Annotated in this window: 88 protein-coding genes and 1 pseudogene (1 of these 89 cut by a window edge); 35 read left to right on the top strand and 54 right to left on the bottom strand. The window is 62.7% G+C overall.

Annotated elements, in window-relative coordinates; all coding sequences use genetic code 11:
• Nucleotides 1-311: 311 nt before the first annotated feature.
• The gene (locus tag LB568_RS05330; protein WP_318013237.1) at nucleotides 312-584 is read left to right on the top strand and encodes a hypothetical protein; all 273 of its coding nucleotides are present in this window, start codon (nucleotides 312-314) and stop codon (nucleotides 582-584) included.
• Here LB568_RS05330 and fixJ read toward each other — a convergent pair.
• Entirely contained in the window at nucleotides 581-1,195 is a 615-nt protein-coding gene (fixJ, locus tag LB568_RS05325; RefSeq protein WP_224729468.1) for a response regulator FixJ, read from the bottom strand. The two genes, LB568_RS05330 and fixJ, sit on opposite strands and share 4 nt — an antisense overlap.
• A complete protein-coding gene (locus LB568_RS05320; RefSeq protein ID WP_412033894.1) occupies nucleotides 1,182-2,735 on the bottom strand; it encodes a PAS domain S-box protein in 1,554 nt (517 codons plus the stop codon). The genes fixJ and LB568_RS05320 overlap by 14 nt, the downstream gene beginning before the upstream one ends.
• A gap of 248 nt (nucleotides 2,736-2,983) precedes the next feature.
• Between LB568_RS05320 and LB568_RS05315 the strand changes: the two genes are divergently transcribed.
• A complete protein-coding gene (locus tag LB568_RS05315) occupies nucleotides 2,984-3,796 on the top strand; it encodes a universal stress protein (protein WP_224729466.1) in 813 nt (270 codons plus the stop codon).
• A gap of 205 nt (nucleotides 3,797-4,001) precedes the next feature.
• Entirely contained in the window at nucleotides 4,002-4,271 is a 270-nt protein-coding gene (locus LB568_RS05310) for a DUF6455 family protein (RefSeq protein WP_140574692.1), read from the top strand.
• A gap of 74 nt (nucleotides 4,272-4,345) precedes the next feature.
• Here the strand turns inward: LB568_RS05310 and LB568_RS05305 are convergent, their stop codons facing one another.
• Entirely contained in the window at nucleotides 4,346-5,044 is a 699-nt protein-coding gene (locus tag LB568_RS05305; RefSeq protein WP_224729465.1) for a CBS domain-containing protein, read from the bottom strand.
• 165 nt (nucleotides 5,045-5,209) lie between these two features.
• Between LB568_RS05305 and LB568_RS05300 the strand changes: the two genes are divergently transcribed.
• The gene (locus LB568_RS05300) at nucleotides 5,210-5,425 is read left to right on the top strand and encodes a DUF1858 domain-containing protein (RefSeq protein WP_224729464.1); all 216 of its coding nucleotides are present in this window, start codon (nucleotides 5,210-5,212) and stop codon (nucleotides 5,423-5,425) included.
• Nucleotides 5,426-5,559: 134 nt separating this feature from the next.
• Here the strand turns inward: LB568_RS05300 and LB568_RS05295 are convergent, their stop codons facing one another.
• Nucleotides 5,560-6,261, bottom strand: coding sequence for a Crp/Fnr family transcriptional regulator (locus LB568_RS05295; protein ID WP_013897079.1), 702 nt, complete (start codon nucleotides 6,259-6,261; stop codon nucleotides 5,560-5,562).
• 153 nt (nucleotides 6,262-6,414) lie between these two features.
• On the opposite strand from LB568_RS05295, the gene LB568_RS05290 reads away from it, so the two are divergent.
• The 3 genes from LB568_RS05290 (at nucleotide 6,415) to LB568_RS05280 (ending at nucleotide 8,847) form a co-directional block, all read left to right on the top strand.
• Complete coding sequence (locus tag LB568_RS05290) at nucleotides 6,415-6,849, top strand: pseudoazurin (protein ID WP_013897078.1); 435 nt, start codon at nucleotides 6,415-6,417, stop codon at nucleotides 6,847-6,849.
• A 118-nt stretch (nucleotides 6,850-6,967) separates the two neighbouring features.
• A complete protein-coding gene (locus LB568_RS05285; RefSeq protein ID WP_224729463.1) occupies nucleotides 6,968-8,143 on the top strand; it encodes an NnrS family protein in 1,176 nt (391 codons plus the stop codon).
• A 206-nt stretch (nucleotides 8,144-8,349) separates the two neighbouring features.
• Nucleotides 8,350-8,847: a cytochrome b gene (locus LB568_RS05280; protein WP_013897076.1), complete on the top strand. Its 498-nt coding sequence runs from the start codon at nucleotides 8,350-8,352 to the stop codon at nucleotides 8,845-8,847.
• Nucleotides 8,848-8,917: 70 nt separating this feature from the next.
• On the opposite strand, the gene LB568_RS05275 is transcribed toward LB568_RS05280, so the two are convergent.
• The 10 genes from LB568_RS05275 to ccoN form a co-directional block, all read right to left on the bottom strand.
• Nucleotides 8,918-9,787, bottom strand: a complete 870-nt coding sequence (locus LB568_RS05275; RefSeq protein WP_224729462.1) for an SUMF1/EgtB/PvdO family nonheme iron enzyme — start codon at nucleotides 9,785-9,787, stop codon at nucleotides 8,918-8,920.
• 54 nt (nucleotides 9,788-9,841) lie between these two features.
• Nucleotides 9,842-10,948, bottom strand: a complete 1,107-nt coding sequence (gene nirK, locus LB568_RS05270; RefSeq protein ID WP_140574720.1) for a copper-containing nitrite reductase — start codon at nucleotides 10,946-10,948, stop codon at nucleotides 9,842-9,844.
• Between the two features lie 202 nt (nucleotides 10,949-11,150).
• Nucleotides 11,151-11,312: a cbb3-type cytochrome oxidase assembly protein CcoS gene (gene ccoS / locus LB568_RS05265; protein ID WP_013897073.1), complete on the bottom strand. Its 162-nt coding sequence runs from the start codon at nucleotides 11,310-11,312 to the stop codon at nucleotides 11,151-11,153.
• The gene (locus tag LB568_RS05260) at nucleotides 11,309-13,597 is read right to left on the bottom strand and encodes a cation-translocating P-type ATPase (protein ID WP_224729461.1); all 2,289 of its coding nucleotides are present in this window, start codon (nucleotides 13,595-13,597) and stop codon (nucleotides 11,309-11,311) included. Before LB568_RS05260 ends, ccoS begins: the two co-directional genes overlap by 4 nt.
• Nucleotides 13,594-14,091: a FixH family protein gene (locus LB568_RS05255; protein WP_224729460.1), complete on the bottom strand. Its 498-nt coding sequence runs from the start codon at nucleotides 14,089-14,091 to the stop codon at nucleotides 13,594-13,596. The genes LB568_RS05260 and LB568_RS05255 overlap by 4 nt, the downstream gene beginning before the upstream one ends.
• Nucleotides 14,088-15,647, bottom strand: a complete 1,560-nt coding sequence (ccoG, locus tag LB568_RS05250) for a cytochrome c oxidase accessory protein CcoG (protein ID WP_224729459.1) — start codon at nucleotides 15,645-15,647, stop codon at nucleotides 14,088-14,090. The genes LB568_RS05255 and ccoG overlap by 4 nt, the downstream gene beginning before the upstream one ends.
• Before the next feature lie 173 nt (nucleotides 15,648-15,820).
• Complete coding sequence (gene ccoP / locus LB568_RS05245; protein ID WP_224729458.1) at nucleotides 15,821-16,684, bottom strand: cytochrome-c oxidase, cbb3-type subunit III; 864 nt, start codon at nucleotides 16,682-16,684, stop codon at nucleotides 15,821-15,823.
• A gap of 2 nt (nucleotides 16,685-16,686) precedes the next feature.
• Nucleotides 16,687-16,836: a CcoQ/FixQ family Cbb3-type cytochrome c oxidase assembly chaperone gene (locus LB568_RS05240; protein ID WP_023764650.1), complete on the bottom strand. Its 150-nt coding sequence runs from the start codon at nucleotides 16,834-16,836 to the stop codon at nucleotides 16,687-16,689.
• A 12-nt stretch (nucleotides 16,837-16,848) separates the two neighbouring features.
• On the bottom strand, nucleotides 16,849-17,580 hold the full coding sequence (gene ccoO, locus LB568_RS05235) for a cytochrome-c oxidase, cbb3-type subunit II (RefSeq protein ID WP_224729457.1): 732 nt from the start codon (nucleotides 17,578-17,580) through the stop codon (nucleotides 16,849-16,851).
• Between the two features lie 11 nt (nucleotides 17,581-17,591).
• A complete protein-coding gene (ccoN, locus tag LB568_RS05230) occupies nucleotides 17,592-19,202 on the bottom strand; it encodes a cytochrome-c oxidase, cbb3-type subunit I (RefSeq protein WP_140780795.1) in 1,611 nt (536 codons plus the stop codon).
• A 207-nt stretch (nucleotides 19,203-19,409) separates the two neighbouring features.
• Here ccoN and LB568_RS05225 point away from each other — a divergent pair, with 207 nt between their 5' ends.
• Nucleotides 19,410-19,850, top strand: a complete 441-nt coding sequence (locus tag LB568_RS05225; protein WP_412033896.1) for a hemerythrin domain-containing protein — start codon at nucleotides 19,410-19,412, stop codon at nucleotides 19,848-19,850.
• Here LB568_RS05225 and LB568_RS05220 read toward each other — a convergent pair.
• Nucleotides 19,847-20,575 carry a Crp/Fnr family transcriptional regulator gene (locus LB568_RS05220; protein ID WP_140574724.1) on the bottom strand — a complete coding sequence of 243 codons (729 nt, stop codon included), beginning with the start codon at nucleotides 20,573-20,575 and terminating at the stop codon, nucleotides 19,847-19,849. The two genes, LB568_RS05225 and LB568_RS05220, sit on opposite strands and share 4 nt — an antisense overlap.
• Nucleotides 20,576-20,737: 162 nt before the next feature.
• Here LB568_RS05220 and hemN point away from each other — a divergent pair, with 162 nt between their 5' ends.
• Complete coding sequence (gene hemN / locus LB568_RS05215) at nucleotides 20,738-22,087, top strand: oxygen-independent coproporphyrinogen III oxidase (protein ID WP_224729456.1); 1,350 nt, start codon at nucleotides 20,738-20,740, stop codon at nucleotides 22,085-22,087.
• Nucleotides 22,088-22,137: 50 nt separating this feature from the next.
• On the opposite strand, the pseudogene LB568_RS05210 reads toward hemN, so the two are convergent.
• From LB568_RS05210 to LB568_RS05195, 4 genes and pseudogenes are all read right to left on the bottom strand, one after another.
• Nucleotides 22,138-22,480: pseudogene (locus LB568_RS05210) on the bottom strand (DUF779 domain-containing protein).
• A 66-nt stretch (nucleotides 22,481-22,546) separates the two neighbouring features.
• Nucleotides 22,547-24,064: an aldehyde dehydrogenase gene (gene adh, locus LB568_RS05205; RefSeq protein WP_224729455.1), complete on the bottom strand. Its 1,518-nt coding sequence runs from the start codon at nucleotides 24,062-24,064 to the stop codon at nucleotides 22,547-22,549.
• Nucleotides 24,065-24,208: 144 nt separating this feature from the next.
• Nucleotides 24,209-25,177 (bottom strand): GAF domain-containing protein, encoded by a 969-nt coding sequence (locus tag LB568_RS05200; RefSeq protein WP_224729506.1) that lies wholly within the window; start codon nucleotides 25,175-25,177, stop codon nucleotides 24,209-24,211.
• Between the two features lie 344 nt (nucleotides 25,178-25,521).
• Complete coding sequence (locus LB568_RS05195) at nucleotides 25,522-25,698, bottom strand: hypothetical protein (RefSeq protein ID WP_318013238.1); 177 nt, start codon at nucleotides 25,696-25,698, stop codon at nucleotides 25,522-25,524.
• Between LB568_RS05195 and LB568_RS05190 the strand changes: the two genes are divergently transcribed.
• A complete protein-coding gene (locus LB568_RS05190; RefSeq protein ID WP_224729510.1) occupies nucleotides 25,628-25,909 on the top strand; it encodes a hypothetical protein in 282 nt (93 codons plus the stop codon). The two genes, LB568_RS05195 and LB568_RS05190, sit on opposite strands and share 71 nt — an antisense overlap.
• Before the next feature lie 51 nt (nucleotides 25,910-25,960).
• Complete coding sequence (locus LB568_RS05185) at nucleotides 25,961-27,457, top strand: aldehyde dehydrogenase family protein (RefSeq protein WP_224729454.1); 1,497 nt, start codon at nucleotides 25,961-25,963, stop codon at nucleotides 27,455-27,457.
• 300 nt (nucleotides 27,458-27,757) lie between these two features.
• Here the strand turns inward: LB568_RS05185 and LB568_RS05180 are convergent, their stop codons facing one another.
• From LB568_RS05180 to LB568_RS05165, 4 genes are all read right to left on the bottom strand, one after another.
• Nucleotides 27,758-28,570: an SDR family NAD(P)-dependent oxidoreductase gene (locus LB568_RS05180; RefSeq protein WP_224729453.1), complete on the bottom strand. Its 813-nt coding sequence runs from the start codon at nucleotides 28,568-28,570 to the stop codon at nucleotides 27,758-27,760.
• A 161-nt stretch (nucleotides 28,571-28,731) separates the two neighbouring features.
• Nucleotides 28,732-29,235: an SRPBCC domain-containing protein gene (locus LB568_RS05175; protein WP_224729452.1), complete on the bottom strand. Its 504-nt coding sequence runs from the start codon at nucleotides 29,233-29,235 to the stop codon at nucleotides 28,732-28,734.
• 3 nt (nucleotides 29,236-29,238) lie between these two features.
• Entirely contained in the window at nucleotides 29,239-29,838 is a 600-nt protein-coding gene (locus LB568_RS05170) for an NADPH-dependent F420 reductase (RefSeq protein WP_013897052.1), read from the bottom strand.
• A gap of 87 nt (nucleotides 29,839-29,925) precedes the next feature.
• On the bottom strand, nucleotides 29,926-30,660 hold the full coding sequence (locus LB568_RS05165) for an SDR family NAD(P)-dependent oxidoreductase (protein WP_224729451.1): 735 nt from the start codon (nucleotides 30,658-30,660) through the stop codon (nucleotides 29,926-29,928).
• A 276-nt stretch (nucleotides 30,661-30,936) separates the two neighbouring features.
• On the opposite strand from LB568_RS05165, the gene LB568_RS05160 reads away from it, so the two are divergent.
• On the top strand, nucleotides 30,937-31,845 hold the full coding sequence (locus LB568_RS05160) for a LysR family transcriptional regulator (RefSeq protein WP_224729450.1): 909 nt from the start codon (nucleotides 30,937-30,939) through the stop codon (nucleotides 31,843-31,845).
• A 78-nt stretch (nucleotides 31,846-31,923) separates the two neighbouring features.
• Here the strand turns inward: LB568_RS05160 and LB568_RS05155 are convergent, their stop codons facing one another.
• The 7 genes from LB568_RS05155 to LB568_RS05125 all read right to left on the bottom strand — a co-directional run bounded on the left by LB568_RS05155 (nucleotide 31,924) and on the right by LB568_RS05125 (nucleotide 38,905).
• Nucleotides 31,924-32,736 carry an SDR family NAD(P)-dependent oxidoreductase gene (locus tag LB568_RS05155; RefSeq protein ID WP_140780562.1) on the bottom strand — a complete coding sequence of 271 codons (813 nt, stop codon included), beginning with the start codon at nucleotides 32,734-32,736 and terminating at the stop codon, nucleotides 31,924-31,926.
• Nucleotides 32,737-32,755: 19 nt separating this feature from the next.
• Nucleotides 32,756-33,733: a sugar phosphate isomerase/epimerase family protein gene (locus LB568_RS05150; RefSeq protein WP_224729449.1), complete on the bottom strand. Its 978-nt coding sequence runs from the start codon at nucleotides 33,731-33,733 to the stop codon at nucleotides 32,756-32,758.
• Nucleotides 33,734-33,762: 29 nt separating this feature from the next.
• A complete protein-coding gene (locus LB568_RS05145) occupies nucleotides 33,763-34,542 on the bottom strand; it encodes an SDR family NAD(P)-dependent oxidoreductase (protein ID WP_224729448.1) in 780 nt (259 codons plus the stop codon).
• A gap of 35 nt (nucleotides 34,543-34,577) precedes the next feature.
• On the bottom strand, nucleotides 34,578-35,684 hold the full coding sequence (locus LB568_RS05140) for an ABC transporter ATP-binding protein (RefSeq protein WP_013897046.1): 1,107 nt from the start codon (nucleotides 35,682-35,684) through the stop codon (nucleotides 34,578-34,580).
• Between the two features lie 67 nt (nucleotides 35,685-35,751).
• A complete protein-coding gene (locus tag LB568_RS05135) occupies nucleotides 35,752-36,657 on the bottom strand; it encodes a carbohydrate ABC transporter permease (protein WP_224729447.1) in 906 nt (301 codons plus the stop codon).
• Entirely contained in the window at nucleotides 36,650-37,585 is a 936-nt protein-coding gene (locus LB568_RS05130; RefSeq protein WP_023764666.1) for a carbohydrate ABC transporter permease, read from the bottom strand. Before LB568_RS05130 ends, LB568_RS05135 begins: the two co-directional genes overlap by 8 nt.
• A gap of 66 nt (nucleotides 37,586-37,651) precedes the next feature.
• Entirely contained in the window at nucleotides 37,652-38,905 is a 1,254-nt protein-coding gene (locus tag LB568_RS05125) for an ABC transporter substrate-binding protein (protein ID WP_224729446.1), read from the bottom strand.
• A gap of 217 nt (nucleotides 38,906-39,122) precedes the next feature.
• Here LB568_RS05125 and LB568_RS05120 point away from each other — a divergent pair, with 217 nt between their 5' ends.
• Nucleotides 39,123-40,268: an ROK family transcriptional regulator gene (locus LB568_RS05120; RefSeq protein WP_181180414.1), complete on the top strand. Its 1,146-nt coding sequence runs from the start codon at nucleotides 39,123-39,125 to the stop codon at nucleotides 40,266-40,268.
• 68 nt (nucleotides 40,269-40,336) lie between these two features.
• Here the strand turns inward: LB568_RS05120 and LB568_RS05115 are convergent, their stop codons facing one another.
• Complete coding sequence (locus LB568_RS05115; RefSeq protein ID WP_140572900.1) at nucleotides 40,337-41,350, bottom strand: LacI family DNA-binding transcriptional regulator; 1,014 nt, start codon at nucleotides 41,348-41,350, stop codon at nucleotides 40,337-40,339.
• 95 nt (nucleotides 41,351-41,445) lie between these two features.
• On the opposite strand from LB568_RS05115, the gene LB568_RS05110 reads away from it, so the two are divergent.
• From LB568_RS05110 to LB568_RS05095, 4 genes are all read left to right on the top strand, one after another.
• Nucleotides 41,446-42,471, top strand: a complete 1,026-nt coding sequence (locus LB568_RS05110; protein ID WP_224729445.1) for a sugar ABC transporter substrate-binding protein — start codon at nucleotides 41,446-41,448, stop codon at nucleotides 42,469-42,471.
• Nucleotides 42,472-42,532: 61 nt separating this feature from the next.
• Entirely contained in the window at nucleotides 42,533-44,044 is a 1,512-nt protein-coding gene (locus tag LB568_RS05105) for a sugar ABC transporter ATP-binding protein (protein WP_224729444.1), read from the top strand.
• 16 nt (nucleotides 44,045-44,060) lie between these two features.
• Nucleotides 44,061-45,056: an ABC transporter permease gene (locus LB568_RS05100; RefSeq protein ID WP_224729443.1), complete on the top strand. Its 996-nt coding sequence runs from the start codon at nucleotides 44,061-44,063 to the stop codon at nucleotides 45,054-45,056.
• Nucleotides 45,057-45,066: 10 nt separating this feature from the next.
• Nucleotides 45,067-45,903 (top strand): N-acyl homoserine lactonase family protein, encoded by an 837-nt coding sequence (locus tag LB568_RS05095; protein ID WP_224729442.1) that lies wholly within the window; start codon nucleotides 45,067-45,069, stop codon nucleotides 45,901-45,903.
• Nucleotides 45,904-45,982: 79 nt separating this feature from the next.
• On the opposite strand, the gene LB568_RS05090 is transcribed toward LB568_RS05095, so the two are convergent.
• Nucleotides 45,983-46,633, bottom strand: a complete 651-nt coding sequence (locus tag LB568_RS05090) for a MarR family winged helix-turn-helix transcriptional regulator (RefSeq protein WP_224729441.1) — start codon at nucleotides 46,631-46,633, stop codon at nucleotides 45,983-45,985.
• Between the two features lie 147 nt (nucleotides 46,634-46,780).
• Here LB568_RS05090 and LB568_RS05085 point away from each other — a divergent pair, with 147 nt between their 5' ends.
• From LB568_RS05085 to LB568_RS05040, 10 genes are all read left to right on the top strand, one after another.
• Entirely contained in the window at nucleotides 46,781-48,310 is a 1,530-nt protein-coding gene (locus LB568_RS05085) for an MDR family MFS transporter (protein ID WP_224729440.1), read from the top strand.
• Between the two features lie 372 nt (nucleotides 48,311-48,682).
• Nucleotides 48,683-49,672, top strand: a complete 990-nt coding sequence (locus LB568_RS05080; protein ID WP_224729439.1) for an ABC transporter substrate-binding protein — start codon at nucleotides 48,683-48,685, stop codon at nucleotides 49,670-49,672.
• Nucleotides 49,673-49,841: 169 nt separating this feature from the next.
• The gene (locus tag LB568_RS05075) at nucleotides 49,842-50,654 is read left to right on the top strand and encodes an ABC transporter permease (protein WP_224729438.1); all 813 of its coding nucleotides are present in this window, start codon (nucleotides 49,842-49,844) and stop codon (nucleotides 50,652-50,654) included.
• Between the two features lie 9 nt (nucleotides 50,655-50,663).
• Complete coding sequence (locus LB568_RS05070) at nucleotides 50,664-51,467, top strand: ABC transporter ATP-binding protein (RefSeq protein WP_224729437.1); 804 nt, start codon at nucleotides 50,664-50,666, stop codon at nucleotides 51,465-51,467.
• Between the two features lie 95 nt (nucleotides 51,468-51,562).
• Nucleotides 51,563-53,167 (top strand): GMC family oxidoreductase, encoded by a 1,605-nt coding sequence (locus LB568_RS05065; protein WP_224729436.1) that lies wholly within the window; start codon nucleotides 51,563-51,565, stop codon nucleotides 53,165-53,167.
• Nucleotides 53,168-53,308: 141 nt separating this feature from the next.
• On the top strand, nucleotides 53,309-54,583 hold the full coding sequence (locus tag LB568_RS05060; protein WP_224729435.1) for a flavin-containing monooxygenase: 1,275 nt from the start codon (nucleotides 53,309-53,311) through the stop codon (nucleotides 54,581-54,583).
• Nucleotides 54,584-54,627: 44 nt separating this feature from the next.
• Nucleotides 54,628-55,068, top strand: a complete 441-nt coding sequence (locus LB568_RS05055; protein ID WP_224729434.1) for a RidA family protein — start codon at nucleotides 54,628-54,630, stop codon at nucleotides 55,066-55,068.
• A gap of 5 nt (nucleotides 55,069-55,073) precedes the next feature.
• Nucleotides 55,074-55,748, top strand: coding sequence for a DUF1028 domain-containing protein (locus tag LB568_RS05050; protein ID WP_224729433.1), 675 nt, complete (start codon nucleotides 55,074-55,076; stop codon nucleotides 55,746-55,748).
• Between the two features lie 26 nt (nucleotides 55,749-55,774).
• Complete coding sequence (locus LB568_RS05045; RefSeq protein ID WP_224729432.1) at nucleotides 55,775-57,265, top strand: aldehyde dehydrogenase; 1,491 nt, start codon at nucleotides 55,775-55,777, stop codon at nucleotides 57,263-57,265.
• Nucleotides 57,266-57,314: 49 nt separating this feature from the next.
• The gene (locus LB568_RS05040) at nucleotides 57,315-58,250 is read left to right on the top strand and encodes a LysR family transcriptional regulator (protein ID WP_140572887.1); all 936 of its coding nucleotides are present in this window, start codon (nucleotides 57,315-57,317) and stop codon (nucleotides 58,248-58,250) included.
• Nucleotides 58,251-58,260: 10 nt separating this feature from the next.
• Here LB568_RS05040 and argE read toward each other — a convergent pair whose 3' ends face one another.
• Nucleotides 58,261-59,424: an acetylornithine deacetylase gene (gene argE, locus LB568_RS05035; RefSeq protein WP_224729431.1), complete on the bottom strand. Its 1,164-nt coding sequence runs from the start codon at nucleotides 59,422-59,424 to the stop codon at nucleotides 58,261-58,263.
• Nucleotides 59,425-59,704: 280 nt separating this feature from the next.
• Here argE and LB568_RS05030 point away from each other — a divergent pair, with 280 nt between their 5' ends.
• On the top strand, nucleotides 59,705-61,774 hold the full coding sequence (locus tag LB568_RS05030; protein WP_224729430.1) for an FAD-dependent oxidoreductase: 2,070 nt from the start codon (nucleotides 59,705-59,707) through the stop codon (nucleotides 61,772-61,774).
• 183 nt (nucleotides 61,775-61,957) lie between these two features.
• Here LB568_RS05030 and LB568_RS05025 read toward each other — a convergent pair whose 3' ends face one another.
• The 8 genes from LB568_RS05025 to LB568_RS04990 all read right to left on the bottom strand — a co-directional run bounded on the left by LB568_RS05025 (nucleotide 61,958) and on the right by LB568_RS04990 (nucleotide 70,780).
• Nucleotides 61,958-63,034: an ABC transporter ATP-binding protein gene (locus LB568_RS05025; protein WP_224729429.1), complete on the bottom strand. Its 1,077-nt coding sequence runs from the start codon at nucleotides 63,032-63,034 to the stop codon at nucleotides 61,958-61,960.
• Nucleotides 63,031-63,831 carry an ABC transporter permease gene (locus tag LB568_RS05020; protein WP_013897022.1) on the bottom strand — a complete coding sequence of 267 codons (801 nt, stop codon included), beginning with the start codon at nucleotides 63,829-63,831 and terminating at the stop codon, nucleotides 63,031-63,033. Before LB568_RS05020 ends, LB568_RS05025 begins: the two co-directional genes overlap by 4 nt.
• A gap of 1 nt (nucleotide 63,832) precedes the next feature.
• On the bottom strand, nucleotides 63,833-64,693 hold the full coding sequence (locus tag LB568_RS05015; RefSeq protein ID WP_224729428.1) for an ABC transporter permease: 861 nt from the start codon (nucleotides 64,691-64,693) through the stop codon (nucleotides 63,833-63,835).
• A gap of 61 nt (nucleotides 64,694-64,754) precedes the next feature.
• Complete coding sequence (locus LB568_RS05010; RefSeq protein WP_224729427.1) at nucleotides 64,755-65,789, bottom strand: ABC transporter substrate-binding protein; 1,035 nt, start codon at nucleotides 65,787-65,789, stop codon at nucleotides 64,755-64,757.
• Between the two features lie 87 nt (nucleotides 65,790-65,876).
• Complete coding sequence (locus LB568_RS05005) at nucleotides 65,877-67,352, bottom strand: aldehyde dehydrogenase (RefSeq protein WP_224729504.1); 1,476 nt, start codon at nucleotides 67,350-67,352, stop codon at nucleotides 65,877-65,879.
• Complete coding sequence (locus LB568_RS05000) at nucleotides 67,352-68,401, bottom strand: LLM class flavin-dependent oxidoreductase (RefSeq protein ID WP_224729426.1); 1,050 nt, start codon at nucleotides 68,399-68,401, stop codon at nucleotides 67,352-67,354. The genes LB568_RS05005 and LB568_RS05000 overlap by 1 nt, the downstream gene beginning before the upstream one ends.
• A gap of 5 nt (nucleotides 68,402-68,406) precedes the next feature.
• Nucleotides 68,407-70,200 (bottom strand): alpha/beta fold hydrolase, encoded by a 1,794-nt coding sequence (locus LB568_RS04995; protein ID WP_224729425.1) that lies wholly within the window; start codon nucleotides 70,198-70,200, stop codon nucleotides 68,407-68,409.
• Nucleotides 70,193-70,780: an amino acid synthesis family protein gene (locus LB568_RS04990; RefSeq protein WP_140780536.1), complete on the bottom strand. Its 588-nt coding sequence runs from the start codon at nucleotides 70,778-70,780 to the stop codon at nucleotides 70,193-70,195. Before LB568_RS04990 ends, LB568_RS04995 begins: the two co-directional genes overlap by 8 nt.
• Nucleotides 70,781-70,919: 139 nt before the next feature.
• Here LB568_RS04990 and LB568_RS04985 point away from each other — a divergent pair, with 139 nt between their 5' ends.
• Together LB568_RS04985 and fghA are read left to right on the top strand one after the other, a co-directional pair.
• A complete protein-coding gene (locus tag LB568_RS04985) occupies nucleotides 70,920-71,591 on the top strand; it encodes a GntR family transcriptional regulator (RefSeq protein ID WP_224729424.1) in 672 nt (223 codons plus the stop codon).
• Between the two features lie 243 nt (nucleotides 71,592-71,834).
• Nucleotides 71,835-72,680: an S-formylglutathione hydrolase gene (fghA, locus tag LB568_RS04980; protein WP_013897014.1), complete on the top strand. Its 846-nt coding sequence runs from the start codon at nucleotides 71,835-71,837 to the stop codon at nucleotides 72,678-72,680.
• Between the two features lie 74 nt (nucleotides 72,681-72,754).
• Here the strand turns inward: fghA and LB568_RS04975 are convergent, their stop codons facing one another.
• The 6 genes from LB568_RS04975 to LB568_RS04950 form a co-directional block, all read right to left on the bottom strand.
• Nucleotides 72,755-73,687: a nucleoside hydrolase gene (locus LB568_RS04975; RefSeq protein WP_224729423.1), complete on the bottom strand. Its 933-nt coding sequence runs from the start codon at nucleotides 73,685-73,687 to the stop codon at nucleotides 72,755-72,757.
• A gap of 11 nt (nucleotides 73,688-73,698) precedes the next feature.
• The gene (locus LB568_RS04970; protein ID WP_224729421.1) at nucleotides 73,699-74,712 is read right to left on the bottom strand and encodes a nucleoside hydrolase; all 1,014 of its coding nucleotides are present in this window, start codon (nucleotides 74,710-74,712) and stop codon (nucleotides 73,699-73,701) included.
• Between the two features lie 10 nt (nucleotides 74,713-74,722).
• Nucleotides 74,723-75,709, bottom strand: a complete 987-nt coding sequence (locus tag LB568_RS04965) for an ABC transporter permease (protein WP_224729420.1) — start codon at nucleotides 75,707-75,709, stop codon at nucleotides 74,723-74,725.
• Nucleotides 75,697-76,737 (bottom strand): ABC transporter permease, encoded by a 1,041-nt coding sequence (locus LB568_RS04960; protein WP_224729419.1) that lies wholly within the window; start codon nucleotides 76,735-76,737, stop codon nucleotides 75,697-75,699. The genes LB568_RS04965 and LB568_RS04960 overlap by 13 nt, the downstream gene beginning before the upstream one ends.
• The gene (locus tag LB568_RS04955; RefSeq protein WP_224729418.1) at nucleotides 76,737-78,254 is read right to left on the bottom strand and encodes an ABC transporter ATP-binding protein; all 1,518 of its coding nucleotides are present in this window, start codon (nucleotides 78,252-78,254) and stop codon (nucleotides 76,737-76,739) included. Before LB568_RS04955 ends, LB568_RS04960 begins: the two co-directional genes overlap by 1 nt.
• A gap of 170 nt (nucleotides 78,255-78,424) precedes the next feature.
• Nucleotides 78,425-79,429 carry a BMP family lipoprotein gene (locus LB568_RS04950; protein WP_140780530.1) on the bottom strand — a complete coding sequence of 335 codons (1,005 nt, stop codon included), beginning with the start codon at nucleotides 79,427-79,429 and terminating at the stop codon, nucleotides 78,425-78,427.
• A 254-nt stretch (nucleotides 79,430-79,683) separates the two neighbouring features.
• On the opposite strand from LB568_RS04950, the gene LB568_RS04945 reads away from it, so the two are divergent.
• A complete protein-coding gene (locus LB568_RS04945; protein WP_224729417.1) occupies nucleotides 79,684-80,268 on the top strand; it encodes an amino acid synthesis family protein in 585 nt (194 codons plus the stop codon).
• Complete coding sequence (locus LB568_RS04940) at nucleotides 80,265-80,849, top strand: amino acid synthesis family protein (RefSeq protein ID WP_140780528.1); 585 nt, start codon at nucleotides 80,265-80,267, stop codon at nucleotides 80,847-80,849. The genes LB568_RS04945 and LB568_RS04940 overlap by 4 nt, the downstream gene beginning before the upstream one ends.
• On the opposite strand, the gene LB568_RS04935 is transcribed toward LB568_RS04940, so the two are convergent.
• Genes LB568_RS04935 through LB568_RS04925 form a run of 3 tightly spaced genes read right to left on the bottom strand, consistent with a single transcriptional unit; the run spans nucleotide 80,846 to nucleotide 83,322 of the window.
• Nucleotides 80,846-82,039, bottom strand: coding sequence for an amidohydrolase family protein (locus LB568_RS04935; protein WP_224729416.1), 1,194 nt, complete (start codon nucleotides 82,037-82,039; stop codon nucleotides 80,846-80,848). The genes LB568_RS04940 and LB568_RS04935 overlap by 4 nt on opposite strands.
• 43 nt (nucleotides 82,040-82,082) lie before the next feature.
• Nucleotides 82,083-82,631, bottom strand: a complete 549-nt coding sequence (locus LB568_RS04930; RefSeq protein WP_224729415.1) for a MarR family winged helix-turn-helix transcriptional regulator — start codon at nucleotides 82,629-82,631, stop codon at nucleotides 82,083-82,085.
• A gap of 46 nt (nucleotides 82,632-82,677) precedes the next feature.
• Nucleotides 82,678-83,322 carry a cysteine hydrolase family protein gene (locus LB568_RS04925; RefSeq protein ID WP_224729413.1) on the bottom strand — a complete coding sequence of 215 codons (645 nt, stop codon included), beginning with the start codon at nucleotides 83,320-83,322 and terminating at the stop codon, nucleotides 82,678-82,680.
• Here LB568_RS04925 and LB568_RS04920 point away from each other — a divergent pair.
• Genes LB568_RS04920 through LB568_RS04910 form a run of 3 tightly spaced genes read left to right on the top strand, consistent with a single transcriptional unit; the run spans nucleotide 83,321 to nucleotide 85,215 of the window.
• Nucleotides 83,321-83,518, top strand: a complete 198-nt coding sequence (locus LB568_RS04920) for a hypothetical protein (RefSeq protein WP_224729411.1) — start codon at nucleotides 83,321-83,323, stop codon at nucleotides 83,516-83,518. The two genes, LB568_RS04925 and LB568_RS04920, sit on opposite strands and share 2 nt — an antisense overlap.
• A gap of 39 nt (nucleotides 83,519-83,557) precedes the next feature.
• Nucleotides 83,558-84,412 (top strand): NAD-dependent epimerase/dehydratase family protein, encoded by an 855-nt coding sequence (locus LB568_RS04915; protein WP_224729408.1) that lies wholly within the window; start codon nucleotides 83,558-83,560, stop codon nucleotides 84,410-84,412.
• Complete coding sequence (locus LB568_RS04910; protein WP_224729407.1) at nucleotides 84,409-85,215, top strand: SDR family NAD(P)-dependent oxidoreductase; 807 nt, start codon at nucleotides 84,409-84,411, stop codon at nucleotides 85,213-85,215. The genes LB568_RS04915 and LB568_RS04910 overlap by 4 nt, the downstream gene beginning before the upstream one ends.
• A 15-nt stretch (nucleotides 85,216-85,230) precedes the next feature.
• On the opposite strand, the gene LB568_RS04905 is transcribed toward LB568_RS04910, so the two are convergent.
• The 4 genes in view from LB568_RS04905 to LB568_RS04890 are tightly spaced (at most 1 nt apart) and all read right to left on the bottom strand, a layout consistent with a single transcriptional unit that may run on beyond the window.
• Complete coding sequence (locus LB568_RS04905; RefSeq protein ID WP_224729400.1) at nucleotides 85,231-86,301, bottom strand: Gfo/Idh/MocA family oxidoreductase; 1,071 nt, start codon at nucleotides 86,299-86,301, stop codon at nucleotides 85,231-85,233.
• Nucleotide 86,302: 1 nt separating this feature from the next.
• A complete protein-coding gene (locus LB568_RS04900; protein WP_224729398.1) occupies nucleotides 86,303-87,199 on the bottom strand; it encodes a carbohydrate ABC transporter permease in 897 nt (298 codons plus the stop codon).
• A complete protein-coding gene (locus tag LB568_RS04895) occupies nucleotides 87,196-88,131 on the bottom strand; it encodes a carbohydrate ABC transporter permease (protein ID WP_013896998.1) in 936 nt (311 codons plus the stop codon). Before LB568_RS04895 ends, LB568_RS04900 begins: the two co-directional genes overlap by 4 nt.
• A protein-coding gene (locus tag LB568_RS04890) for a sugar phosphate isomerase/epimerase family protein (RefSeq protein WP_013896997.1) crosses the window boundary here: on the bottom strand, nucleotides 88,128-89,025 show its 3' portion. It continues 41 nt past the right edge of the window; 898 of the gene's 939 nt are visible here — the last part of the coding sequence; the start codon falls outside the window, past its right edge; it ends in the stop codon at nucleotides 88,128-88,130. Before LB568_RS04890 ends, LB568_RS04895 begins: the two co-directional genes overlap by 4 nt.

Genomic DNA, 89,025 nt, shown 5'->3' with positions numbered 1-89,025 from the left:
TCGGCGAAGACGCGATAACGACGCTCGGCATGGAGCTGGTCGATCGCTTCCTCGAAGAACCGCTGATAGTTCATGTCAAACCTTCCTGAATGAAAAAGCCGAGTGGCCGCGAGAGCTGGTCGAAGCTCTTGGCGTCACCTTTGCAGCGGCAAGGTGGGCTCGCATTGAGCCAGGTCAATTTTTGCTAGCGCGCTCGACGGTTCGGCGAAGTGACTTCACTTCCTCCAGTTCGAAGAACGGACTTCCAAGCGCAAAAGCATGTCTGAGCACTGCCACGTTGGCCGGGTCCAACCCATCATTGCAAATAGCATTTGGCCGCCGCGAAAATGATTCAAATCAAAGCGCTGCAGGGGTCCTTCTTTCACAGTGGCGCGATGTGGAATCCGATCGCAAGCGCGCCATATGGCCGTAACCTCGAACTGGCCGTCATCGATGATGACGGCCTGCACACGCTCGTATTCCCCTGTGAAAAAGGTAAGGAAGGCTGGAAGGACGCTGCCACCGGTGCTCGCGTTGACATTCGGCCGACCCACTGGCGGCACTGGAAGCCAGAACACAAGCAGACAAATTCACTTCCTGCTTAATGCGTGGAGTCGACGATCATAGCCATGCGCACGAGGTGCGACAGGCTGCCCGCGCCCATCTTGCTCATGACATTCGCGCGATGAATCTCGACCGTTCGCGGGCTTATGCCAAGATCGTATGCGATTGTCTTGTTCGGCAGGCCCAAAACCAGACCATCAAGCACTTGCCGCTCACGTTCCGAAAGCGTGGACAAACTTTTCCGGATCTCGGAGGCTTGCGGATGCGCGACCGCCGCATGACTGCGATTGTCCAGAGCCAGGCGGATTGCATTGATAAGGATCTCGTCGTCGAACGGTTTCTCGATAAAATCGGCAGCTCCCTCCTTCATCGCCTGAACCGCCAGCGCAACGTCCGCGTGACCCGTCATGACAATCACAGGGACAGTGCGCCCGCGCGCTCTCAGCTGACGCAGAAACTCGATACCGTCGATCCCCGGCATGCGCACATCGGTAAGGATGCAGCCGTCTATGTCCTTCGTCGATGTTGCCAAAAATGCTGTGGCCGACTCGTGCAGGCGCACAGCAAAATCGGCCGTTGCAAGAAGAAATCCCAGCGATTTGCGAACGTCGACGTCATCGTCGACCACGTGCACGACATCATTGCCTGCCATTAGCGACCTCGTCCTTTTCGACAATGCGCAGGGTGAACCGAAATGCGGTTCCCCCGCCTGGCATTGCCTCAGCCCAGATATGACCGCCGTGAGATTCGACGATAGTGCGGCAAATGGACAGGCCCACACCCATGCCCTGTTTTTTTGTGGTGATGAAGGGTTGGAACAGTTGTGCCGAAATTTCTGGCGCCAAGCCTGGGCCCGTATCCTTCACGCTGACCTCCGCCATTCCGTCCGCTCGTGTTCTGGTAACCACCCGCAACTCACGGCGCGGCGCTCCCTGCATAGCCTCCACCGCATTGCGCATCAGGTTCAGCAGAACCTGCTGGATTTGGATACGGTCGGTCAAAACGAGTTCAGCCGCCGGGTCAAGCTCATAGCTGACGCGCACGTCAGCTTCCCTGGCGCCCACCAGAGCAAGCGACGAGGCTTCCTCGATAATCGTAGCCAACCGCTCCACCTGACGCTCACTCTCGCCGCGAGCGACGAAATCCCGAAGATGCCGAATGACGTCTCCAGCCCGCAAGGCCTGCTCCGCTGCTCTTTCAACGGCTTCACGCAACATCTCGGCGTTATCGTCCTTGCTCTTTTCGAGAAGCCGGCGGCTGCCTTTGAGATAGTTGGTGATGGCTGTCAGTGGCTGGTTGATCTCATGCGCCAACGTCGAAGCCATCTCGCCAAGCGCAGTGAAGCGGGCCATATGAAGCAGTTCCTGCTGCTGCTCCTGGATCCTGGCTTCCGATTTGTGTCGTTCGGTGAGATCGCGGCAGAAGCCGGTAAAGAACCGGCCGGTTCCCGGATGCATTTCGCCGACAGCGAGCTCCATCGGAAATGTCGATCCATCCTTGCGCATCCCGGTCACCGTTCGGCCCAGACCGATAATCCGGCGCTCTCCCGTGGTCAGATAGCGCTGCAGGTACCCGTCGTGCTCCTCCCGATAGGGTGATGGCATGAGCATGCTGACATTCGCACCAATGACTTCACTGGATTTGTAGCCGAACAAAGCTTCGGCGGCCGCACTGAAGGATTGAATGCGAGCCTGCTCGTCGATGACGACCATGGCATCGGGAACCGTCGCCAGAATTGACCGCAGATGGTCCTCGCGCAACTGGAGGGCTGCGTTGGCGAAGGAAAGGTCACTGACATCCGTGCCCTGGACAAAGATCGCGGTGATGCGTCCGTCATCAGCCTTGATGGGCTGGTAGACGAAGTCGAGGATGCGTTGCTCCGTGGTTCCCTCTTTGGGATTGCGAAGGACGACTTTGACACCGCGCCCGACATAAGGCTCGCCAGTCTCGCTTACTTGGTCGAGCAGTTCGAAGAAGCGCTGACCCTCAAGCTCAGGCAAGGCCTCCCGCACCGGCTTTCCGATGACCTGCCGATGACCGATCAAGCGTTGATAGGCGGCGTTGGTCAATTGGAAAACATGGCCGGGCTCGCTCAGCAAGGTCATGAACCCGGGAGCTTGCTCAAACATCAGGGCAAGAAGCTCATGTTCCGCGGCGCCGCGCTTTTCCTCGCGCTTACCATCGGAAAGCACTGCCGCCGCGGTTTCGCGGCCAGATGGGACTCGCGCCTTCTTGCTCACATGCAGCCCTTGGATTTGAGAACCGGCAACGCCGGCTGATGTAGCACTCATCCCTTCTCAGGCATACCGCTCTGGAACGAGTAGAATCGCGCCACCGCCGCGACAATCAAGACGCCGTCCTTTGACCCGCATCAAGGTGTCGGAGGCCGAAGCGTGCAATTTCGCAAGGCATTCCACCGTCTTCAGCGCGAGGAGTTTTCATGTCCTACAGGTCGATAGTCGTCAATCTCGCAGTAGACGCGGATCCGGCGCCCATTGTGAAGCTCGCTGCGGGTCTTGCCGAGCGCTTTGACGCTCATCTGATTGGCCTGGCCGCCGCGGATGTCCCGCCACTGGTCCGAACCGGCGAGGGTTTGGTCTACGAAGGTGAGGTCATGCAGATCCAGCGGACGGAAATCGAAAAACGCCTCGCCGAACTGCGCGGCGAATTCGAGCGGCTGGTTCCGTCCGCCGTCAGCAGCGAATGGATGCAGCAGGTCTGTAGTCCGACCCGCCTGCTTAGCACTGCCGCACGCGCGGTTGACCTGATCGTGACCGGCGGTGGTGAAGGCGGTAATGTCTTCCGCGCCGTCGATGTCGGTGGTCTGGCACTTGGCAGCGGGCGGCCCGTCTTTGTCGCAGCCGACAATGTCGAGCATGTCTTGGCAAAGACCGTCCTCGTCGCTTGGAAGGATGCCAGGGAGGCGCGCCGGGCGATCGCTGATGCCTTACCCTTTCTGTCGAAGGCCAATGAGGTGGTCGTCGCCACGATAGAGGACGATGCCGATGACAGTGTCCGCAACAACCTGGCGGACGTGGCGGTCTATCTCGAGCACCACGGCATCATGGCGAGGACGGAAATACTTACAGGCGAGGCCAAAGCAGAACGGCTCGTGGCGTTCGCGCGCTCGATCCGCGCTGATCTGATCGTCTCTGGCACCTATGGTCACAGCCGATTGCAGGAATGGGCGTTCGGCGGCATCACCCGAACACTGCTTCGGGAGAGCGGCATCAATCGGCTCATGTCGTACTGAGCCAATAGCCTGGCTTACAACCGCAGGGCACGAAGTCACGGTCCGGATCGAACCGATCCTTCAAGAGAGCCTTTGACCGTGATCACAATTGCTGGTTCGGAGATCGGAAGCGGGGGACCGGATGCCGACGAAGCAGTTTGTTGACCGAGATCAATGTGATGGCGCTGCCTGCGGGCAATGATGGGCATGTGCAGGAGCAAACCACATGACCTTTCTCGACTATCTGATTTCGGTTGACGCCAGGACGGCGTTGATGGGCCGCATGATGCGGACACTGGGCGTCGACAGGCAATTGAAGGTCGTGCCGGATCACGCGGCTGTCACCAACCGGGCGGCAAACCGCTGCCGTGCCTGCGGTCATCAAGACGAATGCTCGACCTGGCTCGACGAACATCACCAAGCTGACGAGCCGCCAGCCTATTGCCGCAACAGTGACCTGGTCGCTCGGTTGCAACACGTGTCTGGCGACCGATAGTCGTTCACCTCGTCCGGACAGCAAAATGAAATGAACGCGGGTGGCGAAAGCCGCGAGCGAGTTCACCCTAGAGCTCATGAAACAAGAAGTACGGACGTCGGTCCGGTGCAGAAAAGATTGTCCTTCACCGCTTTGACACCGGGGACGTTTTCCGCGGCCACAATCGCTGACTGACGTTCGCGTTCGTCGAAGATGGCGCCGCTCAGTTCGACCGCTCCATTTTCCACGGCGACGTCGATCGTATCGGCTCGAGCCCACTTCTGTGCCGAAAGTTCCGCGACAATGTTTTGTCGAATCTGCTCGTCGCTGGCGGTGTTCGATGTCGAGCTTGACCAAACACCCACCAACGCCCGAACCAGATCTGAGCGCGTGACGATGCCAACCACCTTTCCCTCGGCAAGGACAGGAATGCGATTGACGTGGTGCCGGGTCATCAGTTCGACGACTGTCGCAAGCGAAGTTGTCGGGGATGCCGTGACGACACTTTCGCTCCTCACCTCTTCAATCCGCCGTCCGTTGGCCAGGACATATTCTTCGGCAGCTTTTCCCGGGCTGATGAGAAATTCCAGCCAGCGTGGCCGCTTGCGCTGCGTGCCCAATTCCCGGCGGCGAAGGAAGTCGCCCTCGCTGACAATACCCATCAGTTCACCATCGTTTCGAATGACGGGAAGACCGCTGATCTTGTTGGCGAGCATCAGTGCTGCCGCATCGGCGACTGACGCAGACGGGTCAACCGCGATCACCGGCGTGGTCATTATCGCTTCAGCTTGCATGGCTGCCTCCTAAAATAATTTCCCCACGCATAACGAAGTCTTGCTCGCGGCGTCCTTGATCTGAATCACTTTCAGGGATCGGCAACGTCGGCGGCAGGTTGCGAAAGCGCAACGACCGCAGGGTTGCCGGGATGTATGACGACACTTTCAACTGCGGAGGCGACCGTGAAGAAGTCCGGTTCTATCAGACCCGACATGGTCGTGGACGAGATCATGAGAAAATGGCCGGCAACGGTGCCGGTGGTCGTGAGCTACAGAATGCTTTGCGTCGGCTGTCCGATCGGCGCTTTCCACACCGTGGCCGAAGCATGCCGCGAGCATCAGGTCGACGAAACCCGATTTATTTTAGACCTGGAATCAGTCGTTCGAGGAGAACGGTGAGGATCACCATGCTTTGCGTCGGCTGTCCGATCGGCGCTTTCCACACCGTGGCCGAAGCATGCCGCGAGCATCAGGTCGACGAAACCCGATTTATTTTAGACCTGGAATCAGTCGTTCGAGGAGAACGGTGAGGATCACCCCTTGGCTCGGCTCTCGGCGAGAACGACGAGGCGATGCGCATCCTTGACCGTGACTTTCTGGCGTCCGCTGACGATTATTCCGATGTCTTCCCATTTGCTCAGCAGACGGCTTACCGTGTGCAGCGTCGTGCCTGTCATCTCGGCAATATCCTGCCTGGAAATCGGGAAGTCGATTTCGATGCCGATGTCGGTCTTTCGGCCGGTCTGGTTTGCCAAACGCAGCAACGCATGCGCGACCCGCTGCTCGACCTGCTCCGTCGACATCTCGACCACCCGTGTCTGGGTCTCCTGCAGCCTGGTACCGACGGTCTTGTAGGTGGTTGCTCCAAACGCCGGAAATCGTCGCACCAGCTCCGGCCAGAGTACGTTGGACCAGGCCAGCACCACGCAGTCGACCGCAGCGACGGCGCTTGCGGGATAGGTTGTCCGGCCCAGCGCGGCGGCGACGCCAAAGATCTCGCCTTCGCTGATGTATCTGGCGATGACCTGCTGTCCATCCGGCGTGGTGCGGACGACCCGTATGTGACCCGAAATCAGCACGAAAAACGAATGGGCCTCGCTTTCCTGCTCGAAGATCGCAGACTCCTTGGCATAGCGTGACGATCGAGCGCTTCTGAGGATTTCGTTTTGCTCTTCGGGAGCCATCCCCTGGAAGAGCGGCAGCTGCGATATCAGCGATCGGTCCAGCGCAGCCAAAACGAATTTCCTCACGACCCCGAGACGCTGCGCCAATCGCGCGGCAAACCTTTCTTAGCGCGAGTTTGCGCCAGCGCAAATTGTTCGCAGCCGCATCGGGCTAAATGACGTGGAACGGCGCAATGCCGCGAACATGAGACAAAGGATAAATCGATGAAACTCTTCCTCGCTGCTGCAATCTCCCTCCTCGCGCTCGCCGGCGGCGCAAGCGCGGAAGAGCATGTCGTGCAGATGCTCAACAAGGGCGAAAAAGGCGCCATGGTTTTCCAGCCGGCCTTCGTCAAGGCCGCACCCGGCGACACCGTAAAGTTCGTGCCGACCGACAAGACCCATGACGCCGAGTCGATCAAGGGCATGATTCCGGATGGCGCCGAGCCGTTCAAGGGCAAGCCGAGTGAGGAGATCACCGTTACGCTGACCAAGGAAGGTGTCTACGGCGTCAAATGCGCGCCCCACTATGGCATGGGGATGGTCGCTCTGATCGTTGTCGGTAAGCCGGTAAACCTGGATGCGGCGAAAGCGGTCAAGCACGTAGGCAAGGCAAAGACGGTGTTCGCCGACCTGTTCACCCAGGTTGCGGCCAACTAGCCGCAATCAGACAGCCTGCTCGCCGCAAGTCGGAGTGGGCAAGGGCCGGATGGACCGAGGGCGGCGGTTCATCCGGCTCTTTTTATTTGAGGATACAAGTCATCTGAGGACACAAGTCATGGCAATTGCACGTCTGCGGCGCTATTCCGGCCCCGCCTTTCTTTCCTACGGGTTCCGGCCCTTCTTCTTCCTTGGGTCCCTGTATGCCGCGCTCTCGATTCTGCTCTGGCTACCGATCTATGCGGGCGAGCTCGAGGCCCACAGTGTATTTGTTCCGATCGATTGGCATATCCACGAGATGCTGTTCGGCTATCTGCCGGCGATCGTTACCGGGTTCCTGCTGACCGCCATCCCCAATTGGACTGGTCGGCTGCCCGTACAGGGCTTGCCGCTGCTGGCGCTGGTTGTCCTGTGGCTTGCCGGGCGCGCCGCTGTCTTCTTCTCGGCTGACATCGGCTGGCAAGCAGCCGCGGTGATCGACGGTTCATTTCTGTTCGCGGTGGCTGCCGCCGCCGCCCTCGAAATCATCGCCGGACGCAACTGGCGCAACCTCAAGGTGCTGCTGCCGCTTGTCGTGATGGCCTGCGCCAACGGCGCGTTCCACATCGAGGCCCATGTCCAGGGCACGTCGGACATCAGCCGCAGGCTCGGAATGTCCGCGGCGATCCTGCTCATTTCGCTGATCGGCGGACGCATCATTCCAAGCTTCACGCGCAATTGGCTCGTGCGCGAAAATCCTGGCAGGCTGCCGACGCCATTCGACCGTTTCGACATTGCATCTCTGACCATTTCAGCCATCGCTCTGGGCGCCTGGACGTTCGCCCCCGACAACGATATCTCCGGGCTGCTCCTGGCGGCCGCCGCCACCAGCCAGGCATGGCGGTTGGCGCGATGGGCTGGCGATCGCACCTTGCGGGATCCGCTCGTTCTCATTCTTCACCTCGCATACGCCTTCGTGCCGGTTGGACTTTGGCTGATTTCGGCGTCGATTTTCTTGCCTGCGATGGTGCCGGTTGCTGCAGGACTCCATGCTTTGGGCGCCGGCGCGGTCGGCTCGATGACGATCGCGGTGATGGCCCGCGCCACCCTTGGCCATACCGGTCGGCAACTACGGGCCGGACCGCAAGCGATTGTTGTCTTCGCCGCGATCCTCATCGCAGCCATGTTGCGCATACTTGCTGTTTTTATCCCCTATGACGGGATCGTTCATGCCGCGGGCGCTGCATGGATTCTGGCGTATGTCGGCTTCCTCCTGACTTACGGCATGGCCTTGACGACGCAAAAGGCCAGGTAGCGACGAAAGAGACTGTGAGACCAGCCCTGCCGCTACAGTCAAGGCGGCAGGGCGGCGGCTGTGCTTTCATGACACGCATGCCCGTCGGCTTACAAATGCGTAAGCTTCCGGCCACAATTCCGGGAGGATTCGAGCCCAATTGTGCCGAGGTTTCCAGGCTATTCAGTATCGCGACTGCGCAGCTGTTGAATCATCAGGGGAGTCACATGACGGAAACCAGGATTGGCTATTCATCTTACCAAATTGCGCTTCATTGGATCATAGCGGCGCTGGTGTTGTTCCAACTGTTGTTCGGGGAGAGCATGACAACCGTGGTCGACGCGGCCGAAAATGGAGCCGCGGTCTCTCCTGCCGACCAGACATTGGGCTCTGCTCATTTTTGGGTGGGGATTTCGATCCTGGCGCTCGTGTTCGTCCGGCTCACAATGCGCCTGATATCCGGTGCTCCTCGCCCGGCGGACCGCGGGCCCGCCTGGATGCGGATCGCCGCGCGTGGATCGCACGGCCTTTTCTATCTTCTCTTGCTCGCAACGCCGATTGTTGGACTCCTCGCTTTCTATATTGGCGATCCGTGGGGCGACATCCATTCGCTCAGCAAGCCGGTGTTTATCGTCCTGATTTCGGTTCATGCCTTGGCGGCCCTGTTCCACCAGTACTGGCTTCGCGACGGCACGCTGAAGCGGATGCTGTCGCCCGGTCGGTAGGACGGGTCTGGCAAATTTGTCGCCCACGTCAAAGCCGGGCCTGTTGGGCATACTCTGACGGCGCCTGCCGTCAGATCATGCCCAAATGGGAGAGCAGATCGCTCGCCCAGCCAGGGCGATCCCGAACCAGCCTAAACCCCAGATTGTCGGGGGGCAGGCCAACAGCGCAGCCTCCGCTTTTTCCGTCGCTGACGAAGTTCGACATATAGGCTCTGTGAAGGCCTTCGAGGACGTGGACGCCGCAATTGTCGACCGAACTCGCAACACCGCTTCCGTCTTCGGCCAGCGTCGTGCGGACATAACAAGTCGAAGTCCACTCCCAGACGTTGCCGGAGAAGTCGGCCAGGCCGCGCGAATTCACACCAAAGGAGCCCCGGCTCCTTGGCAACGGGTTCGGTTTGCGATTGAGGTCAAGCTCTGCCTGGTAGCTGGTGAGCCAACGTCTGGCCGGGTTGTCGGCATCGTTTTCGACACCCTCGAATTCCCCAGCAAACCGCTCCGCCGCGGCAAAGGCCCACTCTTCGTCGGATGGCAGCCGCCACAGGCTGCCGGTCACATCAGAATACCACCGGGCGTAGGCAACGGCGTCGAGGTAGCTCACTCCTGTTGCAGGTGCATCGCGCGGGATTGAGCGGGTCTCCTCCGCCGGCCGACAGGCGCCAGCCGACACACAATCCGCGTAGTCGGCAGCGCTGACCTGATAGGTCATGATCTCGAGCGGACCGTTGAGTTGCCGCTCGACTTTGGGATTTGCTTGCGGGCGTCCGCCCCTAAGGTACTCGCCCGGCATCGGATAGATGATCGAACCTGGAAGCAGGCTGACCGTCATGGCAGCGACATGGGACCGTCTATGGCCACTGGCTGCCTGTATCGATAGCCCAACCGGCACGGCTGCGGCCATCATGGCGATCGGCATGAGTTTCAGGATGAAAGCCGACATGTCTTTTGTCCATGCCCGGACAGCATTGCTGTCCGGGCAAATTGAAAGTGCCGTTCAGTTGATGGCGATGGGCTTGGGTGCTTCGACCTGCGTCATCAGGTCGTCATTCCAATCGCCCTCGACCTTGAAGTGAGCGGTTGCTCCGAGTTCCACGGCCTCGATCAGATTGTGATTGACGTAGGCGTAGACGCCCGGCTGCAGGAATGTGTAGAGCGCCGCCCCCGCAGAACCGCCGCGGATGAACCAAGTCTCCAGATCCTTGGCCGGCGGGTTTGCGAATTTGCCCAGTTCCCAGACATAATCGCCGTGGCCGCCGATCAAATGCGGCCGCGTATCGCGATTGGCCTGAGAATGGACGATGAGCACCGTTTCGCCGACCTTGGACTTCATGGCGTTGTCGCCGGTCAGGGATCCGACCTTGCCGTTGAACACCACATGGGTCGGAATAAGCCCACGCATCACCTTGACGGTGTCATCGTAGCCGTCGCCGGCGGATTCGTAGCTCTTGAAATTGCCCTTCTCGTCGCGCGGAATGTAGAAGTCACTCTCGCCGATGTAGAAGATCTTGTCGTACTTGACCGGTTCGCCCTTGTCGTTCCTCAGCCCGTCGCGCGGCAGCACCATGACGGCACCGTTCATGCCGGACACGACGTGCCAGGGGATCATCGCGCCGCCAGGGGCGCAGTGATAGACAAACGTTCCCGTCCGCGTCGCCTTGAAGCGCAGGGTCACCTGTTCGCCCGGATTGATCAAGGTCAGGCCCCCGCCACCCAGGCCGCCGGTCGCGGCGTGGAAGTCGATGTTGTGGGCCAGCGAGTTGGTGTCGGGATTGATGAGGGTCAGCTCGAGGTAGTCGTCCTGGTGCACGACCATCAGCGGGCCCGGGATCGAGCCGTTATAGGTCATCGCGTTGAGCTTTGCGCCGTCGGCATCGATGACGACAGGTTTTTCCTCGATCGTCATGGTGAACTCGACGATCTTCGGGCCGCCCTTGGCGATCTGGTCATGCGGATGCACAAAAGGCGGTGCCACGAGCGTGATCTTTTCACGGGGCAGCCCGCGGATCTCCGCCTTTGTGACCGTTGCCGACAATGCCGGCAGTGCCGCAACGGCGGCAGCGCCGAGCGCTGCTCCGAAGAGGGCTTCGCGTCGCGTGATCATGTCAATCTCCTGTGTCTCGACCGTTGCGGATGAGAAGAAAGCTACAGGACCTGACGCAGGGTTTCTTTGCGCTGGCGCAAATTGATGGGCATTAATCGGAGAAATAACAGCCTGGAATACAACGATCTCGCGCGCCACGATTGAGGTGGAGAGGTTGGTGTCTCGGTCTTCTTCCAAAGGAGAGCTGTCACCAACGATTATCTTAGATCAGTGGACGCTTTTTCTCTTCTGGATCGATGAGAATTCGCTCGGCTGCACCGTCGAGATCTTCATACTGGCCACTTTTCAACGCCCACAGGAAGCCGCCCAAGCCAAGCGCGCCAAGAAAGAGAGCGACGGGTATGAGATAGGTGAGGGTGGTCATGACGACCGGGCCAGTTCGTTGAAGTCGGACAGCCCGTCGCGGCGAACATTTTTGGCCTGTGAAATGGGCTCGGAGGTTCGTAGTCGCAACGCATTTCCGATGACGAGCAGTGATGAAGCGGACATGGCAATTGCCGCTATCAAGGGCGTGACGTGCCCAAGTATGGCGATCGGTACTGCCACCGTATTGTAGACGATTGCGATTGCGATGTTCTGCCGGATCAGGCTTCCAGCCTTGCGCGAGACGTCCAGCGCGAGCGGCACCGCCACGAGGCTTTCACGCAGGAAGACGAAATCCGCGGCGTTGCGGCCAACATCGGCGGCGGTGGCCGGTGCGATGGAGACATGCGCTGCGCTCAGCGCCGGCGTGTCGTTGAGGCCGTCGCCAACCATCAGAACCCTGTGCCCAACTTTCGCGAGGATTTCGATGCGCTCGAGCTTGCCGGATGGCAGCAGGCACGGAACGAAGTCGTGGATTCCGAGTGACTTCGCAACCTCGGCACAGGCTGCCGCGGTATCGCCCGACAGCATCTCCACGGGAACCCCGGCGTCGCTCAATTGATCGATGGCCGCTCTGGCGTCGGCGCGCAATGCATCCTCGAAAACGAAGCATGCGGCGATCATTCCGTTTCTCGTCAAGACCGTTCCGCCGTAGCCGTGTTTGCCCTCACCGCCGGTTCGAGCCTTCCAGCCGGCCCATCCGCGTCGGCCCAGTCGCCAGGTACTTGCCGCGTCAGTGGCCTCGATTCCAAATCCCGGATGCTCGGTGACGGCATCGAATTTGAGCTGCCCGCCAGGAATGGCAAAGCCGGCCATGGCCTTTGAAAACGGATGACGCGAGTGCGCCGCCAGGTCGGCTGCGATTGCCAGCATGGCGGGATCGATCGACGGCGCGTTAACGAGCCGGGGCTGGCCAAGCGTCAGCGTTCCGGTCTTGTCGAAGACCGCAATGTCCACACTTGCCAGGCGTTCCATGGCGGAGCCGTCCTTGACCATGATGCCGTTCTCGAACAGGCGCCTTGCGGCGACCACCTGCACGATCGGCACCGCGAGGCCAAGCGCGCACGGGCATGTGATGATGAGGACGGCGATGGCGATCGTCATCGCCCGATGCCAGTCGCCGGTCGCCGCTATCCAGCCCAGGAATGTCACAAACGCCGTCAGATGGACCACCGGGGCATAAAGCGCTGAAACGCGGTCGGCGATACGGCGATATTGCGCGCGGCCGCCCTCGGCGGCCTCCATCAACCTGACCATTTCCGCCAGGAACGAATCCCTTGCGGCGGCTGCCGCCTCAATCGTCAGCGGGCCGGTAAGATTGAGCACGCCGGCCTGTACCGCTTCGCCCGGCGCCACGTTTTTCGGCGTGCTTTCGCCTGAGGCCAGCGAGCAGTCGAGATCCGACGTTCCCTGGATGATCTTGCCGTCGACGGGGATCCTCTCACCGGCCGCGATCAACAACCGCATGCCTGGTTCGATCTCGCCGACCGGCAGATAGTCGCGCGCGCCGTCGCCGCGCAGCACCATGGCGCCACGCGCGGCCAGCTGAGACAGGCCTTTCACGGCAGTCCGGGCACGCTCCCGCATCACATGATCCAGCGTGCGTCCGATCAAAAGGAAGAACAGCAGCGATACCGACGCGTCGAAATAGGCGTGGTCGCCATGATTGATCGTCTCATAAAGGCTCATGGCGTAGGCGAGCGAAACACCGACCGCGATGGGCACGTCCATATTCATGCGGCCATGACGCAAAGCGTTCCAGGCCGAGCGGAAGAAGATGCCGCCGGCGAAGGCGAGGGCTGGAATGGCGATCAGCGCCGAGACCCAGTGAAACAGGTCGCGGGTAGCACCTTCGGCGCCGGACCAGACCGAGACCGAAAGCAGCATGATGTTGCCCGCCGCAAAGCCGGCAACAGCGACGGCGCGGATCAGTTCGGCAAGCGTCTTGTCCTTGTCGTCGATCTCGGGTGCGAACAGATGCGCCTCGTAGCCCAGCCTGCCGAGCGCGGCGACGAAGGGTGGCACCTCGTCTCCACGCCACCGGATCGCGACCCGTTTCGTCGACAGGTTGACGCGCGCGCTTTCGACGTGATCGAGCTTTCCAAGTGCCGCCTCGATCGTCTGGATGCAGGCGGCGCAATGAACCGCCGGCACTGAAAGGTCGGTCTGCCGAAGACTGTCGCCAAGCGATCGGCTCGCCAACCTGATCTCCTGGCTGGATGGCAGGACCGACGTGGCGCCGTTCAGATCCAGCGCCATTTCAGCGCCCGGTGCACAACAGCTCACTGCAGCGCTCCATGAGAAATCATGATCCTGCGGACGTCGCGATAGGGTCGCGCCAGGCCGGCATCGGCGTCGACTTCGACGATCCAGACGCCGTCCTTCGGCATATGCTGCGCTGCGAATTCCTTGCCTGAGGCGAGGGCGAGCGTGACGGATTCGTCCTCTTTCTCGTAGGCGGGATGACGAAACAGCACCTTGACACCGTGTAGAGGAACCGGCTTGCCGGCTGCGTCGGAGAGGCTGTAGTGGACTTCGCCCCATGCGATGGTCAGCTTGCCGGTCCAACCGAGCGCTGCTTGGGCGCGGCCGGCCTCAGCCTCCTTGTTGAATTGCTGGCTGGCCACATAGGTGTTCTCGACGACGAGGCCGGTCCAACTCGTATTGGCGAGCGTGGCCATGGTCAGGTTGACCGCGATGACCACCCCGAAAAAGGTGAGAATGATGGCCAGCATGTGCCTGCCTGTGAATTCGCGAGGCTTTTGGGCATTGGCGGTCATTTGGCGGCCTCTGGCGCGTTGAATGTGGCGGTGTACTCGTTCGACTCGAAGCTCGCTCTATCCTCGACACGGAACTTGAAGGTCTGTGCCGGTGCGTGGATCTGGTCCGCCGGCTGGCGAACGAAGACCTTCAACGTTTTCAGGCGGTCGGGTTGGACCGGGATGGCGAAAGACCGGCCGGCCGGGATGTCGTCGCCGACGATGACCATGTCGGCACCCTCCAGGCCCTGCATGGTGACGACGATTGTCCTTGGCTCAGGGATCATGTTGAGCAGCTTGACGGTATAGCCGTTGCGGATGGAACCATCGGACAGCGTGACGAATTGCGGATTGCGGTCATGCAGCACGTTCAGCTCGAGCCGATCACGCGTCAGCAGCGAATAGAGCAGGCCCAGCCCGATCAGCGACCACAGGCCCATGTAGACGTAGGTGCGCGGCCGGAAGATCTTGCGAATGTGAAAATGCGCCACCTGATCGGAGAAAGTGCCGACGGCAGTCCTGACCAGCGACGGATTGATTGAACTGGAGCCGCCTGCGGTCGCCAGCATCATGTTGGCGTTGTAATCGGAGAGCGTCGCGTAGGAGATCAGCCCGCGCTCCTTGCCGAGCTTGTCCATGACGCCGTCGCAGGCGTCGATACACAGCGCGCAGGTAATGCATTCGAGTTGTTGGCCGTCGCGAATGTCGATCCCCATTGGGCAAACGGCGACGCAGGCATTGCAGTCGACGCAGTCGCCGACGGACTGCCCTGTCGCTTGCACCTTCTTGGCGTGACGCGAGCGCGGTTCGCCGCGCCAGTCATTGTAGGTGACGGTGAGCGAGTTCTCGTCGAGCATGGCTGCCTGGATGCGTGGCCATGGGCACATATAGGTGCAGACCTGTTCGCGCATCAGGCCGCCGAACGTGTAGGTGGTCGCCGTCAACACGGCGATGGTGATGTAGGCGACAGGCGCGGCGGTACCGGTGAAAAGCTCGCCCACAAGTGTCGGTGCATCAGCGAAATAGAAAATCCAGGCGCCGCCGGTCGCCGCGCCGATGACCAGCCAGACAGCGTGCTTCGATACGCGCAGCATCAGCTTGCGGGCGGTCCAGGGGCCTGCGTCAAGTTTCATGCGGGCGTTGCGGTCACCCTCTATCGCGCGTTCGACGACGAGGAACAGATCGACCCACACCGTCTGCGGACATGCATAGCCGCACCAGGCACGGCCGACAGTCGAGGTGATCAGGAAAAGTCCAACGCCGGCCATGACCAGGAGGCCGGCCACGTAGAAGAATTCCTGGGGCCATATCTCGATGAAGAAGAAGTAGAAGCGCCGATTGGCAAGATCGAGCAGCACGGCCTGGTCCGGGGCAAATGGACCGCGATCCCAACGCAGCCACGGCGTCAGGTAGTAGATGCCAAGCGTGATCGCCATCACCAGCCATTTGAAGCGGCGAAAGTTGCCCGAGGCGCGCTTTGGGAAGATTTTCTTGCGCGCAGCGTAGAGGGGCTGACGTGTCTTGGCGGAATTGACCGCCTCGGCTTCCAGCCGTTCTACCTGCGTCTTGTCCAGCACGACTATCTCCACTTGCACGCAGACCGTGATTTTGAGCGCGCTGGGCAACATTGCCGCCGCCTGGACCGACCCGCGTTGATGCAGGTCAATCGGCGAATGCCGAAAAGATCGAGGCCCGGACTGGCCGGGCCTCGTCGCTCAGGCGGTGAAGGGCAGGAAATAGGGCTCCCGACCTATTCCCCACCGCCGAGCGAATGGATGTAGACCGCCAACTCCTTGACCTTGGTCTCGCCGAGACGCGCGCCCCATGCAGGCATCACGCCCTGCTTCGGTGCGCGAACCTGGTCGGCGATTGCCGTCTCGCCCGACCCGTAAAGCCAGATCGCGTCGGTCAGGTCGGGTGCGCCGAGTTCCCTGTTGCCTTTCGCATTGTCGCCGTGACAGGCGACGCAGTTTTCGGCGAAGACCCTGGCGCCGGGTTGAATAAGAGTTGCATCGCGGACCTTGCCGGACAGGCTGGCAACGTAGGCGCTGACCTGGGCGATCTGGTCGGCGGTGATGATGTCCCCGAAGGCTGGCATTTCCGACAGGCGCGTGTCCGGATCTGAAGCGAAGCGGATGCCGTGCGTGACCGTCTGCTGGATCTGCTCGGCCTTGCCGCCCCACAGCCAGTCATCGTCGTTGAGGTTGGGAAAGCCCTTGGAACCCTGGGCGCCGGATCCGTGGCACTGCGTGCAGTTGACCTTGAATGCGGCGCCGCCGGCCGCGACCGCGAATTCCCGCAAGGCATCGTCCGCGGCGATTTCGGAGACGCTTTTCGACTCCACCGCCGCGACGTATTTGCCCTTCGCTGCTTCCGCCGCCGCCAGCTCGTTCTTGACGCTGTTGCGGCTCGAATAGCCGAGAACACCCGTTGTCGCCGAGTGCAGCAGCGGCCATGCCGGATAGGCGATGGTGTAGCCGATCGCCCAGACGATGGTGACATAGAACGTGATGACCCACCAGCGCGGAAGTGGGTTGTTCAGCTCCCGGATGCCGTCCCATTCGTGACCCGTGGTTGAGACGCCAGAGATTTCGTCGATGTGTTCGTCGCTCATGATCACTCGTCCTCGAGGGGAATCCGGGCTGCTTCGTCCGCAAGCTTGCGGCTGCCGGGGCGCAGGGCGAAGACAATTGCCCCCGCAAAGAAAAGCGCCATGGCGACAAGACCCCAGCTGTCGGCAAACTCCCGCATAAGATTGTAATTCATGGGAAAAACTCCTCAGCGATAGCCGGCGGCTTCGTCGTAGTTCTTGAAATCGACCAGCGTGCCCAGCATCTGCAGATAGGCGACGAGGGCATCCATTTCGGTGACCTGTTGCGGGTTGCCGTCGAAGTCGCCGATCTTGGCTTTGGGATAGCGGGTCTCAAGACCTGATGTGTCGGCGTTGGGATCAGCCTGCGCCATCAGATCGGCATTGGCGTGCGCGACCATATCATTGTCATAGGGGACGCCGACCCGCCGGTTGGCGACAAGGTGCGTCGAGAAGTCCTTCACGTCGATCGGCGCGTCCTTCAGGAACGCGTAGCTGGGCATGATGGATTCCGGCACAACGGAACGCGGATCGGAGAGATGCGCGACATGCCATGCATTCGAATATCGGTCGCCGACCCGGGCGAGATCCGGCCCCGTCCGCTTCGATCCCCATTGAAAGGGATGATCGTACATCGACTCGGCGGCCAGGCTGTAATGGCCGTAGCGCTCGACCTCGTCGCGGAACGGCCTGATCATCTGGCTGTGGCAGAGGTAGCAGCCCTCGCGCACATAGATGTTGCGTCCGGCAAGCTCGAGCGGCGAGTAGGGCCGCATGCCTTCGACTTTCTCGATCGTGTTATCGAGGTAGAAGAGGGGTGCGATCTCGACGATGCCGCCGACGGTCACCACAAGAAGGGAGCCTACGAGAAGCAGCGTGGCGTTCTTCTCGATTAATGCATGTCTATCGATCAAGCCCATGTTCTGGCTCCTTATTCGGCAGGCTGAAGGGCGGGAACGGAGCCCGGCATCGGTTGCTCTTCACGCTGGTGGCCGAGGATGGTCATGGTGATGTTCCAGGCCATGATCAGGGCACCCGAGAGATACATGGCGCCGCCCATGGCGCGCATGACGTAGTAGGGGTGCATGGCAGCGACGGTCTCGGCGAAGGAGTAGACCAGGAAGCCCTGCTCGTCGTATTCGCGCCACATCAGGCCCTGCATGATGCCGGACACCCACATGACCGCGGCGTAGACGACGATCCCCAGGGTCGCCAGCCAGAAGTGCCAGGTAACCAGCCGCAGCGAATAGAGCCGGTTGCGGTTCCAGAGCTTCGGCACCATGTAGTAGATCGCGCCGAACGAGATCATGCCGACCCAGCCGAGTGCACCGGAGTGCACGTGACCAATGGTCCAGTCGGTATAATGCGATAGCGAGTTGACCGCCTTGATCGACATCATCGGGCCTTCGAAGGTCGACATGCCGTAGAAGGCGATGGCCATCACCATCATGCGGATGATCGGGTCGGTGCGCAGCTTGTCCCAGGCGCCAGACAGCGTCATCAGGCCATTGATCATGCCGCCCCAGGACGGCATCCACAGCATGATCGAGAACACCATGCCGAGCGTCTGCGCCCAGTCGGGCAGGGCGGTATAGTGCAGGTGATGCGGCCCGGCCCAGATGTAGAGAAAGATGATCGCCCAGAAATGGATGATCGAAAGCCGGTAGGAATAGACTGGACGGTTCGCCTGCTTGGGCACGAAATAATACATCATGCCGAGGAAGCCGGCCGTGAGGAAGAAGCCGACCGCGTTGTGGCCGTACCACCATTGCGTCAGCGCGTCCTGGACGCCGGAAAAGGCGGAGTAACTCTTGGAACCGAGGAAAGAGGCCGGCATCGAAAGGTTGTTGACCACATGCAGCATGGCGATGGTGACGATGAAGGACAGGTAGAACCAGTTGGCGACGTAGATGTGCGGTTCCTTGCGCTTCAGGATCGTGCCAAGGAACAGGATGAGGTAAGCGACCCAGACGATGGTCAGCCAGATGTCCACGTACCATTCGGGTTCGGCGTATTCGCGGCTCTCGGTGATGCCGAGCAGGTAGCCTGTCGCGGCCATTACGATGAAAAGCTGGTAGCCCCAGAAGACGAACCAGGCGAGATCGCCGCCGAACAGGCGGGCGCGGCAGGTACGTTGCACGACGTACAATGACGTGCACAGCAGCGCGTTGCCGCCGAAGGCGAAGACGACACCGGACGTGTGCAGCGGCCGCAAACGGCCGAAATTGAACCAAGGCTGAATATTGAGATCGGGGTAGGCCAGCTGCAGCGCGATGACCACGCCGACCAGCATGCCGACGACACCCCAGAACATCGTGGCGATGGCGCCGTAGCGGATTGGACCGTCCATGTAAGCGGATGGGTCGATCGGAGCGGCAACTTCGAAGCTCGAGTTGCGAATGAGGATGGCGACAAAACCGAGCAGCACGAAGAACAGCACCCACATGTGTTGCCGGAACGGCTCGTCCACGCCGAAGCCGGCGGCCACCAAGGCCGCGAATGTAAAAAGGCTCAACGCGAAGATTTGTGTGCCGAACTTCATGACATTTCCCCGACCTCGAATTCCCTGCGCGGACGTCAATCCGCGGCAACACCAATTCCGCAGCCGGCACGTCCCCGCCTTGATCCATGTCAAAGTCATATGCATTTGGATTGGGCAGGCTTGATCCTGCGAACGATCAGGAGACTGCCGTTGAACTCGCAGACAGGAGGGGGACCGTTTCCACTGCATGCAGGCGGCAAAAATTCGATGCCGGCAGGGTCTGCTGCGGTGATGAAACGTGTACACTTGGAAAAACTGCAGCTCTGCGACGCCTTGGAAAGGATCGCGGACACACTGCCCAAGGTCGACACTTTGGCATGCTTGACGGTAGCAAACGCAATCGTTCCGCTGTTGCGCGACAGTCATCGATACGAAGAGACGGTCATATTCCCCGCTTACGAGACGGCGTTGGCCGGCAGTGATGCCAATCTTGATTCAGCAAGGCGATTGAGCGCCGAGCATATCGAGGACGAATGCTTTGCCGGTGAGGTGACCGAGATGTTGCTGGCGATCGGCCACGGCAAGACGATCGACAATGCCGAGGCGGTTGGGTTCATGCTGCGCGGGTTCTTTGAAAGCCTGCGCCGGCATATCGCCTTCGAGCGCGAGCATGTCCTGCCGATGATTGGGTTTGTCGATTGGGCCTAGGCGCCGGAGCGGCGCTGCAGTCGATTCAAGCTATCGACAATGACATGCCGATTGTTCTCGATGCGGATCACGCCATCTGATCGCAGCCGGGTCAGCTGACGGCTGACAGTCTCGATCGTCAGACCGAGGAAATCGGCGATGTCGGCGCGGGTCAAAGGCAGATCGAAACTTGTCGACTGGGCGGCCGGATCAAGCGTGGGGTCGATGTTCCTGGCGATCATGAGTAGGAAGCTCGCCACCTTTTCCGAAGCACTCTTGCGGCCCAGCGTCACCATCCAGTCGCGGGCATCATCGAGTTCGTTCAGCGTCTGCTTGAAGAGACGATGCTCTAGTCCCGGCGATTCCTTCATCATCCGTTCGATGGCCGCCTTTGGGAACGAGCACAGGGAGACTGCGGTTGCGGCTTCGGCGTTGATCGCGCTTTCCACCTTGAAGGGCCTGCCCAGAAAATCGGGAGCAAATTGAAGCCCGACAATCTGCTGGCGCCCGTCCGAAAGGCTTTTCATCAGCTTGACCACGCCGGAAAGCACATTCGCGTAGCTGTCGACGGCCTCGGCGTCACCGATCAATTCCACGCCCGCTTCAACGGTATGCTTCGACGAGGTCTTGGCGAGGCCCACCAGCTGGTCCGGATCGAGCGCGCCGCAAACGCCATGATGCCGCGCTTCGCATGACTGGCAAAGCACGGGAATGCCGGCGCTATGTACATCCTGACGCACTGTCATCGTGGTCGTCCGCGAACCCAAAGGTTCCGTCAGGATATAGCATCGACCCAAGAAAAAGCCTTGCGGCAGTTTGTCCGCAACCAATGGGCATTGACCGAAATCAAGGCGGCTACTGCCCCTCGCGAGCAGTATCGCGCGAAACATTCCGGAGTTGATAGCGACATGCGGCCAGAATTAGTTGCCAGGCTTGGCGAGAACGTGCCGCGTTACACGAGTTACCCGACGGCGCCGCATTTTCATCCGGGCGTCGATGCCGCCGTCTGTCGTGGCTGGCTGCAGGCGCTCAATGAGGGCGACGAGATCTCGCTCTATCTGCACATCCCCTATTGCGACAAGCTTTGCTGGTTCTGTGCGTGCCACACCAAGCAGACACGCCACTACGAACCGGTCACCAAATATCTGAGATCGCTGCATGCGGAGATCGCCACCGTCTCAAGTCTCGCCGGAGGCAAGGGCCGGGTACGTGCCGTCCATTTCGGTGGTGGCTCACCGACGATGCTCAAACCACAGGACATGGTGGCGCTGGGAGCCGTTCTGCGCAATAGCTTCTCATTTCTTCCCGGCGCCAAGATCAGCGTCGAAATCGAACCCAACGATATGGACGAAGCCCGCCTCGACGCGCTTGCCGAAATCGGCATGACGAGAGCCAGCCTCGGGGTCCAGGATTTCGATCCGAAGGTGCAGAAGGCCATCAATCGCGAACAGACCTTCTTGCAGACCAAGACAGTCGTCGACGGCGTTCGGTCACGCGGCGTCGAGTCGGTCAACCTGGACCTGCTCTACGGCTTGCCGCACCAGACCGGGGAGAGCGTCTTGTCCACCGTCATGCAGGCGCTGACGCTCGAGCCCGACCGGATCGCCCTTTTTGGCTATGCCCATGTGCCATGGTTCAAGAAACATCAGACAATGATCGACGAGGCCTGGTTGCCAGGCCCGGAGGAGCGGTTTGCCCAATCGCAACTGGCAGCTCGTGCCATACTCGACCAAGGATACGAAGCAATCGGGCTCGACCATTTCGCCAAACCGGGCGATGCGCTGGCGCTTGCCGCGCATGCGGGGATGTTGCGCCGCAACTTTCAGGGCTACACCGAGGATCGCTGCGAAACCTTGATCGGCCTCGGCCCGTCTTCCATCAGCCAATTCCGGCAAGGCTATGTACAGAACATGCCTTCGACCGCCGAGTATGGCCGCATGGTGGATGACAGTGGGTTGGCTTCGGCCCGTGGAATTGCTTTTTCCGACGACGACCGCGCTCGCGGGTGGATCATCGAGCGGCTGATGTGCGATTCCGGCTTTTCAGCGATCGACCTGGTTGAGCGCTTTGGCGAGGCTGGCCAAAGGCTTCTCGGCAAGGCGAGTTCCACCGCTCTTCTTGATCCTGCCCGGTTGCTTGAACTTCACGGTGACCGCTTCGTCGTGCCGGTCGAAAGCCGCCCCTTTGTCAGAAGCGTCGCGGCGAAGTTCGACAAATATTTCGAAACCGGCAAGGCCAGACATTCCGTGGCGGTCTGAACATCGGCTGCGTCAGGAATGCTTCCCGGCTGGCAAGTCGTGTGAAGGGCCTACATCCCGATCTGAACAGCGCAGATCGTCGACCGCGTCAGGAAACGCTTCTCCCTCCGTTGTCCAGCGAGAACATGCCGCCGCGGCCTGGCACTACGTCGACATGAGATCGGTATGCTTCCAGGCCTCGAATTGCGAGGCGCCGATGTAGAACGGCGCGTCACCGATATGGCCGAGCAGGACATCGTGGTCGCCGACGATGAATCCGTCCAGCGGATAGCACATAGGCGAAGAGCCGTCGCAGCAGCCGCCGGATTGATGGAACAGCACCGGACCGTGCTCGGCGACGATCTCCGCGATCAGTTCAAGCGCTGCCGGCGTTGCCGTGACCTTGGCATGCATGGGTTTTCGATTTCGAGCCTGGGGCGCGGCCCCCTGCGGAGCCGCGCCTTTGAGCCAAAGAGGCGATCAGAAGAAGCCGAGCTTCTTCGGGCTGTAGCTGACCAGCATGTTCTTCGTCTGCTGGTAGTGGTCGAGCATCATCTTGTGGGTCTCTCGACCGATGCCGGACTGCTTGTAGCCGCCGAAGGCCGCATGCGCGGGATAGGCATGGTAGCAGTTGGTCCAGACGCGGCCAGCCTGGATCGCGCGGCCGAAGCGATAGGCGCGGTTGGCATCGCGTGTCCAGACGCCGGCACCGAGGCCGTAGAGCGTATCGTTGGCAATCGCCAGGGCTTCGTCGTCGTCCTTGAAGGTCGTGACCGAAACCACCGGCCCAAAAATCTCCTCCTGGAAGATGCGCATCTTGTTGTGGCCCTTGAAAACCGTGGGTTGGACGTAGTAGCCGCCCGCCAGGTCGCCGGGCAAAAGATTGCGCGCCCCACCGGTCAGCAACTCGGCTCCTTCCTGGCGGCCGATATCGATATAGGACAGGATCTTTTCCATCTGCTCGGACGAAGCCTGGGCCCCGATCATCGTTGCCGGATCGAGCGGATCGCCCTGTACGATTGCCTCGACGCGCTTGAGGGCGCGTTCCATGAACCTGTCGTAGATCGATTCCTGGATGAGCGCGCGGCTCGGACAGGTGCACACCTCGCCCTGGTTCAGCGCGAACATGACGAAGCCTTCGATCGCCTTGTCGAAGAAATCGTCGTCTTCGGCGACGACATCCTTGAAGAAAATGTTGGGTGACTTGCCGCCGAGCTCGAGCGTCACCGGGATCAGGTTCTGGCTGGCATACTGCATGATCAGCCGGCCCGTCGTCGTCTCGCCGGTAAAGGCGATCTTGGCAATGCGCGGCGACGAAGCCAGCGGCTTGCCGGCCTCGAGGCCAAAGCCGTTGACGATGTTGAGCACGCCCGGCGGCAGCAGGTCGCCGACAAGATCGGCCCAGAGCAGGATGGCAGCCGGGGTCTGCTCGGCGGGTTTCAGGACGACGCAATTGCCGGCAGCAAGCGCGGGAGCAAGTTTCCAGCATGCCATCAGCAGCGGGAAGTTCCACGGGATGATCTGGCCGACCACGCCGAGCGGCTCATGGAAATGATAGGCGACGGTGTCGTCGTCGATCTGGGAGAGGCTGCCTTCCTGGCCACGCACCGCGCCGGCGAAATAACGGAAATGGTCGATGGCCAAAGGCAGGTCGGCCGCGGTCGTTTCGCGGATCGGCTTGCCGTTGTCCCAGGTCTCGGCGCATGCGAGGAGATCGAGGTTTTCCTCCATTCGATCGGCGATGCGGTTGAGGATGAGGGAGCGCTCGGCCACGCTGGTGCGCGCCCAGGCATCCTTGGCGGCATGCGCGGCGTCCAGGGCCGCCTCGATGTCCTGGCCGTCCGAGCGCGCTACTTCGCACAGCAGTTGGCCATTCACCGGCGAGAAGTTCTCGAAATAGCGGCCGGAGCGGGGCTCGGCCCATTTGCCACCGATGAAATTGCCGTAACGCTTGTCGAAGGGCGCCTTGACCGGGCGTGAGAATTCAACCTTGTTCATGTGTCTTCCTCCCAAAGCTGGCGTCGCGGGATGCGAACGCTTCGGGAGAGGCTTGCGATTTCCGCCTCCGGTTGTCACCGCACCGGTCGCCGCGGTTGGGCAAGATGTGTCGCAGAATTGCGACAGTCACGGGATCTCGGCGTTTCAGTGAGGCCGATGGACATCCAGGCGGTTGAGTTTGCGGTGAAGCGTCGCGCGGCTGATGCCAAGCGCCTGCGCCGCGGCCGAGACATTTCCGTCAGCCCGCGCGAGCGCACGCTGGAGGGCCCCGCGCTCCGCCTCAGCAAGAACCTTAGGGCCAATCTCGGCCCAGCCGAGCAGATCGGCGGCGGGCATTGGTTTGTCGAGACACTGCTGTGTAATGCCAAGCGCCAGGCGGGCCGAACGGGTAGCACCGACCACGAGATCGTCCGCGTCGATGGCGATCAGCGCGCCGGAGCCCTTGTCGGTCACTGGCGCAAGCAGAATTCGTGCCTTCGGGAATGCCATCTTGAAGTTTTCGCTTTCGATCCGACGCGCCGCGTCGACGACAGCCATCGAGATGAGATTGACGAAGGCTTCGGTCAGGTCGGCCCGGCAGGAGGACACGTCAAGCGCGGCCACAAGGTTTCCCTCATGGTCGTGGATCGGGGCGGTGGTGCAACTGAGCAGGGTGTTGCGCGTGTGGAAATGCTGGTCACGGTGGATCGTCAACGCCCGGCGTTCGACCAGGCAGGTGCCGATCCCGTTGGTGCCCTGGCTTTCCTCATTCCAGACGGAGCCAGTCCACAAACCCCAGGAATGAAACGTCTCATCGTCGACAGGCGCGCCGCGCCGTTCGACCGGCACGCCGTCGCGATCGGCGAGCAGGACACAGCATCCGACGCCGCCTACCGCGAGATAGAGACGGTCGAGACTGGCTTGGGCAGCGCAAATGAGCGGTTCGATCCGTTGCCGGGCCTGCGCCAGTTCGGCCTCCGTCAGATAATGTGGAGGGCTGCAATCGGCTGGTTCGAGCCGATGCAAATTGGAAGAGCGCCGCCAGGAGGCAACCAGGGCGGACTTCGCCGCCGCGTCCGACGCAATCGCCGCCTGGATGCGGTCGGCATGATGACCGGATAGATCTTCTCCCATACTTTTCCTCCAACCCTGATGAATTTCCTCCCGGTCTGATCCGGTCTGCGGTTCGATCGGCACTTAGTCAATTCGTCGAAAGGAGCAGAAGGACAGATCTCTTGCCTGCCATTGCCATCCAATGGCCGCCCCATCGAGGAAGCCTATCAACAGAACGAATCGCGTTCATTGATCGGGAGCAAACTTCGCTTGGGCGGCTATCGACATTGCGAAAACTGGCCGGAAGGCAGCCAAGGCGAGGCATTTGGAGTTGTCGGAATGCTTGCGGTTGCTGTCGCGGCGTCATAGCCATCATCGCGCGGGCGATGATGGTCGAAAAGGTACCCACAAACGTACCCTCACATTCAAGACCGCTTCCGGCGCGAAGAAAGGCACGGGGGAGGTAGCTCGATTGCTTTGATGGATTTGAAATGCGGGACCACCGCACGGGCGCCGTTGTAGATCGAGCGCATGTTGACGTTGGCGATCCGGTCGAACATCTCGTCGTCCATCGTCTCAAGCGGCAAGGACGGCTGCGCCACGCCGGTATTGTTGACCAGTATGTCGAGACCGCCGAAGGCCGAGCACGAATTTCTTGACGATGCCTTCGCCAAATCCAGACCCGCCACCGGTGACGATGGCGACCTTCCCAGCAAGTCTCATATCTGTTCCTCCGTTGCCCGAACCATCGGGGAAGACACGCGCGTTGCACAGTCCGATTATCTGAACGCCCTTTTAGCTTTCCTTGTTTGAGCTCGCCCGCGCCGGGAGTAATAGTCGCGTCGGAATTGCGAGGAGGAAAAGATGACGCTGAACTTCGACCCGAGGGCGAAGGCCGCGACGCTCTACCATGGCGAATTCCGGCCGATGTTCATTGGCGGCAAGTGGGTGGCGGCGCAGTCCGGTCAGGAGATGCAGGCGCTGAATCCGGCGACCGGCGCGGTGCTGGCGACGGTGCCGCGCGGCTCGGCCGCCGATGTCGACGCGGCTGTGGCTGCCGCGCGCATGGCGTTCGAAGGGCCGTGGTCGACATTCTCGCCCTATGAGCGGCAGTGCGTGCTTTTGCGCATCGCCGATCTCTTCGAGATGCATTGGGAAGAGCTCAGTGTTTCCGACACGCTCGACATGGGACTGCCGATCACGCGCACGCTCGCCAATCGGTGTCGCGTCATCGGCATGCTGCGCTTCTATGCCGGCATGGCCACCGCGCTGCATGGCGAGGCGATCGACAATTCCATTCCCGGCGAGATCGTCACTTTCACCCGGCGAGAACCGGTGGGCGTCGTCGGCGCGATCATTCCCTGGAACGCTCCGACCGCCGCGTCGATCTGGAAGATCGCACCAGCGCTCGCCACCGGCTGCACCATCGTGCTGAAACCGTCGGAGGATGCGTCGCTGACACCGCTGCTGATCGCGCGGCTGATGCAGGAAGCCGGCGTGCCCGACGGCGTCGTCAACATCGTCACCGGCACGGGAGCCGAGGCCGGCGCGCGGCTCGCCGAACATCCCGATGTCAACAAGATCGTCTTCACCGGCTCGACGCTGACCGGCCAGGCGATCGCCCGCGCCGGTGTCGCCAACCTCAAGCGCGTTTCGCTCGAGCTCGGCGGCAAGTCACCGATCATCGTCTGCCGCGACGCCGATATCGACAAGGCTGTCCCGGTCGCGGCGATGGCGGTGTTCGTTCATTCGGGTCAGATCTGCATTGCCGGCTCGCGGCTATTCGTGGCGCGCGAGATCCATGACGAGTTCGTGCGCCGGGTCGCCGAATTTGCCGGCAGGCTGCGCGTCGGCCACGGCATTGAGGCGGAGACGGAGATCGGGCCGCTGATCAACGCAAGGCAGGCCGGCAAGGTCGAGGGCTACATCAAGGCCGGCAGCGACGAGGGCGCCGAACTGGTCGCCGGCGGCTCGCGGCTGACGGGCGCGCTCTTCGATGGCGGCAACTTCATCGCGCCAACCGTCTTCGGTTCGGTATCGGACAACATGACCATCGCGCGGGAAGAGATTTTCGGTCCGGTCATCTCGGCGATGCCTTTCGACACGCTGGATGAGGCCGTCGCGCGCGCCAACGCAACGCCTTACGGTCTGGCGGCCGGTATCTTCACCACCCATCTCGGCACCGCGCACAAGCTCGCGCGCCGCATCAAGGCCGGCTCGGTCTGGGTCAACATGTACCATGCCATCGACCCTGCGGTGCCGTTCGGCGGCATGAAGATGTCCGGCTACGGTCGCGAGGGCGGCGTCGAGCATCTGCATGAGTATCTGGAGACAAAGGCGATCTGGATCCAGACGGATTAGAGCAATCCCAGGAAAAGTATGAGCGGTTTTCCGTACGAGCAAATTCACCGTTTCACGGAAACGGCGAACCGCTCTATCCCTTTGTTTTTACGCAATTCCGGACGGAAAACCGTATCACACTTTTCCTGGAATTGCTCTATTGCAGGGTATGTCGAGAAACAGGTGAAGATCACGGCCAGTATTCGGCCTGAAGACACCGGGTCGGCCTGAAGACACCGGGCAGGAAAACTCAACGGAGGCTCACCCAATGGCGTCGACCGTCCGCTGGTCGGCGCCATTGACCCATAATCTTCTCGGCAGCTACGCGACGAAACGGACCACGCCGCCATCCACCCGTAAAGCCGCGCCGGTTGTCGCCGAAGCCTGCTCCGAGCATGCATAGATGATCATGTTGGCCACCTCGTCGGTGGTCGAGAAGCGTTGGATAAGGGTGGTTGGACGCATTGCCTTCAGGAAGCCCTGCTCGGCTTCCTGCTGCGTGATCCCGTTTGCGTCAGCCTGCTTCGCCATGAAGTCGCCCAGGATCTCGGAGCGGGTAGGACCCGGCAAGACGGCGTTGACAGTGACGCCCGTGCCCGCGACCGCCTCGGCAAGCCCGCGCGAGATCGCGAGTTGAGCTGTCTTGGTCATGCCGTAGTCAAGCATTTCCTTGGGGATGTTGATCGCGGACTCGCTACTTACAAACACGACACGGCCCCAGCCTTTCGCCACCATCCGCGGCAGGTAATGACGGGTCACGCGCACGCCACTCATCACGTTCAACTGGAAGAGGTCGAGCCAGTCCTCGTCGGGGATCTTCGCGATGTCCTCGACGCCATTGTAGCCCCGGATATGAGCCGTACCAACGTTGTTCACAAGGATATCGGCGTCCGGCGCCTGCGCGATCAAGGCCTCGGCACCCTCCGCTGTCGCAAGATCGGCGGCGATGCCCGAGATGTCGCTTCTGGGAAAGGCCTGCCGCATCTGCCGCACCGCCTCGTCGACCCGGCTATTCCCACGGCCGTTGACGACGACCGATGCGCCGGCACGGGCCAGCCCCTCCGCCGTCGCGCGGCCGATACCTGCGGTCGATCCGGTGACAATCGCCTTGCGGCCCTTGAGTTCAATATTCATATCATTCATCTCCAATGCTAGGTGGTGATCATCCGCCGATCCAGGCTAGAACCGCCCGTCGCCAGTTGAATACCGACAATATTTGGACGGAGGCGGGCCCAGCTTTGTTCGGTCGAAGCGTCGCGGCCCAGGCGACGCGGCGACGCCTCAGGACAAGCACGTCAATCCGCCTTGTTCGCGACTTCCGCCTCCGCTGCGCGGGCAAGGCTTTCGACCCATTCCTGGTGATAATGGTAGAGTGCACCGGGATGCTTGCGCCCGAGTTCCTCAAGGAACCAAAGGCCCTGCTGCGTTTCCTCGGTCAGCACATGGCAGCCATCGGCTGTAGGAGTGATGACCCAGCCATGGTACGCGCTCGATCCGGTAACGTCGCCATCGACTGTTGTCGCCCATGACAGCCTGCGGAAGGGTTCGCACTCCGTCACGACCAGGCTCATCGGAAAGCCAACCGTCACCCGGATATATCTGGTTTCAAGCGCCAGTTCCGGCTTGCCGCCCAGGATCTTGACCTGATCCTCGGCGGGAAAGTAGCTCGACCAATTCTCGGCATCGACCAGCAGCTTCCAGACCACTTCAGGCGGCGCCTTCACGTCAATGTCGTTGAGTGCGTAGATAGCCGACGTTTTCGGATCATATCGCTCGGGCCAAATCACGTGGTCATACATCGATCACTGTTCCTTCTTGAACAGGTCCTGGAAGATGAGCTGGCCCCAAGTGCGGCCGCGTGCGTGCACCAGCGCGCCACCCTCGTTGAGCTTTCCCAGCTTGACGGGTGCGAACCCGAGTTGTTTGGCCAAGGCCGCCACGGGAGCGATCGCGTCCTCATCGTCAGCAGACAGAAAGACGACCCGGTGCCCGCCCTCGACGATCGGATCGGCAGCCAGGGTGGCCGCAATCAGGTGATTGAACCCTTTGACGAGCTTGGCGCCGGTGAACGCCTTCGCGACGAAGGCGGAGGACGGGAGACCGTCCAGCTCTTCAGGGACAGGAAACGCGTTCGTCGCGTCGATGACCGTCTTGCCTTCCCAGCTCGGCAGGGCCTTCGCGACCTCGCGATGCTCCCCGAACGGGACCGCCAGGATGATTGTGTCGGCCTCGAGTGCGTCCCGCAGCGACTTGGCGACGACCGTGGGTCCGATCGCCCGGGCCTGTGCCGCCAACGCCTCGGGCGGACGGCGGCTCGCGACGGCCACCTCGATGTTTTTACGGGCGAAGGCGTGGGCGAGGGCCTGGCCTATCTTACCGAATCCTACAATCGCATAGCTCATAATATTTCTCCGTTCCGTGTTGATGTCGATTCCCAGCCCTCAACGGCGCTGGTTAGTTGAATGGAGTGACGGGCCGGGCGTGGCGCGTCAGAGTTGCGCAAGGCCGCCGTCGACGGCGACCTCGCTGGCGGTCATGAAGCTGCTGTCCGACGACGCGAGAAAGGCGGCGACAGCCCCGATCTCCGCCGGATCGGCCATGCGCTGGAGCGGCGTCATCGCGGCGAAGACCTTCTGGCCCTCCTCGCCGAGCGCTTCCTTCGCGAGCTCGGTCGCTGTCGCGCCGGGGGACAGCACGTTGACCCGTATGCCGGTCCCCTTCAGATCCTCCGCCCAGGTCCGGGCGAGGTTGCGCACCGCCGCCTTGCTCGCGCTGTAGGCGCTCATTGCCGGGGCGCCCGTGGTGCCGGCGCTCGATCCGGTCAGGATTATCGAACCGCCCTGGTCCATCAGCGGCAGCGCCTTCTGGACAGTGAAAATCGTACCCTTCACATTGGTGTCGAAGGTTTCGTCGATGTGCTCGGCGGTGATCTTGCCGAGCGCAAGCTGGCTTCCCGCCCCGGCATTGGCGAAGACGATGTCGAGGGTTCCGCGCTCGGCCTTCACCGTCGCGTAGAGTCGGTCGAGGTCGGCCTCATCCGAGACCGAGCCCGTCACCGCGCGGGCATTGGGCCCGAGCTCGGCCAGAGCCGCGTCGAGCGTTTCCTGCCGGCGACCGAAGATGAAGACGAAGGCGCCCTCTTCGATGAAGCGCTTTGCCGCGGCGCGGCCGATGCCGGTAGCGCCACCCGTGATGACTGCAACCTTACCGTTTAGCTTTCCCATGACTTTTCCTTCCAGGCTCTGCCTTTGATCGTTCGGGAAGAACCCCGAGAGCCTGGAAATAGGCCTGCAGGGGTCAGGCTTTGAGTGCGGAAGTGCGCACATCGGTGGTGCAAAATCGATCCGGTCGGACGACCGCCGCCAGTCGCGACGACCGGTGTCCGCCGTTCGGAATTGCGCCGCGCTCGTCGACACAAGCTATGATGACCGCCCACACTGCTGTACGACTGCGTTGGATACGGGCTTTGGAAGGCGCACCGCGCGGTGCGGGATCGCACCATGATCGACTGGGATGACGTTCGCTATTTTCTGGCCGTGGCGCGCGGAGGCTCGGTGCGGGCTGCCGGCGAGCGCCTCGGTGTGAACCACTCGACCGTGCTGCGGCGCGTTGCACAGCTCGAGGAACGCCTCGGGGCGCGGATGTTCGAAAAGCTGCCTTCGGGCTACCGCCTGACGGCTGCGGGCGAGGAGGTGCTCGAGCTCGCGAACCAGATGGAAGCGTCGTCGCACCAGTTGGAGACACGCGTCTTCGGGCGCGATCAGAGCGTGCGCGGGCTGCTGCGGGTGACATTGGCTCCGACCCTCGCGACACACCTGCTCATGCCGGATTTCGCCGAGTTCGCGCGTCTGCATCCGGACATCGAGATGGACGTCTTGTCGTCCGGCGAGCTGGCAAATCTGACCAACCGAGAGGCCGACGTGGCGATCCGCGTCGTCTACGACCGAAAAACCCTGCCGCTCAACCTTCACGGCCTGAAGGGCCCGGAGCTGTTCGGGGCCGTCTACATATCTCGCGATCGACTAGCCGCATGGCGTGCGGGCGCCTCTGATCCCATCCGGTGGATCGTCATAAGCATTCATGGAATTCCGGATTGGGCCAGCGAGGGTGAGCTTCGCACGACGGGGGTTCCATTCAGGACCACGGACGCCGCAGCGCAGATCGTTGCTGTACGGCAAGGGCTCGGGATCACGACACTGCCCTGCTTCGTCGGGGATGCCGACCCCCTCCTGGTGAGGGTGCCGGGCACCGAGCTGCATTTGTACGGAACGCTCTGGATTCTCACGCAGGGTGAGACACGCAAGACGAAGCGCGTGCGGCTCTTCACGGAGTTCGTATCCGGCAGGCTCGCCGCGTACGCTCCGCTTCTCGCCGGGCTGTCCATACCTGAAGCAGACTCTCGCAGGTGACGTTGGGTACGACCACTTTGCGGACGCGCTCGATGGGATTCAGGCCAGGCGGCAGCCGATTCAACCTGGAAAGCCCATTCAGCCTGGAAAGATAGTGAAACCACCATCGACGCGGATGACCTGGCCGTTGATGAAGCGGGCGCGCGGACCGGCGAGAAAAGCCACCGCCTCGGCGATCTCTTCCGGCTCCGCATACCGGTTCAGCGATTTCCGGCTCGAATCCATGCGCTCCGGATCGACCACACGGGTCGCCTGGAACCGTGCCGTCTTGGTGGCACCGGGGCTGACCGCATTGATGCGCACGCCATCGTCGATCAGTTCCTTGGCGAGGCAGCGCGTGTAATGCACGACCGCCGCCTTCAACGTCGAGTAGACGACCTCGGGCGAGCAGCCGAGATGTGCCGCCGCCGACGCGATGTTGATGACGGAGCCGCCGCCGCGCTGCTTCATGGGGGGCACGAAGGCCTGGCAGACCAGCATCGTGCCGATCAGATTGTTCTCGGTGAGTACACGGATGTCGTCCAGTTCGATGTCGAGTGCGTTGTTCGGGTTCGGCTTGCCGCCCTTGGCGCCGATGTCGCCGCCGGCGCAATTGACCAGCACATGGACGTCGCCGAGGTCGGCCTCGATCTTGCGCTTCATCTCGGCCACCGCTTTCTGGTCGCCAATGTTGCCGGTCACCGACGTGACCCTCGTCCCATGCCGCTTCAGACGCTCGACCACCTCGCCGAGATTGGCGAACTCGCCGTATTTGGCCGGCGCCGTTTCGTCCATGTCATGGATCGCGACATTGGCGCCCAATTCCGCCAGACGTTCGGCCATCACGCGACCGAGGCCACGGCCGGAGCCGGTTACGAAGGCGGTCAACCCATCGAGTTCACGTGCCGTCATCAGATATTCTCCATTTTCATCAAACCAGGTTGCGCATGTTGGCGGCGCTGCGCCGGATCATGTCGAGCTCATAGGAAACCAGGGCACCGTCGTCTTCGCGTTCCCAGGGGGTACGATAGTCGGCATCGTCGGGTAGCCGATTGCGCTGCGCCGCCCGCAGGCAGGCGGCAAATTCCCGTGCCGTCTTCGGCGGATAGCCGTGCCACCAGTCGTCGCTTAGAAAGCGGACATGCCGCGCCTCCAATGCCCCCGGTTCGAGAACGGCGGTCATGCGATCGTGGTGTTGGCCGAGAATTGCGAACATTTCGGCAAACGGCACCGCGCCATCGCCGATGGCGCAACGGATCAGCCGGTAGCCTTCGGTCGTGAACTGTACGCGGTAGTCCTTGAGGTGGACATGGCGGACATAAGGAGCGATCCGCCGCGCAAAATCGAGCGGCGCTTCGCCGACCGGGAATGGGTTGCCGGTGTCGAAGGTGACACCGACGCCTTCGCCGCCGAGCGCGCAGAAATCGATGATTTCCCCGCTGGTGAAGTCCTGGTGGTTTTCGATCGCAAGCACATGGCCTTCGGCAATCGCGCGGGGACCCCATTCCTTCAATCGGTCTCGAATGATGCCAGCGAACTCGCTCCATTTCTCGCCGGCAGCGTTGCGGTCGCCGCAGAGAACCGGCGTCAGCGCCGTTCGGATGATCTTTGCCCTCAGCAGGCGTGCGGCCCGAAATGCCGCGTCGAGCGGTTCGCCCACCAGCAGGCCGCCGCTGACGATCGGTGTGATCCCAAGGCCGGCGAGCCTTTCGCGCAGCGCGATTACCGCGTCATCGGAAAGCTCCGCCAGCCATGGCACCCAGATCTCCAGCACCCGCGCGCCGAGTTCGCTCGCGAGCGCAATGAAACCTTCCAGCCCCGCCGGCTCGGGATTGGCGCGTGAGGTGCCGCGGGCCTGAAGTCCGAGATGATAGGTCAGACCATAAGGGTTCAGGCCGACCTCGAGCATGGAGCGATCCTTTGATTCGGGTTTTGCGGTCATCGCAGGCCGGCATCCACGGTGATCGACTGCTTGGTGATCATGCGGCTGTCGTCGGCGGCAAGGAACAGCACCGCGCGCGCGACCTCTGCGCCGAGCAGAACGCGGCGGATCATCTGCCGCTGCACGACCTGGTCGACCGATGCCTGCGTCTTGAACCAAAGCTGCCGTTGCCGGTCGGTGATGACGGCACCCGGCTCGATGGCGTTGACGCGGATGTTGTCGGGGCCAAATGCCCGCGCCAGCGCGAACGTCAACCCGACCACCGCAGCCTTGGCCGTCGCATAGGGCGCCATCTCCGCCGCGCCGAAACGCCAGGCGATCGAGGAAAAATTGACGATCGAACCAAAGCCCAACTCCTTCATATGCGGATGCACGGCTTGGGCGGCAAAGAAGTGGTGCCTGAGGTTCACGTCCTGGGCGTGGTCCCAATACTCCTGCGTCACGTCGGCGACTGGGTGGCGATTGTCGTCGGCGGCGTTGTTGACCAGCACTGCGACGGATCCCAGGCGGTCGCGCACCGTGCCGATCGCAGCCTGGAGAGCGGGAATATCGGTCACGTCGCAGCGCAAGAATAGTGGTGCGTGCGGTGCCGTGGCGGCGAGTTCCCGCGCGAGATCCTCGCCGGCCTCCTGCTGCAGATCGAGAAACGCGACGCGCGCACCATTGGCGGCGAAGGCGCGGACCGTGTCGGCGCCGATGCCTGACGCGCCGCCGGTGATCAGCACGACGCGGTCGGCCAGGCTCGGATAGATGGCAAAGGACAATGCGGAGCTCATTTCAGATCAGGCGTTGGTCAGATCAGGCGTTGGGGTCAGATCAGGCGTTGGGTCGTCGGGTCGAACAAGCAGGCCCGCGCCATGTCGATACCGAGCGTCACCGTCTCACCCATCCGTGGCGTGCTGTCGGGGTCGAAACGACCGGTGATCTCCTTGCCGCCCAGGCGCAGAACGGCCATGGTCTCCGCACCTGTCGGCTCGACCAGTTCGACCACGGCATCGATTTGCGCGATGCCTGGCTTGCGACGCTGAAGATCGGGATCGAACCGGTAGATGTGCTCCGGCCGGATGCCGAGCACGACCTGTCGCGGCGTATCGGCGGCAAGTGTCTGGACGATCGACAGGCTGGCCGTCTTGCCGTCGGCGGTCTGCAAGGCAACGGTGGGGCGACCGCCTTCCTGGCTCAGTTCGGCCGGCAGGAAGTTCATCGCCGGCGATCCCATGAAGCCCGCGACGAACATGTTCGCCGGACGGTTGTAGATCGTGGCCGGCTCATCGAATTGCTGGACCTCGCCCTGATGCATCACGGCGATGCGCGAGGCGAGTGTCATCGCCTCGACCTGATCGTGGGTGACATAGACCGTCGTCTTGCCGACGCGGTGATGCAGTTTCTTGATTTCGGTACGCATGTCGACGCGCAGCTTGGCGTCGAGATTGGAGAGCGGCTCGTCGAACAGGAACAGTTTCGGATCGCGCACCAGCGCCCGGCCCATCGCGACACGTTGGCGCTGGCCGCCCGAAAGCTGTCCGGGCTTGCGCCCAAGCAGCGGTTCGATCTGCAGGAAAGCTGCAACCCGCTTGACGGCCTCGTCCTGCTGCGGCTTCGGCACGCGGCGGCTTTCCATGCCGAAGGTGATGTTCTCGCGCACCGTCATCGTCGGGTAAAGCGCGTAGGACTGGAACACCATGGCGATGTCGCGGTCCTTCGGCGCAACCGAATTGACCAGCCGGCCGTCGATGCGGATCTCGCCGGAGGTTACGGTTTCCAGCCCGGCGATCATCGCGAGCAGGGTGGACTTGCCGCATCCGGATGGTCCGACCAGCGCGATGAACTCGCCGTTCTGCGCCTCGAGATCGATGCCCTTCAGCACCTCGACCGCGCCGAAGTTCTTGCGCAGGGATCGGATGGTCAATGTCGACATGCGATGCCCTTCTTGCCGGTCGAAGCAATCGGCGACATGAGATAGGCTCCGCTCACTTGATCACGCCTCACTTGATCGCACCCTGGGTCAGGCCGCGGACGAAATACTTGCCGCCGAAGAGATAGATCAGCAGCGGCGGCAGCGCGCCGATCAGCACGGCGGCACTCATGACATCGTAGGCGCGTACATTCGTGCCGCTTGCCGTCAGCGCGACGAGCGCGGCCGTGATCGGCTGTTGCTGCCCGGAGGTGAAGACGACACCGAACAGATATTCGTTCCAGATGCCGGTGAACTGCCAGATCACCGTGACGATCAGGATCGGTGAGGAGAGCGGGAGAATGATCTTGCGGAAGATGCGCCAGAAGCCTGCGCCATCGATGCGCGCCGCCTTGATGAGATCGTCGGGAATGCTGACATAGTAGTTGCGGCAGAACAGGGTGGTGAACGAAATGCCCTGGATGACGTGAATGACGATGAGCCCGTAGGTCGAATTGCTGAGGCCCAGATTGCCGAGGATGAACGCCCAGGGCATCAACGAAATCTGGCCCGGTATGAAGACGCCGAGCAGCATGCAGGTGAACAGTGCTTCCGAACCCTTGAAGCGCCATTTCGACAAGATGTAACCGTTCATCGCGCCGACCGCCGTCGAGATGCTCGTCGCAGGGATCGTCATTTTCAGGGAGTTGTAGAAGTTGCGCTGCATGCCTTCGCAGGTGCCGCCGATGCAATAGGTGCTCCAGGCCTGGCCCCAGGCTTCGAGGCGGAAGCTGCGTGGCAGCGAGATCAGCCCGTTGCGCGCGATCTCTTGCTGATCGCGGAATGAATTCAGCACCACGACCAGCAACGGGACTAGGTAGATCGCCGCGAAGACAACCAGCAGCCCGTAGATGACGAAGCGGGTGAAGAAATGCCTGCGCGTCGCGACTGCGGCAGCGCGATGATCGTGCGACTGGTCCAGCGCTGCGTCAGCCATGGCCGGCTTCCTTGCGCCGGCGCCAGACCACCCAGAACGAATAGGGCACCAGCACCACGGCAAGAGCGGCAAGCATCATGATGGCCGCCGCCGCACCTTCGCCGATCTGGCCCCGTTGGAACATCAGGTCATAGACGTAGATCGCGGGGAAGGTGGTCGAGATCCCCGGTCCCCCTTTCGTCAACGCAGCCACGAGGTCGAAGGTCTTGATGGCGAACTGGATCTGGATGACGGCGACCGCCAGGAAGATCGGCGCAATCGTCGGCAGAAGCACTTTGCGATAAATGCGGAAGGTCGAAGCGCCGTCGATCTGCGCGGCCTTGACGAGATCCGAATCCACCGAGCGCAGACCCGCCAGGAAGAGCGCCATGGCAAAGCCCGAGGACTGCCAGACACCGGTGATGATCACCGCGTAGATCGCGTAGTGCCGGTCGCTGGCGAGTGCGAAACTGAAATTCGTCCAGCCCAATCCGCGCACCATCGCCTGGATACCGTCGCTCGGGTTGTAGAGCCAGCTCCAGACCGTGCCGGTGACGATGAAGGAGACGGCCAGCGGATAGAGGAAGATCGTGCGCCAGGCCGCTTCGCCGCGCACGCGCTGGTCGATCAGGATCGCCAGCAGCAGTCCCACGGCCATCGAGCCGACGATGTAGAAACCGCTGAAGAAAAAGAGGTTGTTGTAGGCGATGTTCCAGCGCCGGTTCGCCCAGAGTGACGCGTAGTTGTCCAGGCCGACGAAGCCGTAGGTCGGAAGCAGCGAGGAGTTCGAGAGCGAGATGTAGAGCGTCCAGCCGGTGAACACGAAGACGTAGACGAAGCTCGCCACAAGGGAGGGGCCGAGCACCAGCAAGGGCATCGCCGAGCCCAGCCGCTGCCGCCAGGGGCGGGCGGGCGCCGGGACCGATAGGATCAGGTCGTGATTTGACATCTGGAGCGTGGGACTGGGATGGAGGATGGCCGGGTGCCGATAGAAATTGCGCCCGGCCGTTCCCGTCTACTTCTGTGCTTCCGCCGCGTCGGCCATCGCATTGGCGCCGTCCTCGGCTGACATGTCGGGCGTCGCTACGAACTCGGTAATGGAATCCATGATCGCGCCGCGCATCTTCTGCGGGATGGTCATGTTGTGCGCCATCGAACGGACCAGCGTGCCCTCCTTGATCGAAGCCTGCAGATCCTTCTGCGAGAGCTGCTGGCACGGATTGAAGCCCTTCGACAGATCGATATCCAGGCGTGCTGGGATCGAGCCCTTGGCCTGGTTGAAAACCGTCTGGAAATCGGGCGACAGGATCAGGCTGGCAAGCAGCTTTTGGCCGTCGATGTAGTCCTGGTCCTTCTGCTTGAAGAACACGACCGAGTCGGAGTTGAGGATGAAGCCGGGTTTGCCCCAATCGGTCGGCGCCTGGGCGCAGACATAATCGGTGCCTTCCTTGAAGCCGGCGGCGGTCAGCAGGCCGATCGTCCAGTCGCCCATGATGTGGAACGCCGCGTCGCCCTTGCCGACGAGCGCCGACATCGAATCCCAGTCGCGGCCAACCATGCCCGGATCCATGTATTTGGTCGTCATCAGGCGCATCTGCTCGAAGGCCTTGACCATCCCCGGGCTGCGCATGGATTCGACATCGCCTTCGACGAAGGCCTTGCGATAGAGATCGATATCCTGGCCATAGAGCACGACCTCGAACACCGTCGAATCCGTCCAGTCGGCGGTCGAATGCGAGATGCAGATCTTGCCTGAGGCGACGATCTTGTCACAGGCCGCGTTGAACTCGGCCCAGGTCTTGGGCATTTCCGCCACGCCAGCGGCCTGCATGACCTTCGGCGAGGCCCAGAGCCAGTTGATGCGGTGGATGTTCATGGGAGCCGCGACCCATTTGCCGGTCGGCTTCATCACCGGAAGCAATTCCGGCGCCACCACTTTCTCCCATCCTTCCGAGGCCGCCAACTCGTCGAGATCGGCGGTCATGCCGGTCTTGTTCCACTCGGCGATTTCCGGGCCTTTGAGCTGCACGGCAGGCGGCGCATTGCCGGCGATCACGTCGGCACGCAGCTTGGCCAGCGTATTGGCCGTGTGACCGGCGATCGACGTCTGTTCCCATTTGCCGCCCTTGGCGGTGAACATCTCGCCGAGCTTGGCGATCGCCTGGGCGTCCGATCCGGTCGCCCATTGGTGTAGCAGGTTCGTCTTGGGCTCCGCTAACGCTGCCCCCGTGAAAAAGGTGCACACAGTGGCGGCCGCGAGGGCGGTCATGACGCATTTCATCGTTTCACTCCCATATGGTGTTGCACGGTTCGTATCGACCGCTTATGGCCGCGGTTTGAAGCCGCGGTCGGCGAGACGCGTTAATCTCGAGTTCTTTCCAAGATGACATATTGGCGCTATCAGTCAACGATGTTTATGTTGATCCATGACAAAACCTTCGCTTAGGACCTGGCTGATCGGCAGGCCGTCCGCGTCGCCGGAGAGCATGATCGTGCGGTGCTTGAGTGAGCGCGGCGTACTCTCCGCGTCGCAGATCACACACGTCACCGGTCTGGCGCGCTCTACTGTCTCAACCGCGCTCAATGGCTTGAGAAAGTCGGGAATGGTGATCGAGGCTCCGACCAGCCGCGATGGGATCAGAGGTATCGGCAGGCCAGCTGCGGCCCTGACGCTCAATCCGACAGCGGGCACCTGCGTCGGAATTCACTTGGGTCTTCAAGAGATGCGGCTCATCGTTGCCGATGTCTCGCATTCCGTCATTGCCGAACAAACTATCCCCATGGCTCTGGACTACCAGCCGCAACAGGCGGCCCAGATGGCCAAATCGGCAATTGCCCAATCTTACGAGGAAAACGGTCTGGCGGCGGCGGGGCTCCTGGGAGTTGGGGTTTCCGTGTCCGGCCCTGTCAGCCGCGATGGAGTGGTGCTGCGCGCGAGCATCGTTCCAACATGGGCCGGCGTCAACATACGAGATGTGTTCGGGCCGGTCCTGGAGCGGCCGATCTTCGCCGACAATGAAAGCAACTGCTCGGCCATTGCGGAGCTGATGTGGGGTGCGGCCATCGGCCAAGATGATTTCGTGCTGTTCAAGATCGACCTGGGCGTCGGCGGGGCCATTGTCCAGCATGGCCGGCTGGTGACGGGCATCGCCGGTGGCGCCGGCGAATTCGGGCACATCAGCATCGATCCCGGCGGCGATCTTTGCCGATGCGGCAATCGCGGATGCCTGGAACTCTATGCGAGTTTTGCCCGGCCACTCGAACAGATTTCGCGTATCGTGCGGCGGCAGGTCACCATGGACGATGTCATCACGATGGCCGAGCAGGGCGACATCAGGGCCTTGCGGATGATCGAGGATACCGCCGAGATCGCCGGCCGGGGGCTCGGCTTGATCGGATCGGTGCTCAATCCGCCGCTCATAATCATCGGCGGCCACATGGCTTTGGCGGGTGACATTCTGCTGACGCCGCTGATCGCGTCCTATGAACGCCACACGCTCATCAAGTCCCGCGATATCGCTCCGGCCCTGCGCACGCGGATCACTGTTGGCAAGCACACCCAGAACGATGCATTGCTGGGCGCGGTTGGCCTTGTGCTGAGACATCAGACGAAGGAGCTGTCGCTCGGCTGATCGTCGGGATCAGTCATCGGCGGGAGACAATCCGCTGGCTGTCGGCATCGGAATTGTTCCGGCTCCGATCAATGCGTTGGCAGCTTGAGTGGCGAGCAGCTTTCTCCAACCACCAGCGCTGGCTGGAAAACCACGTTGCGGGCAGGTTGGGCTACCTTGCCTTCGATGCGGTCGACCAGCATGCGCAGTGCCTCATTGGTCATGTCGGTAACCGGATGCTCGGTACGGGTAAGGCGCGGCTTTAGCCCGCCTGCTCCTGCCACCGTGTCGGTCGAGGCGATCGAAACGTCCTCGGGGCAGCGCAGCCCGAGATCGGCAACGGCCCGCATGACGCCGATGGCCATGACGCCATTGGCGACGTAGAGGGCGGTTGGCCGGTCCGGCTGTCCGAGCAGATCGCGCGCGACCGAATAGGCGGTGTCTTCACGGAACTCGCCGGAACGGACATGCCCGGTTTTCGGGGCAAGTCCGCGCGCCGCCATCGCTTCGAGCATGCCTTGCAGCCGGCCGCTGCCCGTCGTCAATTGCATGGGCCCGGTGATCGAACCGATGTGGCGGTGGCCAAGGTCCAGCAGGTAGTTGGTCGCCTGCTTGCCGGCCGACAGATTGTCGATGGTGACTGTGTCGACGCCAGCGTCGCCGATAGAACGCCCGAGCAGGACCACCGGCATGCCCTCGAAATCCCGCCGCTGGTAATGGCTTTCGGGTCCCACCGGAACGACCACCGATCCATCGCACCCCAGTGTTCGAATGCGCGAAAGAATGCGTCTTTCGATGTCGGGCTTTTCATCGCTGTTGAACAACACAAGCGAGTAGCCCCAGGCGGCGACCGCCGCCTCGGCCGCGGTGACGATGCGGGCATAGAACGGGTTTGCCAGATCCGCCACGGCAAGCGCGATCAGCTGGCTGCGGCCGCTGCGCAAATTCCGCGCCACCAAGGAAGGCGCATAGCGAAGATCGCGCACCGCGGCGAGCACGCGAGCACGCAATTCCGGACTCACATAGGCGGTGTCGTTGACGACCGCGGATACCGTCGCCGTCGACACACCGGCAGCCCTTGCGACGTCTTTTATAGTGGCCATCTGCCCTCTTAGCTAATCGTTTAGCTGAACCTTAACGCGAATCTCTCGCCTATTTTGTGCTTCTTTGCACGAATTTTCTTGCGAAGCTGCCGAAGATGAGAAAATCTGCCGAAACGGTTAGGCAGTCATCAGCTTTGAATCTGAAGGTGCGCGCCCAACCTCACAAGGGAGAGAGAGCCATGAAAAACCTGACGTTCGGCGTTTGCGCCGTGGCCCTGGCATTGTCCGGCGCGCAGGCCAGCGCGGCCGACAAGCCGCTGCTCGGTATCGTGTCGATCAGCGCCACGGAAGCCAACAATGTCCGCTATATCCAGGGCGCAACCAAAGCGGCCGACGAACTCGGCTGGAAGGTCACCGTAGTCGATGCGGCGGGCAATGCAGACCAGGCCAACGCAGCCATCCAGAACTTCGCCCAGCTGGGCGCGCATGCCATTGTGGACATGGTGTTCCCGTTCTCATCGATCGGCGCCGGGCTTGCCGCGGCCGGTTCCGCGAGCATTCCTGTCGTCACCTGGGGCGGCGGGCTGGGCGGCACCGTTGCCGCCACCAACGGCTCGGGCGGTCCGATGGCGATCCCGGTCGTGGACCTGATGCTCAAGAACATGAACGGCAAGGGTTCCATCCTTGCCCTCACCTATCACACGGGTGAGGTTTGCCGGAACCGCGAGCAGGTCATGGATGAAATGGTCGCCAAATACCCCGACATCAAGGTGACCAAAAACGAAGTGCGCATTCCCGGCTACTTTGAAGACGGCGCGCAGTACGCCAACGCATGGCTCGCCTCGCATCCTGCGGGCGCCGAGAACCTGGCGATCTGGGGCTGCTGGGATGATCCGGCGATCGGCGCGATCGGCTCGCTGCGTGCCCAGAACCGCACCGATGTGATGGTGTACGGCATCAACGGAAATGCCCAGGCGCTTGAAAATATCAAGAACGGCTTCATGACCGCAACGGCATGGCAAGACAGCTACACCGAAGGCTATAACATGGCGAAGATGATTGAGGAGATCACCGCCGCCGGAAAGAACTGGGCTCCCAAGGCCGCCGAAGTGCCGGCGGTGCTGGTGACCAAGGATACGGTGGCGGATTTTCTGACCAAGCATCCCGACGCGATCCAGTAGGCGCAGCCAGCTTTTGACCGATAGGGTACCAGGAGATGCAGCAATGGAGATGGCGGTGCCCATGGCGCCTCCATTTCTTGTCGTGCGCAACATTAGCAAAGCCTTCGGCGGCGCCCAAGCGTTGCGAAACGCCTCCCTCGACATTGTCGCGGGGGAGGTTCACGGGCTGGTCGGCGCCAATGGCGCGGGCAAGTCGACAATGATCAGGATCCTTGCCGGCCTCAACCACCCGGATCGGGGCTCGATCGAGGTCGACGGGCAAACCGTCGGCATCGAGACCGCGCACCGCGCCACGGAATTCGGCATGAGCTTCATTCACCAGGAACTGGCTTTCGTTCCGGGCATGACTGTTCTCCAGAACATCATGCTCGGCGTGCCAAAACGATCGCGCTTCGGCTTGACCGATTGGGCGGCCATCGCCCGCGACGTCGAGCCCATCGCGAGGCGCGTCGGCATCACCGCCTCGCTCAACGCAAATGTGAAAGGGCTGTCGACAGCCGAGAACTGGTTGATCAATATCTGCCGCGCGCTGGTCCGCAAGTCGCGGCTCATCGTCATGGACGAGCCGACAGCCTCGCTCTCCGCCGCCGAGAGCGAGAAGCTCTTCGTGAACATCAAGGATCTCGCCGCCTCCGGCGTCGCCGTGCTTTACGTCTCGCACCGCCTGGATGAGATCCTGAAACTCTGCGATCGGGTGTCGGTGCTGCGCGACGGCAATTCCGTCGCCGAATTCGCCCGTGCCGGATTGACCAGGAAGGCGCTGGTCGAGGCGATCGTGGGCTCCGCCCATGTCGGCAACGATAGCAGGCCTGAATATGCGCCGCAGAACCATGAGGTTGTTCTGCGCGTCCAGAACCTGACACGCTTGCCCAAGGTGCGTGGCGTAAGTTTCGAACTTCGCCAGGGCGAAGTTCTGGGCATAGGCGGCCTGGTCGGTGCCGGACGCAGCGAATTGGTGCGGCTGATCTATGGTGCCGATCGCGCCGACGCGGGCAGCATGACGCTCAAAGGCAAACCTTTCGCGCCGAAAACGCCACGAGCGGCGGTTGCCGCCGGGCTCGGCCTGGTGCCGGAAGAGCGACGTACGGAAGGGCTTTTCCTGTCGAAGAGCGTCGCCTTCAATCTTGGTCTGGTCAATTTGGACAAGCTTGTGCTCGGTCGCAGGATGCCGCTTCTCAACCGAAAATCGCAGTCCTCGCTCGCCCGCGAGACGATGAAGCTGCTGGCGATCAAGACGGCAGGCATGGACACCCCTGTTGGCCGGCTAAGCGGCGGCAACCAGCAGAAAGTGGTTATCGGCCGCTGGCTGCAGCGCGCGCCGCACATCCTCATTCTCGATGAACCGACCCGCGGGGTCGATATCGGCGCACGCGCGGAGATCCACCGTCAAATCCGCGACCTGGCCGCGGCCGGCATGGCGGTTCTCGTCATCTCGTCCGAACCCGATGAACTGCCGGACCTTTGCGATCGCGTGCTGGTGATGGCGGAAGGCCTTGTCGTTCGCGAACTGAGCGGCACGTCGATGTCGCGCTCCGCTATTGTCGAGGCAAGCTATGGTGAGCGGAGCCATTGACCGAGGAGATGATCACATGAGCGATGTCTCGACGTATAACAGGCGCCTGACCCCACGAACCAAGGCTGCGCTCGGAGTTTTCGCGCGCTATGCGACCATCCTCGGCTTGCTGGCAATGATCGTTGCCTTTTCGATCCTGTCGCCGAAGGCATTCTCGACCTTGGGCAACTTCACCAACGTCCTCAATCAGGCCTCGCTAGCCATGATCATCGCCGGCGGCCTGACATTGGCGGTCGTCGTCGGCGAGCTCGACCTGTCGATCGGCTTTGCCGCCAGCCTGCACGGCATTCTCGTCACCGGCTTCATCGTCCATGACAAGCTGCCGATCCCTGTGGCCATTTTCATCGTGCTCGCCCTTGGCGCGCTGATCGGCCTGGTCAACGGCTTCATCGTCACCAAGATGAAAGTCAATTCGGTGATCGCGACGCTGGGCGTCGGGACCATCATCACGGGCCTCGCCTTCGCCTACTCCGCCGGGGTACCCATCGTTGCGGGCGTACCGGAGGCCTTCCTGCAGCTTTCGCTCGGCCGCTGGCTCTTCGGCATCCCCAACAACATCGTCGTCATGGTCTTTGTGCTGGGCATCTTGTGGGTGCTGGTCGAACGCACCTCCATCGGCCAGGAGATTCAGGCGGTCGGCGGCAACCCCGCCGCGGCACGCCTTGCCGGTATCAATGTCGATCGCATCAAGACGCTTGGTTTCGTCATTTCCGGCATGTGTGCCTCCCTCACCGGCATTCTCCTGGCGTCGCGGCTGGGCAGCGGTACGACCAGCGCGGCCGATTCCTATCTGCTGACTGCGTTCGCGGCGGTATTTCTCGGTTCGGCGACTTTGCGCGACGGCGAGTTCCATGTCCTCGGGACATTGGTCGGCGCCCTGATCATCGCTTTCGGCTTCAACGGCCTCAACATTTTCGGCGCCCCGACCTTTTCCCAATACGTGTTCCAGGGCGCCATTTTGATCATCGCGGTCGGGCTTTCCAGCCTTGGCCGCTCACTTGCGGAAAGTTGAGGAGGATCACATGGCTCAGGCCGAGCATTGGCAGATCTATGTCATCGAGTTCGCGCGATCGAAGAACCAGCCATGGGTCGATCTGGTCAACGGGATGTACGATGACGGCCCCACGGACCTGCCCTTTTCCTTTATTCTGGCGCGGCGCGGCGACCGTAACGTGCTGGTCGACACCGGTTTCATGAAGGACGAAACCGGCCCGAATTTCTCCGACAAGTTCGGCATACCCTGGTGGATTTCCCCGGTTCGCATGCTTGCCGAACTGGGGCTGGCGCCGGACGACATCACCGACATCATCGTCAGCCATGCGCATTTCGATCACATGGGCTCCATCGATCAGTTTCCCAAAGCCCGCCTCTATATTCAGAAGCAGGAGTTGCTGTCCTGGCACGAGGCGATGGCGCTGCCGCCGCAATACGGCTTCCTCACCACCATCATCGATCCCGATGATCTGCGCGCTGCCTTCGACGCCTCGGTGGAACACCGGTTGACGCTGGTCGACGGTGACCGCGACGATCTTCTGCCAGGCATCCATGTGAGGCTGGGGCAGGGCCACACGATGGGCCAGCAGTTCGTCATCGTGGAGACGTCGCGCGGCCGCATCGTACTTTCCGGTGATTGCGTCTACTCGTCCCGCCAGCTCACCGGCCACAAGCACGACGGCGTCTATCAGCCGCTCAACAATGCCGTCGGCAGCGTGTGGGAGCAGCTCAAGACCATCGACCGCATCAATACCGAGATCGGCGGCAACCTTGAACGGCTGATCATTCTTCACGATTCCGAGCGCTGGAAGGGCTTGCCGGTGGTCAAGGAGGTTGAAGGATTCCGCATCGTCAAGGCGGCTTAGCAACATCACTGCCAGGCAGCCGCGCACAAGCCGTCCGATGGTCGAGATTTAACCTGGGTGCGATCGAACGCGCTGGCGTCTATTTCTCTCCCGGCGGTTTCACTGGTTCCGTCTCGTCCATCGCCTGCTTGACGGCATCGGCCGCCTTGCTCATTCCAGCTTCGTCCATGGCCCAATCCGCGAAGCGTTCGAACAGGAGAGCGAACGTCACCAGGTCCTGCTCATCCCATTGCGCCAGTGAGCCAGCGAAAATCCGCCATTTGGTCCGACGCACCGCCGTCACGAGACGTTCGCTCCTGGCGGTGAGTTTGAGGCAAATGCGCCGGGCGTCGAATTGCGATGCGACACGGAAGGCGTAGCCGCGCTCGACGAGATCGGCGGAGATGCGGCTGGCGCGTGAGGGGTCGATCCCCAGGCGCTCGGCGATGATGCCGACCGTCACCTCGTCCTGCGAGGTGCCGTTGACGACCGCGCTGAGCGCGATAATTGCATCGAGATGGCTCACTTCCAGCGAAGGATCGATGCGGGCCAGGATCAAACGACCGAAGTCCCGGCGCTGGATCGAGCGGCGCACCTTGGTCATCACTGCATCGATGGTGGCGACGGCCCCGGCTGCTGCTTCGGAGAGGCCACTGCTGCGCGCCAGATCCGCGAGGTCCTGATCGCCATGTATTTGACACAGGGCGGAAGATCGGTCCGGATTGCCTGATCCGGTATTTTTGATGCTCATATCCAGCGCGCTAGCAAAAATATGTGCGGATGTCAATTATATGCCAAAAGCATATATTTGATGTTGACATATATATGCCACCAGCACATAGACCGCGCCCAGCTGGAGAAACCCCAGTCTACGGATACCCTGTCTACGGAGATATCAATGACTCTCGACTCGACCCTTCCGGAGGCATCGCCCGTAGAGGCCGGAGCCAGACCCGATCTCACGACATTGATCGTCTATTTCGGCGCTCTGATCGCCATGTTCATGGCCACCATCGACATGCAGATCGTGGTCACGGCCTTGCCCACCATCGCCGGCGAATTGGGCAACCTGCATCTGTTCGGCTGGGTCGGCGCCGCCTATCTGCTCTCGACCGCCGCCGTCGCGCCGTTCTACGGCAAGCTCGGCGACATGTATGGCCGCAAGAACGTGGTGCTGACGGCAATCACTCTTTTCCTGCTGGGATCGCTGGTCTGCGGCACCGCATGGTCGATGGAGAGCCTGATCGCCGCACGCGTCCTGCAGGGCATCGGTGGCGGCGGCCTGATGGTCTCCGCCTTTGCCATGATTGGCGAATTGTTCAGTCCGCGCGACCGCGCAAAGTATCAGGGCTACAGTTCGGCGGTGTTCGCGCTGTCGTCGGTCCTTGGCCCGTTGGCCGGCGGCTATATCATCAGCCTGTTCGGCTGGCGCTGGGTGTTCCTGGTCAACCTGCCGATCGGCATCGTCGTGCTGGCGGTCCTGGCGTTCGCCATGCGCGGCCGCTTCAACGAGAAGAAGCACCGTATCGACTATCTCGGCGGCCTGCTGCTGGCCATCGGCACCACAGCCATCGTCTATTGGGGTTATCACGTCCTGGACCCGGCCGGGCCGGACGTGCTCACCTTCGTACTGCCGGTTCTCGCGCTGGCGGCAATCGCCTCGTTCATCATGGTCGAGCGGCGGGCGCAGGAGCCGATCGTGCCCTTGCGGCTGTTCGGCAACTCGACGGTCCGCATCGTCTCGGGCGTGTCGGTGGTCGCCGGATCGGTGACGCTGGGCATGTTCTTCTATTTCGCGCTCTACATGCAGACGCTGACCGGGCTGAGCCCTGCCAAAGTCGGCTTCCTGTTCCTGCCGGCGTCCTTGACTTCGATGGTCATCTCGATCCTGGCCGGGCGGGTCATTGCAGCGACCGGCCGCTACAAATGGATGCCGGTGGTTGCGATGGGAATTGGTGGCCTGCTGATGATAGGTTTTATCTTCATCACTTCGCACACGCCGATCTGGGTGCTGGCGGTGATGATGGGTCTGTTCGGCATCAGCATGGGCCTGCAGTTCCAGGTGCTGATCGTGGCGATCCAGGCGGCGGCCCCCTTGCAGGACATCGGCGCGGTGACCTCGCTGATCACCCAGGCGCGGACCATCGGGGCATCGCTGGGGCTGGCGCTCAACGGAGCGGTGATGACCTGGGCCCTGAACCGCCAGACGTCAGAGCTTCCCGCTGATGCCGCCGCTCGGTTGCCGGAGGGCCTGACCGGACTGAGCCCACACCTTGCGGCGAGCCTGCCGGACGCGGTTCGCGATGTGGTGCTCGGCCACTATTCGAGCGCCTTCAACGTGATGTTCATCTGGGTAGCAGTGCTTTACTTCGTCGCCATGGCGCTGACGCTTCTGCTCGAGGACATCCAGATACCCAAGCGGGGTTGAGCCCCGTCCAGGCCTCACCCCGATCGATCGCCGCCAGCGCCTTTTGATCATCGGCGCTGGCGCATGTGAGGCTTGGATGTCCTGGTCACGGATGTCGCGAGCCTTGTCCATCACGCCGCGCAACCCCGACCGGCTTCGCCTGATCGATCGGTTTGCACTTCAGGACGAAGTGGCGGCGGGCTGTCTGTTAGGCCCAGCCTAAGCAGAATTATCGAAAATCATTATTTGTGCAGCGCACACAGCGTGCTTTGCTCCACCTGCCGGCTGAAAGAAAAAAAAAGAACGTCAGGCGGCAGCCTTCGGCGATGCGTCCGAAGCGGGTCGTTTTGGCGCGGACAGCGCCCGACCTCAGAAAAAGACAAGGGGAACGTGATGACGACAATGATCTCGAAGTTTCGCCGTGCCGCGCTTGCGGCCGGCATTGCCCTGAGCGCCCTCTCGGTGAGCCTCCACGCCGAAGCCGGCAGCTTGAAACTGGGCATGACAACCTGGGTCGGATACGGCCCGCTCTTCCTTGCGCGTGACATGGGCTACTTCAAGGAGGGGGGCCTCGATGTCTCGCTCGAAATCATCGAGGAAGCATCGCTGTACATGGCGGCCGTCGCCGCCGGCGAACTCGACGGCAGCGCCTCGACCATAGACGAAATCATGAAATACCGTTCGAAGGACGTCTGCTTCAAATCGGTCTATGCCCTGGATGACAGCCATGGCGGCGATGGCGTCCTGGCACCCACCGAGGTCAAGAGCGTCGCCGATCTCAAGGGCATGGAAGTCGGGCTGAACGAAGGTTCGGTATCGCAGTTCTGGTTCAACATCCTGCTCAAGCAGGCCGGTCTCACTCAGGCCGATGTGAAGGTCACCAACATGACGGCGGACGATGCCGCCGCCGCCTTCATGGCCGATCGCATTCCCGTTGCAGTCACCTGGGAACCGCATCTGACGCTGGCCAAGAAGGCAAACAAGGGACAGGTGCTGATCGATTCATCGAAGACGCCGGGCGTGATCGTCGATGTGGTGGCGCTGAATTGCGAATACATCACGAAGAACCCCGGGGACGTCGAGGCGCTGGTGAAGGGTCTCTACAAGGCCAACGAGTTCATCAAGGAAAATCCTGCGAAGGCTTATGAGGTGATGGCCAAGGGCGTCGGCGGTTGGCTGAAGGATCCGAAGGACTTTGCCTCCTCCGCCGCGGGCGTGAACTTCTATGGCAAGGCGCGCAATGCCGAGTTCTTCGCCGGCGGCGAGAGCAGTGAAGCCGGCAAGCTGATCAAGCTCGGCGGCGATGTGTGGGGCGGCTTCGGCAAACTCAAGATGGACATCAAATACGACGACCTCGTCGATCCGTCCTTCCTTGCAAAGTGATCTGGCCTTGCCAAGTGATCTGGCCTTGCAACGTGGCTAGGCCTTGCAAAGTGAGCTCGCTGGACCGCAGGCCTAGCCTTGCGCCTGCGGTCTATCCAGCCCGAAGGGTTCCCCTGTGACACTGGCACCGAATACAACGTCTCCAATCAGCCATATCGTGAACACGAGCGTGGAAAGAAATCAGCCCGGTCGATCCGCCTGGAAAGCCATCGCCACGCCCTTTCGGGCTGTGTCGCGTCCTCTCTCCATCACGCTCAGCGTTTTGGTCTGGATCGCGGTCATCGGCGGCTGGTTCGCTTTGACCTATTCCGGGGCGGTCAAGGAAATGTTCCTGCCCCGCCCCGAATCCGTCTTGTCCACCACCATCAGCATGGCGCTTGACGGATCCTTGTGGGAGCACGTCCTGGCCAGTGTCCAGGTGGTGCTGATCGGTTTCGTCATTTCGAGCATCGTGGCGGTGCCGCTTGGGTTGACGATGGGCACCTATCGCATCGTCCAGGCCGCGCTCGATCCGCTCGTCAACTTCATCCGCTACCTGCCGGTGACGTCCTTCGTGCCGCTTTTCATCCTGTGGATCGGGATCGGCATCGAGCAGCGCGTTGCCGTCATCATCTTCGGTATCTTCTTCCAGCAGCTGGTCATGATCGCCGACAGCGCCCGCGGCGTTCAGCGCGACCTCGTCAATGCAGCCTATACGCTCGGTACGAAACGCGGCGACACGGTCTTCCACATCGTCTTTCCGGCCACGCTTCCCAACGTGCTCGACGTGCTGCGCGTCACCATGGGCTGGGCCTGGACCTATCTCGTCGTCGCCGAACTCGTCGCCGCGCGCAGCGGACTTGGCTACATCTCGCTCAAGGCGATGCGTGGCTTCCAGGTCGACGTCATCTTCATGGCCATCGCCATGATCGGCATCCTTGGCCTTTGCACCGATCAATTGTTCCGGGGCATCCGCCGCATCGTCGCTCCCTGGGCCAATTGAGGAATTCGCATGGAAACCCTTGCTCTCGCGACGAAACCAAAGAGCTCCGACATCGGCATCGACAATGTGGCCCTGCGCTACGGCACGGGCGACAACGCCGTGCTGGCGCTGGACGGCATCTCGTTCCATGTCGTGCCCAATGAGTTCTGCGTGATCGTCGGCCCATCCGGCTGCGGCAAGTCGAGCCTGCTCTATCTTGTCGCCGGCCTCGAGGAACGCACCGGCGGCATGATCTCCGTCGGCGGCAAGCCGGTCACCGAGCCGGGCCCGGATCGCGGAATGGTGTTTCAGGCCTATACGCTGTTCCCCTGGCTCACCGTGGCGCAGAACGTCGAATACGGCCCGAAGCGCAAGGGCATGCCGGCGGCCGAACGCAGGGCCATCGTCGAGCATTTTCTCCATGAAGTCGGCCTGGCGAAATTCGCCAACCATTATCCCTCGCAGCTGTCGGGCGGCATGAAGCAGCGCGTGGCGATCGCGCGCGCGCTCGCCAACGATCCGCAAGTGCTGCTGATGGACGAACCCTTCGGCGCGCTCGACAGCCAGACCCGCCACTCGATGCAGAAGCTTTTGCTGAGGATCTGGGATCATTCCAAGAAGACGGTCCTGTTCGTCACCCACGATATAGACGAGGCGATCCTGCTGGCGGACCGCGTGCTCGTCATGTCGGGCCGGCCCGGCCAAATCAAGAGGGAAATCCGCGTCGGCCTCCCGCGCCCACGCAGCATGGATCTGGTCATGGAACCGAACTTCATCGCCATGAAACGGGAAATCCTCGAGCTCCTGAAGAACGACGAAGAGGACGAGCACTAATGCATGCCGCGCAAAAGTAACTCTCGGTTTTGGGAAGACGACATGCATGAAACCAAGATCGGCGGTCTCTGGATATGGCATGAAACGGGCAGGGCATGAGCGTCGAGACCACGGAATTTGACTACATCGTCATTGGCGCGGGCTCGGCCGGTTGCGTGTTGGCCAACAGGCTGAGCGCGAACCCGGCAAACCGCGTCTGCCTGGTCGAGGCTGGCGGCAGCGACGACCGCACACGGGTGCGCGTGCCGGCCGGCATTCTCTCGCTCTATGGCAATCCGAAATTCGACTATGGCTACAGGGGCGTGCCGCAGCCGCTGCTCGACAACCGCCGCATACCGGTCAACCGCGGCAAGCTTCTTGGTGGATCGAGTTCGATCAACTCGATGGTCTACATTCGCGGCGCCGCGCAGGACTACGATGAGTGGGCAGCCCTTGGCTGCGCGGGGTGGTCCTATGCCGACATACTGCCGGTCTTCAAGAGACTGGAGCGGAACCTTCTGTCGCAAAACCCGGCCTATCACGGCTTCGAGGGCGAACTGCGGGTCGACGATCCGCGCGATCCCAACATCGTCTCCAGGCTGTGGGTAGAGGCGGGCGGAAGCGTGGGTCTGCCTGAAAATCGCGACTTCAACGGCGACAGCCAGCTCGGCCTCGGCATCTACAATGTCACCCAGGACAAAGGTGAGCGCTTCTCGGCCTACACCGCCTTCGTCCGGCCGGTTCTCGGCCGCCCCAACCTCCAGGTCATGTCGGGCGTCGAGGTGCTTGATCTTGCGGCTGATCACGGGCGCGTCACCGGCGTCAATGTGATCAGGCATGGAGCAACTCAACGGCTGGTGTGCCGCGCCGAGTTGGTCTTGAGCGCCGGCGCGATCGGATCGCCGCGCATCCTGCTTGCTTCCGGCATCGGCCCGGCCGAGGAGCTGAAGGCGGCGGGGATAGAGCCGGTCGCAAACGTGCCCGGCGTCGGCAAGAACCTGCGCGATCATATCGACGGCATGATCACCGTGCGGTCGAACAGCACCAGGACACTCGGCCTGTCGCTCGCCAACCTGCCGGCGATGCTGGCGGCGCCTTTTCAGTATTTCGCCCGGCGCAAGGGCATGCTGACGACCAACTATGTCGAGGCCGGTGGCTTCGCGAAGACGAAATACGCCGGCAGCGTTCCGGACGTCCAATTCCATTTTGTCCCCGGCTACCGCAGCCATCGCGGCCGGCTCGTCGAATATGGCCACGGCTATGCGGTGCACACATGCGTGCTAAGACCCGGAAGCGTCGGCGAAATCACGCTGGAGCGCGACGGAACCCGCCGCAACGTGCTGATAGATCATCGCTTCTTCAGCGACGGGCAAGATGCTCTGACCCTTGTCGAAGGCATCAAGCTGGCGCGCTCGATCCTGGCTTCGCCGGTCTTTGGCGATATTCGAGGAGGGGAAATCCTGCCGGGACCGAATGTCGTCACCGACGATGAGATCCTCGCCTATCTGCGTGCCGAGGCGCTGACCGTCTATCATCCCGTCGGCACGGCAAAGATGGGCAACGACGCCATGGCGGTGGTCGATCCCGCCGGCCTCAAGGTGCACGGCTTCGACAACCTGCGGGTGGCCGATGCCTCGATCATGCCAACGCTGATCGGCGGCAACACCAATGCGCCGTCCATGATGATCGGCGAAAAAGCTGCAACGGCGATGTTGTCGTAGCGCTCCCGTTTTTCCTGGCATTTAGGGACAAGCTAACCACTGCCACGTGAAATCGTAATTTTCGCTATCCAGCCCCTCCAGTACACCACCGATCTGACCTCCTCGCATCCGCAGAAACTCTTGGGGGGAAAGGGCGCAGAAATGTCGGTGGAAAAAATAGACACGCTTGTCGTCGGTGGTGGCCAGGCGGGGGTGGCTATGAGCGAGCATTTGAGCAAATGCGCGGTGCCGCATCTGGTCCTCGAGCGTGGCCGGATCGCCGAGCGCTGGCGTTCGCAGCGATGGGACTCGCTCGTTGCCAATGGCCCGGCTTGGCATGATCGGTTCCCGGGCATGGAATTTCCGGTGACGGGTCCCGACGGCTTTCCCTCCAAGGAGGAGGTTGCGGACTATTTCGCAGCCTATGCGAGGAAGATCAATGCGCCGATCCGCTGTGGCGTAGAGGTCAAGCTCGCGCAAAGAAATGTCGGTCGACCGGGGTTCCGCGTCGAGACGTCGGATGGGGTGGTCGAAGCCAACAGCATCGTCGCGGCGACGGGACCTTTCCAGGTTCCCGTCATCCCCGCCCTTGTCCCCGGTGATACCGGCATTCCGCAGTTTCATTCCAGCGCCTACCGCAACCCCGGACAGTTGCCGAAGGGCGCGGTGCTGGTGGTCGGGGCGGGCTCCTCAGGTGTCCAGATCGCCGATGAGCTACAGCGCTCGGGGCGGCGCGTCTATCTCTCGGTCGGCCCGCACGACCGCCCGCCGCGCGCCTATCGCGGGCGTGATTTCTGCTGGTGGCTCGGTGTTCTCGGCAAATGGGATCTTGAAACTCCAGGGCCTGGCACGGAACATGTCACGATTGCGGTGAGCGGCGCGCGTGGCGGCGAAACGATTGATTTCCGGCGGTTGGCCGCGCAGGGGCTCATGCTGGTCGGCATGACGAAGACATATCGGGACGGTGTGCTGACCTTCGCGCCCGATCTGGCGAAGAACATTGCCCGTGGCGACGCCAGCCTGATGTCACTGCTTGACGAGGCCGATGCCTATGTCGAGCGCAACGGTCTCGACCTTCCGGAGGAGCCAACGGCCCGTCGGATCGACCCGGATCCCGACTGCTTGACCAACCCGATCGGCGAACTGGACCTGGCTGGCGCCGGGATAGCGGCGATCATCTGGGCGACAGGCTTTGCCGTCGATTACAGCTGGTTGAAGGTCGATGCTTTTGACGAGAAGGGCCGGCCAAGGCATCAGCGCGGCGTCTCGACCGAGCCCGGGATCTACTTTCTGGGTTTGCCTTGGCAGTCGCGAAGAGGGTCGAGTTTCATCTGGGGCGTCTGGCATGATGCCAAGCATGTCGCGGACCGCATTTCGACGCAGCGCAAATATCTGGCCTATCACGCTGCCGCGCAGCGCGAGACAGTTGACGCCTGACCGACGCTGACAACAGCCACGAGCCCGATCTGATGGAGACCAGGATGGCGCATACGAGAATCCGCAAGTTCAACACGAAAGACACCTATCCCGAGCAGAAACTCGACAATGATCTGTGCCAGGCGGTCGTCACGCGGGGCGGCCGGACGATCTATCTGCGTGGCCAGTGCCCGCAGGATCTCGACACGGCCAAGAATATCGGCAGCCACGATCCGGCCGAGCAAACCCACAAGGTGATGCAGAACATCAGGCAGCTCATCGAAGAGTGCGGCGGCACCATGGAGCATCTGGTCAAGGTGGTGGTCTACATCACCGACGTGCGTCATCGCGAGGCCGTCTACCGTACCATGGGCGAGTATATCAAAGGCGTGCATCCCGTTTCGACCGGCCTCGTCGTGCAGGCCTTGGCGCGGCCGGACTGGCTGGTCGAGATCGACGGGACCGCCGTAATTCCGGATGGTGGCACCGCCATCATCCCGGACTGACGGTCATGACCTTTTCCATTGTCGCTCGATGCAGCCGCACCGGCATGTTCGGTGTCGCGGTGTCGTCCTCCTCGCCGGCGGTCGCAGCGCGCTGCGCCTATGCGCAAGCAGGCGTCGGCGCCATTGCCAGCCAGAACGTCACCGATCCGACGCTCGGCACAAGGGGGCTCGAATTGCTGGCGCGCGGCGCTTCGGCCTCCGAGGCGGTCGCCATCCTGAAGCGCACCGGCGCCTATGCCGAATATCGGCAGGTGCTGGCGGTCGATGCCGCCGGGACCACCGCTATTCATTCCGGACCCAGGGCGCTCGGCATCTGGGCGCAAGCGCATGCCGACAACGTCGCCTGCGGCGGCAACATGCTGGCCCATGACGGCGTGCCGCAAGCCATGGTCGAAGCCTTCCTGGCCTCTGAAGGGCATCTGGGCGACCGCCTGATCGCGACCATGCGCGCCGCGCTGAAGGCGGGTGGCGAGGCGGGTCCGGTCCATTCCGCCGGAATGAAGCTGGTGCGCGAGGTCGCGTGGCCCGTCGCGGACCTGCGCTGCGACTGGAGCGACGGCTGCCCGATCGAGGAACTGGCGGCCCTGTGGGATCGCTACAAGCCGCAGCTCGATGCCTATGTGACCCGCGCGATCAATCCGTCCGACGCGCCGAGCTACGGCGTGCCCGGCGACGAGTAGCCAGCATACAGGGGGAGGCCATCCGGATGAGCGAGCTCAGTCACAAGGACTGGATCAGCAAAGCGTCCGCGCTCCGTTTTCGCGACAAGGCGTTCATCGACGGCAAGACGGTTGCCGCGCGTTCGGGCCACACCTTCGCCAGCATCAATCCGGCCACCGGCGAAACGCTGGCCGAGGTGGCGTCGTGCGGCGAGGAAGATGTCGATCTGGCTGTTGCCGCGGCACGGCGCAGCTTCGAGGCCGGCGTCTGGTCACGCACCAGCCCGGCACACCGCAAGGAGGTGTTGCTGCGGCTGGCGCGGCTGCTGCGCGAAAACCTGCAGGAGTTGGCACTGCTCGAGTCGCTCGACATGGGTAAACTCGTCAGGGATGCCGCCTCTGTCGACGTCCCGGGTTCGGCGGCGATCTTCCAGTGGTATGGCGAGGCCATCGACAAGATCTACGACGAAGTGGCGCCGACCGGCGGCAACGATCTGGTGCTGGTGCGGCGCGAGCCGCTCGGCGTGGTCGGCGCCGTGGTGCCGTGGAATTTCCCGCTCGACATGGCGACCTGGAAGTGCGCGCCGGCGCTGGCGGCCGGCAATTCGGTGGTGCTCAAACCCGCCGAGCAGTCGCCTCTGTCGGCCCTGCGGCTGGCGGAATTGGCGATGGAAGCGGGCCTGCCTGCCGGTGTGCTCAATGTCGTGCCCGGCCTTGGCGAGACGGCCGGACAGGCGCTCGGCCGCCACATGGATGTGGATTGCCTCGCCTTCACCGGATCGACCGCGGTCGGCAAGATGTTCCTGCAGTATTCTGGTCAATCGAACATGAAGCAGGTCTGGCTGGAAACCGGCGGCAAGAGCCCTAACCTTGTCTTCGCCGATTGCGGCGATCTCGATGCGGCAGCCGATATGGCGGCGTTCGGCATCTTCTTCAACCAGGGCGAGGTCTGTTCGGCCAACTCGCGCCTGCTCGTGGAACGCTCCATCAAGGATGTCCTCGTGGAAAAACTGGCTGAGCGCGCGGCGGCCACCCAGCCTGGCGATCCGCTCGACCCGGCCTCGAAAATGGGCGCCATGGTCGATATCAGCCACGCGGTCAACGTCATGCGGTTCATCGAGGCCGGCAAGAAGACCGCGCGCCTGGTTGCCGGCGGCGATCGGGTCACGGTCAATGGTCGCGGCAGCTTCATACAGCCCACCATCTTCGACAACGTTGCCCATGACGACCAGATTGCGCGCGATGAGATATTCGGGCCGGTGCTTTCGGTCATCGCTTTCGACCACGAAGAGGAGGCCATCAATATTGCCAATGACAGCCCGTATGGGCTGGCCGCGTCGGTGTGGACCGACAGCTTGTCACGCGCGCACCGTGTCGCCAGTCGGCTCCGCGCAGGCACGGTTTCCGTCAATACCGTCGATGCGCTGAGCCCGATGACACCGTTCGGCGGCGTCAAGCAATCCGGCTTCGGCCGCGACCTGTCGCTGCACGCGCTCGACAAGTACACCGCGCTGAAAACGACGTGGATCAAATACTGATGGGTGCCAAGGCTTGATCGAAGCACCCAAACCGGCAACATAGCCAGCCATGCCGCTACGCTTCACGCTCCGACAGCTGGAATATTTCGTCGCCGTCGGCGAGGCTGGCTCCATCACCAAGGCGGCCGAACAGGTCAATGTTTCGCCGCCTTCGATCTCGGCTTCCATCGCGCAGCTAGAGGCCGAATTCGGTGTCCAGCTTTTTGTTCGCAAGCATTCGCATGGACTGTCGCTCACGGCAGGCGGGCGCGTTTTCCTGAAGGAGGCCGCCAAGCTGCTTGCCGACGCCGACGCTCTGCACGATATCGCCGGCGATATCGCCGAAAAAGTGCGCGGACCGCTGGCGATCGGATGCCTGCTGACCTTCGCGCAGATCGTCATGCCGACGCTGCGCGCCAAGTTCGAGCGCGCCTATCCCGAGGTGCGGTTCAGGCAGTTCGAACGCAACCAGGGTCAGTTGCTTGAAATGTTGCAGCGAGGCGAAATCGACGCGGCGCTGACCTACGATCTCGAACTGTCGCAGGACACGACTTTCGAACCGCTGATGCTCGTGCCGGCCTATGTCATGCTGCCGCAGGGACACCGCTTCGCCGGCAAGCCTTCCATCACGACGGAAGAACTGGCCGACGAACCGATGGTGCTGCTCGACCTGCCGTATAGCCGCGAATATTTCCTTTCGGCTTTTCATTCGCGGGGAATCCGGCCGAACATTGCCGAACGCACCGGCGACATCGCGGTGATGCGTTCGATGGTTGCGAACGGTTTCGGCTATGGCATCGCCAACATGCGGCCGCTGAACACGCTGGCGCCTGACGGCAAGCCGTTGGTCTTCGTGCCCCTGGAGGGGGATTTGCGGCCTCTTACCATGGGGATCGCATTGCCCAACGCCGAGCACCGCACACAGACGGTGCAGGCATTCATTGATCATTGCCGCCGTTTCGTGGTCGAACAGGGTGTCTTCGGCAGTGGGCGGGTCATCGAATAGCGGCCTTCAATCACGCAATCTGAATTGGTGCGGAAAGCTGCTCCAGCAATTTTTCCAGCATGTCGTCGCAGCGGCGCATCTGTTCGGCGCTGACGAATTCGTCGGGCTTGTGCCCTTGCGCCATCGATCCTGGTCCACACACGACCGTCGGCATACCGAGGTCGCGGCTGAACAGGCCGCCTTCGGTGCCGAAGGCGACCTTGATGGTGTTGTTGGCGCCGGTCAGCGATTTGACGAAAGCGACGGCCTGCGAATTGGCAGGCGTATCCAGGCCAGGATAGGTATTGGTGATGTCGATGTCGATTGCTGCCTCGGGGGCGATGGCCGAGGCTTCGGCTGCGATACGTGAGGCCTCCTTGCGCAGGCCGTCGAGGATCTCCTGGGGGTTGTCGGCCGCGACGTTGCGGATCTCGAAGTCGAGTTGGCAGAGATTTGGCACGATGTTCAGCGCCACGCCGGCATTCATCCTGCCAACGTGGACGGTCGTGTAGGGAATGTCATAGTCGCCGTCGCGCGTGCCATCGCGCGCCAGCCGGTCCTGTTCCCGGCGCACGGCGGAGACGAAGTCGCAGCCGAGATGGATGGCGTTGAGCGCCAAGGGGGCCAGAGCCGAATGGCCCTCGCGCCCCCTGCAGATGGCGCGTGCCGCGAGCTTGCCCTTGTGCCCGGTCGCCACCTGCATGCCCGTTGGCTCGCCGACGATGCACAGCAATGGCCGTTGCGGCGCAGTCGCCAGCATATCGATCAGGCTGTGCACGCCGATACAGCCGATCTCCTCGTCGTAGGAAAGCGCCAGATGCAAAGGTGTTCGCAGGGTCATTTTCGAGGCCTTGAGGCACGCCGCAAGCGCGCAGGCCACAAAGCCCTTCATGTCGGCCGTCCCGCGCCCGTAAAGCTTGCCGTCGCGCTCACTCATCTCGAAGGCCGGCAGCGTCCAGTTCTGTCCCTCGACAGGAACGACGTCGGTATGACCCGACAGCATGATGCCGGGAGCGTCGGTCGGCCCGATGGTGGCGAAGAGGTTCGCCTTGTGGCCATCGGGGCTGCGGATGATCTGACAGATAATGCCATGTGCCGCCAGCAGGTCGGTCACATAGGCGATGAGGTCGAGGTTCGAGTCACGGCTGACGGTCGGAAAGGCAATCAACCTTTCAAGGATTTGGATGCTGTCCATGCGTCTCACGTCTCGTTGGCCGTGCGCGCTATCTAGCATCGCGCGACCATGCCCTTGAAGTCGCATTTGGCTCAGCCGGGATTCACTGGATGCTAACCCAGGCGGCGGAGGCGGATTAGGCGCGTCCTAATCGGCACAGAAGAAATCTGTAGTTTTCCGGCACGCGCCGCAACTTATGAGTAGTTTCACGACATCTACCCGCCGGGCGGACCGGCTCGCGCCAAGGTTTGAAACCATCACCGCGCACGCCGCGATGTGACGTTGGCAGGAGGGAAGCACCATGCGCGATCCACGCTACGACATTCTGTTCGAACCTGTGAAGATCGGGCCGGTCACCGCCAAGAACCGTTTTTACCAGGTCCCGCACTGCAATGGCGGTGGCTATCGCGATCCTTCGGCCGCGGCCGAGATGCGCCGGATCAAGTCGGAAGGCGGCTGGGGCGTCATTTTCACCGAGCAGACCGAGATGCATCACACCTCGGAGATCACGCCCTTCATCGAGCTCAGGCTATGGGACGACGCCGATATTCCGGCGCTTGCCAAGATGGCCAAGGCCATGCACCAGCATGGCGCGCTGGCAGGCATACAGCTCGCCTATTCGGGCATCAACGGTCCGAACCTCTACACCAAGGAGGTGCCGCGCGGACCGTCGGCCTTGCCCATCCGGACTTTCACCAACGATCCGGTTCAGGCGCGCGCCATGGACAGGCAGGATATACGCGACCTGCGCCGCTGGCATCGCAATGCCTTCAGACGTGCCAGGCAGGCGGGTTTCGACCTGGTGTGCCTCTACGGCGCGCACGGCTTCGGCATCATCCAGCACTTCCTGTCCACCGCCACCAACCAGCGCAACGATGAATATGGCGGCTCGCTGGAAAACCGCTCGCGGCTGATGCGCGAGCTGATCGAGGAAGGGCGCGACGCCATTGGCGACACCTGCGGCCTGACGCTGCGTTTGTCGCTGGACGAGATGATCGGCGAGCTCGGCTTTGCCAATTCGGAGGTGCGCGATCTGATCGAGATGCACGCCGACCTGCCCGACCTCTGGGACTTGGCCCATGGCGCCTGGGAGGACTGTTCGGGGCCGTCGCGGTTCAAGGAGGAGGCCGCGCAGGAAAGCCTGGTGTCCGGCATCAAGAAGCTGACTTCGAAGCCGGTCGTGGGCGTCGGCCGCTTCACGTCGCCGGATGTCATGGTCAGGATGATCAGGTCCGGCACGCTCGATTTCATCGGCTGCGCCCGCCCGTCGATCGCCGATCCCTTTCTGCCGAAGAAGGTGGAGGAGGGGCGCATCGAGGACATCCGCGAATGCATCGGCTGCAACATCTGCATCACCGGCGACATGACCATGTCGATCTCGCGCTGCACGCAAAACCCCACCTTCATGGAGGAATGGCGCAAGGGCTGGCATCCCGAGCGCATGCAGGCCAAGGGCGACAGCGAGAGCGTGCTAATCGTCGGCGCCGGTCCCGCCGGGCTGGAGGCCGCTCGCGCGCTCGGCCAGCGCGGCTATCAGGTCGCCATCGCCGAGGCCGGCACCGAACTTGGCGGCCGTGTCGCCCGCGAGTGCCGCTTGCCTGGCCTCTCGGCCTGGGGGCGTGTGCGCGACTATCGCCAGTACCAGCTCAGCCAGATGCCCAACGTCGACATCTATTTCGAGAGCCGGTTGTCCGCCGAGGACATCCTGGCCTTCGGCTTTCAGAACATCGCCATCGCCACCGGCTCGACATGGCGCCGCGACGGTGTGGCGCGTGCGCATCTCGTACCGATGCCAGCGGACCCGGCGATGCCGGTCTACACGCCGGACGACTTGATGGGCGGCACCGTGCCGACCGGCAGCATCGTGCTGTTCGACGACGACCACTATTACATGGGCGGCGTTTTGGCCGAGCTCATGGCGCGCCAGGGCGCGAAGGTGACGCTGGTGACGCCATCCGCCTATGTGTCCGACTGGACACGCAACACGCTGGAGCAGGGCGCCATCCATCGTCGGCTGGCCGAGCTTGGCGTCGATATCGTGCTGAACCGGGTCGTGACGCGCATTGTATCGGGCGGTGTTGTCACCGCCTGTGCCTATACGGGTTCCCGACACGATATCGCTGCGGATGCGGTGGTGCTGGTGACATCGCGCCAACAAGACGATGGGGTCTGGCACGAGCTGAAGACACGGCGCGACGAGTGGGCGCGTAGCGGCATCCGCTCGATCAAGGTCATCGGCGATGCCGAGGCACCGGGTCCGATCGCCTGGGCAACTTACGCCGGCCACCGTTTCGCCCGCGAGCTGGACGAAGCCGATATTGGCGATGCGCTGCCATTCCGGCGGGAAGTGACGGCCCTCGCGGCGGAATAGGGCGACCTGAAAATATGGGTTCCGCAAACGACCCTTTGCCGGCGGCTGATCGATATCCCGATCGGCTATCGTCTCTAGCAATACCAATTCGCCGGTCATCATGATCGCGGAGAAGGCGGCGAGAATGATCTTGCGGGACGCGTTGCCGTAGCCTGGGGTTATCCCGAGCCACTTTTGGAAAGCTCAGGCGGGAAACAGGAACGCGGCCTCCGGGTCGAAAAAGACCTGCCGGCTCGATGGCGACACATCCCGCGATTGCATGGCGGCGGAGGTCGGTCTGATATCGACCTTCTGTCCGTCGGCGGTCTGCGCGACGATGCGCCGGCGCTCGCCATAGAAAGCGGTATCGACCACGTCGACGGTGAGTTCCGCGCTCGTCGGGCTCCGCTCCATGCAAAAGGCTTCCGGTCGGATCATCAGCCGGGCCTTCTGGCCTTTGCCGAAAGTACCGTTGACCTTGATCCCGGAAACGACCGAACCGTCCGCCAGTCGGATCGTTGCCGTGCCATTGCTGGTGCCGAGATGTTCGGCGGCAAGGAAATTCGAATTGCCGATGAAGCCGGCGACGAAATCGGTCGCGGGTCTCAGATAGAGATCCTCGCCGGTGCCTGTCTGTTCGATGCGGCCGTCCCTGAACAGGGCGATGCGGTCCGACAGGTGCAGCGCCTCTTCCTGGTCGTGGGTGACATAAAGGATGGTGACGCCGGTTTCGCGATGGATGCGGCGGATCTCGGCCTGGATTTCTTCGCGCAGCTTCTTGTCGAGCGCCGACAAGGGCTCGTCCATCAAAAGGATCGGCGGATCGTAAGCCAGCGCCCGGGCCAGTGCTACGCGCTGCTGCTGGCCGCCCGACAGCGCGCCGGGCAAGCGCGCAGCGAAACTTTCCAGCCGCACCAGGGCCAGCATGTCGGCGACCTTCTTTTTCACCTCCGCCTCCGGCCGGCGGCGCACGCGAAGCGGAAAGGCGACGTTCTCCGCCACGCTCAGATGCGGAAACAACGTGTAGCGCTGGAAGACCATGCCGATGTTGCGCTTGTGCGAGGGTATCGCCAGCAAGGATTTGCCTTCCAGCCGGACGTCGCCGGAGCTCGGATCCTGGAAGCCGGCGATCGCATAGAGCGTCGTCGACTTCCCCGAACCCGAAGGGCCGAGGAAGGTCAGGAACTCGCCCTTTGGAATGTCGAGCGTGACGTCATGCACGGCGGTGATCGCGCCGAATGCCTTGCGCAGGCCGCGGATGGAAAGGAAGGGCTGGGTCATGTCCGGAACTTTCGCTGCAGCAACGCCGTCACCACCATCAGGGCGAGCGTCAGGCCGACAAGCAGGCTGGAGGCGGCGGCGATCACCGGGCTCAAATCCGACCGCAAGCTGCCCCAGATCTTGACCGGCAAGGTCTGCAGGCTGGGGCTGGCCATGAAGATCGCCACAACGACTTCGTCCCACGAGGCGAGGAAGGCAAAGATCGCCGCGGAGAAGATGCCGATGCGAATGGACGGCAAGGTGATCCGAAGCTTGGCCTCGAAGGGACTCGCGCCGCAGACGATTGCCGCGTCCTCGATCGACTTGTCGAAGCCCTCAAGCGCGGTGGCGATCGGGATGATGGCGAAAGGCAAGGCCAGCACGGTGTGGGCGATGACGAAGCCGATCGTGGTGCCGCCGAGGCCAAGGCGCAGGAAGAAGGCGTAGATGGCGATGGCGAAGACGACCACCGGCAGCACCATCGGCGTCAGCAGCAGGCCGCGCAGGATCTCGCGTCCGTGGAACTGGCCGCGAACCAGGGCGAAGGAGGCGAGCAGGCCGATCACCACTGCCAGGATCGCCGTCATGGTGGCGATCTTGGCGCTGGTCAGCGCCGCGTCGAGCCAGGCCGGGTCGGCAAAAAGCTCCTGATACCATTTGAGTGTCCAGCCGGGCGGCGGAAAGGCAAGCCAGCGCGACGAGCCGAAGGAGAGCAGCACGATGAAGACCACCGGCAGCAGGAGAAAGCCGGCGACCAGCGCGGTGAAGCCGAGCAGGGCGATTTTCAGCCATCCCAGGCGCTCGTAGTCGAGCAGCATCTCAGATGCCTCCGCTCATGCGCCTGGCGCCGACAAGGCGCAGCTGCAACGCGTACAGCGCCATGGTGACGACCAGCAGGATGAAGGCGGCGGCGCTGCCGAGCCCCCAATTGAGCAGCGACTGGATCATCTGCGCGATCATTTCGGCCAGCATCATGTTCGACGTGCCGCCGAGCAGTGCCGGGGTGACGAAGTAGCCAAGCGACATGACGAAGACCATCAGGCCGCCGGCCGCGATGCCGGGCAGCGACAGCGGCAGCAGGATGCGGCGGAATGCCTGGAAGGGGCTTGCGCCGCACAGTGCCGCCGCCCGCAGCGTCATCGGATCGATCGCCCGCAGCGTGCCGACCAGCGGCAGGATCATGAACGGCAGCATGATGTAGACCATGCCGATGGTGACGCCGGTCAGGTTGTTGATGAGCGGCAGCGGCTGGTCGATGACGCCGATGGCGAGCAGCGCCCGGTTGATGACACCGGTGCGCTGCAGCAGCACCATCCAGGCATAGGTGCGGGTCAGGAGATTGGTCCACATCGACAGGATGATGATGCCGAAGACGATCGAGGCCAGACCCGATGGCATGATCGCCAGCATCCAGGCCACCGGGAAGGCGACCAGCACGGTGACGGCGGTGACCACCGCGGCAACCAGGAAGGTGTTGAAGAACACCCGCGCATAGGTTCCGTCACCGAGCAGCGTCGCGTAGTTCTGCAGGCCGGGCTCGGGTTCGGTGATGCTGCGCAAAAGCAGGGCCAGCACCGGCACGACGAAGAACAGCGCGATCAGCACCAGCGCCGGCAAAAGGCCACCGAAGCCTGCCGGCATCCGAAATGTTGGTAGGCTCTGGCGTGTTTCGACCGACATGGCAGCGATCCGGCTGTGGGGACGAGACGCCGTCTCGTCCCTTTCTGTTCGAGGGGCAGGCTTACTTCGCCTGCCAGGCATACCAGCGCGTGGCGATCTCGTCGCGGTGCTCGGCCCAGTAGTTCATGTCGAGGTTGATCTGCCCGTCGACATGGGCATCCGGCAGCGCCTTCACCGCATCGGCCGGCATCTCGGCCTTGGCCTTGGTATTGACAGGCGCATAGCCGCTGGCTTCGGCGAACTTCGCCTGGCCGGCCGGGCTGCTTGCCGCGGCGAGGAACTTCATCGCGGCGTCCTTGTTCTTGGCGCCCTTCGGCACCACCAGCACGTCGGCGGCGGTCAGGTTCTGGTTCCAGGAGACGCCGACATCGGCGCCATCCTTCTCCAGCGCGAAGACGCGGCCGTTCCACAGCTGGCCGAAGGTTGCTTCGCCGGATGCGATCAATTGCTGCGACTCCGCCCCGCCGCCCCACCAGACGATATCCGATTTGATGGTGTCGAGCTTCTTGAAGGCGCGGTCGAGGTCGAGCGGATAAAGCTTGTCGGCCGGAACGCCGTCGGCCAGCAGCGCGATCTCGATGACGCCGGGCGCCGACCATTTGTAGAAGGTCCGCTTGCCCGGGAACTTCTTGGTGTCGAACATGTCGGCCCAGCCGGCCGGGTCGCCCGAAACGGAGCCCTTGTTCCAGGCGAGCACGAAGGAATAGTAGAAGCTGCCCACGGCGTGATCGGTGGTGAAGCGTGGATCGAGGTCTGCCTTCGGCACGGCGGCGAAGTCGATCGGCTCCAGCAAGCCGTCCTTGGCCGCCTTGATGGCGAAATCCATTTCGACGTCGACGACATCCCAGTTGACGCTGCCGGCGTCGACCATCGCCTTCAGCTTGCCGTAGTCGGTCGGACCGTCCTGCATGACCTTGATGCCGGATGCGGCGCTGAACGGTTCGGCCCAGGATTTGGTCTGCGCTTCCTGGGTCGTCCCGCCCCAACTGGTGAACACCATGTCCTCGGCCCTTGCGGCCGTCGATGCCAGAAGTGTCGTTGCGAGAAGTGTTGTTGCAAGAAGGCGGGCAAGGGCGCCGGTGATGATCGGTTTCATGTCGTTCGTTCTCCTCTGTTTGTTTTCGTTGTTGGCTGTCCGCGACCGGCGTTTTCGCCTTGATCGCGTTTCCCCGGCATGCGGCGGCTACCGCATGACAAAAGGATCGGGAATGGGGTCGTCCGAGGTGCGTATCCAGACCGATTTCGAACGCGTGTAGTCGCGGATCGCGTCCATGCCGCCTTCGCGGCCGAGGCCTGACTGGCCATAACCGCCAAACGGAACCAGCGGCGAGACGGCGCGATAGGTGTTGACCCAGACCACGCCGGCATGGATGCCGCGCGCCATACGGTGCGCCTTGGCGAGATTGGTGGTGAAGACGCCGGAGGCGAGGCCGAACGGCGTGTCGTTGGCCAGCGCCAGGGCTTCGGCTTCCGTGTCGAAGGCGATCACGCTGAGCACCGGACCGAACAGCTCCTCGCGCACGCAGGGCAACCCGGTATTGTCATGCGCATCGATGATCGTCGGCGCGTAATAGAGCCCGCCTGCCTGACCGGGTCTTTCACCGCCGGTGACCAGCCGCCCGCCTCCGGCAAGGCTCGCCGCGACGACCTTCTCGATCCATTCGCGCTGCCGCGACGTGGCCAGCGGTCCCATCTCGGTTGCCGGATCCTGCGGATCGCCGATCCGGATCGCCTCGGCCTTGCGCTTGAGCCTCGCCAGGAATTCGTCCTTTGCCGACCGCTCGACCAGCAGCCGGGAGCCGGCGACGCAGCTCTGGCCGGTGGCGGCGAAGATGCCGGAGACGACCGCGTTGGCGGCGCTGTCCAGGTCGGCATCGGCAAACACCACGACCGGGCTTTTGCCGCCCAGTTCGAGCGTCGTGTAGGCGAGGTTCTCCGCGGTATTCCTGACGATCTGCCGGGCGGTTGCCGGACCGCCGGTGAAGGCGACGCGAGCGACGAGCGGATGACTTGTCAGGCGCTGGCCGCAATCATGGCCGAAGCCGGTCAGGATGTTCACGGTCCCGGCCGGAAATCCTGCCTCATGGACGAGCTCGGCAAAGGCGAGCAACGGGGCAGGGCCATCCTCGGAGGCCTTGAGGACGACGGTGCAGCCGGCCGCCAGCGCTGGCCCGAGTTTGACGGCGGACAGGAAGAGCTGCGAATTCCATGGCACCAGGGCGGCGACGACGCCGATCGGTTCGGGCCGGATCGTCACCTCCATGTCCGCCTTGTCGATGGGGACGAACGAGCCTTCGTGCTTGTCGGCCAGCCCGCCATAATAGCGGTAATAGTCGCCGACATAGGCGATCTGGGCGCGGGTCTCGCGGATGATCTTGCCGGTGTCGCGGGTTTCGAGTTGCGCCAGCCGATCGGCATTGGCGACGACGAGATCGCCGAGCCGCACCAGAAGCTTGCCGCGCGCCGTCGCCGTCATCGATGCCCACGGGCCGGAGCGCAACGCCCGGTACGCAGCCTCGACGGCGCGGTCGACATCGGCGGCCGTCGCCGCCGGCATCTTTGCCCATGGCGTTCCCGTCGAGGGATCGATGCTGTCGAAGGTCGCCGCAACTTCGGCGAAACCTCCATCGATGTAGTTCCTGAATTCGTCGGTGCGCATCACGCGTGCGATCCTTCGAAGGCCGGTATCACTTTGTCGATGAAGAGCTGCAGCGATTTCTTCTTGCGCTGGTGGGAAAGGCCGCTGTCGATCCAGATCGAATACTGGTCGTAACCGAGCGCCTCGTAGGCCTTCAGCCTGGCGATCACCTCGTCGGCTTCGCCGATGACCAGGTTCTGCCTGATCTTGTCCGGCGCATATTGCGGCATGGCCGCGATCTCGGCTTCGGTCAGCGGCTCCAATATGCCCTGGCGCACCGGCTTCTTGTTCTGGAACCAGGCGCCGAACTGGCAGTAGAATAGCGACAGATCCTTCGTCAGCTGCTCGGCATCGGCGGCGTCCTCGGCAACGAATGTGTGCATCAGCAGCATGATGTCAGGCCGCGCTATGTCGGGGTGGGCAGCACAGGCAGCGTTGAAGCGCTCCATAAGGCTCACCACTTCGCCATCGCCAGAGGCCAGCGGCGTCACCTGCACATTGCATTTGCTGGCCACGGCGAAGTCGTGCGAGTTGGGGTCGCGCGCCGCAACCCAGATCGGCGGATAGGGCTTTTGCAGCGGCTTGGGCGACGAGGTGGTCGAGGGGAACGACCAGAACTCGCCGGAGAGTTCGAAATCGCCATCCCACAGGCCACGGATTGCAGGCACCATTTCGCGCATGCGCTGGCCCGCGCCCCATGCTTCCAGGCCGGGGAACAGCCGCTGGTATTCGTAGGCGTAGGCGCCGCGCGCTATGCCGATATCGAGCCGGCCGCCGGCAATGACGTCGGCCATCGCGGCTTCGCCGGCGAGCTTGATCGGATGCCAGAACGGCGCGACGATGGTACCGGTGCCGAGCCGAATGCGCTTTGTCCTGGCTGCGAGCCAGGCGATGTTGATGAACGGGTTCGGCGAGATGGTGAATTCCATGCCATGGTGCTCGCCGATCCAGGCGGTCTCGAAGCCTGCCGCCTCGGCCTGCAGAACCAGCTCTTCCAGCTCGCCGACAAGCTCGGAATGCGGCTTTGCCAGATCCGAGCGCTCCATGTGGACAAAAAGCGAGAATTTCATCGGCTTCACCTGCGACCGGACTGAAGAATTGCGGAAGGCGAGGGCCGGGCGAGTGGCTGGACTTCACCTTCGACCTCGTTGCCGACATAGACGCCGAACGCATCTTGCGTGCGTTCGCGCGCATAGCGGGCAAGCATCGAACGCACGGCCGGGTCGGCGATCTTCAACGCGGCGATCTGTTCGATGTCGACAAGCCTGACACGGCGGTCATCAGTGCAATGGCCCTCGACCGTACCGCGATAATAGACATGCGTGCGCGAGGGATTGGCTGCATCGTCCCACACGGCGAACAGGAAGCCGAGCTGCGCCTCGACAGCCCTGGCGGCAAGACATCCCTTGAGGCTGCGCGCATCTTTCGACGTGCCGAGCCCACGTCCGGCCGGCAATTCGTGAAACCCGTCGGATGTCTCGAAGAACAGCACACGGCCCTCATTTTCCAGAATGGCGCCGACTTCCGTGTCGGGCGGCACGGCCGCCAGCGCCTCCTGGCTGAGGCCAGGCGTCACATAGGTGCCCCGGCAATAGCCCAGCGGCTGCGCTCCATTGTGGCTGAAATCGCGAACGCGGCCGATGAGGATCGAATGATCGCCGGCGTCGACCAACTGCTCCATGGCGCAATCGAACACCGCGACGGAACCGTCGATCAGGGGATTGCCGGTCTGGCCGGCCTGCCAGCCGACGCTCGCGAACTTGTCCGCCGCCTTGGAGGCAAAGATGCCAGATTGGGCCTTTTGGCTCTCAGACAGGATGTTGATGGCAAAACCCCTCGATGTCGAGAACGCGCTGTGGCCCAGCGCTTTCTTGGCGATGCAGACGAGCACCAGCGGCGGTTCGAGCGAGACCGAGGTGAAGGAGTTGGCGGTGAAGCCGCGCGGCTCGCCCTCCGCGTCGATCGTGGTGACGATGGTGACGCCGGTCAGGAAGGAGCCGAGCGCACGCCGGAATTCGCTGCTGTCGAAGGTGCCGTCGGCTTGCGGCTTCGCGGCTTGCCCGGTGTCGAGGAAGGCGCTGATGTGCCGGCTCACCTTTTCGGGCGAGGCGATCGCCATCATGTGCCTTTCTCGGCTCAGCACCAGGCATTGACCATGCGGCGCGAGCCTCGCCATCGCCGCCGACATTGCCGGGGTCGAATTGCTGTCTTGCGATCCGGTCATGAACAGGGCTGGTGCGGCAAGCCTGGCCAAGGTGTCGGCGTGCTCGGCATCGGCGCGGGCAAACAGGCGATAGGTGCGCGCGTAGCCTTCGGGGTCGACGCCTTCAAGGGCAGCGCGCGCCGTGGCGGCCGCATCGGCCAGGCTCTCCGGCAGCGGATCGCCGAACCAACGGGCCAATGTTGCCGCAATGGCGGAAGCATCGCCGTGCGAGCCAAGCGCCGCCGCACGCTCGCTCACCGCCTGCGCAAGGGTGGCCGGGCGGCGGAACACCGCGTTGAGGCAGACGAGGGAACGGACGCGCGACGGTGCGTGAAGGGCGATTTCCAGGGCGACCAGAGCCCCCATCGAATGACCGACGATCGACACCGAAGCCAGACCAAGATGGTCGATCAGGCGCAGTGCCTGATCGGCGAAGTCTGTGAGGCCAGCATCTTCAGGCGGCAGCGGCGAACCGCCATGGCCGAGCATGTCGATGGCGATCAGATCGTGATTGTCTTGCATCGACGCGATCTGATCGTGCCAGATCGTCGCGTTCATGCCGACGCCGTGGATGAGCAGCACCGGCGCGCCGGAGCCGGCACGGATGAAGCCGGTGCCGTCCGGCGCCGTTTGCCGGACCCATGCGGTGGCGGCGAGCTCAGCCATGCAGGTCCCCGACTTCCCTGAGGTCCTGATAGCGGTCGCCGATGCGGTGGTGCGGGCGCCCGCCGATCGAGGCGCCAAGCGCCACCACCAGTTCATCGGGAGCGGGCGCATCGCCGATCTGGAAATGCACGGTCAGATAGTGCGAACGGCGGCCTTCGTCGTTCTTGTCCATCAGCGGGATCATGATCGGCGTGTTCGGCCCGCCGCGTAGATTGGTGAAGGCGAGATAGGTCTTGGCGCCGACGGCACGGCGGTAGTGATTGCCGAAATGCAGCGTGTGGATCAACGCGGATGCGTGCTCGATCTCGCCCGCCGTTCCGCAGATGGCGGCCTTGCCATAGCCTTCGATAGCCTCGCCCGAACCGGCGACGGCGATGATCTCGCGGGTCAGCATTTCGCCGAGGACGGGGGCAAAGGCGCGGATCTCCGGCGACAGGTCGTCGGTGAAGCCCCGGCCGGCCCAGGGGTTCGTCAGCACCGCGGCGACGCCGATAAGGCGCAAGGGCTTGGGTGCCGTCTTGCCGCCCTCGATCAGCGTGTTCTCGATGTAGGTGACGGTCTTGCGAATGGCCGGTTTCATCAGAAGTCCTTGGTCGGATGGCGCCTTGCCGCGCCGTCATCACTGTATCGTCTTATGGTATACCATGCTATGGAGCGCCAAGAACCTTGTCAATCGCCTATGGAATCTGTTTTGTGGCTGCGCGAGGAGGCAGAGAGAAATGTCAGACGATACGCTGCGGATCGACCGCTCTGCCAAGACATTGCGGGCGCTGGCGCTGGAGCGCATGCGCGAGGCAATCATGGGCTTCCATTTCCAGCCTGGAGAAAGGCTGGTCGAACGGCCGCTTTGCGATCAGCTCGGGGTCAGCCGTTCCGTTGTGCGCGAGGTCTTGCGGCAACTGGAGGCGGAAGGCCTGGTGCAGATGATACCAGGCCATGGGCCCGCCGTGGCCAAGCCGGATCTTGGCCGAACCGACGAGATCTATGAATTGCGGGCACTGCTGGAAGGCATCGCGGCGCGGGCTTGCGCGACCTCCGCGACCGAGGAGCAGATCGCCCTGCTCGACGGCGCCTTTGTGAAACTTCTTGAAGCCTGGGCGTCAGGGGAGCCGGTCGAGGTGATGCGGGCTACGGCGAACTTCTATGAGAAGTTCTTCGACGCTGCTGGAAAGCGCATCGCCTGGGAGATCGTGCAGGGATTGAATGTTCGCATCAACCAACTGCGCTCGATGACCATAAGTTCGACCAATCGCCGGGAACCGGCGATAGCCGAAATGACTGCGATCGTGGACGCCATCAAGTCGCGCGACCCCGACAAGGCCGAGGCCGCCGCCCGGCATCATGTCGAACAGGCTTGGTCCATCGCGCAGAAATTGCTGCGCTCGAGATGATCAGCCGTTTGTCATGAGGACCATGCGATAATTTGTCGACAACCTAGCCTGTGGACGCAGCGCGATCCGTCAGTCTCGGCGCTTGGGGAACGGCATGCATGCGCCGCCACCGCATGGGGGCTTCGGTTCCTTGGAGCGGAATGGTGCCAAAGCATGATCCAATCCATCAAGGTTGCCGTGATCCCGACCGATGCCGTAGACAGGCGGCCGCAACGACGTTTTCCAATGGTGGAGAAGAAACACATGTCGGACCAGATGAAGACCATCTCCGTTGCCAAGTCGCACGGCGGTGTGCAGGGCGTCTATTCCCACGCCTCGGATGCCTGCTCCTGCGACATGATTTTTGCCGTCTTCGTGCCGCCCCAGGCCCGTGAAAAGCCTTGCCCCGTCGTATGGTACCTCTCCGGCCTCACCTGTACGCATGCCAATGTCATGGACAAGGGGGAATACAGGCGGATGGCCGCCGAGCTTGGCTTGATCGTTGTCTGTCCCGACACCAGTCCGCGTGGCGCCGATGTTCCCGACGAGAAGGACAATTGGCAGTTTGGCAGCGGTGCTGGCTTCTACGTCGACGCGACGCAAGCGCCCTACGCCACGAACTACCGCATGTATTCCTATGTGACCGAGGAATTGCCGGCGTTGATCGCGCGGGAATTTCCGGCCGACATGGCGCGCCAGGCGATCTTTGGCCATTCCATGGGCGGGCATGGCGCACTGACCATAGCGCTCAAGAATCCCGGGCGCTTCAAAAGCTGCTCGGCCTTCGCGCCGATCGTGCAGCCGAGCACCGCCGGCTGGTCGCGCCCGGCCTTCGAGAAGTATCTTGGCGCGGACGAGACATCATGGCGTGGCTACGATGCCACCTCGCTCATCGAGGATGGCCACCGCTTCCTGGAGTTTTTCGTCGATCAGGGCACCTCGGACGGATTTCTCAATGACGGGCTGAAGCCCTGGCTGCTGGAAGCGGCCTGCGCCAAGGCCGGCATTGCGCTGACCTTGCGGATGCAGGACGGCTACGATCACTCGTATTTCTTCATCTCGACATTCATGGAAGACCATCTGAGATGGCATGCCCAGAGATTGTCCTAGAGATTATTCCCGAGATTGTCTGGCTAGACTCTTGGCACCGGGCACGCTGAACCAAGGAATAACCCCGAGCGGGTCTAATCCCGTAGCAGGTCGAACATCAGCTTGAAGAAACGGTCCGCATCGACCTCGTGGGCGATCCGCGCATTGTCCTTCTCGCCGCGCTCGCCCCAGAAATCGGCGACCGTCGCGCCGAAAGCATAGGTCCCGGACAAATCGACGCCGATATGGGCGGGACGCGTGCGCACCAGTGTCGGGTCGATGGCGAGCGCCAGGGCCAGCGGATCATGCATGGCGCCGCCGACGCCCATCGAGTTGCGGTGCAGTTTCTCGTAGAACAGCAGCCAGTCGTTGACGAGCTTGCCGAGCGGCGTGTCGATCGTGGCGAGTTCGGCATATTGCGGCGCCTCGATCAGCACCTGCATGGTGACGTCGAGGCCGACCATCAGGATCGGCACGCCGCTGTCCAGCACGATCTTCAGCGCCTCCGGGTCGCAGAAGGCATTGAACTCGGTCGGCGTGATGATCTCGCTCTTGCGGTAGAAGACACCGCCCATCCAGATCAACTCCTTGATCTTCGGCAGCACATCGCGGTGCTTGAGGATCATCAGGCCGATATTGGTCAGCGGGCCGGTGGCGACGACCAGGATCGGCTCGGGCGCTGTGCGGAGCTTGTCAGCCAGGAAATCGACGGCGTGCTGGTCGATCGGCTTGATCGTGGCCTGCGGCAAATAGGGCGAGCCCTCGAGGCCGCTTGGGCCATCGGCGGTGCCAAGCACCAGCGGCCGCGCCAGCGGACGGTGACAGCCCTGCGCCACCGGCACATCGCCGGCACCGATATACTCGAGGATGCGCAGCGCGTTGGCCGTCGTCTTCTCGACCTCGGCGTTGCCACAGGTCGTGGTGACGCCGAGTAGCTCGATGGCCGGCGAACGATGCGCCATGACCAGCGCGATGGCGTCGTCGTGGCCAGGATCGCAGTCGAACAGGATGGGAGTTGCAGTGGTCATATTTTCCGTCCTCACGCGGCTTGTTCGTAGCGCGCGATGGTTTGCTTGAAGAGGTTGAGGAAGCGGCGGCCGTCGAGATCGGTGCAGATCCGTGTGGTCTTCGGTCCGCCGCCGGGCAGCAACTGCCGGCCGCGATGGGCAACCGTCTGTCCGCGCGCGAGGCGCCCGTCCAGCACGACATCGACGAAGAGCGGTTCGGTCATGGTGGCAAGGCCAGGATCGAAGGCCAGCGCGACGGTGATGACGTCGTCCATCGGGAAGCCGACAAGGTCGAAGAACTCGCGCCAGATGTCGATATAGATCGGGAAACTGTCGGCGATCATCTCGAAGACCGCGTTCTTACGGGCAATTGCCCGCATGTCGGCGATGTCGTCGCGCGTCAGCATCGAGGCGGCGACGCGGTTGTCCTCGCAGATGTCGAGCGGCACCAGGATCTTGTCGACATCGGCGTTGAGCACAATGCGTGAAGCTTCCGGATCGGCCCAGATGTTGTACTCCGACAGCGGCGTGATGTTGCCGGGCGTCTGGAAGTTGCCGCCCAGCACCAGCAACCGCTTGAGCGCGCCCGTCAGGCGCGGCTCCTGCAGCAGCGCCATTGCCGCATTGGTTAGCGGCCCCGTCGTCACCAGCGTGATCTCGCCGGGATTGGCCATGACGGTCTCGATGATGAAATCGACAGCGTGCCCTGGCGTTGCCGAGCGGGATGGAAGCGGTGCCGGCGGGTTGAATTTCTTCAGCCTGTCGCCGAAACGGGCAACGAGCCGCTTTTCGAAATGAACCGGCGCCTCCATGTCGGCCTTGGCATTGCCGACGATCGGCCGCCACGCGCCGGCGTGGACCGGGATGTCGTCGCGCCCGGCAAGCGTCAGCGTGTTGAGGACGACATTGGTGACCTGTTCGATGGGGCCGGCCGCACCGGTCACGGTGGTGACGCCTTCGAGCCGGACATTCGGGTTCGCCGCGGCAAACAGCACGGCGAGGATGTCGTCGCCGGCAGAATCCACGTCGAGGATTATGCGTTCCATGAAAGTTCCTTCATTGCGGATTTTTGTCGACCGGAGCGCTGTTCCTGTCCACCGACAGAAGTTTCTGCATCGATGCCAGCGTCTCCTTAATGATCCTTGGCCGCGCCCGGTAGGACAGTGCGAACAGCGCCGTCAGCGCGACGACGTAGGGCACGGTGAGCACCAGATAGGACGGGAACCCGAACGTCTGCAGGCGCAGCGAGAAGGCGTCGGCGAAGCCGAACAAAAGGCAACCGGCCAGCACCTTCAGCGGATCGCCATTGGAGAAGATGAGGATCGCTACCGCCATGAAGCCACGGCCTGAGGACATGTTCTCGGTGAACATGGTGATGTAGCCGAGCGACAGATGCGCGCCGGCGAGCCCCGCGAGCAACCCGCACAGCAGCGAGGCGACGTAACGGACGCGGGTGATCGAGATGCCGAGCGCCTCGGCGGCTTCGGGTTTTTCACCGACGACGCGGATATAGAGCCCGAGCCGGGTGCGGCTGTAGAACAGCACCAGCAGAGGCACCGCGATGAACGCGACATAGACGATCGGCGTGAAACCCGAGATCAGTGGCGCCCACGAGCCGAGCAGCGCCTGGGCGCCGGGTATCTGCACCTTGGGCAGGCCGACAATGCCATGGCCGACGATCGATCCGCGCGTGCCGAAGATCGCCTTCATCAGCGAGATCGTCATGCCGCCGGCGAGGATGTTGAGGGCCAATCCAACGACCACCTCATTGGCCCGGAACGTCACCACCAGCACGGCAAAGGCGAGTGCGAAGGCAAGTGCGGCGGCAACGCCGCAGGCGACCCCCGCGAATGCCGAGCCCGTCCAGATCGAGCCGATGACGGCGAAGAAGGCGCCGGCCAGCATCTGCCCCTCGAGGCCGATGTTGAAGATGCCGGCCTTGGTGGTGAACGACCCGCCAAGCGCGACCAGGAGAATGGGCGCGGTGGTGCGCAGCGTCGCCGCTATCAGCGCGACGTTGACGAGCTTGTCTAGAATTTCCATCGCCGCTCCCCTGCCTGGCTGTCGCCGCGGCGTCTGACCAGAACCTGCGCCGACACGCTGAGGATGATCAGCGCCTGGATCACGGTGATGATTTCGCGCGACGCTGTGGTGTCGACCTCGAGCAGCAGCGACCCGCTGCGAAGCGCGCCAAAGAACAGCGCCGTGACGATGGTGGCGACCGGCGAGCCGTTGGCGAGCAACGCCGCGATCAGCCCGTCGAAACCGAAACCCGGAGCAAAGCCCTCCATGAACCGGTGATGCACGCCAAGGGTCTCGATGCCCCCGGCCAGTCCGCCGACGGCGCCTGAAAGCAGCAGCACCACGAAGCCCTGCCGTTTCACGTTGACGCCGCCATATTCGGCGAACTTCGGCGCCGAGCCGACCATCGTCACGCCGTAGCCCCAACTGGTGTAGCGGAACACGAGCGCGACACCGAGCGCCAGCAGCAGGCCGATGACCAGCCCCCAGTTCAGCCGCGAAAATGAAAAGATCTCCGGCAGATAGGCCGTTGCCAGGATCGGTGGCGTCTCGGACCAGCCGCCGGGCCGTTTGAACAGGAAGATAGTGAAGTAGGAAGTCAGCAGGACCGCGATATAGTTCGACAGGATCGTCGAAACGACTTCGTTGGTGTTGTAGCGGGCCCGGAAATAGGCGGGGATGGCGACCCAGGCCGCGCCCGCGACGACAGCAAGCGCCAGGGCCGCCAGCGTGTGAATGCCCGCGGGCAGGGAAAAGGAGAAACCGACCCAGGCGGCGGCAAATCCGCCAAGGAACAACTGCCCCTCTATGCCGACATTGAACATGCCGCCGCGCAGCCCGATGCAGGCTGCGACACCGCAAATCAGGATCGGCGTCGTCTGCAGCAACGTGCCGGCGATCTTTTCCCGGTCGCCGAAGGCGCCACGCAACAGCGTCATGAAGACACGGACCGGGCTCTCGCCGACCATGAGGATGATGACCGCGCCCATCAGCAGGGCCACGCCTATGGCGATGATCTGGCCGGAAAAAGCGCGCAAACGGTCAGTCATTATGCGGACTCCAGCTGCGGCGAGACACCCGCCATCATCATGCCGATCCTGTCTTCGTCGGCATCGTCGCCGGCAACTTCGCCCATGATGCGCCCGTTGAACATCACCAGGATGCGGTCGGCGAGGGCGGCCAGTTCGTCAAGCTGCACGGAGATCAGCAGGATGGCACGGCCGGCCGCGCGCTGGCGCATGATCTCGTCATGGATGGCCTCCTGGGCGCCGATGTCGACGCCGCGCGTCGGCTGGTCGATCAGCAGGAAGTCGGCGCCATTGGTGAATTCGCGCGCCAGCACCACTTTCTGGATGTTGCCGCCCGAAAGCCGCTTGACGGCGTCTCCTGATCCCTGCGCACGAATGTCGAAGCTCTTGATCAGGGCGTTGGCGCCCTGGCCGATGGCCTTCCAGTTGAGCACGCCCTTGTTGGACCACGGCGCACGATGCTGGCGGCCCATCAACGTGTTTGCCGCGATCGACGCATTGCGATCGACGCCGCGCACCATGCGGTCGCCCGGAACATGGGCAAGGCCGGCCTCGCGAATTGCGGCGGTGGAGAGCGTGGTGAGATCCTGGCCCTTCAACCAGGCTCCGCCATGGCTTGCCGGCCGCAGGCCCGAAAGCACCTCGGCCAGTTCCGTCTGCCCGTTGCCGGCGACGCCGGCTATGCCCACAACCTCGCCGGAACGGACAGCAAAGCTTGCACCACGAACAGCCGGCAGCCGGCGATCGTCGCGCGCCCACAGATCCTTGACGTCGAGGACCACGTCGCCATGCAGCGCCGCGCGCGGCCGCCGGTCGAAACTGACCTCGCGGCCGACCATCATGCGCACCAGCTCGTCCTTGCTGAGTTCCGACGTCGGACGGGTCGCCACCTTCTTGCCGTTGCGCAGTACGGTCACCGTGTCGGACACCTCCATCACCTCTTCCAGATGGTGCGAGATGAAGATCACGGTCATGCCCTCGGCGACGAAGCTGCGCAGCGTCTGGAACAGTTCGCGGCTCTCTTGCGGCGTCAGCACGGCGGTCGGCTCGTCGAGGATGATGGTGCGGGCGCCGCGCACCAGGACTTTCAGGATTTCGATGCGCTGCTCGATGCCGACCGAGAGCAGCCGGACGCGCTCGGTTGGATCGACATGCAGTCCGAAGCGCTTCGACAGGTCGCGCGTGCGCAAAATCTGCGCGGCATGGTCGATCAGCCCATGCCGGCGGATTTCCATGCCGAGAAAGACGTTGTCGGCGACCGACAGCGAAGGCACCAGCTTGAAATGTTGGTGCACCATGCCGAGCCCAGCCTTGATGGCGACGGCCGGGTCGGCCACCACCGTGGCCTCGCCATTCAGCCGGATCGACCCTTCGTCGGGCTGGAGCAGACCGAACAGGATGTTCATCAGCGTCGTCTTGCCGGCGCCATTCTCGCCGATGATGGCGTGGATTTCACCCCGGCGCACGGCAAGGTCGATACCGTCATTGGCAACGAACGCACCAAACCGCTTGGTGATAGCAGTCAACTCGACGGCCATTGCGGCAGTGCTGTGGAGGGTCGGTGACCCCGGCGCGTTCGACACTATGGCTCTCGTAGATTTGGGGCTCTCGCAGATTGGGAGCTCTGGCAGATTGGACGCTGATCCGCCACGGCAAGCCGCGGCGGATCAGCGTAGCGCTTTCTTGGGAGGAATGCGCTGCTGCTGGCTTACTTCGCCTTGGCGATCACGATCTTGCCGTCGAGGATGCCCTTCTTGATCTCGTCCAGCTTGGTGGTCACGTCAGCCGGGATCTTGGGGGCGATGTCGTCGCAGACCTTGACCTCGACGCCGCCCGAGGCGAGGTCGAACGTGCGGGTGCCCGCGGTGACCTTGCGGCCCTCGACCTCGTCCTTGATCAGCGTGTAGACAGCGATGTCGCCGCGCTTCAACATGCTTGCGAGCACGTTCCCGGGCGCCGAGCCGCACATGTCGATGTCGACGCCGATCGAATATTTGTCGACCGCGGCACTTGCCTGCATCACGCCTTCACCTGTCGGGCCGGCAACGTTGTAGACGATGTCGGAGCCCTGGCCGTAGAGCGCCTGGGCAAGCTCGCTGCCCTTGGCCGGATCGTCGAAGGTGCCGGCGAACACGGAATTCACCTTCACATCGGGCGCGGCGTATTTGGCGCCCTGTTCGTAGCCGCCGAGGAAGTTGCGGATCACCGGGATGTCGCGACCGCCGACGAAGCCGATTGCCTTGCCGTCGCCGATCTTGGGAAATTCGCTGCCCTTGGCCTCGATCATGCCGGCCAGAGCGCCAGCGACGAAGGAACCCTGCTCCTCGGCGAAGTTGGCGTAGATCATCTTGGGGTTGTCGAGCACGCCGTCGATGAAGACGAAGCGCTGGTCGGGATACTCCTTGCTGACTTTCTGCAGCGAATCCACCAGTTCCCAGCCCATCACGAAGATCAGGTCGTACTGCTTGCCCTTGGCGAGGTTCTCGAACTGCTCCTCGTAGTCGAGGGCCCGGTTGCCGGTATCGACCAGCTTGAGGTCGATGCCGAAGTCGGTCTTGGCCTTGTTGAGGCCGTTGACGATCGAAACGCCGAAGCCCTGGGCAAAATAGCCCGAGATGGCGGCCACGGAGACCTTGGTCTGTGCGGCAGCCGAACCCAACGAAACGGCAAGCATCGTGCCTGCCAGGAATAAACTCTTGAGCGCCCTTTTCATGTCATTCCCCTTCAGCTTTTTTCAGCTTTAAAGCCATGCCTTGACCATCCCCACGTATCGCCGGGACAACGGCGAGTTCGTTGATGGTCATATGAGTTTATGAGCGGCCCGACAGGCTGTCAATCGGCATCCATTGCAGTTTTCCTGGCCGCTCCATTCGCTTGCTCGACGTCGACGCTTGACAAACACCCATGATGGATAATTGTTGATACTCTAACGAGTTTTCATGAGTGACGGGACGAAGGATACGCGCAATGCCAGCTGTGATGGTCAGGAAATTTCTGGTCCAGGTCGAGGAGATCTTCCATGAGGGCGGCCCTCCCGCGCCGCGCCCCCCCAAGCGCGGCGCGATCGTGGCCGTCATCGCCAACCCTTTCGCCGGACGCTACGTGGAAGAGATCACGGGCTTCATGGAGGATCTGAAGCCGCTCGGCCTCGAAATGGCGCGGCGCCTGATCGATGCCATCGGCGATGGCATCGCTTCTGTCGAAGGCTATGGCAAGGGTGCCGTCGTCGGTGCCGCCGGCGAGCTTGAACATGGCGCACTGTGGCACAATCCGGGCGGCTACGCGATGCGCGAACTTCTTGGCAATGCCAAGGCTATCGTGCCCTCGACCAAGAAGGTCGGCGGTCCGGGAACGCGCATCGACATTCCGATCACCCACATCAACGCCTCTTACGTGCGCAGCCATTTCGACGCGATCGAGATCGGCGTTGGCGATGCGCCGCGCAGCGACGAGATGGCAGTCATCCTGGCGATGACCACCGGTGCGCGCGTTCATGCGCGGGTCGGCGGCCTGGCTGCAGCCGACATCAAGGACGAGGACGGATTGCGATGAGCATGGAAATCCGCCGCATCATCACCATCGTCGAGGAAACGCGCATCGAGGGCGGTCGCGCTGTCGACCCGCCGACGCGGCGTGCCGCGGCCATCGCAGTGATCCGTAACCCGTATGCTGGGACCTTTGTCGAGGATCTGTCGGCGTTGAGCGCCATTGGCGAGGCGCTGGGCGATATATTGCCCAGGCGTGCCGTCGCTGCCCTCGGCATCGCCGGCGACCAGGTCGAAAGCTTCGGCAAGGCAGCCGCCGTCGGCGCCGACGGCGAGCTCGAACATGCCGCCGCCATCCTTCATCCAAAGCTCGGCGCCCCATTCCGCGATGTGCTCGGCAAGGGCGCCGCGCTCATTCCCTCATCGAAAAAGCGTGGCGGCCTCGGCGTGCCGCTCGACATTCCGCTTGGCCACAAGGATGCGGCACGGGTGCGCAGTCATTTCGACGGCATGGAGGTTCGCGTTCCCGACGCACCGCGCGCCGACGAGATCGTCGTCGCCATCGCCGTCACCGATTCCGGCAGGCCGCACCCCCGCGTCGGCGGGCTGACCAAGGACAAGATTATCGGCAAGGACGGCGTCAGCTAGGCCGCTCTGACTTCCGGCACCCGCATTGCCGGCGGGGTGTTGCGGCTCCGGCCGGTCCGCACCTCGCCGTCGATGACGACCATGCCGATGCCCGGCAGATTGCCCAACGCCACGCTGTCGAGCAGCCCATCGCCGGCACCGCCCATCGCCTGATCGATGAAGATAAGGTCGGCGGCGCGGCCGACTTCGATGATGCCGCGGTCAGCCAGCCCGCGCACCCGCGCCGTGTTGCCGCTGGCAAGGCAGAACGCCACTTCCGGCGCAATACCGCCCAGCGAAGCCAGCATGGTCAGGATCCGCAGGATGCCGAGCGGCTGCACGCCGGATCCGGCCGGGCTGTCCGTGCCGAGGACGATGCGCGAAAGCTCGCTGCGCTGCCTTGCCAGGTCGAGCACGAACAGGCCGGTGCGCAGATTGCCGTTGTGGACGATCTCAAGCGCCCGCGAGCCGTTTTCGCAGATCTGCCGGATCTCGCTTTCCGGCAGAGCCGTCGGCCCGCCATTGACGTGGGCAACGATATCGGCGTCGACCTCCAGCACGACATCGGCGCCGATGCGGCCGGAGCCGGGCAGGGACGGACCGCCCGTATGGGTCATTGAGGTCATGCCGTATTTGCGCGCCCAGGCGATCATCTGCCTGCCGGTCGGACCGTCCTTGACGCCGCCTAGTCCAACCTCGCCGACGAGCGTCACACCAGCTTCGGCCAAGGTGCGGAAATCGTCCTCGGTGAGGCCGGGCTCAAGGATGGGCGCGCCGGCAAGGATCTTCATGCCGTTGGGACGGAAGTTGGCGAAGGTGCGCTGCGCCGCGATCGCCAGCGCCTTCAGCCCGACCAGGTCGCGTGGGCGGCCGGGCGTGTGGACCTCGCCCGCCGAAATGATCGTGGTGACGCCGCCATGCACGGTCGAATCCATCCAGCCGATCTGGTTCTGCCGCGGCGTCCAGTCGCCAGCCACGGGATGGGCATGATTGTCGATAAGCCCAGGCGCCACCCCGCAGCCCATCGCATCGATGATAGTCGCCGCATTGCCGCTATCGACGCCATCGGCCTTCCCAATACCGGTTATGCGCCCGTCGGCCACGACAATGGTGTCGGCGTCGATGATGGGATGGCTGAGGTCGCCGCTCAGCATCAGGCCGATGTTGCGGACGACGAGCGTGTTGGCAGACGACTTGGGGTCGGACGACATCGGTTCTCATTTCTGCTGGTATGGAAAAGGGCCTGGGCGCGGCTTATTTGCCGTTGTCCCCATTCGATGGATCATCGTCATTGATGCGCTGGAGCAGCCGCAGCAACGTCGCTTGCTCGGTGGCTGACAGAGGCGACAGGAACCGCCGTCCGACCTCGACGCTGCGTCCGAGCCGCTCAAGCGTATATTCGGTACCTTTCTCGGTCAGCGCGATCATCGACAGGCGCTGATCGGTGTCGGAAGCGCTGCGCGTGATCAGCCCGTGCTTGAGCAGCTTGCGCATGACGATGCTGATGGTCGACGGGTCCATCGCCGTCAGCCGGCCGAGATGGTTCTGCGAGACTTCGCCATGTTTGAGGATCGTGGCAAGCGCCGCGAACTGGGTTGGCGAAAGGTCTTCACCAGCCATGACCTGCTGGAAACGCAGCGTCGCGCGCTGATGCGCCTTGCGGATGACGTGCGCGGGATGCTCGTCCAATGCGTAGCCGGTCTCGGCGTATCGCTCCAGCACCTGCTCGCGGCTCAGTGGCACCGCGCTGCCGCGTTGTCGCTTCGGTGCCTCATCTTTCCCGGATTTCATTTCGGTCGTCAAACCGGACTCCTATCGCATGTCTTGGATACCGCTGGCTCTAAAAGGCTCACGCCGCGACGCTTGCCGGCTGCAGCGACGTCCCGTCGCGCAAGGCCGTGACGACGCTTGCCGAATCGCTGACCACGCCGAAATGCGTCGCTATGTCGTAGAGCGAGCTTTCCTGCTCGCGCGGTCCGGTCGCCGCGCAGCAATCGCTCGGCACTACCACTTCATAACCCTGGAAAAAAGCGTCGTGGACGGTCGATCGCACGCAGATGTTGGTGACCACGCCGAAGATGATCAACTGGTCGACCTGCATGTCCCTGAGGGTCAGGTCGAGGTCGGTCTGGAAGAAGGCCGAGTAGCGCCGCTTGATGACGTGGATCTCGTCGTCGCGCGCACCGAGATCCTCGATGATTTCCGGTCCCCAGCTTCCCTCCACGCAATGCGGTGTGCGCTTTACCCATTCGCGCTCGCGGCGCATGCCCGGTCGGTGGGCATCGTGGACCCAGATTACCGGCACGGCGCGCGCGCGCCCCGCCTCGATGATGGCCAGTTGCGGCCTGACCAGCGTCTCGTATCCAGGCAGGACCATGGCCCCGCCGGGCTTGCAGAATTCATTGACCATGTCGATGACGACAATGGCTGCGCGTTGCGGATCGAGGCGCACCGCATCATCGTGCCGATGCGAGGAAAAAACGTCCACGGCCATGGCGATCTCCTTTGGTCGATCGTTGATGCTCATACAAAAAACCCTGGCGGATGCCAAGTCAATCCCGTTCGACGCAAAGCTGTGCTCTCCGGCCTTGCGCACGCCGCTCGGACAAGCGTATGCGCTATTTGTCCGGTGCGATATGGCCTTGACAAGGGTATGCAATCTTGCGCTCGATTTGTATGACCATCAATGATATTCAAGCCATTGAGCGTGCGAGCCGAGGGCCGTGATTATGAAGACGATTGTCACCGGAGCCAGTGGCCTGCTCGGCCGTCATGTGGCCGAGGCACTGATTGCCGCCGGCCATGATGTGCTGGGCATCGATGCGGTGGCGCCGGTCGGGAGCGCATGGCGTCATGCCACCGCCGACCTGACGGACCTGGGATCGGCGCTTCAACTGGTGCGCGACTGCGATGCCGTCGTGCATGTCGCGGCCATTCCGCGGCCGACCGGTCGGGCCGGCGGCGAGGTGTTCAGGACCAACGTCGCGACCGCCTACAATGTCGTCGAAGCTGCGGCCCTGGCTGGTATCGGGCGCTTCGTCTATGCCTCGTCCTTCAGCGTCTTCGGTTATCCCTTCTTCGAGAAGGCGGTCATTCCGCCCTATCTGCCGGTCGACATGAACCATCCGGTCGGTGCGCAGGATCCTTACGGCTTGTCGAAGTGGCTGGGTGAGGAAATCGTCGACGCGGCGGTGCGCCGCGGCGCCTTTTCGGCGGTCAGCATCCGCATGCCGTGGGTCCAGACCCCGCAATCCTTCTTCGCCGGCGTCGGCCCGCGCCGCGCCACCGCCGACAGTGCCCGCGACCTGTGGAGCTATCTCGATGCGCGTGATGCCGGGCAGGGCTTCCTGCGGGCGCTCGAATGGCAAGGCGGCGGCCATCTGCGGGTCCTGCTCAGTGCCGCCGACACCTTCATGGAAGAGGAAACCGAAGCGCTGGTCCGCCGGGTCTATCCGGGGGTCGCCCTGTCGCGGCCAATCGCCGGTTTCGGCGCCGTGCTCGATACGGCCCACGCGCGCGCGACGATCGGCTTCGCGCCGGAGCACTCATGGCGTTCCTATCCAAAGCCGGAGACCCAGGGATGAAACGGTTCGACCAGAAGACGGTCCTCGTCACCGGCGGCGCCGGCGCCATTGGCAGTGCCGCGGTCCGGCGTTTCCGCGACGAAGGCGCGCGGGTTGCCATTGTCGACCGCAACGGCGCGGCGGCCCGGCAACTGGCCAGCTCTCTCGGCGAAGACACGGTCGCCATCGAAGCCGACGTCACCGATGAGCAGAATGTGCGCAACGCCGTCGAAACGACCGTCGAGGCATTTGGCGGCCTGGACGTCGTATTCAACAATGCCGGGATTTCGGGCGCCGTCGCTCCCGTGCATGATTTTCCGGTCGAGGACTGGGACACCATCATCCGCATCAATTTGCGCGGCATTTTCCTCGTCCTGCAGGCCTCGCTCCAGGCCATGATCAAGGCCGGAGCCGGCGGCTCGATCGTCAACATGGGTTCGTCCATGGCCGGCTGGGACGTGCTTTCGGGCGGCGCCGGTTATGTCGCTTCGAAACATGGCGTCGTCGGGCTGACGCGCGTCGCCGCGCTCGATGCCGCCCCCTACGGCATACGCGTCAACGCCATCTGCCCCGGCGTGATCGAGACGACGCTCGGCGTGCCGGCTGCAGGCGACGGCGATTTCAAAAGCAGCGTCCAGCATTTCGCCGACCGGATCCCCCTGCGCCGCATTGGCCAGCCGGAGGATGTCGCTGCCGCGGTGGCCTTCCTCGCTTCGGACGAGGCAAGGCATGTGACCGGCGTCGACTGGTTGATCGACGGCGGTCAGACTTTGCAGAGCTGGGCCAACGCGCCGGCCGGCGGCGCGTTTCCGAAATTTCGCTAGGGTCGCCGCAAACTGTCAAAGCCGGTTGGGCGGCATTGCCTGGATCATGCGGACCGCAAGATCGAGATCGGAGAGACCGCCTGAAAGTGGGGTGCGCGGTGTCGCGCCGGCGAGGATGCAATCGGCGAAATGCTGCCATTCCCGACGGAACGAGGTGTCCGGGAAACCCGGTATGGTGCGCTCGGACGCGGTTTCGCCTGTTGCCTCGCGCAGGCGCACGGTTGCCGAGGCATTGCGGAAATAGGGGTTCTGGAATTCGATCCGCACCTCATCGCGCTCGCCATGCACATGGATCCACTCGTCCCACCATTCATACTGGGCAAGTGCCATGTCGAAGAGGCAAGGAACGCCATCATAGTCGAGGACCGCCAGCAACTGGTTCGGACCGGCCTGTTGCGCATGGACGACACGGTCGGGCGTGCCGAACGCGCCGCGCATGACGGCAAGGTCATGGCTGGCGAGGCTGAGCAGTACAAGATAGAGATCGCGATAGCCGGCATGGTCCACACCGAGCGCCGCCTCGACGCGCCGGGCGACCGCACCGCGGCCCTCCGCCAGCACATCGGCCGGCACGTCGGTGATCCGGGTCTGCGTGTAGAGTTTGCCATAGCGGTCGAAGCGGCCCGCGAAATCGTGGATATGGATCGACTTCGGCCGGCCGATGGCGGCTATGCGCTCCAATCCGGTCTCATAGCCGGGATCGTAGAATTTCATGTAGCCGACAAGGGCGACGAGGCCGCTCCGCTCGGCCTGCTCGACCAGCGGACGTGCCTCTTGCGGCGTGAAGGCGAGCGGTTTCTCGACGATCAGGTGCTTGCCGGCGCGGATCGCGTCGGCGACCATCTCGCCATGATCGTAAGTGCAGATCACCACCGCATCGACATTCGGGTCGGCGAGCAGGGCGCGATGATCGGTATACCTTCCCGCGACGCCATAGTGCTCCCCGACCTTGTCGACCGTCCCCCGCGAGATGTCGCAGAGAGCGGCGATGCGAAACGCCGGCAATTCCATGAGATACGGCAAATGCATCAGCTGGGCGATTTCGCCGCAACCGATGACGCCAACGCCAATGACGCGATCCTGCATATCAACCCTTCACGGCGCCGGCTGTCAGGCCGGCGATGAACTGCCGTTGCATGGCAACGAAGACGACGATCACCGGCAGTGTCGTGATCGTCAACGCGGCGAAATAGAGTGTCCAGAGCGAATCATACTGCTGGAAGAAGCTGACCAGGCCGAGCGGGATGGTCTGTACGGAAGGGTCGCGCAGCAGCAGGAAGGCGAGGAAGAAATCGTTCCAGATCTCGATGAAGCCGAAGATCGTGATCAGCGCGACGCCCGGCCGGACCAGCGGCAGCATGATGTGGATCAGGATCTCGAGGCGGCTCGCGCCGTCGACGCGCGCTGCGTCCTCGAGATCGGCGGGCAGCGTGACGAAGAAGCTGCGCAGGATGAAGACCGACAGCGGCAGCGACGTCGCCGCATAGACGAAGGCAATCCCGAGCCGGTTGTTGATCAGGCCGAGATCGCGCGCCACCATGAACAGCGGAATGGCCATCACCTGCGGCGGCACCAGCATGGCCGCCACTGCCACCGCCACCACGAGGCCGCGTCCAGGAAACCGCAGGCGCGCCAATGCATAGGCGCAGGGCGTTGCCACGACGACCAGGATGATCAGGGCCGAACCGGTGACGAGAATGCTGCTGACGATACGCGATCCCATGCCGGCGATGCGCCAGGCATCGACATAGTTCTGCAGCACCAGGCTCGATGGCGGGCCCCAGATGTTGCTCAGCATCTCCTCTTTGGTCTTGAGCGAGCCGAACAGCACCCAAAGCAAGGGATAGAGCGTCTCGATGAGCACCAAAGCGAGCGCCGCGTAGATACCCGCGACTTCGAGCAGGCCGCGCGTGCCGAGGCGACGGCGGCTGTAGGCCGCGCCATCATCGAGGGTGGGCAAAGGGTCGGCCGCGCCGTTCATCATACGTCCAGCCTTTGTCGCCGCATCAGGGCGAGCAGGCCGACGCTGGCCAGCCCGACGATCAGGAACAGCACGTAGCCGATGGCCGCGGCATAGCTCATGGCGCCGTCTTGGAAAGCCTTGCTCATCATGTAGGTGAGTACGACTTCGGTGGCATGGTTCGGACCGCCCTTGGTCAAGACATAGACGATGTCGAAGTTGCGCACGAAGGCGCCGGAAAGGCCGAGGATGGTGTTGATGAACACGATCGGCATCATCATCGGCACGGTGACGTGCCGGAAGCGCTGCAGCGGGCCGGCGCCGTCCATCTTGGCCGATTCATAAAGTTCCGACGGGATCGTCTGCAACCCCGCGAGGTAGATGACGGCATGGAAGCCGAGCCATTTCCAGACGTCGACGACGATGATCGAATAGAGCGCGATGTCGGCGTCGCCAAGCCATGATTGTTTCAGCGCGCCGAGGCCGAACAGATCGAGCGCGCCGTTGAGCAGGCCGAAGACCGGATTGTAGATCCAGGACCAGAGCAGTCCGACGGCGACGAAGGACATCGTCACCGGAACGAATGCGGCTGCACGAAAGAAAGCGCGGCCGACCAGCGCCCGGTTTAGCAGCAGCGCCAGTCCGAGGCCGAGCACGTTCTTCAAGATGACGACGGCAACGACGAAGATCAAATTGTTGCGCAGCGCGCCGAGGAAGATGCGGTCGTGCAGGAGGCGTTGATAGTTGGAAAAGCCTGCCCAGGTCGGGTCCGAAAACCCGTCCCAATTGTGCAGGCTGAGCCAGAAACCGTTGATGAACGGCCAAAGGTAGAAGAGGCAAAACAGGATCGCGGCGGGCAGGATCATCAAGAAGGCGACGGCACCGTCCCCGGCACCGAAGCGCCAAGCGCCGGAACGACCCGGAGCAGGAGCGACTTCTTGTGGCCGCGTGATCATGCGGCCTTCGCGCTTTGCGGCGTCAGCACCAGCCCGAGCGTGTCCCTGGTATAGGCGATGCTTTCCAGCGCGCTTTGCTCCGCCGTCTTCTTCGACGCATCCAGCTCGATGATGGCGAGACCGTCGTAATTGGCCTCCAGCAACACGTCGACGATGCCGGCGAGATCGACGACGCCGGCGCCGAGTTCGCAAAAGGCGCCATAGCGGTCATAGCCCTTCAGGCCCGGGTCCACCCTGGTATCCTTGAAATGCATGTAGCGCACGGCCGAAATGTAGGTCCTGACCGCGTCCACAGGATCGGAATTGGTGTGGGCAAGATGGGCCGGATCGATGCACAGGCCGGCAAGATCGGTATCGAGCTCATCCATCATACGATCGAGCTGGTCGCGGCGCTCGATAAAGGTATCGAGATGCGGGTGATAGACCGTCTCGATGCCGAGGTCCTTTGTCCGCCTGCCGACATCCTCCAGGGCCCGGCAAAAGGCGCGGTAGTCGTCTGCCGTGTGGGCGCCGGCGATGGCTTCCGAGGGACCGCCACCGAGAACCAGCACCGGTGACCCAAAACCCCTGAGCATCCTGGTCAGCGCCACCAGCACGTCGCGTTCGTAAGGCCAGGCGACAGGGTTGGTGAAGATCGCATTGACGTAGAAGGAGGAGAGCTTGATGCCATGCTCGCTCTGGCCTTCCGAGAGCAGTGCATAGCGCCGCAGGATGTCGGTGTCGGTGGTCACCCCCATTGGCGCCTGATTGCCGAGCTGCATGTATTTGCGGGCGTACTGGTCCGAAAGGCTGGTGAAGGCGAGGATCTCGAACCAGCCGAAACCCTGTTCGGCCAGGAATTTGATGGCCGGCCCGAGCGGAAGGCCGGTCAGGTCCCAGCTGTTCAGGTGATAG

The organism is Mesorhizobium sp. B263B2A (assembly GCF_020165775.1).
In the GTDB taxonomy this organism is placed as follows: Bacteria; Pseudomonadota; Alphaproteobacteria; order Rhizobiales; family Rhizobiaceae; genus Mesorhizobium; species Mesorhizobium opportunistum.
The sequence above is the reverse complement of the archived record's forward strand: the minus strand, read 5'-3'. Positions and strand labels throughout refer to the sequence as shown.

Excerpts from the sequence above, each read along its gene's own strand:
- fixJ (WP_224729468.1), bottom strand. The coding sequence starts at position 1,195 with ATGGCAGGCAATGATGTCGTGCACGTGGTCGACGATGACGTCGACGTT.
- LB568_RS05315 (WP_224729466.1), top strand. The coding sequence starts at position 2,984 with ATGTCCTACAGGTCGATAGTCGTCAATCTCGCAGTAGACGCGGATCCG.
- LB568_RS05310 (WP_140574692.1), top strand. The coding sequence starts at position 4,002 with ATGACCTTTCTCGACTATCTGATTTCGGTTGACGCCAGGACGGCGTTG.
- LB568_RS05305 (WP_224729465.1), bottom strand. The coding sequence starts at position 5,044 with ATGCAAGCTGAAGCGATAATGACCACGCCGGTGATCGCGGTTGACCCG.
- LB568_RS05290 (WP_013897078.1), top strand. The coding sequence starts at position 6,415 with ATGAAACTCTTCCTCGCTGCTGCAATCTCCCTCCTCGCGCTCGCCGGC.
- LB568_RS05285 (WP_224729463.1), top strand. The coding sequence starts at position 6,968 with ATGGCAATTGCACGTCTGCGGCGCTATTCCGGCCCCGCCTTTCTTTCC.
- LB568_RS05280 (WP_013897076.1), top strand. The coding sequence starts at position 8,350 with ATGACGGAAACCAGGATTGGCTATTCATCTTACCAAATTGCGCTTCAT.
- LB568_RS05275 (WP_224729462.1), bottom strand. The coding sequence starts at position 9,787 with ATGTCGGCTTTCATCCTGAAACTCATGCCGATCGCCATGATGGCCGCA.
- nirK (WP_140574720.1), bottom strand. The coding sequence starts at position 10,948 with ATGATCACGCGACGCGAAGCCCTCTTCGGAGCAGCGCTCGGCGCTGCC.
- ccoS (WP_013897073.1), bottom strand. The coding sequence starts at position 11,312 with ATGACCACCCTCACCTATCTCATACCCGTCGCTCTCTTTCTTGGCGCG.
- LB568_RS05255 (WP_224729460.1), bottom strand. The coding sequence starts at position 14,091 with ATGACCGCCAATGCCCAAAAGCCTCGCGAATTCACAGGCAGGCACATG.
- ccoP (WP_224729458.1), bottom strand. The coding sequence starts at position 16,684 with ATGAGCGACGAACACATCGACGAAATCTCTGGCGTCTCAACCACGGGT.
- LB568_RS05240 (WP_023764650.1), bottom strand. The coding sequence starts at position 16,836 with ATGAATTACAATCTTATGCGGGAGTTTGCCGACAGCTGGGGTCTTGTC.
- ccoO (WP_224729457.1), bottom strand. The coding sequence starts at position 17,580 with ATGGGCTTGATCGATAGACATGCATTAATCGAGAAGAACGCCACGCTG.
- ccoN (WP_140780795.1), bottom strand. The coding sequence starts at position 19,202 with ATGAAGTTCGGCACACAAATCTTCGCGTTGAGCCTTTTTACATTCGCG.
- LB568_RS05225 (WP_412033896.1), top strand. The coding sequence starts at position 19,410 with ATGCCGGCAGGGTCTGCTGCGGTGATGAAACGTGTACACTTGGAAAAA.
- LB568_RS05220 (WP_140574724.1), bottom strand. The coding sequence starts at position 20,575 with ATGACAGTGCGTCAGGATGTACATAGCGCCGGCATTCCCGTGCTTTGC.
- hemN (WP_224729456.1), top strand. The coding sequence starts at position 20,738 with ATGCGGCCAGAATTAGTTGCCAGGCTTGGCGAGAACGTGCCGCGTTAC.
- adh (WP_224729455.1), bottom strand. The coding sequence starts at position 24,064 with ATGAACAAGGTTGAATTCTCACGCCCGGTCAAGGCGCCCTTCGACAAG.
- LB568_RS05200 (WP_224729506.1), bottom strand. The coding sequence starts at position 25,177 with ATGGGAGAAGATCTATCCGGTCATCATGCCGACCGCATCCAGGCGGCG.
- LB568_RS05190 (WP_224729510.1), top strand. The coding sequence starts at position 25,628 with ATGTTGACGTTGGCGATCCGGTCGAACATCTCGTCGTCCATCGTCTCA.
- LB568_RS05185 (WP_224729454.1), top strand. The coding sequence starts at position 25,961 with ATGACGCTGAACTTCGACCCGAGGGCGAAGGCCGCGACGCTCTACCAT.
- LB568_RS05180 (WP_224729453.1), bottom strand. The coding sequence starts at position 28,570 with ATGAATATTGAACTCAAGGGCCGCAAGGCGATTGTCACCGGATCGACC.
- LB568_RS05175 (WP_224729452.1), bottom strand. The coding sequence starts at position 29,235 with ATGTATGACCACGTGATTTGGCCCGAGCGATATGATCCGAAAACGTCG.
- LB568_RS05170 (WP_013897052.1), bottom strand. The coding sequence starts at position 29,838 with ATGAGCTATGCGATTGTAGGATTCGGTAAGATAGGCCAGGCCCTCGCC.
- LB568_RS05165 (WP_224729451.1), bottom strand. The coding sequence starts at position 30,660 with ATGGGAAAGCTAAACGGTAAGGTTGCAGTCATCACGGGTGGCGCTACC.
- LB568_RS05160 (WP_224729450.1), top strand. The coding sequence starts at position 30,937 with ATGATCGACTGGGATGACGTTCGCTATTTTCTGGCCGTGGCGCGCGGA.
- LB568_RS05155 (WP_140780562.1), bottom strand. The coding sequence starts at position 32,736 with ATGACGGCACGTGAACTCGATGGGTTGACCGCCTTCGTAACCGGCTCC.
- LB568_RS05150 (WP_224729449.1), bottom strand. The coding sequence starts at position 33,733 with ATGCTCGAGGTCGGCCTGAACCCTTATGGTCTGACCTATCATCTCGGA.
- LB568_RS05145 (WP_224729448.1), bottom strand. The coding sequence starts at position 34,542 with ATGAGCTCCGCATTGTCCTTTGCCATCTATCCGAGCCTGGCCGACCGC.
- LB568_RS05140 (WP_013897046.1), bottom strand. The coding sequence starts at position 35,684 with ATGTCGACATTGACCATCCGATCCCTGCGCAAGAACTTCGGCGCGGTC.
- LB568_RS05135 (WP_224729447.1), bottom strand. The coding sequence starts at position 36,657 with ATGGCTGACGCAGCGCTGGACCAGTCGCACGATCATCGCGCTGCCGCA.
- LB568_RS05130 (WP_023764666.1), bottom strand. The coding sequence starts at position 37,585 with ATGTCAAATCACGACCTGATCCTATCGGTCCCGGCGCCCGCCCGCCCC.
- LB568_RS05125 (WP_224729446.1), bottom strand. The coding sequence starts at position 38,905 with ATGACCGCCCTCGCGGCCGCCACTGTGTGCACCTTTTTCACGGGGGCA.
- LB568_RS05120 (WP_181180414.1), top strand. The coding sequence starts at position 39,123 with ATGATCGTGCGGTGCTTGAGTGAGCGCGGCGTACTCTCCGCGTCGCAG.
- LB568_RS05115 (WP_140572900.1), bottom strand. The coding sequence starts at position 41,350 with ATGGCCACTATAAAAGACGTCGCAAGGGCTGCCGGTGTGTCGACGGCG.
- LB568_RS05110 (WP_224729445.1), top strand. The coding sequence starts at position 41,446 with ATGAGAAAATCTGCCGAAACGGTTAGGCAGTCATCAGCTTTGAATCTG.
- LB568_RS05105 (WP_224729444.1), top strand. The coding sequence starts at position 42,533 with ATGGCGCCTCCATTTCTTGTCGTGCGCAACATTAGCAAAGCCTTCGGC.
- LB568_RS05100 (WP_224729443.1), top strand. The coding sequence starts at position 44,061 with ATGAGCGATGTCTCGACGTATAACAGGCGCCTGACCCCACGAACCAAG.
- LB568_RS05095 (WP_224729442.1), top strand. The coding sequence starts at position 45,067 with ATGGCTCAGGCCGAGCATTGGCAGATCTATGTCATCGAGTTCGCGCGA.
- LB568_RS05090 (WP_224729441.1), bottom strand. The coding sequence starts at position 46,633 with ATGAGCATCAAAAATACCGGATCAGGCAATCCGGACCGATCTTCCGCC.
- LB568_RS05085 (WP_224729440.1), top strand. The coding sequence starts at position 46,781 with ATGACTCTCGACTCGACCCTTCCGGAGGCATCGCCCGTAGAGGCCGGA.
- LB568_RS05080 (WP_224729439.1), top strand. The coding sequence starts at position 48,683 with ATGACGACAATGATCTCGAAGTTTCGCCGTGCCGCGCTTGCGGCCGGC.
- LB568_RS05070 (WP_224729437.1), top strand. The coding sequence starts at position 50,664 with ATGGAAACCCTTGCTCTCGCGACGAAACCAAAGAGCTCCGACATCGGC.
- LB568_RS05065 (WP_224729436.1), top strand. The coding sequence starts at position 51,563 with ATGAGCGTCGAGACCACGGAATTTGACTACATCGTCATTGGCGCGGGC.
- LB568_RS05060 (WP_224729435.1), top strand. The coding sequence starts at position 53,309 with ATGTCGGTGGAAAAAATAGACACGCTTGTCGTCGGTGGTGGCCAGGCG.
- LB568_RS05055 (WP_224729434.1), top strand. The coding sequence starts at position 54,628 with ATGGCGCATACGAGAATCCGCAAGTTCAACACGAAAGACACCTATCCC.
- LB568_RS05050 (WP_224729433.1), top strand. The coding sequence starts at position 55,074 with ATGACCTTTTCCATTGTCGCTCGATGCAGCCGCACCGGCATGTTCGGT.
- LB568_RS05045 (WP_224729432.1), top strand. The coding sequence starts at position 55,775 with ATGAGCGAGCTCAGTCACAAGGACTGGATCAGCAAAGCGTCCGCGCTC.
- LB568_RS05040 (WP_140572887.1), top strand. The coding sequence starts at position 57,315 with ATGCCGCTACGCTTCACGCTCCGACAGCTGGAATATTTCGTCGCCGTC.
- argE (WP_224729431.1), bottom strand. The coding sequence starts at position 59,424 with ATGGACAGCATCCAAATCCTTGAAAGGTTGATTGCCTTTCCGACCGTC.
- LB568_RS05030 (WP_224729430.1), top strand. The coding sequence starts at position 59,705 with ATGCGCGATCCACGCTACGACATTCTGTTCGAACCTGTGAAGATCGGG.
- LB568_RS05025 (WP_224729429.1), bottom strand. The coding sequence starts at position 63,034 with ATGACCCAGCCCTTCCTTTCCATCCGCGGCCTGCGCAAGGCATTCGGC.
- LB568_RS05020 (WP_013897022.1), bottom strand. The coding sequence starts at position 63,831 with ATGCTGCTCGACTACGAGCGCCTGGGATGGCTGAAAATCGCCCTGCTC.
- LB568_RS05015 (WP_224729428.1), bottom strand. The coding sequence starts at position 64,693 with ATGTCGGTCGAAACACGCCAGAGCCTACCAACATTTCGGATGCCGGCA.
- LB568_RS05010 (WP_224729427.1), bottom strand. The coding sequence starts at position 65,789 with ATGAAACCGATCATCACCGGCGCCCTTGCCCGCCTTCTTGCAACAACA.
- LB568_RS05005 (WP_224729504.1), bottom strand. The coding sequence starts at position 67,352 with ATGCGCACCGACGAATTCAGGAACTACATCGATGGAGGTTTCGCCGAA.
- LB568_RS05000 (WP_224729426.1), bottom strand. The coding sequence starts at position 68,401 with ATGAAATTCTCGCTTTTTGTCCACATGGAGCGCTCGGATCTGGCAAAG.
- LB568_RS04995 (WP_224729425.1), bottom strand. The coding sequence starts at position 70,200 with ATGGCTGAGCTCGCCGCCACCGCATGGGTCCGGCAAACGGCGCCGGAC.
- LB568_RS04990 (WP_140780536.1), bottom strand. The coding sequence starts at position 70,780 with ATGAAACCGGCCATTCGCAAGACCGTCACCTACATCGAGAACACGCTG.
- LB568_RS04985 (WP_224729424.1), top strand. The coding sequence starts at position 70,920 with ATGTCAGACGATACGCTGCGGATCGACCGCTCTGCCAAGACATTGCGG.
- fghA (WP_013897014.1), top strand. The coding sequence starts at position 71,835 with ATGTCGGACCAGATGAAGACCATCTCCGTTGCCAAGTCGCACGGCGGT.
- LB568_RS04975 (WP_224729423.1), bottom strand. The coding sequence starts at position 73,687 with ATGACCACTGCAACTCCCATCCTGTTCGACTGCGATCCTGGCCACGAC.
- LB568_RS04970 (WP_224729421.1), bottom strand. The coding sequence starts at position 74,712 with ATGGAACGCATAATCCTCGACGTGGATTCTGCCGGCGACGACATCCTC.
- LB568_RS04965 (WP_224729420.1), bottom strand. The coding sequence starts at position 75,709 with ATGGAAATTCTAGACAAGCTCGTCAACGTCGCGCTGATAGCGGCGACG.
- LB568_RS04960 (WP_224729419.1), bottom strand. The coding sequence starts at position 76,737 with ATGACTGACCGTTTGCGCGCTTTTTCCGGCCAGATCATCGCCATAGGC.
- LB568_RS04955 (WP_224729418.1), bottom strand. The coding sequence starts at position 78,254 with ATGGCCGTCGAGTTGACTGCTATCACCAAGCGGTTTGGTGCGTTCGTT.
- LB568_RS04950 (WP_140780530.1), bottom strand. The coding sequence starts at position 79,429 with ATGAAAAGGGCGCTCAAGAGTTTATTCCTGGCAGGCACGATGCTTGCC.
- LB568_RS04945 (WP_224729417.1), top strand. The coding sequence starts at position 79,684 with ATGCCAGCTGTGATGGTCAGGAAATTTCTGGTCCAGGTCGAGGAGATC.
- LB568_RS04940 (WP_140780528.1), top strand. The coding sequence starts at position 80,265 with ATGAGCATGGAAATCCGCCGCATCATCACCATCGTCGAGGAAACGCGC.
- LB568_RS04935 (WP_224729416.1), bottom strand. The coding sequence starts at position 82,039 with ATGTCGTCCGACCCCAAGTCGTCTGCCAACACGCTCGTCGTCCGCAAC.
- LB568_RS04920 (WP_224729411.1), top strand. The coding sequence starts at position 83,321 with ATGGCGATCTCCTTTGGTCGATCGTTGATGCTCATACAAAAAACCCTG.
- LB568_RS04925 (WP_224729413.1), bottom strand. The coding sequence starts at position 83,322 with ATGGCCGTGGACGTTTTTTCCTCGCATCGGCACGATGATGCGGTGCGC.
- LB568_RS04915 (WP_224729408.1), top strand. The coding sequence starts at position 83,558 with ATGAAGACGATTGTCACCGGAGCCAGTGGCCTGCTCGGCCGTCATGTG.
- LB568_RS04910 (WP_224729407.1), top strand. The coding sequence starts at position 84,409 with ATGAAACGGTTCGACCAGAAGACGGTCCTCGTCACCGGCGGCGCCGGC.
- LB568_RS04905 (WP_224729400.1), bottom strand. The coding sequence starts at position 86,301 with ATGCAGGATCGCGTCATTGGCGTTGGCGTCATCGGTTGCGGCGAAATC.
- LB568_RS04900 (WP_224729398.1), bottom strand. The coding sequence starts at position 87,199 with ATGATGAACGGCGCGGCCGACCCTTTGCCCACCCTCGATGATGGCGCG.
- LB568_RS04895 (WP_013896998.1), bottom strand. The coding sequence starts at position 88,131 with ATGATCACGCGGCCACAAGAAGTCGCTCCTGCTCCGGGTCGTTCCGGC.